General features: G+C 66.4%; 98 protein-coding genes, 3 tRNA genes and 1 pseudogene (2 of these 102 only partly in view). 37 read left to right on the forward strand and 65 right to left on the reverse strand.

The features are described 5' to 3' along the window. The 8 genes from iscA to AB4850_RS27075 all read right to left on the reverse strand — a co-directional run. Positions 1–118 carry the start of an iron-sulfur cluster assembly protein IscA gene (gene iscA, locus AB4850_RS27040; protein ID WP_206125547.1) on the reverse strand. The gene continues 206 nt to the left of window position 1, outside the view, so 118 of the gene's 324 nt are visible here — the first part of the coding sequence; the start codon lies at positions 116–118; its stop codon lies off the left edge, out of view. 112 nt (positions 119–230) lie between these two features. Next, entirely contained in the window at positions 231–641 is a 411-nt protein-coding gene (gene iscU, locus AB4850_RS27045; protein ID WP_414442518.1) for a Fe-S cluster assembly scaffold IscU, read from the reverse strand. 52 nt (positions 642–693) lie between these two features. Further along, the gene (locus AB4850_RS27050; protein ID WP_414442519.1) at positions 694–1,917 is read right to left on the reverse strand and encodes an IscS subfamily cysteine desulfurase; all 1,224 of its coding nucleotides are present in this window, start codon (positions 1,915–1,917) and stop codon (positions 694–696) included. A 75-nt stretch (positions 1,918–1,992) separates the two neighbouring features. After that, on the reverse strand, positions 1,993–2,529 hold the full coding sequence (iscR, locus tag AB4850_RS27055) for a Fe-S cluster assembly transcriptional regulator IscR (protein WP_414442520.1): 537 nt from the start codon (positions 2,527–2,529) through the stop codon (positions 1,993–1,995). Positions 2,530–2,652: 123 nt separating this feature from the next. Next, on the reverse strand, positions 2,653–3,135 hold the full coding sequence (locus AB4850_RS27060) for a low molecular weight protein-tyrosine-phosphatase (protein WP_414442521.1): 483 nt from the start codon (positions 3,133–3,135) through the stop codon (positions 2,653–2,655). 95 nt (positions 3,136–3,230) lie between these two features. After that, positions 3,231–3,446: a hypothetical protein gene (locus tag AB4850_RS27065; protein WP_414442522.1), complete on the reverse strand. Its 216-nt coding sequence runs from the start codon at positions 3,444–3,446 to the stop codon at positions 3,231–3,233. 182 nt (positions 3,447–3,628) lie between these two features. Then, entirely contained in the window at positions 3,629–5,050 is a 1,422-nt protein-coding gene (locus AB4850_RS27070) for a lactate utilization protein B (protein ID WP_414442523.1), read from the reverse strand. Between the two features lie 51 nt (positions 5,051–5,101). Next, positions 5,102–5,824, reverse strand: a complete 723-nt coding sequence (locus AB4850_RS27075; RefSeq protein WP_414442524.1) for a (Fe-S)-binding protein — start codon at positions 5,822–5,824, stop codon at positions 5,102–5,104. Positions 5,825–6,014: 190 nt separating this feature from the next. Between AB4850_RS27075 and AB4850_RS27080 the strand changes: the two genes are divergently transcribed. Beyond that, positions 6,015–6,824, forward strand: coding sequence for an IclR family transcriptional regulator (locus AB4850_RS27080; protein ID WP_414442525.1), 810 nt, complete (start codon positions 6,015–6,017; stop codon positions 6,822–6,824). Positions 6,825–6,893: 69 nt separating this feature from the next. On the opposite strand, the gene pbpG is transcribed toward AB4850_RS27080, so the two are convergent. After that, on the reverse strand, positions 6,894–8,033 hold the full coding sequence (gene pbpG / locus AB4850_RS27085) for a D-alanyl-D-alanine endopeptidase (protein WP_414445623.1): 1,140 nt from the start codon (positions 8,031–8,033) through the stop codon (positions 6,894–6,896). Between the two features lie 725 nt (positions 8,034–8,758). Between pbpG and AB4850_RS27090 the strand changes: the two genes are divergently transcribed. After that, positions 8,759–9,322, forward strand: a complete 564-nt coding sequence (locus AB4850_RS27090; RefSeq protein ID WP_414442526.1) for a phasin family protein — start codon at positions 8,759–8,761, stop codon at positions 9,320–9,322. Between the two features lie 200 nt (positions 9,323–9,522). On the opposite strand, the gene lpdA is transcribed toward AB4850_RS27090, so the two are convergent. The 4 genes from lpdA to AB4850_RS27110 all read right to left on the reverse strand — a co-directional run bounded on the left by lpdA (position 9,523) and on the right by AB4850_RS27110 (position 16,071). Beyond that, positions 9,523–11,292: a dihydrolipoyl dehydrogenase gene (gene lpdA / locus AB4850_RS27095; RefSeq protein WP_414442527.1), complete on the reverse strand. Its 1,770-nt coding sequence runs from the start codon at positions 11,290–11,292 to the stop codon at positions 9,523–9,525. A gap of 106 nt (positions 11,293–11,398) precedes the next feature. Next, a complete protein-coding gene (aceF, locus tag AB4850_RS27100) occupies positions 11,399–13,042 on the reverse strand; it encodes a dihydrolipoyllysine-residue acetyltransferase (protein WP_414442528.1) in 1,644 nt (547 codons plus the stop codon). A gap of 66 nt (positions 13,043–13,108) precedes the next feature. Then, positions 13,109–15,805 carry a pyruvate dehydrogenase (acetyl-transferring), homodimeric type gene (aceE, locus tag AB4850_RS27105; protein ID WP_414442529.1) on the reverse strand — a complete coding sequence of 899 codons (2,697 nt, stop codon included), beginning with the start codon at positions 15,803–15,805 and terminating at the stop codon, positions 13,109–13,111. Positions 15,806–15,945: 140 nt separating this feature from the next. Then, a complete protein-coding gene (locus AB4850_RS27110; protein ID WP_414442530.1) occupies positions 15,946–16,071 on the reverse strand; it encodes a hypothetical protein in 126 nt (41 codons plus the stop codon). On the opposite strand from AB4850_RS27110, the gene fixL reads away from it, so the two are divergent. The 4 genes from fixL (at position 16,070) to AB4850_RS27130 (ending at position 22,638) form a co-directional block, all read left to right on the forward strand. Then, entirely contained in the window at positions 16,070–18,574 is a 2,505-nt protein-coding gene (fixL, locus tag AB4850_RS27115) for an oxygen sensor histidine kinase FixL (RefSeq protein ID WP_414442531.1), read from the forward strand. The genes AB4850_RS27110 and fixL overlap by 2 nt on opposite strands. Next, positions 18,571–19,209, forward strand: coding sequence for an oxygen response regulator transcription factor FixJ (gene fixJ, locus AB4850_RS27120; RefSeq protein WP_414442532.1), 639 nt, complete (start codon positions 18,571–18,573; stop codon positions 19,207–19,209). Before fixL ends, fixJ begins: the two co-directional genes overlap by 4 nt. A gap of 224 nt (positions 19,210–19,433) precedes the next feature. Continuing rightward, positions 19,434–20,294 carry a bifunctional methylenetetrahydrofolate dehydrogenase/methenyltetrahydrofolate cyclohydrolase FolD gene (gene folD / locus AB4850_RS27125; protein ID WP_414442533.1) on the forward strand — a complete coding sequence of 287 codons (861 nt, stop codon included), beginning with the start codon at positions 19,434–19,436 and terminating at the stop codon, positions 20,292–20,294. 256 nt (positions 20,295–20,550) lie between these two features. After that, positions 20,551–22,638, forward strand: coding sequence for a M3 family metallopeptidase (locus tag AB4850_RS27130; protein WP_414442534.1), 2,088 nt, complete (start codon positions 20,551–20,553; stop codon positions 22,636–22,638). 110 nt (positions 22,639–22,748) lie between these two features. Here the strand turns inward: AB4850_RS27130 and dinB are convergent, their stop codons facing one another. Continuing rightward, positions 22,749–23,954, reverse strand: coding sequence for a DNA polymerase IV (gene dinB / locus AB4850_RS27135; RefSeq protein WP_414442535.1), 1,206 nt, complete (start codon positions 23,952–23,954; stop codon positions 22,749–22,751). Between the two features lie 96 nt (positions 23,955–24,050). Continuing rightward, the gene (locus tag AB4850_RS27140) at positions 24,051–24,686 is read right to left on the reverse strand and encodes a LysE family translocator (protein WP_414442536.1); all 636 of its coding nucleotides are present in this window, start codon (positions 24,684–24,686) and stop codon (positions 24,051–24,053) included. Between the two features lie 202 nt (positions 24,687–24,888). On the opposite strand from AB4850_RS27140, the gene AB4850_RS27145 reads away from it, so the two are divergent. After that, entirely contained in the window at positions 24,889–25,581 is a 693-nt protein-coding gene (locus AB4850_RS27145) for an aspartate/glutamate racemase family protein (protein WP_414442537.1), read from the forward strand. A 79-nt stretch (positions 25,582–25,660) separates the two neighbouring features. On the opposite strand, the gene AB4850_RS27150 is transcribed toward AB4850_RS27145, so the two are convergent. The 4 genes from AB4850_RS27150 to AB4850_RS27165 all read right to left on the reverse strand — a co-directional run bounded on the left by AB4850_RS27150 (position 25,661) and on the right by AB4850_RS27165 (position 28,920). Continuing rightward, complete coding sequence (locus AB4850_RS27150; protein WP_414442538.1) at positions 25,661–26,890, reverse strand: lactonase family protein; 1,230 nt, start codon at positions 26,888–26,890, stop codon at positions 25,661–25,663. Between the two features lie 206 nt (positions 26,891–27,096). Beyond that, positions 27,097–27,369 carry a pentapeptide MXKDX repeat protein gene (locus AB4850_RS27155; protein WP_414442539.1) on the reverse strand — a complete coding sequence of 91 codons (273 nt, stop codon included), beginning with the start codon at positions 27,367–27,369 and terminating at the stop codon, positions 27,097–27,099. Positions 27,370–27,446: 77 nt separating this feature from the next. Beyond that, positions 27,447–28,226, reverse strand: coding sequence for a molybdopterin-dependent oxidoreductase (locus tag AB4850_RS27160; protein WP_414442540.1), 780 nt, complete (start codon positions 28,224–28,226; stop codon positions 27,447–27,449). 34 nt (positions 28,227–28,260) lie between these two features. Beyond that, positions 28,261–28,920, reverse strand: coding sequence for a cytochrome b/b6 domain-containing protein (locus AB4850_RS27165; RefSeq protein ID WP_414442541.1), 660 nt, complete (start codon positions 28,918–28,920; stop codon positions 28,261–28,263). A gap of 417 nt (positions 28,921–29,337) precedes the next feature. On the opposite strand from AB4850_RS27165, the gene AB4850_RS27170 reads away from it, so the two are divergent. After that, positions 29,338–29,886 carry a sigma-70 family RNA polymerase sigma factor gene (locus AB4850_RS27170; protein ID WP_414442542.1) on the forward strand — a complete coding sequence of 183 codons (549 nt, stop codon included), beginning with the start codon at positions 29,338–29,340 and terminating at the stop codon, positions 29,884–29,886. Then, complete coding sequence (locus AB4850_RS27175) at positions 29,886–30,527, forward strand: NrsF family protein (RefSeq protein WP_414445624.1); 642 nt, start codon at positions 29,886–29,888, stop codon at positions 30,525–30,527. Before AB4850_RS27170 ends, AB4850_RS27175 begins: the two co-directional genes overlap by 1 nt. Positions 30,528–30,584: 57 nt before the next feature. Here the strand turns inward: AB4850_RS27175 and AB4850_RS27180 are convergent, their stop codons facing one another. Both AB4850_RS27180 and xth read right to left on the reverse strand, forming a co-directional pair. Continuing rightward, positions 30,585–31,202, reverse strand: coding sequence for a TetR/AcrR family transcriptional regulator (locus tag AB4850_RS27180; RefSeq protein ID WP_414442543.1), 618 nt, complete (start codon positions 31,200–31,202; stop codon positions 30,585–30,587). 92 nt (positions 31,203–31,294) lie between these two features. Then, the gene (xth, locus tag AB4850_RS27185) at positions 31,295–32,071 is read right to left on the reverse strand and encodes an exodeoxyribonuclease III (protein WP_414442544.1); all 777 of its coding nucleotides are present in this window, start codon (positions 32,069–32,071) and stop codon (positions 31,295–31,297) included. A 244-nt stretch (positions 32,072–32,315) separates the two neighbouring features. Here xth and AB4850_RS27190 point away from each other — a divergent pair. Then, a tRNA-Met gene (locus tag AB4850_RS27190) sits at positions 32,316–32,392 on the forward strand. A gap of 173 nt (positions 32,393–32,565) precedes the next feature. Here AB4850_RS27190 and tssJ read toward each other — a convergent pair. The 8 genes and pseudogenes from tssJ to tssB all read right to left on the reverse strand — a co-directional run bounded on the left by tssJ (position 32,566) and on the right by tssB (position 40,613). Next, positions 32,566–33,093, reverse strand: coding sequence for a type VI secretion system lipoprotein TssJ (gene tssJ, locus AB4850_RS27195; protein ID WP_414442545.1), 528 nt, complete (start codon positions 33,091–33,093; stop codon positions 32,566–32,568). Positions 33,094–33,106: 13 nt separating this feature from the next. Then, positions 33,107–34,231 carry a type VI secretion system baseplate subunit TssG gene (gene tssG, locus AB4850_RS27200; protein WP_414442546.1) on the reverse strand — a complete coding sequence of 375 codons (1,125 nt, stop codon included), beginning with the start codon at positions 34,229–34,231 and terminating at the stop codon, positions 33,107–33,109. Continuing rightward, positions 34,195–36,009, reverse strand: a complete 1,815-nt coding sequence (gene tssF, locus AB4850_RS27205; RefSeq protein ID WP_414442547.1) for a type VI secretion system baseplate subunit TssF — start codon at positions 36,007–36,009, stop codon at positions 34,195–34,197. Before tssF ends, tssG begins: the two co-directional genes overlap by 37 nt. 9 nt (positions 36,010–36,018) lie before the next feature. Then, the gene (tssA, locus tag AB4850_RS27210; protein ID WP_414442548.1) at positions 36,019–37,611 is read right to left on the reverse strand and encodes a type VI secretion system protein TssA; all 1,593 of its coding nucleotides are present in this window, start codon (positions 37,609–37,611) and stop codon (positions 36,019–36,021) included. Next, entirely contained in the window at positions 37,608–38,087 is a 480-nt protein-coding gene (locus AB4850_RS27215) for a hypothetical protein (protein WP_414442549.1), read from the reverse strand. The genes tssA and AB4850_RS27215 overlap by 4 nt, the downstream gene beginning before the upstream one ends. 113 nt (positions 38,088–38,200) lie before the next feature. Further along, positions 38,201–38,410 (reverse strand): annotated as a pseudogene (locus AB4850_RS27220) (hypothetical protein); the annotation flags it as partial. A gap of 84 nt (positions 38,411–38,494) precedes the next feature. Further along, a complete protein-coding gene (tssC, locus tag AB4850_RS27225; RefSeq protein WP_414442550.1) occupies positions 38,495–40,027 on the reverse strand; it encodes a type VI secretion system contractile sheath large subunit in 1,533 nt (510 codons plus the stop codon). Between the two features lie 73 nt (positions 40,028–40,100). Continuing rightward, positions 40,101–40,613, reverse strand: a complete 513-nt coding sequence (tssB, locus tag AB4850_RS27230) for a type VI secretion system contractile sheath small subunit (protein WP_414442551.1) — start codon at positions 40,611–40,613, stop codon at positions 40,101–40,103. A gap of 420 nt (positions 40,614–41,033) precedes the next feature. Here tssB and tssK point away from each other — a divergent pair, with 420 nt between their 5' ends. The 6 genes from tssK to tssE all read left to right on the forward strand — a co-directional run bounded on the left by tssK (position 41,034) and on the right by tssE (position 48,680). Then, complete coding sequence (tssK, locus tag AB4850_RS27235; protein ID WP_414442552.1) at positions 41,034–42,386, forward strand: type VI secretion system baseplate subunit TssK; 1,353 nt, start codon at positions 41,034–41,036, stop codon at positions 42,384–42,386. Between the two features lie 26 nt (positions 42,387–42,412). Next, a complete protein-coding gene (locus AB4850_RS27240) occupies positions 42,413–43,111 on the forward strand; it encodes a DotU family type IV/VI secretion system protein (protein WP_414442553.1) in 699 nt (232 codons plus the stop codon). Beyond that, positions 43,108–44,859 carry an OmpA family protein gene (locus AB4850_RS27245; RefSeq protein WP_414442554.1) on the forward strand — a complete coding sequence of 584 codons (1,752 nt, stop codon included), beginning with the start codon at positions 43,108–43,110 and terminating at the stop codon, positions 44,857–44,859. Before AB4850_RS27240 ends, AB4850_RS27245 begins: the two co-directional genes overlap by 4 nt. An 85-nt stretch (positions 44,860–44,944) precedes the next feature. Continuing rightward, complete coding sequence (locus AB4850_RS27250) at positions 44,945–45,430, forward strand: Hcp family type VI secretion system effector (RefSeq protein WP_414442555.1); 486 nt, start codon at positions 44,945–44,947, stop codon at positions 45,428–45,430. Between the two features lie 107 nt (positions 45,431–45,537). After that, positions 45,538–48,240, forward strand: a complete 2,703-nt coding sequence (gene tssH, locus AB4850_RS27255) for a type VI secretion system ATPase TssH (RefSeq protein WP_414442556.1) — start codon at positions 45,538–45,540, stop codon at positions 48,238–48,240. Positions 48,241–48,254: 14 nt separating this feature from the next. Further along, a complete protein-coding gene (tssE, locus tag AB4850_RS27260; protein ID WP_414442557.1) occupies positions 48,255–48,680 on the forward strand; it encodes a type VI secretion system baseplate subunit TssE in 426 nt (141 codons plus the stop codon). A gap of 14 nt (positions 48,681–48,694) precedes the next feature. Here tssE and AB4850_RS27265 read toward each other — a convergent pair whose 3' ends face one another. From AB4850_RS27265 to glnA, 4 genes are all read right to left on the reverse strand, one after another. Beyond that, positions 48,695–50,815, reverse strand: coding sequence for a prolyl oligopeptidase family serine peptidase (locus AB4850_RS27265; protein ID WP_414442558.1), 2,121 nt, complete (start codon positions 50,813–50,815; stop codon positions 48,695–48,697). A 152-nt stretch (positions 50,816–50,967) separates the two neighbouring features. After that, a complete protein-coding gene (gene ntrC / locus AB4850_RS27270; protein WP_414442559.1) occupies positions 50,968–52,476 on the reverse strand; it encodes a nitrogen regulation protein NR(I) in 1,509 nt (502 codons plus the stop codon). Positions 52,477–52,515: 39 nt separating this feature from the next. Beyond that, on the reverse strand, positions 52,516–53,658 hold the full coding sequence (gene glnL, locus AB4850_RS27275; RefSeq protein ID WP_414442560.1) for a nitrogen regulation protein NR(II): 1,143 nt from the start codon (positions 53,656–53,658) through the stop codon (positions 52,516–52,518). Between the two features lie 166 nt (positions 53,659–53,824). Continuing rightward, complete coding sequence (gene glnA, locus AB4850_RS27280) at positions 53,825–55,240, reverse strand: type I glutamate--ammonia ligase (RefSeq protein WP_414442561.1); 1,416 nt, start codon at positions 55,238–55,240, stop codon at positions 53,825–53,827. Positions 55,241–55,661: 421 nt separating this feature from the next. On the opposite strand from glnA, the gene AB4850_RS27285 reads away from it, so the two are divergent. Beyond that, positions 55,662–56,126: a rhodanese-like domain-containing protein gene (locus tag AB4850_RS27285; protein WP_414442562.1), complete on the forward strand. Its 465-nt coding sequence runs from the start codon at positions 55,662–55,664 to the stop codon at positions 56,124–56,126. A gap of 130 nt (positions 56,127–56,256) precedes the next feature. On the opposite strand, the gene AB4850_RS27290 is transcribed toward AB4850_RS27285, so the two are convergent. From AB4850_RS27290 to hrpA, 5 genes are all read right to left on the reverse strand, one after another. Further along, positions 56,257–57,069, reverse strand: coding sequence for a competence/damage-inducible protein A (locus AB4850_RS27290; RefSeq protein ID WP_414442563.1), 813 nt, complete (start codon positions 57,067–57,069; stop codon positions 56,257–56,259). Further along, entirely contained in the window at positions 57,066–57,896 is an 831-nt protein-coding gene (locus AB4850_RS27295; RefSeq protein ID WP_414442564.1) for an EI24 domain-containing protein, read from the reverse strand. The genes AB4850_RS27290 and AB4850_RS27295 overlap by 4 nt, the downstream gene beginning before the upstream one ends. Positions 57,897–58,037: 141 nt before the next feature. Next, positions 58,038–59,033 (reverse strand): sterol desaturase family protein, encoded by a 996-nt coding sequence (locus AB4850_RS27300; RefSeq protein WP_414442565.1) that lies wholly within the window; start codon positions 59,031–59,033, stop codon positions 58,038–58,040. Positions 59,034–59,049: 16 nt separating this feature from the next. Beyond that, entirely contained in the window at positions 59,050–60,045 is a 996-nt protein-coding gene (locus tag AB4850_RS27305) for a YncE family protein (RefSeq protein WP_414442566.1), read from the reverse strand. Between the two features lie 100 nt (positions 60,046–60,145). Continuing rightward, positions 60,146–64,507, reverse strand: a complete 4,362-nt coding sequence (gene hrpA / locus AB4850_RS27310; RefSeq protein WP_414442567.1) for an ATP-dependent RNA helicase HrpA — start codon at positions 64,505–64,507, stop codon at positions 60,146–60,148. 23 nt (positions 64,508–64,530) lie between these two features. Here hrpA and argA point away from each other — a divergent pair, with 23 nt between their 5' ends. The 3 genes from argA to AB4850_RS27325 all read left to right on the forward strand — a co-directional run bounded on the left by argA (position 64,531) and on the right by AB4850_RS27325 (position 66,495). Then, positions 64,531–65,898: an amino-acid N-acetyltransferase gene (gene argA / locus AB4850_RS27315; protein WP_414442568.1), complete on the forward strand. Its 1,368-nt coding sequence runs from the start codon at positions 64,531–64,533 to the stop codon at positions 65,896–65,898. Positions 65,899–65,946: 48 nt separating this feature from the next. Next, positions 65,947–66,222 carry an oxidative damage protection protein gene (locus AB4850_RS27320; RefSeq protein ID WP_414442569.1) on the forward strand — a complete coding sequence of 92 codons (276 nt, stop codon included), beginning with the start codon at positions 65,947–65,949 and terminating at the stop codon, positions 66,220–66,222. A gap of 198 nt (positions 66,223–66,420) precedes the next feature. Continuing rightward, a tRNA-Val gene (locus tag AB4850_RS27325) sits at positions 66,421–66,495 on the forward strand. A 112-nt stretch (positions 66,496–66,607) separates the two neighbouring features. Here AB4850_RS27325 and AB4850_RS27330 read toward each other — a convergent pair. The 4 genes from AB4850_RS27330 to AB4850_RS27345 all read right to left on the reverse strand — a co-directional run bounded on the left by AB4850_RS27330 (position 66,608) and on the right by AB4850_RS27345 (position 70,983). Next, complete coding sequence (locus AB4850_RS27330; protein ID WP_414442570.1) at positions 66,608–67,102, reverse strand: DUF2846 domain-containing protein; 495 nt, start codon at positions 67,100–67,102, stop codon at positions 66,608–66,610. A gap of 239 nt (positions 67,103–67,341) precedes the next feature. After that, complete coding sequence (locus AB4850_RS27335) at positions 67,342–68,775, reverse strand: aspartate aminotransferase family protein (protein ID WP_414442571.1); 1,434 nt, start codon at positions 68,773–68,775, stop codon at positions 67,342–67,344. A gap of 42 nt (positions 68,776–68,817) precedes the next feature. Next, entirely contained in the window at positions 68,818–70,152 is a 1,335-nt protein-coding gene (locus AB4850_RS27340) for a glutamine synthetase family protein (RefSeq protein ID WP_414442572.1), read from the reverse strand. Positions 70,153–70,182: 30 nt separating this feature from the next. Further along, positions 70,183–70,983: a gamma-glutamyl-gamma-aminobutyrate hydrolase family protein gene (locus AB4850_RS27345; protein WP_414442573.1), complete on the reverse strand. Its 801-nt coding sequence runs from the start codon at positions 70,981–70,983 to the stop codon at positions 70,183–70,185. Positions 70,984–71,893: 910 nt separating this feature from the next. Here AB4850_RS27345 and AB4850_RS27350 point away from each other — a divergent pair. Continuing rightward, the gene (locus AB4850_RS27350; protein WP_414442574.1) at positions 71,894–73,378 is read left to right on the forward strand and encodes an aldehyde dehydrogenase; all 1,485 of its coding nucleotides are present in this window, start codon (positions 71,894–71,896) and stop codon (positions 73,376–73,378) included. Positions 73,379–73,433: 55 nt separating this feature from the next. On the opposite strand, the gene hutG is transcribed toward AB4850_RS27350, so the two are convergent. From hutG to AB4850_RS27405, 11 genes are all read right to left on the reverse strand, one after another. Continuing rightward, a complete protein-coding gene (gene hutG / locus AB4850_RS27355; RefSeq protein WP_414442575.1) occupies positions 73,434–74,237 on the reverse strand; it encodes an N-formylglutamate deformylase in 804 nt (267 codons plus the stop codon). A gap of 35 nt (positions 74,238–74,272) precedes the next feature. After that, positions 74,273–75,649 (reverse strand): formimidoylglutamate deiminase, encoded by a 1,377-nt coding sequence (locus AB4850_RS27360; RefSeq protein ID WP_414442576.1) that lies wholly within the window; start codon positions 75,647–75,649, stop codon positions 74,273–74,275. Further along, positions 75,646–76,902 (reverse strand): imidazolonepropionase, encoded by a 1,257-nt coding sequence (hutI, locus tag AB4850_RS27365; protein ID WP_414442577.1) that lies wholly within the window; start codon positions 76,900–76,902, stop codon positions 75,646–75,648. Before hutI ends, AB4850_RS27360 begins: the two co-directional genes overlap by 4 nt. Before the next feature lie 4 nt (positions 76,903–76,906). Further along, entirely contained in the window at positions 76,907–77,542 is a 636-nt protein-coding gene (locus AB4850_RS27370; RefSeq protein WP_414442578.1) for a HutD family protein, read from the reverse strand. Between the two features lie 11 nt (positions 77,543–77,553). Further along, a complete protein-coding gene (gene hutU, locus AB4850_RS27375) occupies positions 77,554–79,242 on the reverse strand; it encodes a urocanate hydratase (RefSeq protein ID WP_414442579.1) in 1,689 nt (562 codons plus the stop codon). 109 nt (positions 79,243–79,351) lie between these two features. Then, complete coding sequence (hutC, locus tag AB4850_RS27380; protein ID WP_414442580.1) at positions 79,352–80,047, reverse strand: histidine utilization repressor; 696 nt, start codon at positions 80,045–80,047, stop codon at positions 79,352–79,354. 4 nt (positions 80,048–80,051) lie between these two features. After that, entirely contained in the window at positions 80,052–81,575 is a 1,524-nt protein-coding gene (hutH, locus tag AB4850_RS27385) for a histidine ammonia-lyase (RefSeq protein ID WP_414442581.1), read from the reverse strand. 372 nt (positions 81,576–81,947) lie between these two features. After that, the gene (locus AB4850_RS27390) at positions 81,948–82,772 is read right to left on the reverse strand and encodes a 4'-phosphopantetheinyl transferase family protein (RefSeq protein WP_414442582.1); all 825 of its coding nucleotides are present in this window, start codon (positions 82,770–82,772) and stop codon (positions 81,948–81,950) included. A 36-nt stretch (positions 82,773–82,808) separates the two neighbouring features. After that, positions 82,809–83,798 (reverse strand): alpha/beta fold hydrolase, encoded by a 990-nt coding sequence (locus tag AB4850_RS27395; protein WP_414442583.1) that lies wholly within the window; start codon positions 83,796–83,798, stop codon positions 82,809–82,811. A gap of 117 nt (positions 83,799–83,915) precedes the next feature. Then, entirely contained in the window at positions 83,916–85,379 is a 1,464-nt protein-coding gene (locus tag AB4850_RS27400) for a cryptochrome/photolyase family protein (protein WP_414442584.1), read from the reverse strand. Between the two features lie 297 nt (positions 85,380–85,676). Next, on the reverse strand, positions 85,677–87,122 hold the full coding sequence (locus AB4850_RS27405) for an NAD-dependent succinate-semialdehyde dehydrogenase (RefSeq protein ID WP_414442585.1): 1,446 nt from the start codon (positions 87,120–87,122) through the stop codon (positions 85,677–85,679). A gap of 424 nt (positions 87,123–87,546) precedes the next feature. Here AB4850_RS27405 and AB4850_RS27410 point away from each other — a divergent pair, with 424 nt between their 5' ends. After that, entirely contained in the window at positions 87,547–87,969 is a 423-nt protein-coding gene (locus AB4850_RS27410; RefSeq protein WP_414442586.1) for a DUF302 domain-containing protein, read from the forward strand. Positions 87,970–88,059: 90 nt separating this feature from the next. Here AB4850_RS27410 and AB4850_RS27415 read toward each other — a convergent pair whose 3' ends face one another. Together AB4850_RS27415 and AB4850_RS27420 are read right to left on the reverse strand one after the other, a co-directional pair. Beyond that, entirely contained in the window at positions 88,060–89,037 is a 978-nt protein-coding gene (locus AB4850_RS27415; protein WP_414442587.1) for a cupin domain-containing protein, read from the reverse strand. A gap of 213 nt (positions 89,038–89,250) precedes the next feature. Continuing rightward, complete coding sequence (locus tag AB4850_RS27420) at positions 89,251–90,084, reverse strand: lytic transglycosylase domain-containing protein (protein ID WP_414442588.1); 834 nt, start codon at positions 90,082–90,084, stop codon at positions 89,251–89,253. Between the two features lie 221 nt (positions 90,085–90,305). On the opposite strand from AB4850_RS27420, the gene AB4850_RS27425 reads away from it, so the two are divergent. Both AB4850_RS27425 and AB4850_RS27430 read left to right on the forward strand, forming a co-directional pair. Further along, a tRNA-Ser gene (locus AB4850_RS27425) sits at positions 90,306–90,395 on the forward strand. Between the two features lie 268 nt (positions 90,396–90,663). Then, entirely contained in the window at positions 90,664–91,797 is a 1,134-nt protein-coding gene (locus tag AB4850_RS27430; protein WP_414442589.1) for a PHB depolymerase family esterase, read from the forward strand. A 162-nt stretch (positions 91,798–91,959) separates the two neighbouring features. Here the strand turns inward: AB4850_RS27430 and AB4850_RS27435 are convergent, their stop codons facing one another. The 4 genes from AB4850_RS27435 to acs form a co-directional block, all read right to left on the reverse strand. Continuing rightward, positions 91,960–92,223 (reverse strand): PAAR domain-containing protein, encoded by a 264-nt coding sequence (locus AB4850_RS27435; RefSeq protein ID WP_414442590.1) that lies wholly within the window; start codon positions 92,221–92,223, stop codon positions 91,960–91,962. Positions 92,224–92,606: 383 nt separating this feature from the next. After that, a complete protein-coding gene (locus AB4850_RS27440; protein ID WP_414442591.1) occupies positions 92,607–94,622 on the reverse strand; it encodes a VC_2705 family sodium/solute symporter in 2,016 nt (671 codons plus the stop codon). Further along, a complete protein-coding gene (locus AB4850_RS27445; protein ID WP_414442592.1) occupies positions 94,616–95,071 on the reverse strand; it encodes a DUF4212 domain-containing protein in 456 nt (151 codons plus the stop codon). The genes AB4850_RS27440 and AB4850_RS27445 overlap by 7 nt, the downstream gene beginning before the upstream one ends. Positions 95,072–95,213: 142 nt before the next feature. Next, positions 95,214–97,196, reverse strand: coding sequence for an acetate--CoA ligase (gene acs / locus AB4850_RS27450; protein WP_414442593.1), 1,983 nt, complete (start codon positions 97,194–97,196; stop codon positions 95,214–95,216). Positions 97,197–97,540: 344 nt separating this feature from the next. On the opposite strand from acs, the gene AB4850_RS27455 reads away from it, so the two are divergent. From AB4850_RS27455 to AB4850_RS27495, 9 genes are all read left to right on the forward strand, one after another. Next, on the forward strand, positions 97,541–98,446 hold the full coding sequence (locus AB4850_RS27455; RefSeq protein WP_414442594.1) for a DMT family transporter: 906 nt from the start codon (positions 97,541–97,543) through the stop codon (positions 98,444–98,446). A gap of 186 nt (positions 98,447–98,632) precedes the next feature. After that, positions 98,633–99,208 carry a TIGR00645 family protein gene (locus tag AB4850_RS27460; protein ID WP_414442595.1) on the forward strand — a complete coding sequence of 192 codons (576 nt, stop codon included), beginning with the start codon at positions 98,633–98,635 and terminating at the stop codon, positions 99,206–99,208. A 71-nt stretch (positions 99,209–99,279) separates the two neighbouring features. Continuing rightward, positions 99,280–100,803 (forward strand): fumarate hydratase, encoded by a 1,524-nt coding sequence (locus tag AB4850_RS27465; protein ID WP_414442596.1) that lies wholly within the window; start codon positions 99,280–99,282, stop codon positions 100,801–100,803. Positions 100,804–100,975: 172 nt separating this feature from the next. Beyond that, on the forward strand, positions 100,976–101,452 hold the full coding sequence (gene bfr / locus AB4850_RS27470) for a bacterioferritin (protein ID WP_414442597.1): 477 nt from the start codon (positions 100,976–100,978) through the stop codon (positions 101,450–101,452). A gap of 48 nt (positions 101,453–101,500) precedes the next feature. Further along, positions 101,501–102,370, forward strand: coding sequence for a glutamate racemase (murI, locus tag AB4850_RS27475; RefSeq protein ID WP_414442598.1), 870 nt, complete (start codon positions 101,501–101,503; stop codon positions 102,368–102,370). A 170-nt stretch (positions 102,371–102,540) separates the two neighbouring features. Further along, the gene (locus AB4850_RS27480) at positions 102,541–102,777 is read left to right on the forward strand and encodes a bacterioferritin-associated ferredoxin (protein ID WP_414442599.1); all 237 of its coding nucleotides are present in this window, start codon (positions 102,541–102,543) and stop codon (positions 102,775–102,777) included. Between the two features lie 220 nt (positions 102,778–102,997). Beyond that, on the forward strand, positions 102,998–103,705 hold the full coding sequence (locus AB4850_RS27485) for an energy transducer TonB (protein ID WP_414442600.1): 708 nt from the start codon (positions 102,998–103,000) through the stop codon (positions 103,703–103,705). A 57-nt stretch (positions 103,706–103,762) separates the two neighbouring features. Further along, complete coding sequence (locus tag AB4850_RS27490) at positions 103,763–104,497, forward strand: MotA/TolQ/ExbB proton channel family protein (RefSeq protein WP_414442601.1); 735 nt, start codon at positions 103,763–103,765, stop codon at positions 104,495–104,497. A gap of 13 nt (positions 104,498–104,510) precedes the next feature. Continuing rightward, on the forward strand, positions 104,511–104,930 hold the full coding sequence (locus tag AB4850_RS27495; RefSeq protein ID WP_414442602.1) for an ExbD/TolR family protein: 420 nt from the start codon (positions 104,511–104,513) through the stop codon (positions 104,928–104,930). Positions 104,931–105,293: 363 nt separating this feature from the next. On the opposite strand, the gene AB4850_RS27500 is transcribed toward AB4850_RS27495, so the two are convergent. After that, positions 105,294–106,274, reverse strand: coding sequence for a LysR family transcriptional regulator (locus tag AB4850_RS27500; protein WP_414442603.1), 981 nt, complete (start codon positions 106,272–106,274; stop codon positions 105,294–105,296). Between the two features lie 112 nt (positions 106,275–106,386). Here AB4850_RS27500 and AB4850_RS27505 point away from each other — a divergent pair, with 112 nt between their 5' ends. From AB4850_RS27505 to hemP, 3 genes are all read left to right on the forward strand, one after another. Continuing rightward, positions 106,387–107,259 (forward strand): pirin family protein, encoded by an 873-nt coding sequence (locus tag AB4850_RS27505; RefSeq protein WP_414442604.1) that lies wholly within the window; start codon positions 106,387–106,389, stop codon positions 107,257–107,259. A gap of 105 nt (positions 107,260–107,364) precedes the next feature. Next, positions 107,365–107,850, forward strand: a complete 486-nt coding sequence (locus tag AB4850_RS27510; protein WP_414442605.1) for an SRPBCC family protein — start codon at positions 107,365–107,367, stop codon at positions 107,848–107,850. A gap of 219 nt (positions 107,851–108,069) precedes the next feature. After that, on the forward strand, positions 108,070–108,312 hold the full coding sequence (gene hemP / locus AB4850_RS27515) for a hemin uptake protein HemP (RefSeq protein WP_414442606.1): 243 nt from the start codon (positions 108,070–108,072) through the stop codon (positions 108,310–108,312). A gap of 263 nt (positions 108,313–108,575) precedes the next feature. Here hemP and AB4850_RS27520 read toward each other — a convergent pair whose 3' ends face one another. The 5 genes from AB4850_RS27520 to uvrB all read right to left on the reverse strand — a co-directional run bounded on the left by AB4850_RS27520 (position 108,576) and on the right by uvrB (position 114,183). Next, positions 108,576–109,976: a 4Fe-4S binding protein gene (locus AB4850_RS27520; RefSeq protein ID WP_414442607.1), complete on the reverse strand. Its 1,401-nt coding sequence runs from the start codon at positions 109,974–109,976 to the stop codon at positions 108,576–108,578. After that, a complete protein-coding gene (locus tag AB4850_RS27525) occupies positions 109,973–110,815 on the reverse strand; it encodes an FTR1 family iron permease (protein WP_414442608.1) in 843 nt (280 codons plus the stop codon). Before AB4850_RS27525 ends, AB4850_RS27520 begins: the two co-directional genes overlap by 4 nt. A 58-nt stretch (positions 110,816–110,873) precedes the next feature. Continuing rightward, entirely contained in the window at positions 110,874–111,206 is a 333-nt protein-coding gene (locus AB4850_RS27530; protein WP_414442609.1) for a cupredoxin domain-containing protein, read from the reverse strand. Positions 111,207–111,261: 55 nt separating this feature from the next. Then, positions 111,262–111,813: an iron transporter gene (locus tag AB4850_RS27535; protein ID WP_414442610.1), complete on the reverse strand. Its 552-nt coding sequence runs from the start codon at positions 111,811–111,813 to the stop codon at positions 111,262–111,264. Positions 111,814–112,092: 279 nt separating this feature from the next. Further along, positions 112,093–114,183 carry an excinuclease ABC subunit UvrB gene (gene uvrB / locus AB4850_RS27540; protein ID WP_414442611.1) on the reverse strand — a complete coding sequence of 697 codons (2,091 nt, stop codon included), beginning with the start codon at positions 114,181–114,183 and terminating at the stop codon, positions 112,093–112,095. Between the two features lie 322 nt (positions 114,184–114,505). Between uvrB and AB4850_RS27545 the strand changes: the two genes are divergently transcribed. Then, on the forward strand, positions 114,506–115,343 hold the 5' portion of the coding sequence (locus AB4850_RS27545) for an amino acid aminotransferase (RefSeq protein ID WP_414442612.1). The gene runs 362 nt beyond the window's last position; 838 of the gene's 1,200 nt are visible here — the first part of the coding sequence; it begins with the start codon at positions 114,506–114,508; its stop codon lies beyond the right edge, outside the window.

Below are 115,343 nucleotides of genomic sequence, written 5' to 3' on the forward strand. Positions count from 1 at the left end.
ACGCGAGGCCCGAGCAGCCGGTCGTGCGCACGCCGAGCCGCAGGCCCAGCCCCTTGCCGCGTCGCGTCAGGTACTTCTGAACGTGTTGCGCTGCTTTTTCGGTCAGTGTGATTGCCATGATGTTCCTGGTCGCCCGCGCCACGCGCAGGCGTCTTCCTCGATGAACCCCGCCGCCGCGCCCGGGGCGCGGGCGGCGTACCGCGTGTCGTAAGCCTGAAGCGTGGGTACGCTCAGGCAGCAGCCTGGCCGTCTTCGGCCGTGGCGTCGTGACGCTTGCGATAGTCGGCCACGGCCGCCTTGATCGCGTCTTCGGCGAGGATCGAGCAGTGGATCTTCACCGGCGGCAGCGCCAGCTCTTCGGCGATCTGCGTGTTCTTGATGGCCAGCGCCTGGTCGAGCGTCTTGCCCTTGACCCATTCCGTCACGAGCGAGCTCGAGGCGATGGCCGAACCGCAGCCGTAGGTCTTGAACTTGGCATCTTCGATCAGGCCATCGGCGCCGACGCGAATCTGCAGCTTCATCACGTCGCCGCAAGCCGGCGCGCCGACCATGCCGGTGCCGACCGCATCGTCGTCCTTCTCGAACGAGCCGACGTTACGCGGGTTTTCGTAGTGATCCAGAACCTTGGTGCTGTAAGACATGACGACTCCTTGATACGTTGCGTGTGCGCGGCACCGGCCGCGCGACCTTCGTTCAGTGTGCGGCCCACTCGATCGTCGACAGATCGACGCCGTCCTTGTGCATTTCCCAGAGCGGCGACAGATCGCGCAGCTTGGCGATCTTCCCCTGCAGCAGGTTGATCACGTAATCGACGTCCTGCTCGGTCGTGAAACGGCCGACCGTGAAGCGGATCGAGCTGTGCGCCAGTTCATCATTGCGGCCCAGCGCGCGCAGCACGTAGGACGGTTCCAGCGAGGCCGACGTGCAGGCCGAGCCCGACGACACGGCCACGTCCTTGATCGCCATGATCAGCGATTCGCCTTCGACGAAGTTGAAGCTGATGTTCAGGTTGTGCGGGACGCGCTGCTCCATGTCGCCGTTCACATAGGTTTCCTCGATCTGCGAAAGGCCGCGCAGCAGCTTGTCGCGCAGCGCACGCACGCGCTCGTTCTCGACCGCCATTTCCTCGCGTGCGATGCGGAACGCCTCGCCCATGCCGGCGATCTGGTGCGTCGCCAACGTGCCCGAGCGCATGCCGCGCTCGTGACCGCCGCCGTGCATCTGCGCTTCGATGCGCACGCGCGGCTTGCGGCGCACGTACAGCGCGCCGATGCCCTTCGGACCGTACGTCTTGTGCGCCGAGAACGACATCAGATCGACCTTCAGCGTGGCCAGGTCGATCGCGACCTTGCCGGTGGATTGGGCCGCATCCACGTGGAACACGATGCCCTTTTCACGGCAGATTTCGCCGATCGTCGCGATGTCCTGCACCACGCCGATTTCGTTGTTCACGTGCATGACCGACACCAGGATCGTGTCGGCGCGCAGCGCGGCCTTGAACACGTCCAGATCGATCAGGCCGTCGGCCTTGACGTCGAGATACGTGACCTCGAAGCCTTCGCGTTCGAGTTCGCGGCAGGTATCGAGCACGGCCTTGTGCTCGGTCTTCACCGTGATGATGTGCTTGCCCTTGCCCTGGTAGAAGTGCGCCGCACCCTTGATCGCCAGGTTGTCCGACTCGGTCGCGCCCGACGTCCAGATGATTTCGCGCGGGTCCGCGTTGACCAGCGCCGCCACCTGCTCGCGCGCTTCTTCGACTGCGCGCTCCGCATCCCAGCCGTAAGCATGGCTGCGCGATGCGGGGTTGCCGAACTGCTCACGCAGATACGGCACCATCTTGTCGACCACGCGCGGATCGACCGGGGTCGTCGCGCTGTAGTCCATGTAGATGGGCAGGTGAGGAGTAGGGTTGTTCATCTGTCGCTCCGGGTATTCGTTCAATGCAGGGACATTCTTTTTAAATGCTGGATCTGGCGCCACGGCTTGCGGGCGTCAGGAACTCGCGATGTTGAACACCGAGTTCGGCCCGAGCGGCATCGCGCGCACGGGCTCGACGGGTGCAGCCGGTTCCGGCGCGCGGCGATCGCGCAGCACGGCGGGCGCACCCTCGCGAGCGCGCTGCTGATCGACGAGATCCTGCAGCGACACCGAATCGAGGTATTCGACCATTTTCTGGTTGAGCGTCGACCACAGCTCGTGCGTCATGCAATGGCCGTCGGGCTGCTTGGTGCCTTCGCACGTGCCCTTGCCGCCGCATTGCGTCGCGTCGAGCGGTTCGTCGACCGCGATGATGATGTCGGCCACCGTGACATCCGCCGCGCGGCGCGCAAGATTGTAGCCGCCGCCCGGCCCGCGGACCGATTCGACGATCTCGTGCCGACGCAGCTTGCCGAACAGTTGCTCCAGGTACGAGAGCGAGATTCGCTGGCGCTGGCTGATACCTGCAAGCGTCACCGGCCCCTGCTCCTGACGCAGTGCCAAATCGATCATCGCCGTGACGGCGAAACGGCCTTTCGTAGTGAGTCTCATAGTCGTAGGGGACAGCAATCTTGACGATTTTGGTCAAGTATAAATATCTGACGTTTTTAGTCAAGTATCCCTGTCCGGGGAAGGGGATTCAGTGAACGCTTCAGAAACATGGCAACCGCCGGATCAAGCGCTCGTGCGGCCGCGCAGATCGGCGAGCAGCCCCGCGCAAGCGCGCTCGCACTGGTCGAGCACGCGCTCGAACCCGGCTGCGCCGCCAAAATAAGGGTCGGCCACTTCACGCTCACTCGCGTCGCCTGCGAACGCCATCAGCAGGCGGACCTTGTGTCGATGCTCGGCCGGGCTGCGGCGCTGCAATTCGGCAAGATTCGCCTCGTCCATCGCGAGCAGCAGATCGAAACGCGCAAAATCGGCTGCGCTCACCTGCCGCGCGCGCAGCGCCGACAGGTCGTAACCGCGCTGCTGCGCAGCCTGGCGCGCCCGCGCATCGGGCGCTTCGCCGACATGCCAATCGCCGGTGCCGGCCGAATCGATCTCGATCACGTGAGCGAGGCCCGCCGCGTTGACCTGCTGGCGCATCACGCCTTCCGCGGTGGGCGAACGACAGATGTTGCCAAGGCAGACAAAGCAGATCGAGGCGGGTTTCATCGTGCGGCCGGAAGGCGGCAAATGGCCGCGAAAACAGAAAGCGCGCCATTATACAGGCGCGCTTCGAGTCCCGTGGCAGCCAGGCTCGGCATGGCTTACAGCGACTTTACCGCTGCGATCGGCGCACCCGACGCGGCGTCGGGCACATCGCCCACCAGCCCGAACGACACCGTGCGGGCCAGCTCCGCCGACACCTGCGCGATCGGTTGTGTTTCGCTGGGGCGCGCGGCGTTCGACGCGTACAGATAGGCGGCGGCGGCAAGCGGGACGATGATCGCGAGCGGCCAGTAGATCGATATTGTCTTTCTCATGATGCGACCTCCGGTTCAAGCCTGTCGAATCCAATGTTCGACATTGACAGAACTCATTCTATAGATCGCACCTATTGAGATAAACCATCAAATAGCGAACGCAGTGTTGTCGTGCGGCGAACAGTCACTCGCTATCCGCAATGCCCACCGCGTTCCATCAACGCGCCCCGCCCCGCTGTGGATTAGCCGATGTGCGTCTTCGACGCGGCGTACAGCTCGCGGAACGTGCGGCCGGTGGGGGTCGGCAGGTCGCGCGTGTCGGTCCAGCCGGCCGCGAACGGCAGCTTCGCGATGCCGCGGCCCGAGGCCTTGTCGCCACCGACGCGTTCGAGAATCCGCACCGCGAGCTTGGTCGCGAGGCCGTACAGCAGCGGCCGGCGCACCGTGAAGCCCCACACGGCGAGCGCCGCGCGCTCGCGCCAGGGCCGCAGCCCGCGCTCCACCTGCTTTTCGCGCAGCGTGCGCAGCAGGCCCGACAGCGGAATGCCGACCGGGCAAACACTGTCGCATTCGCCGCACAGCGTGGCCGCCTGCGGCAGGTCGAGCGCGCGGTCGAGCCCGACGTAGCTCGGCGTCAGCACCGAACCCATCGGCCCCGGATAGACCCACCCATAGGCGTGACCACCGACCTTCTGATACACCGGGCAATGGTTCATGCAAGCGCCGCAGCGGATGCAGCGCAGCATCTCCTGGAATTCGCCGCCCAGCAGGCCGGTGCGCCCGCCGTCGACCAGCACCACGTAGTTGTGTTCGGGGCCGTCCTCGTCCTGCGGGCCGCGCGGGCCGGTCAGCAGCGAGAAATAGTTGGAGGTTTTCTGGCCGGTGGCCGAGCGCGGCAGCAGGCGCATCGCCGTGGCGAGATCCTCCAGCGTCGGCAGCACCTTCTCGATGCCGGTCACGGCCACGTGCACACGCGGCATGACCGTGCACATGCCTTCGTTGCCCTCGTTCGTCACGAGCGCCACCGAGCCGGTTTCGGCCACCACGAAATTGCCGCCGGTCAGCCCCATGTCGGCGCCCAGGAAATGCGGACGCAGCACCTCGCGTGCTTCGCGCGTCATGGCCGGGATCTCGGTCAAGCGCGGCCGGTCGTGGGTGCGCGCGAACAGGTCGGCGATCTCGTCGCGATCCTTGTGCACCACCGGCGCGATGATGTGGCTCGGCGCCTCGTTGTCGTTGATCTGCAGGATGTATTCGCCCAGATCGGTCTCGACCGACTGCACCCCCATCTCGGCCAGCACCGCGTTGATGCGCATCTCCTCGGACACCATCGACTTGGTCTTGATGACCTTCTTTACGTCGTGGCGCCGGGCGATATCGGCCACCAGCTTCGCCGCGTCGGCCATCGATTCGGCGAACAGCACCGTGGTGCCGCGCCGCGTGGCCTCGCGCTCGAACGCTTCGAGCCAGACGTCGAGATGCTCGAGCGCGCGGTTGCGGCGCGCCTTCAGCGCGGCCCGCGTGGCCGGAAAATCGATTTGCTCAAGCGATTCGGCGCGTGCCGACACGAACTTGGTCGACAGTTTCTTGAGGTTCTGCTGGAGGCGCTGATCGGCGAGCTTCTGGCCCGCGCGCGCCTTGAACTGCATCGATTGGACTTGCATGGCTGGCTGGTTCGGCTGGCGGAGGTGGTGACGAGGAACGAAATACGGCGCTTACAGATCGCCGGCGAGCACCTGTGCGACGTGCAACACGCGCGTGTCGCGGTCGCCGGTGCGGCGCAGTCGCCCTTCGATATTGAGAATGCAGCCGAGATCGCCGAGCACCACGGTGCGCGCGCCGCTGGCCTGCACGTTGGCGCATTTTTCGTCGACGATCGCGGTGGAAATATCGCCGTACTTGACGGCAAACGTGCCGCCGAAGCCGCAGCAGTGCTCGCAATCCTTCATCTCGACGATGCCCACGCCGCGTTGCGCAAGCAGCGCGCGCGGCTGCGCCTTGACGCCGAGCTCACGCAAGCCCGAGCAGGCATCGTGATACGTGACGGGGCCGGTGAATTCGCCGGGCGGCAGCGCCACCTTGGCCACGTTGAGCAGGAAATCGGTCAATTCGTAGGTTCGCTCGCGCAGCCGGCCAAAGCGCGTCATCAGGTCGGGATCGTCGCGGAACAGGTCGCCATAATGCGCGCGGATCATGCCGCCGCACGAACCGGACGGCACCACCACGTAATCGAACGGCTCGAATTCGCGCAGCGTCTTTTCGGCCAGATCGCGCGCGAGGGCGCGCTCGCCCGAGTTGTAGGCGGGCTGGCCGCAGCAGGTTTGCGCAGGTGGCACGTCCACCTCGAAGCCGGCTTCGCGGATCAATTTCAGCGCGGAAAACCCGATTTCGGGCCGCATCAGGTCGATAAGACAGGTAACGAACAATCCGACTCGCATGGCGGCTCCTTCCAGAAAACGTCGCTCATTATCCGTGGTTCGGCGCGCCAGACCAACGCCGGCCGCCCCGAATCGGTGAAAACACGACCCGCGTCCCGTTCCGAGCCTCTCCTCGAACGGCGTTCGCTTTTTTCACCATACGAGATACAATCGGCTCCTCACCGCTTGACAGGTCAACTGATTTTTCACGATGAGCACTCCGACTCCGGACCCGAAGACGTCGATCCAGGTGATCGAACGCATGATGCGGCTGCTCGACGCCCTCGCCGACCACAGCGACCCGGTCAGTTTGAAGGAGCTAGCCCTGCGCACGGAGCTGCATCCGTCCACGGCGCACCGCATCCTCAACGACATGGTGACCTGCCGCCTCGTCGACCGCTCCGACCCCGGCACCTATCGGCTCGGCATGCGCCTGCTCGAACTCGGCAATCTCGTGAAGGCCCGCCTGTCGGTGCGTGACGCGGCGCTGATGCCGATGCGCGAACTGCATCGCACGACCGGGCAGACCGTCAATCTGTCGGTGCGTCAGGGTGACGAGATCGTGTATATCGAGCGCGCCTATTCCGAGCGCTCGGGCATGCAGGTGGTGCGGGCGATCGGCGGCCGCGCGCCGCTGCACCTGACCTCGGTCGGCAAGCTGTTCCTGGCGGCCGACGAAACCACCCGCGTGCGCGCCTACGCCACGCGCACCGGCCTGTCCGGCCATACGCAGAACAGCATCACCGATCTGGGCAAGCTCGAACGCGAGCTGTCGATCGTGCGCCAGCAATCGTGCGCGCGCGACAACGAAGAGCTCGAGCTGGGCGTGCGCTGCATCGCCGCCGGCATCTACGACGATTCGGGCAAGCTGGTGGCCGGGCTGTCGCTGTCGGCACCGGCCGACCGCCTTCAGGACGCGTGGCTCGGCCAGATCAGCCATACCGCGCTGACGATTTCCGAAGCGCTCGGCTATCGGCCGCCGAAGGAACCGGAAAGCCCGGCATTCGCGAAATCGGTCTGAAGGCGGCACGCCTTCCAAAGCAAAAGCCCCGCAACTGCGGGGCTTTTTCATGGCGAAGCAAATGAGCGATCAGGTGCCGCCGGTAGCCGTGTTGGCGGCCGTCAGGCGCTCGCCGCCACCGGCGTCGAGCCAGTTGCGCACGCGCACCGCATCGGCCGTACGCGAGTATTTGCCGAACGAATCGAGCAGCACCATCACGATCGGGCGGCCATGCACGGTGGTCTGCATCACGAGGCATTCGCCGGCTTCGTTGATGAAGCCCGTCTTCTGCACGCCGATATCCCACGACGGATTGCGCACCAGCGCATTCGTGCTGTTGTAGACCAGGGAACGCTTGCCGGTGAACACCGTATAGGTGTGATCGGTCGAGAAACGACGGATCAGCGGATATTGGTAAGCCGCATCGATCATCTTCACGAGGTCACGCGCACTCGATACATTCAGAACCGTCAGACCCGTCGAGTTCTCGAAATGCGTATCGACCATGCCGAGCGCCTTCGCCTTGGCATTCATCGCCGCGATGAATGCCGGACGACCGCCCGGGTAGTAGCGCGACAGCGCCGCCGCGGCGCGGTTTTCCGACGCCATCAGCGCGATGTGCAGCATGTCTTCGCGCGACAGGACCGACCCCACGGACAGTCGCGAACCGGTGCCCTTCTCGTAATCGCGGTCTTCATCGGTGACCTCGATCTGCTCGGTGAGCGGCGCCTTCGAATCGAGCACGACCATCGCGGTCATCAGCTTCGAAATGGAAGCGATCGGCACCACCGAGTGCGAATTCTTGTCGAACAGCGGCTCCGAGGTGCCCTGATCGACCACGTAGGCCACGCTCGAACGCAACGCGAGCGCATCGGGCGCCTCGTGCAGGCCGAACGCCTGAGTCTGGCGCGGCTCGAACGCCACGCGGCGCACCGCGCCGTGATGGCGGCCCGGCACGGCGGCCAGCGTCACGCGCTTGCGGCCCTTGTGCGGCTCGGCGGCGGCGACGCGCGCGGTTTTCTTCTGCGCGGCGACGGTGCGCTTCTTGCCCTTCGCGGTAACGACAGGCTTGGCGGCTTTCGAGGATTGATGGGTTTTGGCGGTCGCGGCCACCGCGTCGACAGGCGCGACGGCGGCCGAAGCGACGAGCATCGAGACGGCCACGGACACCGCGGTGCCGAGGGCCGCGCCGTGCATCATCTTCAGCGGCGAGAACAGTGAGACTTTCATTGGGGTCTGAGCAGAGCGGCGGGAGGTTTCCGCAAGTGTAGTAAAACCAGAAAAAATAAGCAATTTTAGGCACTTACCGGCTTTCGTTAAACCGGATTGTAAGAGTCGATTGCGTTGGGACAATCACCCTCCCATTTCCATCGACAAAACCAATGGCGGCGACACCCTGCCTGCAACGGGGCATCGGCCGAATATCCGGTATAACGGCACCGCGGCAACGCATTGCAGCGGGAAAAACGAGAAAGAGCTTGTAGCACGAACCGGAACCGCCTGCTCGGAGCAGGTCGGCCACCAGCCCGACAGCGGCAACCTGGATCACGCACATGAATGGCGTGTTTCGACCGGGATGCATAGCAAACGTTCCATCTGCCGTTTCGGTTTACCTGAGTTGAACGAGGTAAACCCCAAAACCCCCGCCCCCGGCGCAATCTGAGCCGACCTCGGATGGTGCAGATGCACACGCGACATGTGATCACGGCGTGACAGTTCGTGCGCCGAAACCGATTCCATATGAAACGATCCAAGCCTTTGTTTTTCCGTAAGAATTGCAATTTTGTGCAGCGCACAAATAGCGCTTGACAAGCGCTGTGGACGCCCTAAAATGGGAACCGTTGTTGCGATGCACCAACGCATTGCGCCAGACATCGCATACCGTTCGTGCCTTCTAAGTTGAGCCATTCACTCACGCGATCGCCACCTAGCCGCGATCCAATCAGGAGCCTGACATGTCCGTGCTGACCCCGGAACAAATCGCCGCCGCCCAGAAAGCCAACCTCGAAAGCCTGTTCGGCTTGACGACCAAGGCCTTCGAAAGCGTCGAAAAGCTGATCGAATTGAACGTGCAAGTCGTGAAGTCGACGCTCGCGGAAAGCCAGGAAAACGTGCAGCGCGCGCTGTCGATCAAGGACGCGCAAGAACTGGTCGCACTGCAAGCCAGCCTGGCCCAGCCGGCCGCCGAAAAGGCCCTGGCCTACGGTCGTCACCTGTATGACATCGCCACGTCGGCTCAAGCCGAGTTCGCGAAGGTTGCCGAAGCGCAGTACGAAGATCACAACCGCAAGGTTCAGGCACTCGTCGACAACGTCGCGAAGAACGCCCCGGCCGGTTCGGAAACGGCTGTCGCCGCGCTGAAGTCGGCGATCAACGCCGTCAACACGTCGTACGAAACGGTGCACAAGGCCACGAAGCAAGCGGTTGAAATCGCCGAATCGAACTTCAACGCCGCTGCCGCCGTCGCTACGAAGGCCGCCACGGCCGCCGCCGCACGCCGACCGGCTGCGAAGGCCTGAGTTTCAAAGCCACACCGTCGAGCGGCCCCGAACCTCGGGCCGCAACGAAAAAACCGCGCAGCCGCGCGGTTTTTTTTCGCCTGTCGCCCATGTCCGGCTGACGCGCGCCCCAACGAAAACGGCCCCGCCCGGACGAACCGGAACGGGGCCGTACTGCCCGCAACGCGCCCGGCCCGCAGGCCGGAGCACGCACGCGGCGCTTACTTCTTCTTGCGCACCGGCGGCAGGTCGGTACACACGCCTTCGTACAACTCGGCGGCCATCCCGACCGATTCGCCCAGCGTCGGGTGCGGATGGATCGTCTTGCCGATGTCCTCGGCGTCCGCGCCCATCTCCACCGCGAGGCAGACTTCGCTGATCAGGTCGCCCGCGTTCAGGCCAACGATACCGCCGCCGATCACGCGATGCGTTTCCTCGTCGAACAGCAGCTTCGTGAAACCTTCATCACGGCCATTCGCGATCGCGCGGCCCGATGCGGCCCACGGGAACACTGCCTTGCCGTACTTGATGCCTTCGGCCTTGCACTGGTCTTCGGTCTTGCCGGCCCACGCCACTTCCGGATCGGTGTAGGCCACCGACGGAATCTGCAGCGCGTCGAAATACGACTTCTCGCCATGCGCCGCTTCGGCTGCCACGTGGCCTTCATGCACGGCCTTGTGCGCCAGCATCGGCTGGCCGACGATGTCGCCGATCGCGAAGATGTGCGGCACGTTGGTGCGCAACTGCTTGTCGACTTCGATGAAGCCGCGATCCGTCACCGTCACGCCCGCCTTGTCGGCACCGATCTTCTTGCCGTTCGGGCTGCGGCCCACGGCGACCAGCACCAGGTCGTAGCGCTGCGCTTCGGCCGGCGCCTTCTCGCCTTCGAACTTGACGTAGATGCCGTCTTCCTTCGCTTCGGCGCCCACCGTCTTCGTCTTCAGCATGACGTTGCCGAAACGCTTCGCGTTGTACTTCTCCCAGACCTTCACGAGATCGCGGTCCGCGCCCATCATCAGGCCGTCCATCATTTCGACCACGTCGATCTCGGCGCCGAGCGTCGAGTAAACGGTGGCCATTTCGAGGCCGATGATGCCGCCGCCGATCACGAGCATGCGCTTGGGCAACTGGCGCAGTTCGAGCGCGCCGGTCGAATCGACCACGCGCGGATCTTCCGGCATGAACGGCAGCTTCACCGGCTGCGAACCGGCCGCGATGATCGCCTGCTTGAACTTGACGACCTTCTTGCCGTTCTCGCCCTGCACTTCCATGTGGTACGGATCGACGAACGTGCCGAGGCCCGTCACGACTTCGACCTTGCGGGCCTTCGCCATGCCGGCCAGGCCGCCGGTCAGCTTGCCGACCACGCCCGACTTGAAGTCGCGCAGCTTGTCGAGATCGACTTCGGGCTTGCCGAACGAGATGCCGTGATCGGCCAGCGCCGCCGCTTCCTCGACCACCAGCGCCGTGTGCAACAGCGCCTTCGACGGGATGCAACCGACGTTCAGGCACACGCCGCCGAGCGTCGCATAACGCTCGACCAGCACCGTCTTCATGCCGAGGTCGGCCGCGCGGAACGCTGCCGAATAGCCGCCGGGGCCGGCGCCGAGCACGAGCATGTCGCATTCGATGTCGGCGCTGCCCGAGTAGCTGCCCGCCTGCGGCGCTGCCGCCGGAGCGGCCTTCTCGGCAGGCTTGTCGGCCGGCTTCTCGGCCGGTTTTTCGGCTGCCTTGGCCGGTGCCACGGCCGCTGCTGCGCCTTCGAGCACCACGATCAGCGTGCCTTCCGACACGTTGTCGCCGACCTTGACCTTCACTTCCTTGACGACGCCGGCCTCCGAGCTCGGCACATCCATCGTCGCCTTGTCCGATTCGAGCGTGACGAGCGATTGCTCCTTCTCGACCGTGTCGCCCGCCTTCACCAGCACTTCGATGACGGGAATTTCCTTGAAATCGCCGATGTCCGGCACTTTCACTTCGATGAGACTCATGAACTGTCCCCTGATTGTATGGGCTACCGCCGACCGCACGAGGCGCCCGGCCGGCCGCGCGGCGCTTCGAAAGCGCACCGCATGCCGGCCAGGCGACCGTCGGGGATCAGAGAATCACGCGGCGGAAATCGCCGAGGATCGTCGCGAGGTATGCGTTGAAACGCGCCGCCGCCGCGCCGTCGATCACGCGGTGATCGTAGGACAGCGACATCGGCAAGGTCAGACGCGGCACGAACTGCTTGCCGTCCCACACCGGCTTCATCGCGCCGCGCGACAGGCCGAGGATCGCGACTTCCGGCGCGTTGACGATCGGCGTGAAGTGCGTGCCGCCGATGCCGCCCAGCGACGAGATCGAGAAGCAGCCGCCTTGCATCTGGTCCGGCTTCAGCTTGCCGTCGCGGGCCGCCTTCGACAGATCCGCCATTTCCTTGGCGATGTCGGCGAGGCCCTTCTTGTCCGCGTCGCGAATCACCGGCACGACCAGGCCGTTCGGCGTATCGGCCGCGAAACCGATGTGGAAGTACTGCTTGAGGATCAGGTTGTCGCCATCGAGGCTCGCGTTGAAGTTCGGGAACTTCTTCAGCGCCGCGACCACGGCCTTGATCACGAACGCCAGCATCGTGAACTTCACGCCGGACTTTTCGTTTTCCTTGTTCAGCTGTACGCGCAGCGCTTCGAGATCGGTGATGTCCGCTTCGTCGTTGTTCGTGACGTGCGGGATCATGACCCAGTTGCGATGCAGGTTCGCGCCCGAGATTTTCTTGATGCGCGAGAGCGGCTGCGCTTCGACCGGACCGAACTTCGTGAAGTCGATCTTCGGCCACGGCAGCAGGTTCAGCTCGCCACCGCCCGCCGGCGCCGCAGCGGCGGCTGCCGGTGCGCGCTGGCCCGTCATCACGCCCTTCACGAACGACGTGATGTCTTCCTTCGTGATGCGGCCCTTCGGACCGGTGCCGCCCACGCTGCCGACATCCACGCCCAGTTCGCGCGCGAACTTGCGCACCGACGGCGAAGCATGGCTGGCCTTGCCGCTCGAAGCGGGGGCCGGCGCCGGCGCGGACGCCTGCGCGGCGGCGGCCGGCTTCGATTCGGCTTGCGCCGGTGCGGCCTTCGGCGCTTCCGCCTTCGGGGCCTCGGCCTTCGGCGCGGCAGCAGCCGGTGCGCCTTCGCCGCCTTCGAGCACGACGATCAGCGTGCCTTCCGACACGTTGTCACCGAGCTTGACCAAGATTTCCTTGACGACGCCGGCGGCCGGGCTCGGCACGTCCATGGTCGCCTTGTCGGATTCGAGCGTGACGAGCGATTGCTCCTTCTCGACCTTGTCGCCGACCTTCACGCCGATCTCGATGACCGGAATGCCCTTGAAGTCGCCGATATCCGGCACCTTGACTTCGATCGTGCCGCCGCCGGCGGCCGGCGCGGCTTGCGCGGCTGCCTGCTTCGGCGCTTCGGCCGGCGCGGCTTCCTGCTTCGGCTCCTGCTTCGGCGCTTCGGCCTTCGCTTCGCCCGCATCGCCTTCGAGGATCACGATCAGCGTGCCTTCCGACACGTTGTCGCCGACCTTGACCTTCACTTCCTTGACCGTGCCCGCTTCCGAGCTGGGCACGTCCATGGTCGCCTTGTCCGACTCGAGCGTGACGAGCGATTGCTCCTTCTCGACCTTGTCGCCAACCTTGACCAGCACCTCGATGACGGGAATTTCGTTGAAATCGCCGATATCCGGCACCTTGACTTCGATCGCTTGACTCATCTGTAAGTGTCTCCTGGGCCGCGCGCACCCTGGCGGGCTTGCGCGGCGTCACATGGCACGATTGCGTTAAACCGTCATCGGGTTGGGCTTGGACGGGTCGAGGTCGTACTTCTTGATCGCCTCGGCCACGACTTTGCGATCGATCGTGCCTTCGTCGGCCAGCGCGTTCAGCGCGGCGACGGTCACCCAGTAGCGATCCACTTCGAAGAAGTGGCGCAGCGCAGCGCGGGTGTCCGAACGGCCGTAGCCGTCGGTACCGAGCACGACGAAGCGGCGTTCGACCTGACCGCGGATCTGATCGACCAGGGCGCGCACGTAGTCGGTCGAGGCGATCACCGGGCCTTGCGTGTCCTTCAGCAGCTTCTGGACATGCGACTGGCGACGCTCTTCGGTCGGGTTCAGCAGGTTCCAGCGCTCGACTTCGTGGCCTTCGCGGGCCAGTTCGGTGAAGCTCGGCACGCTCCAGAGGTCGGCGGCGACGCCCCAGTCGTTCTTGAGCAGGGCGGCGGCGGCGATCACTTCATTGAAGATCGTGCCCGCGCCGAGCAGTTGCACGCGCGGCGCCTTCGCATCGGCGTCGGCCTTCTTGAACGAATACATGCCCTTGATGATGTCGGCAGCCACGTGCTCGCCCTGCGGAATCGCCGGGTGCTCGTAGTTCTCGTTCATCACCGTGATGTAGTAGTACACATCTTCCTGATCCGCGACCATGCGTTGCAGACCGTTCTGGATGATCACGGCCAGTTCATAGCCGAACGTCGGGTCATAGCTGACGCAGTTCGGCACCGAAGCCGCCCACAGCAGCGAGTGGCCGTCTTCGTGCTGCAGGCCTTCGCCGTTCAGCGTGGTTCGGCCGGCGGTGCCGCCGAGCAGGAAGCCGCGCGAACGCATGTCGCCCGCGGCCCAGGCCAGATCGCCGATCCGCTGGAAGCCGAACATCGAATAGAAGATGTAGAACGGCACCATGATCTCGTTGTGCGTGGAATACGACGTTGCCGCCGCGATCCAGTCGCACATGCCGCCTGCTTCGTTGATGCCTTCCTGCAGGATCTGGCCGGTTTCCGATTCCTTGTAGAACATCAGCTGATCGGAATCTTCCGGCACGTACTTCTGGCCTTGCTGATTCCAGATGCCGATCTGGCGGAACAGGCCTTCCATGCCGAACGTGCGCGATTCGTCCGGGACGATCGGCACCACGCGCTTGCCCAGCGCCTTGTCCTTCAGCAGGATGTTCAGGATCCGCACGAACGACATCGTGGTGGAGATCTCGCGGCCTTCGCCGGTGCCCTTGAGCAGCGGTTCGAACGCCTCGAGCATCGGCACCGGCAGCGATTCCGCCTTCTGGCGGCGCTGCGGCAGGTAGCCGCCGAGCGCCTGGCGGTGCGCGCGCATGTATTCGAGTTCCTTCGAGCCTTCCTCGAACTTCAGGTAAGGCACGTCGGCGATCACGTCGTCGGCGATCGGCAGGCGGAACTGGTCGCGGAAGCGCTTCAGTTGCTCGACCGGCAGCTTCTTCTGCTGGTGGGTGATGTTCATGGCCTGACCGGCCTCGCCCATCCCGTAGCCCTTGATGGTCTTCGCCAGGATGACAGTCGGCTGGCCCTTCGAATTGCTGGCCTCGTGGAACGCCGCGTAGATCTTGTGCGGATCGTGACCGCCGCGGTTCAGGTTCCAGATGTCGTCGTCGGACCAGTCGGCGACCAGCGCCTTCAGTTCCGGCGAGTTGAAGAAGTGTTCACGGACATACGCGCCCGATTCCGACTTGTACGTCTGATACTCGCCGTCGACCACCTCCATCATGCGGCGCATCAACGCGCCCGTCTTGTCGCGCGCGAGCAGCGAATCCCAGCGGCTGCCCCAGACGATCTTGATGACGTTCCAGCCGGCGCCGCGGAATTCCGATTCCAGTTCCTGGATGATCTTGCCGTTGCCGCGCACCGGGCCGTCCAGGCGCTGCAGGTTGCAGTTGATCACGAACACCAGGTTGTCGAGGCGTTCGCGGCTGGCCATGCCGATCGCGCCGAGCGATTCCGGCTCGTCGGTCTCGCCGTCGCCGAGGAAGGCCCAGACCTTGCGGCCTTGCGTCTTGGCGATGCCGCGCGCTTCCATGTACTTCATGAAGCGGGCCTGATAGATCGCCATGATCGGGCCGAGGCCCATCGAGACGGTCGGGAACTGCCAGAAATCGGGCATCAGCCACGGGTGCGGATACGACGAGATGCCGTTGCCGCCCACTTCCTGACGGAAGTTGTCGAGCTGGTTTTCCGACAGGCGGCCGAGCAGGAACGCGCGCGAGTAGACGCCCGGCGACGAGTGGCCCTGCACGAAGATCAGATCGCCGCCGTGTTCGGCCGACGGGGCGTGCCAGAAGTGGTTGTAGCCGACGTCATAGAGCGTCGCGGCCGAGGCGAACGAGGCGATGTGACCGCCCACGTTGGTGTCCTTGCCGGCGCGCAGCACCATCGCCAGCGCGTTCCAGCGCGTGTACGAACGGATGCGGTGCTCGAGATCCTGGTCGCCCGGGTTCTTGGCCTGCTGGCCGACGGGGATCGTGTTGATGTACGGGGTGTTCGCGGAGAACGGCAGATGCTCGCCGTTCATGCGGGCAAATTCGATTTGCTTCTCGATGAGGTAGTGCGCGCGGCCAGGACCGACGGACGAAATCACGCCGTCCAGCGCTTCGAGCCATTCGACGGTTTCCTGAGCGTCTTCGTCGTGCTCGGCGGCAACATACTTCATCACTTCATTGGGTACGGCGGACATGCTCGTCTCCTGAGTCCTGAGTGTGAGGATTGCGCTGCGTGCAGACGACGCGATTCGACCGGCTGCGGCAAGCTCCCGGCGGATTGTACGGAGGCTGCACGGGCCGATGCAACAAAATTTTCGGTTGGTGAGATTGTTTCTCATAATGCGAAATAATGCTGCGCCGCACCTATGAAGAATGACGCAGGCGCGACAAATTTCGCTTTCAGTTCAACAATGCGGCACACCGTTTTGTCGGCATGGCGCTGCGCTACAATGCGTGCCATGTTGACCGATCGGCTCTTTACTCGCTCGGCGCGAGCGTCCGGTGCCCCGGCCGATTCGCAGCCGTCCCGCTGGCACCACGGACCGTGGTGGTCCAACTCCTATCTATTGACGCCACTGCTGTCGATCCTGGTGTTTCTGGTGGTGATGAGCCTGATCCTCTGGAGCCTCAACCGCCGCGAGCAGCAGCAGCAGGAAGACACCCTCTATCGCAACGTCGCCTGGGCGCAGCAGCAGATCCGCCTGTCGATGACGAGCGCCCAGGAACAACTGCAGGCGTTCTCGCGCGACCTGGCGCTCGGCCGCATCAATGTCAGCGGCTTCCAGGCCGCAGCCGGCGACGTGATGCAGGCACACCCCGAAATCCTCTACGTCAACTGGTACATGCCGGCCGGCACGCCGCGCTGGCCCGACATGCAGTTGCCCGCGCTCGGCCAGCGGCTGTCGCGCCCGAACGACGCGCAACTGGCCGAGATCGTGCGCGGCGGCTATGCCGAAGCGCGCGAAACGCGCCGCCAGGCCTACTCGGCGATCGCCTACGACGATTTCGGCAACGGCTTCGTGACGCTGCAAACCCCGGTCACGCGCGACCGCGAATACCTCGGCTCGATCGCCGCCGTGTTCTCGGTCGAGGGCATTCTCAAGCACGACATCCCGCCCGAGCTGTCGGCCAAGTACAAGATCTCGATCACCGACGTCAACAACCGCGAGCTGGCCTCCACCTCCTCGCGCCCGCGCCTGCCGCGCGACGCCCATTACGATCTGCCGCTCGATCCGCCGGGCCAGGGCCTGACGGTACGCGTCTATTCGTACCCGCAGATGACGAACCTGACGAACAACACGCTCGTCTGGCTCGTGGCCGGCCTGTCGTGTTTCGTGTTGTGGAGCCTGTGGAGCCTCTGGAAGCACACACGGCAGCGTTTCGAGGCGCAGCAGGCGCTGTACGCCGAGGCGTTCTTCCGCCGCGCGATGGAAAATTCGGTGCTGATCGGCATGCGCGTGCTCGACATGCACGGCCGCATCACCCACGTGAACCCGGCGTTCTGCCGCATGACCGGCTGGGACGAGGCCGATCTGGTCGGCAAGGTCCCGCCGTTCCCGTACTGGCCGCGCGATGCCTACCCGGAAATGCAACGCCAGGTGGACATGACGCTGCGTGGCAAGGCGCCCTCCTCGGGTTTCGAGCTGCGCGTGCGCCGCAAGGACGGCTCGATGTTCCACGCGCGGCTGTACGTGTCGCCGCTGATCGACAGCTCGGGCCGCCAGACCGGCTGGATGTCGTCGATGACCGACATCACCGAGCCCAAGCGCGCCCGCGAGGAGCTGGCCGCCGCGCACGAACGCTTCACGACGGTGCTCGAAAGCCTTGACGCGGCCGTCTCGGTGCTGGCCGCCGACGAGGCCGAGCTGCTGTTCGCGAACCGCTATTACCGCCACCTGTTCGGCATCCGCCCCGACGGCCACCTCGAACTGTCGGGCGGCGGCTTCGACAGCACCCAGGCGTCCTCCGATTCGATCGACCTGGTTGACGCCTTCGCCGGCCTGCCCGCCACCGCGCTCACCGAAAGCACGGCCGACGCGCAGGAGGTGTACGTCGAAAGCATCCAGAAATGGTTCGAGGTGCGGCGCCAGTACATCCAGTGGGTGGACGGCCACCTCGCGCAGATGCAGATCGCGACCGACATCACCACCCGCAAGAAGGCGCAGGAACTGGCGCACCAGCAGGAAGAAAAGCTGCAGTTCACCAGCCGGCTGATGACGATGGGCGAAATGGCCTCGTCGATCGCCCACGAACTGAACCAGCCGCTCGCCGCGATCAACAATTACTGCTCCGGCACGGTGGCGCTGGTCAAGAGCGGGCGCGGCACCGCAGAAACCCTGCTGCCGGCACTCGAAAAAACCGCCCAGCAAGCGCTGCGTGCAGGCATGATCGTCAAACGCATCCGCGAGTTCGTCAAACGCAGCGAGCCGAAGCGCGAAGCCGCCCGCGTGGCCGATATCGTGGCCGACGCGGTCGGGCTCGCCGAAATCGAGGCACGCAAGCGCCGGATCCGGATCGTCACCGAAATCCGCGCCAGAATGCCTATCATCTATGTCGACCCCGTGCTGATCGAGCAGGTGTTGATGAACCTGATGAAGAACGCGGCCGAGGCGATGGGCGAGGTCAAGGATCCGAACACCGACGGCGTGATTCGCGTGGTCGCCGACATCGAGGCCGGTTTCGTCGACATCCGCGTGATCGACCAGGGCACCGGCGTCGACGAAGCCAGCGCCGAGCGGCTGTTCGAACCGTTCTACAGCACCAAGTCCGACGGCATGGGCATGGGGCTGAACATCTGTCGCTCGATCATCGAGTCGCACCGCGGACGGCTCTGGGTCGTGAACAATATCGAGGCGGACGGCCGCGTTTCCGGCGCGACGTTCCATTGCAGTCTGCCCATCGGGGCACCCGAGGACCACGGCCGTGGCGGCCTGGCATCACATACTGTTACGGGAGAGATATGAATAGCCCAGTCACCACCCCTCAGGAAACCGTCTTTGTGGTCGACGACGACGAAGCCGTGCGCGATTCGCTGCGCTGGCTGCTGGAGGCAAACGGCTATCGCGTGCAATGCTTCTCGAGCGCCGAGCAGTTTCTCGACGGCTACCAGCCCGCGTTGCAGGCCGGGCAGATCGCCTGCCTGATCCTCGACGTGCGCATGTCCGGCATGAGCGGCCTGGAGTTGCAGGAGCGCCTGATCGCCGACAACGCGGCGCTGCCGATCATCTTCGTGACGGGCCACGGCGACGTGCCGATGGCGGTCTCGACGATGAAAAAGGGCGCGATGGATTTCATCGAGAAGCCGTTCGACGAAGCCGAGCTGCGCAAGCTCGTCGAGCGCATGCTCGACAAGGCCCGCAACGAAAGCAAGAGCGTCCTGGAGCAGCGCGCCGCGACCGAACGCCTGTCGAAGCTGACCGCGCGCGAGCAGCAGGTGCTCGAACGGATCATCGCCGGCCGCCTGAACAAGCAGATCGCCGACGATCTCGGCATCAGCATCAAGACGGTCGAGGCGCACCGCGCCAACATCATGGAAAAGCTCAACGTCAACACGGTCGCCGATCTGTTGCGTCTCGCGCTGTCCAAGAAGCAGGCGTAAGCCTGCGGGGCGGCCCGCGCGGCCGCCCCGCCCTGCCTGCAGCTCGATCAAGCCGCGGCCCCCGCCTGGAGGCCGCGGCTTTGCATTGGGCAGCCGCCTCGTCATGGCGCGCCAGCGCTGCCCGATGTCGGGTCCCGACAGGCGATGGGTATAATTCCGTGCCTTGCAGCGGCTGAACCGCGTTCGCCGCGCCCCCGCTTTCCCAATCCAGACCGAATTTCACCATGACAGCCACCCTGATCGACGGCAACGCCCTTTCCAAGACCCTGCGCGCGCAAGCGGGCGAACGCGCCGCGGCCCTGACCGCGCGCGGCCACCGCCCCGGCCTGGCGGTCGTCCTGGTCGGCGACAACCCGGCGAGCGAGGTCTACGTCCGCAACAAGATCAAGGCCTGCCAGGACAACGGCTTCTACTCGAAGAAGGACCTGTTCCCGGCCACGCTGTCCGAAGGCGAACTGCTCGCGCACATCGACGCGCTGAACCGCGACCCGCTGATCCACGGCATCCTCGTGCAACTGCCGCTGCCGGCCCATATCGACAGCCACAAGGTGATCGAGGCGATCGCGCCCGAGAAGGACGTGGACGGCTTCCACGTCGCCAACGCCGGCGCGCTGATGACCGGCAAGCCGCTGTTCCGCCCGTGCACGCCGTACGGCGTCATGAAGATGTTCGAGGCGCACGGCATCGATCTGAGCGGCGCCAACGCGGTGGTGATCGGCCGCTCGAACATCGTCGGCAAGCCGATGTCGATGCTGCTGCTCGAAGCCGGCGCGACCGTCACGATCTGCCACAGCAAGACCCGCGACCTCGCCGCCCACACGCGCCAGGCCGACGTGGTGGTGGCCGCGGTCGGCAAGCGCAACGTGCTGACGGCCGACATGATCAAGCCGGGCGCCGTGGTGATCGACGTCGGCATGAATCGCAACGACGAAGGCAAGCTGTGCGGCGACGTCGATTTCGACGGCCTGCGCGAAGTGGCCGGCTTCATTACGCCGGTGCCGGGCGGCGTCGGCCCGATGACGATCACGATGCTGCTGATCAACACGCTCGAAGCCGCCGAACGCGCGGCCGACGCGGCGGCCTGAACGCCGCGCGCTGCAGGTAGGCGTTCTCGTACCCGCTTCACGCTTCACCGCCCTTGCGGCCGCGCGCGGATCTTTCCCGCGCGCGGCCCGTCAAAACGCAGCATGCCGGCCGCTTCGGCGGCACGCTGCCTGCCGTTTCCAATCGCCGCGTTAGAAACTTCCGATTGGAAACCGGCAACACCGCCCCAATAATGTCGACATGCCGCGGCCACGCAGCCGCGCCGTTCATTCGCCATCCGACCCCGCAGGGAGCCCCATGTCCGTCAGCGCCAACGCCAATCCGCTTCTCGATTTCTCCGGCCTGCCCCGCTTCGGCGAGATTCGTCCCGACCATGTCACGCCCGCCCTCGACGCGCTGCTCGAGCAGGCCGAGCGCACCGTCGAACACGCGGCCGATCCGGCCACGCCGGCCACCTGGGCCGACGTGGTCGAAGCCGTCGAGCGCGTGACCGAACCTCTCGGCCGCGCCTGGGGCATCGTCGGCCATCTGAACGCCGTCGCGGACACCCCGGAATTGCGCGCCACCTACGGCGAAAACCTGCCGCGCGTGACCGAGTTCTGGTCGAGCGTCGGCCAGAACCTCGCGCTCTACGAGAAGTACAAGGCAATCGCGGCCGGCGCCGAATACGCCACGCTGTCGGCCGAGCGCCGCAAGATCCTCGACAACTCGCTGCGCGATTTCCGTCTGTCCGGCGCGGAACTGCCCGAAGCTCGCAAGCCGCGCTTCGCCGAGTTGCAGGAGCAGCAGGCCGCGCTGTCGAAGGCGTTCTCCGACCACGTGCTCGACGCAACCAACGGCTATGCGTACTACGCGCAATCCGAGGCCGAACTGGCCGGCCTGCCCGGCGACGCGATCGAAGCCGCCCGCGAAGCCGCGCAGCGCGAAAGCAAGGACGGCTGGAAATTCACGCTGCACTTCCCGTCGTATTTCCCGGTGCTGCAATACTCGGAAAACCGCGCAATGCGCGAGACCCTGTACCGCGCCTACGTGACGCGCGCCTCGGAACTCGGCCCGCAATACGGCGACGGCAAGACCGAATGGGACAACACCAGGATCGTCGCGGAAACACTCGCGTTGCGCCGCGAGGAAGCGCAGATGCTCGGCTACGCGAACTTCGCGGAAGTCTCGCTCGCGCCGAAGATGGCCGAATCGCCGGCCCAGGTCACCGCGTTCCTCGAAGACCTGGCCGTGCGCGCGCGTCCGCACGCGGAGCGCGATTGGGAAGAACTGCGCGCGTTCGCCTCGGGCACGCTCGGCATGAGCGAACTGGCGCCGTGGGATATCGCGTTCGCGGCCGAGAAGCTGCGCGAGCAGCGCTACGCGTTCTCGGAAAACGAGGTCAAGCAGTACTTCCCGGAACCGGCCGTGCTTCAAGGCTTGTTCACCGTCACCGAAACGCTGTTCGGCGTGAAGATCCGCCGCGACGACGCGCCGGTCTGGCATTCGGACGTGCGCTTCTTCCGCGTCGAGAACCCGGACGGCACGCTGGTCGCCCAGTTCTACCTCGACCTGTACGCACGCGAAGGCAAGCGCGGCGGCGCCTGGATGGACGACGCGCGCACCCGTGCCAAACGCGCCACGGGCGTGCAGACGCCGGTGGCCTACCTGACCTGCAACTTCTCGGCGCCGGTCGGCGGCAAGCCCGCCTGCTTCACGCACGATGAAGTGATCACGCTGTTCCACGAGTTCGGCCACGGCCTGCATCACATGCTGACGCGCGTCGAGGAACTCGGCGTGTCGGGCATCAACGGCGTGGAATGGGATGCGGTGGAACTGCCGTCGCAGTTCATGGAGAACTTCTGCTGGGAATGGGACGTGCTGACCTCGATGTCCTCGCACGTCGAATCGGGCGCGTCGCTGCCGCGCGAGCTGTTCGACAAGATGCTGGCGGCGAAGAACTTCCAGAGCGGCCTCGGCACGCTGCGCCAGATCGTGTTCTCGATGTACGACATGCTGCTGCACATCGATTTCGATCCGGCCGGCACGGTGGGCGCGGTGGAATTCGCGCGCGACATCAACGAGCGCTTCCACGTGATCCCGCAATCGCCGTTCTCGCGCTGGCCGAACACGTTCAGCCATATCTTCGCGGGCGGTTACGCGGCCGGCTACTACAGCTACAAGTGGGCCGAGGTGCTGTCGGCCGATGCGTACGCGGCGTTCGAGGAAGCGGCGAAGGCCGGCGGCACCGTGCTCGACGCGGCCACCGGCACGCGCTACCGCCGCGAGATCCTCGAAGTGGGCGGCAGCCGCCCGGCGATGGAATCGTTCAAGGCGTTCCGCGGCCGCGAGCCGGAAATCGACGCGCTGCTGCGTCACAACGGCATGACGGCGACGGCGCACTGAGGCCGGCACGGCTCAGGCCCGGCGGCGCACGACCGACGCGCTGCCGGCGCACGACGGCGCTCACCTCGCGGTGAGCGCCGTTTTTCATTGGCCGCAGCCGGGCGCTCGGCTCAAGGCGCGACGATGCCCTCGCCCGGTTCGGCCAGGCCGTCGTCGTCCTCGCCGCCACGTTCCTCATCGTCATCGCCGAACAGCGCGATCTGGCCGTGCCGCTCGGCCGTATCCTCATCGACACGCACGCCCACGCCGAGCAGACGCACCGCCTGCTGCCGCCGCACCAGCCCTTTTTCGAGCAGCGCCACGGCAGTATCGGCGTCGGTCGCCTCGGCCACGCACTCGACCGTGGTGCGCTGGAAATCGGCGAAACGAATCTTCACGAACAGCTTGCGGATGGTGCGCAGCGAATTGGTGCGCGCAATCCGCGCGTCGAGCTGGACCACCAGCTTGCGCAACTCCTCGGCGCATTGCGCGGGCGTGGTCAGATCGTTCACGTAGGTGTTTTCGACGCTGACCGACTTGCGCTCGCGATCGGCATGCACGCGCCGCTCGTCGATGCCGCGCGACAGCTCGAACAGCCGCCGGCCGAACGAGCCGAATTCGCGATGCAGGTCGATCTGCGACCAGCCGCGCAACTGCGCGCAGGTCTCGATGCCGAGCCGCTCGAGCTTCGCGGCGGTCACGCGGCCCACGCCGAACAGCTTGCGCACCGGCAGCGCGGCCACGAACGCGTCGATCTGCGGCGGGCGCACCACGAACAGGCCGTCGGGCTTGTTCCAGTCGGAGGCGATCTTGGCGATGAACTTGTTCGGCGCGACGCCGGCCGAGACGGTCACCCCCACCGTGTCGCGCACGCGCTCGCGAATCTCGCGCGCGATCAGCGTGGCGCTGCCCTGGCAGCGCTCGGCGCGGCTCACGTCGAGGTAGGCCTCGTCGAGCGACAGCGGCTCGACCTCGGGCGTGTAGTCGCGGTAGATATCCATGATGGCGCGCGACGCGATGCGGTATTTCTCCATCGACGGCGGGATGATCAGCAAGCCCGGGCACTTGCGCATGGCCAGCGCCGACGACATCGCCGAATGCACGCCGAAGCGCCGCGCCTCGTAGTTGCAGGTGGCGATCACGCCGCGCCGGTCGGGCCGGCCGCCGACCGCGAGCGGCCGGCCGCGCAGCGAGGGATCGTCGCGCATCTCGACCGACGCATAGAAGCAGTCGCAATCGAGATGGATGATCTTGCGCGCGAACGCCGCCGCGCCGCCCGGCGAGGCGGACGGCGCGGCGGAATCAGCGGGATCGAGGGGCGTGGCGGGCGTATCCAAGGTAGCGATACTGTACAAAAAAACAGTGGCGCCGTGTTGTCGCGTTGCGATTTTGCCTGCTCGGGGGAAACCGGCCGGCGGGGCCGGATCAGCGGTTTATCCGTGCCGAAACGCGGCCAGTTTGGCGGCCAGCCCGAGGAAGAACGCACCGAGCGCCCGGTCGAGCCACGCCGACACGCGGCGGTTGGCGCGCAGGCCTTGCGAGAGCCTGGCGCCGAGCATGATCAGCGGCGGCTCGATCAGCGCCGCCACGGCGATGATCAACGCGCCGTGCACGCCGAGCTGAAGCGGTACCGGGCCGGCGCCCGCCACCACGAACTGCGGCAGCAGCGCGAGAAAGAAAATCGCCACTTTCGGATTGAGGATGTCGATCAGCACGCCCTGCCGGTAGACCTGCGCGACGGTGCGCGGCGCCGGCGCCGGGATCTCGAGCGCGCCGCCCTTCGAGCGCAGCGACTGGATGCCGAGCCAGGCCAGATAGCCCACGCCGATCCACTTGACGGCCAGAAACAGGCTGGCCGACGCATACAGGATCGCCGACAGCCCGACGGCCGCGCACACCACATGGAACAGCGCCCCGCTCCATACGCCGAGCATCGCCGCGAAACCGTGCCGGCGGCCATTGCGAACGGTGTGTCCGAGGATGAACGCGATGTCCGGCCCCGGCGCGATATTGAGCAGCACGGCCATGCCGAAAAACGCCATCCAGTGAGCCGGTTCGTAGTGCAGCATGGGAGCCGTCCTTGCGCATGCAAGCGCCGCAGAGTGGTCAGGCCACGAGCATACGGCAGCCGCGCTCGCCCGATCAACCTTCGCCGTCATGGCCCGATCGCTCGATCCGTACCGGCCGTTCCCGCCCCGAACCGTACCGCCACCGCGTCGGCCCGCGACCTATACTCGGCAGCACCTCACGACCCACACGCACGGAGTACCCATGAAAACGATCGGACTGATCGGCGGCATGAGCTGGGAATCGTCGGCGGAGTATTACCGGCTGATCAATCGCGAATCGAAGGCGCGGCACGGCGGGCATCACAACGCGAAAAGCGTGCTGGTGACGGTCGATTTCGCCGAGATCGAGGCCTTGCAGCGCGCCCAGGACTGGCACGCGCTCGGCGAACGGATGGCCGGCGCGGCGCGCCAGCTTCAGGCGGCCGGCGCGGACCTCATCGTGCTGACCACCAACACCATGCACCGCGTGGCCGAGGCGATCGAGGCGGCCGTCACGCTGCCGTTCCTGCATATCGCCGACCCGACCGGCGCGGCGCTGCAGGCGGACGGCGTGCGCCGCGTCGCCCTGCTCGGCACGCGCTACACGATGGAGCTGCCGTTCTACGCGCAGCGGCTCGCCGAACGCTTCGGCATCGAGGCGCTGACGCCCGATGCCGACGATCGCGAGACGGTGCACCGCGTGATCTACGACGAGCTGTGTCACGGCCGGATCGAGGCCGCCTCGCGCGCCGCCTACGCGGCCATCATCGGCCGGCTGGCCGAGCGCGGCGCGCAGGCCGTGATTCTCGGCTGCACCGAGATCACGCTGCTGATCGGCGAACAGGATTCGCCGCTGCCCGTCTACGACACGACGGCGCTGCATGCGCACGCCGCCGTGGCGTTCGCGGCGGATTGAACACCACGCGGCCCGTGGTTCGACTCGGGCCGCGTCGCGCCACGGATGGCCACCGATAGCCGCTCGAGGCCCGCCCGCGTCAGATCCCCGTCATGCCCTGCAGGCTGATCTTCGACTGGGTGTTGGCCGGCTGCTCGCCGAGCTTGGTCAGCGCGCCGTTCGCGCCGATCGCATACGCGACGATCTTGTCGTCGCCGGCGTAGTCCTGGTAGAGGAACTTGCCGTCCGGGCTGACCCACGAATCGTTCGCGAACGCCGACGTTTGCCCCGCGACCGGCGTTTCGGTGGCGATCGACGCGTTCACCAGCGCCATCTTGCCGGTGCTGTCGATCGAGAACAGCGAGATCGCGCCGCTGCCGTTGCCGATGTAGGCGAAGCGGTTGTCCGGCGTCACGGTGATCCAGCACGGCGCGGCCTGGCCGGTCACGGTGATCGGCGAACCGGTCGAGGCGAACGCGCCCGTCGACGACGAGAAGCCGAACGATTCGACCGTGCCGCCCGCCGCGTCGGTCACGAAATAGCTCGACGCCAGCGCACCCGAGCCGAAGCGCGCGCCGAACGGGCCGACGCCGATCGAGCTGCTGTCGACCGGCGTGCCGAGCGTGCCGTCGGCCTGCACCGGGAAGGCCAGCAGCATGTTCAGCGGCGCGGTCGGCGTGACGGTGCGCAGGAAGCCGTTGACGATCACGTACTTGCCGTCGGGGCTGACCGACACTTCCGTCGGCAGCGCATCCTGCACCACCACCGCGTACTGGCCGATCGAGGTGAGCTTGCCGTCCGTGCCAAGGCGGTAGGCGCCCAGCTCCTGCGCGCCCTGCTGATGCGTGACGTAGAGCACGCCGTTCGCGAACGCGAGCGAGGTCGGCCGCACGCCGCCCGTGGGCGACACCGCCAGCAGGCTCAGATCGCTGCCCGAAATCGCGAACACGCTGACGGTGTTGTCGCCCGCATTGGCGACGAACAGGCGCGTGCCGTCCGGCGACACCAGGACGCTGTTGTTGCTGGTCAGCGCGTCGGGCGCGACGATGTTGCCCATAAAGTAGTTCACGCCGTTGGTGCCCTTGCCGCCGGTCGCCAGCACGGGCTTGGCGCTCAACGTGCCGTCGGCGTTGCGCACGAAATGCAGCACCGCGTTCTGCGTGTCGTTGGTTTGCGCGAACAGTTGCGCGGTCTTCTGCGGCGCGGGCGCCGGCGTGGACGCGGGAGCCGGCGCGGAGGCCGCGGCCGGCGGCGTGGGGGTGTCGTCGCTGCCGCCGCACGCTGCAAGAATGGCCGTCGTGGTCAGGGCCGTGATCAATTTGAGCTTCATCCGTTTCACCTTGGTCGTCAGTAGTCGGGTTAGCGATCGTTGCTTGCTGGTTTCTCTCGATCGCGCGCCCATCAATTCGGGTAACTGAAGGTTGCGGTTACAACGGATTAAAAAATTTCTGCATGATTTCCCGCTTGCAGGCAGGCATAAACGACGATGCCCGCGGGCCTGGCGGCACCGCGGGCATCGTCGTGCCGTGCGACGGCTTACTTCGACATGGCGTCCTTGCCCATCGAATCCTTGCTCATCGAATCCTTGCTCATGCCGTCCTTGCCCATCGCGTCATGCTTCATCGCGCCCTTGCCCATCGCATCGTGCTTCATCGCACCCTTGCCCATCGCGTCGTGCTTCATCGCGCCGTTGCCCATTGCGTCGTGCGACATCGCATCGTTCGACATTGCGCCGCTTGCCTGCGCGAATGCTGCCGTTGCACCGATGCTCAGCGTTGCCGCCACGATTGCCATTGCCAGTTTCTTCATGATTTGCTCCTTGCCGGGTGAAAAAAATTCGGTCCTTTCGATGCGGACCTGTTGATGAATCGTTCGCGCGCGGCCCGTCAGGACCCGCCGAACCAGTTGTAGCCCTGATCGACCCAATAGCCGCCCGGGTACACATTGGTGACGAAGATCTCGACGATATGCTTCGGGTTCTTGTAGCCCAATTTCGTCGGCATCCTCAGTTTCATCGGATAGCCGTATTTCGCCGGCAACCGTTGACCGTCGTAATCGAAGGCGAGCAGCGTCTGCGGATGCAGCGCGGTGGCCATGTCGATGCTTTCGTAGTAATCGTCCGCGCAGCGAAAGCCCACGTACTTCGCGCTGGTATCGGCGCCGATGCGGCGCAGGAATTCGGAGAACGGCGTGCCGCCCCAGCGGCCGATCGCGCTCCAGCCTTCCACGCAGATATGCCGCGTGATCTGCTCGGCATGCGGCAACGCATACAGCTCGGGCAGCGTCCAGGCGCGCTGGCCCGTCACGAGGCCGCTCACCTTCAGGCGGAAATCGCTGCCGTCCACCTCGGGCACGTCATCGATGCCGTAGAACGCGTTGAACGGAAACGGCCGCGTGATTTGCGCTTCGGTATAGGTGGGCGCCAGCGCGCGCGGGTCGAACAACGCGGCCTGCACGCGATCGTTGAGCCGCGACACGGCGGACAGGAAACCGTCCACCGAGGCGTCGTCGCTCAGCGTGCAGCCGGTCAGCATCGACAGGCCGCCCAGCGTCAGCATCCGTTTGCCGAACAGGCGCCGCGACGGCATCGCGAGTTCGCGCTGCGCATCGGCGAGCACGATCTCGCGGTCGATGCCAAGTTGGGCGGGAAGGTCGTTCCGTTTCATTTCGAAGTCCTGATATTGCTTGGGGCGCGCCGGCTCAACGGCCGCGCAACATGGTCAGCAGCGAGCGCGGCACCAGCGCCACCATCGCCACGTGAACGATCACGAACGCGGCCATCACCGCCATCGCGCAGAAGTGCACCACGCGCGCCGTGTCGTAGCCGCCGAACAGCTCGCGCAGCAGCGGGAATTGCACCGATTTCCAGATCGCCAGCCCCGACAGCACCAGCACGATCAGGTCGACGATCACCCCCACGTAGGCCAGCTTCTGCACCGCGTTGTAGTGAGACGGATCGTCGTGCTGAAGCTTGCCGCGCAGCGCCGCGGCCAGGTCACGCAGCACCGCGCGCGGCGACAGCGGCAGGAAGCGCGCCGCGAAACGGCCGGTCGCCACGCTCATCGTCAGGTACGTCAGCCCGTTGAACACCAGCAGCCACATCGCCGCGAAATGCCATTGCAGCGCGCCGCCGAGCCAACCGCCGATGGTCCACGACGACGGAAACACGATCGACGGGAACACCGGCGAGGCGTTGTAGATGCGCCAGCCCGACAGCATCATCAGCAACGCGGCCAGCGCGTTGAGCCAATGCGTGACGCGCAGCCAGACCGGGTGCGCCGGCCGGGCACGCGGCGCGCCGGCGGGGGCAGCACGGCCGGATCGGGCCGGAGGGGCGGAGCGGGTCGAAAGCAGGGTCATGTCGGGCTCGCACGGCATCGTTCGATGCGCCAGGTTTCATCGTGGGTCGCCTGCTCGTCGAGCAATGCCACCCGTTACGACAAGCAATTCGGCGGCGCGGGCGTGCCGGTTACAGCGCCCTGAAAATATTTTTTGCGGAAGGGGAAATCGGCCCGGACGGACGGGCGAGGCCGGCAGGCCGCCCAAAAAGGGAGCAAACGAGAAAAGTCGCGCCAGACAAGACGCGAAGCGCGCAACGGCGGGGCGATGCGGCCAGGCCCGGTGCTTGCAGGGGCCACACCGTTCGGCTATTCTAAAACACTTGCTCTAGAATCCTAGCCGTCGCACCCAGGCGCGCGATCCGCGCCGCCCAAGGTCGATGCCAGTCCGGCGATGCGCCCCGCCCGCGTCAGCCGCCCCGTCATCACAGGACCACCCTTGTACGCAGCGGAAGACCGCCTGAAAGCGCTGTTCGTCAGCGGCCTCGACGGCAACGCCCAAGACTATCGCGGCTTTCTGCAGGAATTGACGCGTCACCTGCGCGGCTACCTGCGCAAGCGCATTCCGCAGATGCACGACGACGTCGAGGATCTGGTCCAGGAAATCCTGCTCGCCGTGCATCATGCGCGCCACACCTATCGCAGCGACGAACCGCTGACCGCCTGGGTCCACGCGATCGCCCGCTACAAGCTGATGGATTTCTTCCGTTCGCGGTTTCGCCGCGAATCGCTCAACGTGCCGTTCGACGACGATCACGAAGCGATGTTCACCGCGCCCGACGACGAGCCGGCGCAGGCGCGCCACGACCTCGGCAAATTGCTCGAACATCTGCCCGACAAGCAGCGGCTGCCGATCCTGCACGTGAAGCTGCAAGGGCTGTCGGTCACCGAAACGGCGGCGATCACCGGGCTGTCGGAATCGGCCGTGAAAGTGGGCGTGCATCGCGGGCTGAAGGCGCTGGCCGCCAGAATCCGGGGCGAGCGATGATCGATACCGACGACCTGATCGAACTGCTCGCGGCAGGCCTCGTACCCGGCCGCCGCGATCCGATCCCGCGTCACTTCGGCGTCACGCTGCCGCTCGGTTTCGCCGGTTCGTTGCTGCTGACCTGGTTCGTGTTCGGCTGGCGGCACGACCTGGCGCTCGCCACGCATGCCGCGCTGTTCTGGGTCAAGCTGGCGTTTCCGCTCGCGATCGCCGTGATGGCGTTCCTGCTCGTGCAGCGTCTCGGCAGGCCGGGGCTGCGCGGCGGCTACCGCTGGTGGCTGCTCGCCGTGCCGTTCCTGGCCGTGTGGATCGGCGGGGCCGCGCTGTTGATCGCCGCCGCGCCCGACGCGCGGCTGCCGATGCTGCTGGGCCACTCGTGGCGCAGTTGCCCGTTCAATATCCTGCTGCTGTCGGTGCCGAGCTTCGCGGCCGTGTTCTGGGCCATGCGCGGCCTTGCCGCCACCCAGCCGCGGCGCGCCGGCGCCGTATCGGGGCTGCTGGCCAGCGCGATCGCGACCGTCGCCTACTGCCTGCATTGCCCGGAGATGAGCCCGGCGTTCTGGGGGGTGTGGTACGTGGCGGGATTGTTGTTGCCGGCGGCAATCGGCGCCTTGGCCGGGCCGCGCCTGCTGCGCTGGTAGGCGCGAAGCGACGACGCCGCGAAGCGCGTGGTCGTTCTTGTCGTGTCCGTGGTTCGCTCAGGCCGCGCGGCGCGCGTCCGGCGCGGCCAGCGATGCGCCGATCATGGCCAGCATCGGCCGCACCGCATCTTCCAGCAGGTCGCGCTGCGGCCGCACGCGCGCCAGCACGCGCAGCCCCATCAGCATCGTGAACAGCATCCGCGACACGTCGCGCGCGGCCAGCGTGGCCGGAATCGAGCCGGCGGCCTGCCCCGCCTCGACGCAGCGCAGGAAAAACGCCTCGACGTCCTTCAGGATCGATTCGAGCACGGGCTGGAGATCGGCGTCGTGCGGCGCCAGTTCCACGGCGGCGTTGACGATCAGGCAGCCCTTGCGCTGCGCATCGTTGGCGGTCAGGCGGATGATCTCGTCGAAGAACGCGACGATCGCGTCGCGCGGCGGCAGGCGATGCTCGAAGCGGCGCACGCGGTCGCGGAAGCCGCCTTCGACGTAGCGCTCGAACGCCCGCATGTAGAGCGCGCGCTTGTCGCCGAACGCGTTGTAGACGCTTGCGCCCGTCATGCCCATCGTGGCGGCCAGGTCACGCACCGAGGTGGACGTATAACCGTACGCCCAGAACTGCGCGATCGCGGCATCCAGTGCGGCGTCTTCGTCGAATTCGCGTGGGCGAGCCATCGCTGCTTGCTTCTCCGTGTCGTGATGCGGCCGCCGTTGCGGGCCGCGCCCGACATTTTAGATCAATCGTTCTGGAACGTGCCGAGCCGCGCTCAGTCCAGCGTCGCGATCACCGGCGTATGGTCGGACGGCTGCTCCCACTTGCGCGGCTCGCGGTCGACTTCACAGGCCGTCAGCGTGGTGGCCAGCGCCGGCGACAGCAGGATGTGATCGATGCGCAGGCCGGCGTTGCGGCGGAAGCCCATCATCCGGTAATCCCACCAGGTGAAGGTTTTTTCGGGCTGCTCGAAGCGGCGGAACGCATCGACGAAGCCCATCTCCAGCAGCGCCGCGAAATGCGCGCGCTCCTGCGGCGACACCAGGTTCTGCCCTTCCCACTTGGCGGGATCGTGCACGTCGCGATCCTCGGGGGCGATGTTGTAGTCGCCGAGCAGCGCGAGCTTCGGATAGCGCGCCATTTCGCTCTTGAGCCAGGCTTGCAGCGCATCGAGCCATTGCAGCTTGTACGTGAACTTCTCCGAGTCGGGCGCCTGGCCGTTCGGGAAATAGGCCGAGACGATCCGCACGCCATTCACGGTGACCGCGATCACGCGCTGCTGCGCGTCCTCGAAGCCGGGGATGTTCTTGACGACATCGGTTTCGTCGACGCTCAGGCTGTCGCGCACGAGAATCGCGACGCCGTTATAGGTCTTCTGGCCGGTAAACCAGCTGCGATAGCCGGCCGCCTCGAGATCGGCCTTCGGGAATTTCTCGTCGGGGAGCTTCAGTTCCTGCAGGCAGAGCACGTCGGTGTGGCTCGACGCGAGCCAGTCGAGCACATGCTGCTTGCGCACGTTCAGGGAATTGACGTTCCAGGTGGCGATCTTCATCGATGCGGAGTTCCGTGGTGAATCAGGGGCGGCGCGCGCGTATCGCGCTTGCGCGGCGAGGCGGTTCGAAGGGGGTGCAAACACGCCGGATATCGCGCGGGCGGCCTGCGCCTCGCGGTCAGACCGGCTCGACGGGAGTGTACCAGCGGAGAGGATTTGTTCCGTTCGCACGGGCGCCGTGAAATTTTTTTCGCGCTAGCGTTTGACACAAGTACATAATACCCCTATACTCGATTTTCTCAGACGCGGGGTGGAGCAGTCTGGCAGCTCGTCGGGCTCATAACCCGAAGGTCACAGGTTCAAATCCTGTCCCCGCAACCAGATATTCAAAGGGTTACAGCTATCGGCTGTAACCCTTTGTGCTTTCTGCGCCGTGTTTCGACGTGCGCCGCCCAACCGGCATCACGCTCGGGTTACGCCCCTCTCCATCGATCGTCGTCGCAAGACGGCAGCACCACGTCGACGTTCAACCATGGCAACCGGATGACCGATCGCTAACGCGACGAATCAGCGGCTCCCCCACGGACCAACACAATCTGATCGACCAATTCGAGCTTCAGCGGCTTGTCCGCATCGAGCTTGTTTTTCTCGATCACGAATTTCCATCCATCACCGCTACCGGGGTGACGATAGAACGCCACAACGGCAATAAATTTCGTGTCGGCCCGCATCGGCTGCGAAAGACTCGCGGCCCCGCCCGGGTTCAGCACCGTCGCGAGACTCGCCTGCAGATCCTGCGCCAGCACGACTCGGTCGTTTTTCAGCAGATCCTCATAGGACGCACCGTCGAACATCTTGCGATCCTTCAACTGATACACGCGCACGGCAACCGACGTCGCACGCCCCGCCTCGTCGGGATTCAACGCTTCGCGAGCGGACAGATCGACGTCGAGCACCTTGACCTGCTTGAAGAACGTTGCGCGGTACGCACTCGACGACGCGTCGGAAACGGCCTGCCAGGCGCCGCATCCCGACAAAAGCGTGGCAAACGCCACGGTGAGCAAAATGAAACGAGTCAGCATCGGCCATCTCCGATCAGGCAGGTTGAAGCAAATAGGGATTCGGCTCGGGTGCGGGAACAGCGAGGTAGCGACCGAGCGCAATGTTGATCAGGCGTTCGCCCTCGGCGGGCAGCACCGTAGTCCATCCCAATCGCGGCGCGGGATCGAGGTGCCCTCGGCCGATCGCCGGGCGCGGTACGAACCGTGACGACATCTCCATGCGCAGGTGGACATCGGCCTTGACGCCCACATACAACTGCACGAATGCCATCAGATCGCGGTGCAGCGCCCCACCGGGCAACAGGCCATTCGCCTGCCGCTCGTCGGCGGGTCGCAACGTCACACGCACAGCCCGGCCGCGGTAGGTCATTCGCTTGCCCAGGACATAGCCGCTACCCAGGCCGCCGCGCCGGCCGTTTTCCGGTTCGGCGCCGGCGCGCGCCGACGTCAGCGGACAGGGCCGGCCGGTCGATGTCATGACAGGCCAAAACTCGTCGACCCGCACGCTCACGCCCGGAATCGCCAACGCCACCACGCCCGCCAATCCTTCCGGCGTACGCGTGCGCTGAATCAGCAGCCCCAACAGCGCCAGCATCCTCGAATCGGGCAAGCCGGCGCGCTTCGGCTTGTCGCCCCAGCCGAACCCGGCCAGGCAAAGCAGGTTGCGCGAATGGACGTCCACGCCGCCAGGCCGGAAATGTTCGGGGTAACGGTACTTGCGCCACGCGCGATACAGCAACGTGACGTACCGGTGATTGAACTGATCGAGAAACGCCTCGACCGCCTCGTGCCCTTCCTCGCGCAACGCGATCTCGTCGATCATGTGCGACGGCATCGCCGCGTCGACACCATACAAGCCCATGAACGTCGTGCGCACGACCGGCGGCGCATCCGGCCACGCGTCGTCGAACTCGACCGACGCCACTTCGCCGGTCGGAAAACCCAGACGCGGCCTCGGCCGGAAACGCACCGGCTCGTGGTCGAGCGCATCGCGCGTACCGAAGCCGGGGCGATCGGGCGCGCGCAACTCGAGCAGCCGGCAAAGCTGCATGAAGTTCATGCGCGGTGCGCGCGCCAGCAGCGACGCGACGAGCGGATCGAAATTCGGAAGCCCGCTGTGTGTCATAGCGCGGCTCGCTGCGCCTTGCTGCGCGGCCATTCGATCCGCTCCTGCGAGGGCAGGCTGGTGATTGCGAGCTTCGTGAACAGGTTGAGGTCGGCATAGAGCGCGAAGAACCGGTGCAGCAGTTCGCCGAACAACATCAAATCGCCCTCCCCGACGAATGCGTGACTGTCGAGCGTGACCTCGATCGCGACGCCCCGCTCGACCGAGCCGCCCGATACCTCCTCGATCAGCGCCTGCGATACCCACAAGATGCCCGCGAGCCGACGACGGTTCAATTCGTCGTCGGTCCAGTCGTAGAGCGCGAGCGCGCCGCGCAATACTTCCGCGTTCATCATCGACAGGAAGTTCGGCGCCAGATGCGACAGCACACGCCATTGGAACCGGTCGTCGGTCGGCGGATACAGCGGCAACGTCGGCGAAACGAGATTGCGCACCCCGGCGACGTTCTGCGTGCTGCCCGCAAGCTGGTCGAGGCTGGCTTCACGCAGGCCCTTGCGCGGCAGCATCCCGTTCGTGCCCGTTACGCGCAGCGACAGGCTTTCCTCGGGAAGCGCCTGCCTGGCATCCCACGCGTGACCGCCGAGGATCACCCAGGTCTCGTGCAAGCCCGACATACCGGGCCGCACCCGCGAATGGAAATAGCGCTCCGGCGCCTCGTGGCGCAGCATGCCGCCGCGGTGCCGGAACGTCGCGAACGGCACGTAGGCATATCGCTCGGCCGTTTCGTGATCGAACGCCTCGATCGCATCGACGCAATACGTTTCGACATGCTCGCGCTGATGGCCGGCCGGCACCACGCGATACTCGGTTTCGTGATGGTCGATCTCGATCGGCTCGGCATCGAGTTCGAACAGGTTGATGACCGGTGAACAGAACAGCCGGACGTTTTCCGCGCCGAAGCGCCGGTCGGTCGGGTAGGCCTGCGTCAGCACGATCTCCAGCTCGAAGCGGGTCGCGCCTTCGGGCAACGCTGCAACGTCCAGCCCGCAAAGATCGACAAACAGGAATTTGTCGCGGAACGTGAAATATTCGAGCAGCAGTTGATACCCCGAGAACCCCGCGTCGGCATTCGGCCACAACCGCTCCTCGGTCGAGAACCCGGCCGGCTCGATCGTGACGCCAGCGAGCGGCACGGCGTCTGCGTCGCGGACTTCCGGTATGCGCCAGACGATCGTGTCGATCCGACGCGTCAGCGCGAGGTGCATCGCGAACGCCGTCGGCAGGTCCGCGCTCAGATGCAGACGCAACCGTGACAGGTCGGTCTCCTTGCGAAGCGCCGAGCCGTCGAGTGCGAAGCCGAGCCGAATCACCGAACGGCCATCCTGGCGCAGAGCCGGGCCGGCATGCGTGATCGCGATCGGCTGCAACGCGACGGGCTGGGTGGTGCGATACAGGCACTGGACCGTCGTCGGTGCCGTGCCCTCCGCGCCGGCGGCCGGCGGCACCGGGATCGGCGCGGAGCGCACCGGCACGCCGGCCGGCACGATTTCGGTCTTCTGCAACTTGCCCGCGAGCGGCGCCAGCTCCACGATCGACAACGACGGAATCATCCGCAGATAGTGCGGCCACAACAGGCTGACCAGCCCTTCGGTCAACTCGGGCAGTTCGTCGTCGAGCTTTTGCCGAAGCCGGCCGGTCAGGAATGCGAAACCTTCGAACAGCCGCTCGACATAGGGGTCGCGATCGCCGACGCGATCGAGGTTGAGCAGGCGAGCGCGATCGGGATGCGCCTTCGCGAATTCCTTGCCGGATTCACGCAGGTAACGCATTTCCGCTTCGTAATAGCGCAGGATCGGATCGTTGTTTTCCATGGACTTCCGTTACGAATGAGTCAGCGCGCGCGCCGGGTCGAGCACGGTCAGCTCCGCGTGCAGGTCGGCGATGCGGCGCGCCAGCGCCGGCTTGTCGGCATCCTTGCGGTGGCTCGTCGCCGTCAAGGTGCGCACGAGTTGCTGCTTGACCTCGAATGCCAGCGACGGCTCCCAGCGAATCAGCGGGAGCGATCCGGCCAGCGCGTCGAGTTCGGCCAGCAGGGCGAGCGCCGCATCGGGCCTCCCGGCATGGTCGGCCAGACGCGCCATCACGAGCCGTTGGAGATAGCGGTGCCGCGCGGTCTTCATGCCGGGCAGCGCATCGAGCCACGCGAACGCGGCCTCCACGCCATCGCGGCCAGCGAGATCCCGCGCTTGCGCTTCGATTTCCGGCCAGTCGCCGGCCTCGCCTTCGCCATTCGCCGATACCGGCAGCGGCGCCACCGCCTCGCCCGCCTCCAGGTCGCGCACCACTGCGTGGCGCGCGATCCATTCGAGCGTCGTGTCGTCCGCGAACGGTGTGCCGTCGTCGAATGTAAGTCGTTCGATGCCGGGCAGCCGCGCCAGAAACAACGCGAAATCCGCGCGCAGCAATTCGCTCCATGCTCGGTAGGGCGCACCGACGTGATCGAGCGCGACGTGCTGGAAATATTGCAGATCGAACCAGAGGTGATTCACGCCCTCCATGAACGCCCCCTCCACGCGTTCGAGCACGGTGTGCCATTGCTTCTGCAGCACGAGGCGCTTCATCTGCTGGCGCAACTCGGAACGCGGCGGGACGAGACGCGTATGCAACGCCGCATCCGATGGCGGCACGTCGTGCAAGGTGTCCCATCGGACGCTGCGCACAACGCGCGCCGCCGGCAGGTAGCCATTTTCCTGATCGCGCAGCCACGCCGACATCGCGCGGGCCTGCTCGAGCAGATCGCGCGCCGACGCGATCGATCCGCCCGCCGCGCTCGGCGAGACCACCATGGACGGGATTGCCGCGTCCGCACCGACGCTGCGAACCGGCTCGTCCTGGCCGTGGAAGCGGGCAACGAGCGGCTGCAGATTCGGACGCGCGGCTTCGGGCCACGCGCTGGTTCGAGCGACGATCCTGTCGAGCGCCGCCATCACACGCTCGGCATCGGCGGGCGTGAACGCGCCGCGGCTATCCAGCGTTTCGATCATTCGGGCCGTCGCGAACATGTCCAGCGCGGCTCGCTTCGCTTCGGCGCGCGCCGGCGACATGGCTTCGCCGAACCGGTCGACCAGCCACGCAGCCAGTTCGATCGCATCGGCAAACCCGGCCGGACCATCCATGCGAAGCCGCGCGAACGCGTAGTAGCCGGCCAGACGCAGATCCTTGCCGGTCTCCTTGAGCAACTGCTCGCAGAGACGAGCAATCAATCCGTCGTCGATGCCCGACAGCTTGTTCGCCTCGTCCTTCAGTTCGAAGAACGCGTCTTCATAACCGGGGTCGCGACCGCATGCGTGCTCGCCCGCGATCGGGGCAAGCCACGCCGCCCAGGGTTCCTCATGCGAATCGAGCGGCGAATCGAGCTGCGAATCGCTGCGCGGGCCGCCGACGAGTGTCTTTACGAGATGGGCAAGCGTCATTGAATGTCTTCGAGCGCCAATGCGTCGCCCAACAAGCGGAGGGCGTATCCGAACGGGCGAGACGCGGCATCGGACGATGACGCCATCGTCACCGGCGGCAACATCGCCGCGTGAGGATCGGTTGATGGAACACGGCCGCCGGACGTGACCCGCGGCGCCATCGTTTCAGGCGATTTCGTCGCGGTGAGTTGGCGGTCTGCCGTGTGCGGATTCGCAGACATGGCGTCATCCGGCAATGGCACGCGGCATGACGGGCGGCCGCGATCACCTCGGCCGGAAGCGGTGGTGGATCGGCGGCCGACGGGCTCGTTGCGACGTTCACGGCACCCGTCACGAAAACCGGTGCCGACAGCGTGAAGCGGCGCCACCTCGGGAAACGACGCATCGTTATCGAAATTGACGAACGGATAGCGGCCCGCGAACGTCCTGCTCCGGTCGGCGACGATCGCACTGCGCCACATCTCGTCCAGACTCAAGGTCGCCGACTATGCGACGGCTCGTCATGTCTGAGCGAACGGCCCGCGAAGCAGATCGCCGAGACGCGCCCCCTGCTCACCCAGGCCCGCGTAATCAGCGACGGCCGGCAACCCAGATTCGGATCCACCGGCGCAACGGTGAATTTGGCGGGGCGCCCGACGACCTGGCTCATCGGAATGCCGGCCATCGGGCTCGTGAACTCGATGTCGTAGCAGTACAGCTCGCTCACCGCATCGCGCCCCGCGAAACGGAGTACGGAAGCTGGCGCCGGGTGCGGCGCCAGCTTCAATTCATATGCCTGCGACGGCAGTACCATCGACATTTTTTTCTCTCAGGTTCGCCCGCACGGCACCGACACCGGAGCAACGTCAGGCGCTCCGGTACGTCATGAGACGGGAAACATCGATCAGCTCTTGGCCTTCGGCATCTGCGACACCAGCGACAGCCCGATATCCATGCCCTCCACCTGGAAATGCGGGACGATGAACAGCTTGATGCGGAAGAAGCCGGGGTTGTCGTCGATGTCCTCGACGCTCACCTTCGCATCGCGCAGCGGATGCGATGCCTGAAGCTCGTCGCCCGGGTCCTTCATCTCGGTCACCAGCCCCTTGATCCAGCTGTTCAACTCGAGCTCGAGCAGACGCCGATCCTTGGTGGTGCCGATGTTCTCGCGCTGAATCAGCTTCAGGTAGTGCGCGATGCGCGAGAGCAGGAAGATGTACGGCAAGCGCGCATTGATCCGGCTGTTGGCCGTGGCTTCCTTGGTCTCGTACAACGCCGGCTTTTGCGTCGAACTGGCCGAGAAGAAGCAGGCGAAATCGTGGTTCTTGTAGAACGACAGCGGAATGAAACCGAGATTCGCAAATTCGAACTCGCGCGTTTCCGGGATCAGCACTTCGGTCGGGATCTTCGGCTGCACGCCCGTGCCGAGGTCGTACAGGTGCACCGGCAGATCCTCGACCTTCCCGCCCGCCTGCGGGCCGCGAATCTGCACGCACCAGCCGTTGTTGACGAAGCTGCGCACCATGTTGGCGGCGAACGCGAACGACGCGTTGACCCACAGATATTTATCGTGATCGGGGCCTTTGACCGCCTCGTCGTAGTTGAACGCGCGCACCGGCGTGGTGTCCTTGCCGTACGGCAACCGACCCAGCACACGCGGTATGGTCAGGCCGACGTAGCGTGCATCGTCGGTGTCGCGGAAGCTCTTCCACTTGATGTATTCGGCGCGATCGAAGTAGTTGCCGATGTCCTGAATCGCCGCCACGTCCTCCATCGACTGCTTGCCGAAGAACGCCGCGCCCACCGAGCCGATGAACGGCATGTGCGCTGCCGCCGCCACTTTCGAGATGTTGCGCAACAGCGCGATATCCACCGGGGAATTCGCGAACTCGAAATCGCTGATCATCGCGCTGATCGGCTGGCCGCCGGGCGTGTCGTATTCCTCGATGTAGGTGAGCCGATACAGGCCGCTCTGGATCAGCTCCGGCGTGTCTTCGAAGTCGCGCTGCAGCGCGTCCTTCGAGACGTCCAGCACTTCGATTCGGGCGTTCTTGCGGAAATCGGTGCGTGAAACCAGCATCTTGAGGCCGCGCCAACGGCCTTCGAGCGCCTGGAATTCCGGCGTATGCATGACCGCATCGAGCTGGCGGCTGATCTGCCGGTCAAGCTGGCCGATATGGAAATCGAGCAGCGACTTGTCCAGGCGATCGACCGGCCGGCTTTCCTTCGCGATCAGGTTGAGCAGCGCATCCATGCCGCGCGCGACACGCTCGTCGGCCGATGCCTCGGACAACGCATCGTTGTCGCGAAACGCCTCGATCGGCCGCGCTTCGGCCACCGGTTTCAGGTTGATCTTGTTGCACAACGCGGCGTACACGCTGTCGTGGTCCAGCACGAGCGTTTCCGTGATGCCCTGCTGCGATTCGTTCTGATGCATGGTTCTGTCGGCCTCGTTTCGAATGGATGAATGATTGCGGGAAGCGGTCACGGCCGTCTTCGGCCGGCCGCGATCACGCATGGCCTTCCTGTTGCAAGGTGGCCGTGGCGATCTGCCCGAGCTCGCCACGCAACTTGTCGGACAGGCGCCGATCCTTCAAAACCTTCTCGAGCTCGCGACGGAACGTGCTGTTATCGAGCAGGTTCGACTTGAGGTCACGCAATAGATTGCGCATGGCCAGCATGGCTTGCAGCTCCGGAATCTGGCGGGCAACCTGCTCCGGCTCGAAATCCTTCATCGAGCGAAACGAGAGATTCACCGGCAGTTCCGAGCCGTCGCCGGCCAGGGTATTGGCCGCCGCCATCTTGAGATCGGGTGCGTAGTCGGCCAGAACGGCATCGAAATTGTTCTTGTCGACGTTGACCTTGTTCCGCTCGGCCAGCGGCGCCTGCTCACGACCCGCGCTGAAATCGCCGGCAACCAGCAGCTTCAGCGGAAGCTCGACCTTCTTCCGGGCCCCGCCCGTATGCAGATCCAGGGTGATCGAGACGCGGCTCTTCGGAATTTCTCGCTGAAAGCTATCCATAGGATTCCTTATCTATCTCTCAGGTTCATGACGCCCTCGGAGCGCCTTTTATGTGATGGCTGCCATTCGTATCACTTCGATTCGAATCGGAATTAAACATGTTTATCTCTTCATCGTCAAAGAATTTTAATTCTCCGGAAAATAATTTAAGTTACCATTCAATCTTCACCAAATTTCATCAATCCACCAATTGCCAATTCCCATTCACATGGTGTAAGCATAATCAACGACGGGAATAGAAAACAAGAAATCTGACGAGAATCAAATTCAATCACATCAGCAACTATTCATCCTCAAAAATATCTTAAAAAATCAACCACCTTAATATTCAAATAAAACTCAAGATCAGACAAAAAATATACCAACAAAGATAAAAACAATGACTTCATAACAGCGCACGACAAACCGAAGACCACACCTATGCGGATCCACAAACCGCTCTGGCATGAGGGCTTGATCCTCACGCAACAACACTTCCAGCAACAGGAACGATGGGCCGGGTTCGCGATGCAGCAGATCGCGTCGGCGGCACTCGCCGAGCCATGGGGCACCCTCGCCGTCGAAATCGACGAAGAGGCGCTGGTCACGGCGCGCCTCAAGCTCACGCGGCTGATACTGCGCTTGCCCGACGGCACGCCGATCGACACGACCCTCGCCGATGCGCTGCCTGCCGCTCGCGACCTGAAGCAGGGCGTGCCCGCCAATCTGCAAAGCGTCGTCGTGCTCGCGGCGCTGGCCTTACCGGATGCGAACGGCAGCAATTGCCGCTTCGACGAAACCACGCTGGCGCGGCCCCGGCGCGCATATCGAGAGTTCGCCAAGGTCGCCGATCTGAACGGAACCGACGTGGCCGAAATCGCGGCCGAACGTCATGCGGTGCGGCTGCTGTTCGACTTCGAGTCGCACGCCGACGACACGGTCTGCGCGATCGCGCGACTCACCCGTGGTTCCAGCGGCCAGTTTCAGGTCGATCGTCGGTTCGTGCCGCCATGCCTGACGCTCGCCAGCCATCCGATACACCTCGAACGAGTCCATCGCCTGGCCGATATCCTGCACGCCAGGAGCCTGGCGCTCGGCAGCCGCCGCAGCGAACGCATCGAGCAGGTGGCGGAATATGGCGTGGCCGACGTGCAGTTGTTCTGGCTGCTTCATTGCATCCACGCCGCATGGCCGCAGCTCAGGCTGTTCGCCACGCACCCGGGCCGGCCACCCGAGCAGTTGTATTCGACGCTCGCCCAGCTGGCGAGCGCGCTCATGACGTTCTCCACCAACGCCCGGCTCACCGACATTCCGGCGTACGACCATGCCTGCGCCGACGAAGTGTTCGCCACGCTCGAATCGATGATTCGCACGCTGCTCGACGCCATCATTCCGTCTCGGGTGGTGTCGATCGACCTCATCCGCAAAGGACCGACCACCTGGTCCGGCCAGTTCCTCGACGAACGCATCGTGGCGGACGCGGCGGACTGGTATCTGTCGATCCACGCGCCGCTGCCCGCGTTCGAGCTGGTCGAACAATTCCCGCGGCTTTGCAAGATAGGCGCGCCCGACGATGTCGAACACATCGTCAATTCGGCACTGCTCGGCATTCCGCTGAAGGCCGTGCAACGCGTGCCGGGCGCGATTCCCGTGCGCCTGGACAACCACTACTTCGCGCTGGACGCATCGAGCACGGTGCACGCGAAGATGCTTGCCGCGCGTGCCTGCCAGATCTATCTGCCCGCATCGATCCCGGATGCGTCGCTCGAACTCTACGCGGTGCTGCGTTCATGATCACTTCGCGTCCCGATCCCCAAGCGATGTCCCCGACGCCGAGCGCCTTGACCAGCAATCCGCCCGGCGAAGGGATTCGCGATTTGCTGCGCGACACCGCGCTGCTGGTGACCACCCTGGCCTCGGGCGGACACACGCAGGACGCGCAAGCGTTGCGCGAGCGCTGCAAGCAATTGGTCGAACAGTTCGCGAACGATCTGGCACGACGCGGCTTTCCGGACGACGTGCGCAACGAGGCGCGGATCGCACAATGCGGCTTGCTCGACGAAGCCGCGCTGCGGTATTTGCCGAGCGAATTTCGATCCGGATGGGAACACACACCGCTGCAAGTGGAGCAGTTCCATCTACATGACGCCGGCGAGCGCGTATTCGAGCGGCTCGATGCACGCCTGCTCGAAGCGTCGCCGCCCATCGCGCTGCTCGAGTGCTATGCGGCGATCCTCGGCATGGGCTTCGCCGGCCGATATGCCCGCTCCCGCGCGGCTGAACGAATCGTCTTGATCGAAGCGCTGAACGCCCGGCTCGAATCGCTGCAGGCCTCCCCGGATCGTCCGCTCATGACGCATCGCGGCGGCCGACGCGCGGCGGACTGGCTTCACCGGCTGTCGCCCTGGGCGATCGCTGGCATCGCCTGCGTTGTCGCGGCCATCACGTGGGGTGCGTGGTCCAGCGCACTCGATGCGCAGCTTGCGCATCTCGTTTCGGCCAAGGCCGCGCGCCCGTGAAATCCGGCCTCTCTGCTCTCGCCGAGGCGTCGACGCGCCGATCCGGCCGACCCGATCGCGGCCACGAAGGGCTCGGGTATCCGGCCCGCCTCGTGATCGCGTTCGCGGCGGCACTGGCGCTCGTCGTGATCTGGCGCGTGCTTCGGCTCGACGCCGGCACCGCCTGGGCGCTGTCGGCGATCGTCGGGCTCGCCATGTTCGCGCTGATCGGATGGCACACGCACCGGATAGCCGGCGCGCGCCGCCAAAGCGCGCACGTGCTTTCCACCCTGGGCGCCGCGACGGCGGACGTGCCGATCAGGCTGCGCACCCGCATGCCGCTCGTGCTCGTAACCGGCGACGGGCTGCCCGAGTTGTTCGACCGAGCGGGCGAAATTCGGCATGTGCTGATTGGCGATGGCGCCATCTGGCTGCGCGTGGATCAACCGCAAGACCTGCCGCAGCTTGCCGTTGCGGTCAGGCAATGGCGCGACGGACGCGCCCCCGACGGCGTCGTGCTGTCGGTCGCACCGGCCTTGCATGCGGAAGCCGACGTGGTGACGCAGACGTTGCGCGCGGTTCGGCAAGCCACCGGCGACGCGGCCCGAATGCTGGGCACGCGACTGCCGGGCTATGTCGCCGTGTATCAACGGCTCGCGCCCGGCCCCTTCGGTATGGCGCCACCACGGTGGTACGGCATGTCCTCGGCTGCGCCTCTGGCGGGCAACGCATGCTTCGAGCCGGCGATACGGGCGGCGGAACGCGAAGTCCTGCACGCGAAAGGCGATCACGGCGCCGCGACCCGCGCCGCCGCGCTGGCGTCGCTCATCGCATGGACACGGCGCGCCGTATTCGACGCATTGACCGATCGGCAACAGCCAGCGCCGCCGTGGTTGCTGTGCGGAGCCGGCTGGATCGATTGCGGCCCCGCGAGCCAACCGGGCAATCCGTGGACGCGCGATGTCGAGATGCGGACCCGGATAGCACGCGCGGCCTCCTCGGCCTCGCCAACGCCGTGGCCCCTGCCGCAGCCGCTGATCGAAGCAATGCCGCCGCGACACTGGAGATCGCCGCGCCTGGCCGCCGCAGGCCACGCGCTCGCCCTGCTGGCCTGTGCGGCGACCGTCGCGACTTGGGGCGCGGCGAACAACAACGAAAGCCTGATGAAGCGCATCGACACCGATCTCGGCCGCTACTCGGCGATCCCGGCCGACCACGATGCGGCAAGACGCGATGCGCGGCGGGTGCTGGTCGCGCACCGGGACCAGCTCGACCGCTATGCGCGTGCCGGTACACCGCTGTACCTGTCATTCGGCATGTATCGCGGCGCGGCGCTGTTGCCGCCCTTGAACGACGCGATCGCCTCGTACATGCCACCGCCGCCACCACCCACGCCGCCCGCCGTCGTCACGCTCGACAGCATGTCGCTGTTCGACAGCGGCCGCGCGCGCCTGAAGCCCGGCTCGAACCGCGCAATGATCGGCGCGCTCGACATGATCAAGGCGCATCCCCACAAGCGGATTCTCGTCGCCGGCTACACCGACGACGTCGGCAGCCCCGGCAGCAACGAAGCGCTTTCGACGGCACGCGCGCAGGCCGTGCGCGACTGGCTGGTCGACGCATCGGGCATCCCGGCCACGCGCTTTGCCATCCAGGGCTACGGCATGACGCGGCCGATCGCGAGCAACGCAACGCCCGACGGACGCGCCCGGAACCGCCGCGTGGAAATCACCCTGGTTCCGGATGCAAGGCAGTCAACAACGGATTAGGCCCCCGACGCGTTCCGATCGAGGGTTTGGGAAGCCCGGAGGCTGGCTCCGGGCAAGATAAGTAGTGCGAACAGGGAGTAAGAAGATGGCAATTCCGGCCTACATGTGGCTCAAGGACGATGGCGGCGCCGATATCAAGGGTTCGGTGACGGTGCAGGATCGCGAAGGCAGCGTCGAGCTGGTCGCGTTCGACCACGGCGTGCATATCCCGACCGACGGCAATACCGGCAAGCTGACCGGCACGCGGGTCCACAAGCCGATTACGTTGACGAAGGAAACCGATGCGTCGACGCCGTATCTGTACAAGGCCGTGACGAGCGGCCAGACGCTCAAGTCGGTCGAGATCAAGTGGTACAGGATCGACGACGCCGGCAAGGAGAAGGAGTACTTCAACACGCAGCTCGACAACGTGAAGGTCGTCGCCGTGAATCCGGTCATGCACGACATCAAGAACCCGGCCTACGAGAAGCACAACCACCTCGAAAAAATCGAGTTGCGCTACGAAACGATCACCTGGTCGTACAAGGACGGCAACATCATTCACAAGGACAGCTGGAACGAGCGCTCCTGAGCGCGTTACCTCGCAATCGAACCGCCGCCCCCCTGGCGGTTCCCTGGCCGGCCTGACGCGTTCAGGTTGGCTTTTTTACCAAGGCACGCCCGGCCCTCTACACCGACATGACCTCCCGAGACACGACTCACCTGCTTCGCCGGCTCAACCCGCACTGTGCCCAGGCGCTCGAAGCCGCCGTCAGCCTGTGCCAGACGCGTCTCGCGGACGAAATCACGGTCGAGCATTGGCTGCTGAAGCTGATCGAAGCACGCGACGGCGACATCCCGGCCATTCTCCGGCACTACGACGTCGATCTCGATAGCGTCTGGGATTCCCTGCTCGCCTCGATCGCGCATCTGCCCCGCAACCTGCGCGGCAAGCCCGCCCTCTCGCCGCAACTGGCGACCGTGCTTCAGGACGCATGGCAGCACGCCGCGTCTGACGCCGATGAAGCGCCGATCCGGTCCGGCAATCTGCTGCAGGCGATCGTCGATACGCCGCATGTGCTGCGTACGCACCATGCCTGGCCGCTGCTGTCCATCGGCAGCGCGCAGATCCGCCGCCTTCTGCCGCGCCTGGCACATCGGTCCTGCGAGAGCGCACGACCGGACGACATCGAGGCCGCCGCTGACGATCAAGCCATGGCGCAATCGGACAGCCCCACCCCGGAAACGTCCACGCACGCGGCCGCCGCTACGCCGAGCCCCCATCGCACCACGGACGGCGACGCCCTCACACGCTTCGCGACCGACCTGACCGCCATGGCGCGCGCCGGCACCATCGACCCGGTGCTCGGCCGCGATCGCGAAATCCAGCAGATGGTCGACGTGCTCGCACGGCGGCGCAAGAACAACCCGATCCTCGTCGGCGAGCCCGGCGTCGGCAAGACGGCGCTGGTCGAAGGCCTGGCGCTGCGTGTCGCCGAAGGGAGCGTGCCGAACGTGATTCGCGACGTGCGCATCCTGACGCTCGACCTGGGCCTGCTGCAGGCCGGCGCCGGCGTGAAGGGGGAGTTCGAGCAGCGCCTGAAGAACGTCATCGACGAGGTTCGGGCCTCGCCGGTGCCGGTCCTGCTCTTCATCGACGAGGCGCACACCCTGATCGGCGCGGGCAACGCGCCCGGCGGCGCCGACGCCGCGAACCTGCTCAAGCCCGCGCTCGCACGCGGCGAACTGCACACGATCGCCGCCACCACCTGGTCGGAATACAAGGCATTCTTCGAGCGCGACGCCGCGCTCGAACGCCGCTTCCAGCGCATCAAGGTGGACGAGCCCGACGACGATGCCGCCTGCCTGATGTTGCGCGGCCTGAAGCCGCGCTACGCGCAATACCACGACGTGCATATTCGCGACGATGCGCTGGTCGCGGCCGTGAAGCTGTCGCGTCGCTATCTCCCCGCCCGGCAACTGCCGGACAAGGCGGTGGACCTGATCGACACGGCCGCCGCACGCGTGCGGATCGGACTCGAATCGCCGCCTGCGCAATTGCAACGGGCGGCAGCCACGATCCGCGCACTCGAACTGGAGCAGGCGACGCTCGATGCCGATGCACAGGCAGGCCTCGGCGATATCGCGATGCGGCGCACGAAGCTCGCGAGCGCGTTGACCGACGCACGCCAGGCCCTCGCGAGCGCACAAGCCCGCCATGCCGACGAACTCGCTCGGGTCCGCCTGATCCACCAGCATCGCGCCGAGCACCGTGAAAACGGCACGCCGCCCGATACCGCTGCGCTCGACGAGGCAACACGCCAGTTGGCCGACCTTCAGGGCCAGACGCCGCTGGTCTCGGTCGATGTCGACGCGGCGGCCGTGGCGCGCATCGTCGCGGAATGGACGGGCGTGCCGGTCGGCAACCTGATGGAGGACGAACTGCTGCGCCTGCTGAACCTCGAACGGCAGCTGAGCGCGCGCGTGGTGGCGCAGGACGATGCGCTGGCGGCGCTCGCGGAAAGCCTGCGCACGGCGAAAGCCGGCCTCAAGAGCGAACACGCGCCGCTGGGCGTGTTTCTGCTGGTCGGGCCGTCGGGCGTCGGCAAGACCGAAACGGCGCTGGCGCTGGCCGATCTGATGTTCGGCGGCGAAGCCGCGCTCACCACCCTCAACATGTCGGAATACCAGGAAGCGCATTCGGTGTCGCAATTGAAGGGAGCGCCGCCGGGTTATGTCGGCTACGGCCGCGGCGGCATCCTGACCGAAGCCGTGCGGCAACGTCCCTACGGCGTCGTGCTGCTCGACGAAGTCGAGAAGGCTCACCGCGACGTGCTCGACATGTTCTACCAGGTGTTCGATCGCGGCACGATGCGCGACGGCGAGGGGCGCGAGATCGACTTCCGCCACTGCGTGATCCTGATGACCTCGAACCTCGGCAGCGCCCGGATCGACGCGCTCACTGCCGATGAACCCGGCATCGCCCAGCCGGCGTTGCTCGACGCCATTCACCCGCAGTTGGTGGCGCACTTCCAGCCCGCGTTGCTCGCGCGCTTCCAGTCGCTCGTCTACCGCCCGCTCGATGCCGATGCCCTGGCCTCGATCGTGCGGCTCAAGCTCGCGAAGATCGCCGAGCGCCTGCGCCGGCAGCACGACGTCGAACTGAGCTGCGACGAAGCGCTGATCGGCGCGCTGGCCGAGCGTTGCCTCGCACGCGAATCCGGCGCCCGCAACGTCGATGCGTTTCTCAATCAGCGGGTCCTGCCGGCCGTATCGCGTGAATTGCTGGCGCGCATGGCCAGCGGCACCGCGCCCTCGGCCATCCTGCTGTCGAGCTCGGACACCGGCGACCTGACGATCGACTTCGTCGACCGACAGGCTGCCACGTGTGTCACCGCATAGCGAGAGGCCACACCATGCAGGCAGGCCCCTCGCTCTACGACATGTTGCTCGGCCAGATCGGCGGCGAGCCGCTCGACGCCTACGACGACCAGACGCTCGAATGCATGAGCGTGCAGCACAACGTGCAACGGATTCTGAACACGCGTGCGGGGGCGCTCAAGCATCTGCCGGACTACGGGTTACCCGATCTGACCAACATCTACAAGGCGCTACCGGCCTCGGCCCATCTGCTCCGGCAGCAGATGGAAACGACGCTCCTGAAATACGAGCCGCGCATCCGCTCGATCGACGTCGATCTGCTCGACAACGACGATCCGGGCGTGCTGGTCAACTTCGAGATGACATGCCATCTGAAGAAGGCCGGGCTGGTGCGGTTCGGTACGTACTTCGAGCCGCCGGGCCGCATGCGAGTGAAACGCCGGGTGACGGAGCGCGGCTAGCCGCACCGCCTGTCTCACGCCCGCTCCGGCGCCGGCCCCAAATGCGCCCACAAAAACCCGAAATCGGCCGCATCGGATTGCGCGCGTTCGAGATCGTCGGCGCTGCCGTGGCCCCCATCGGTATTTTCCCAATACCACACCTGCTCGTGACCGAGCGACTGCATCAGCGCGGCCATCTTGCGCGCATGCGCCGGATGCACGCGATCATCACGCGTCGAGGTCGCCAGCAGTAACGGCGGATACATCACATCGCCACGCACGCGGTGGTACGGCGAATACGCGGCAAGCGCCGCGCCTTGTTGCGCATCGTCGGGGTCGCCGTACTCGTCGAGCCAGGCCGCGCCCGCATGCAGCTTCGGATAACGCCGCATGTCGAGCAGCGGCACCTGGCACAGCACCGCGCCGAACAGCTCGGGGCGCTGCACCATGCAGGCCGCGACCAGCAGGCCGCCGTTGCTGCCGCCTTCGATGCCGAGTTGCGCGGCCGTGGTCACGCCGCTCGCGGCCAGATGCTCGGCCACCGCGATGAAATCGTCGAACGAGCGCTGACGGTGCTCGCGTTGTGCATCGGTATGCCAGCGCGAGCCGAACTCGCCGCCGCCGCGAATATGCGCGAACGCCGCCACGCCGCCGCGTTCGAGCCAGGCGATGCCGAGCGCGTCGCTGTAGGCCGGCAGGTTCGGAATCGCGAAGCCGCCATAGCCCGACAGCAAGCAAGGCCGCGCCGTGCGCCGCACCTGCCCGGCCGCGTCGGTCACGCCGTCGAGCGCATCGCGCGGGCCGATCAGCGTATAGGGCACCTCGGTGCCGTCACGCGAGCGCGTCATCGCGCGGCGCACCACGAGTTCGCTCGCCTCGAATTGCACGGGCGGCCGATCGAGCAGCACGCGGCGCGACGCGGCATCGTCGGCGCGGTCGGCCAGATCGGCGAGCCAGCATTCGGGCGGATCGAGGAAGGTATCGACATCGACGAAGATCTCGTCGTTCAGCGTCGATTCGATCGGCTCGATGTCGATCTCGGCCTCCTTCGGCCAGGCGAACGCGCGCGAGGTCCACTGCCACTCGCCGGCCGCATCCTGCACGGGCTGCCAGAGCAGCGTGCGGTTGCGCACGTCGTCGAGCCAACTGGCGATCAGCGTGGTGTGCGTGTGCGTCCAGGTGCAGGCGGAGGTGGACGGCCCCGGCGCGAACAGCGTCGTGAACGTGCGCGAGCCGGCCAGGAACGCGTCCTCGCGAATCGCCAGCAGCGATCCGCCGGTATGCAGCACGCCCTCGCACGCCCAGTCGAGGCGCGGCTCCAGCACCAGCCAGCCATGCCAGAAGCCCACCCCCACCTGCGCGGGCACGTCGTAGCGCAGCCATTCGCCACCCGCGCCGAGCCGGTAGGTGTGCACGTCGAAGAAATCGACGCTGCGCCAGGCCGTATGGCGCCCCTCCACCGGATCGAAGCCGGCGCCGGCGCTGATGTCGTCGCGCTCGCCGCGAAACACCACCGGGGCGGCGTCGAGCGGCGTGCCGCGCGTCCAGCGCCGCGCCTCGTACGGGTAGCCGGCGTCGGTGACGGCATCCTCGTCGCGTTCCCAGCTCACGTAGACGGTGTCCCGGTCGATCCAGTCGACGGTGTGATTGCCGGGCTCGTCGATGCGGAAACCGTCCTCGACGAAGCAGCGCCGTTCGAGGTCGAACTCGCGGATCACGACTGCATCGGCGCCCCCCGGCGACAACGACAGCAGCGCGCGATCCCCATCGGGATAGAGGATCGCATCCTGCTCGAACACCCACGATTCATGCTCCTGCGCGCCGAGCGCATCGACGTCGAGCAGCACCTGCCAGTCCGGCCGGCCGGCGCGCCAGTCGTCCCAGCGCGCGCGGCGCCAGAGGCCCTTCGGATGCAGGTCGTCCTGCCAGAGGTCGTAGGCCCAGTCGCGCCAGCGCGCCGGAATCACGGGCCGCTCGCGCGGCAGATAGGCCTTGGCGAGCCGCGCCGACAGCGCGGTGAACGCCGCATCGTTGCGCAGCGCGGCATGGGTGCGCGCGTTCTGCTCGTCGACCCAGGTGCGGGCACGGCGGCTGTCGAGCGATTCGAGGAATTTGAACGGATCCGGCCCGTCGGGCCAGTGGGACGTATCGGACATCGAGAGGTTCGGACTGAAAGCAAACCCCGATTATGTCCGATCGCGATGCGGGCAGCGGAAAACCGCCCTGGAGATGAAGACCCCGCGCGAACGCAAGCAAGCGGCGGCCGGCACGCGGCAGCCGATGGCCGCCGCGCACCGCGCCCGCCGCATCACGGCTCCAGATGCAGTTCCTGGATCTTGCGCGTGATGGTGTTGCGGCCGATACCGAGCCGCTCGGCGGCTTCGACCTTGCGGCCTCGCGTGAAGTCGAGCGCCTCGCGGATCACGGCGGCCTCGAAACGGCGCGCCAGCTCGTCCATCACATCGGCCGAGTTCTCGCGCAGCAAGCGTGCGACTTCGCTGCGCAAGCCTTGCTCCCATACCGGGTTGCTCGACGCGGGCGCGGCCACCGCGCCGCTTGCGACCGGTGCGCCGGGCAGCGTGGCGGCGGCCATGCCGTTCGGCAACGCGTCGGTGCTGACCGCAATCGTCGCCGGTGTCAGGCCTTCGCCGTGCGCGGCCTGCGCCGGGCCGAGATCGGGCGGCAGATCCTTGATCTCGACCGTCTGCGCCGGCGCCATCACGGTCAGCCAGTTCGCGAGATTCTCGAGCTGGCGCACGTTGCCCGGGAACGGCAGCGAGGTCAGATAGGCCAGCGCCTCGTCCGCCACGCGCTTGGGCTCGACGCCCAGATCGCGCGCGCTCTTCTGCAGGAAGTGGCGCGTGAGCAGCGCGATGTCCTCGCTGCGCTCGCGCAGCGCCGGCAGGCGCAGCCGGATCACGTTGAGACGGTGATACAAGTCCTCGCGGAACAGGCCCTGACGCACGCGCGATTCGAGGTTCTGGTGCGTGGCCGCGATCACCCGCACGTTCGCGCGCTGCGGGTTGTGGCCGCCGACGCGATAGAACTGGCCGTCCGACAGCACGCGCAACAGGCGCGTCTGCAGGTCGAACGGCATGTCGCCGATTTCGTCGAGAAACAGCGTGCCGTTCTCGGCCTGCTCGAAGCGGCCCTGGCGGGTGGTCTGCGCGCCCGTGAACGCGCCGCGCTCATGGCCGAACAGTTCGGATTCGAGCAGATCCTTCGGGATCGCCGCGGTGTTCAGCGCGATGAACGGGCCGTTGGCGCGCGGGCTGTGCCGGTGCAGCGCACGGGCCACCAGCTCCTTGCCGGTGCCCGATTCGCCGGTGATCAGCACCGTGGCGGCCGAGTGCGACAGGCGGCCGATCGCGCGGAACATGTCCTGCATGGCCGGCGCCTGGCCGAGCATCTCGGGCGCGTCGGCGAGCTTGTCGTCCTCGGGCACGCCGCCGCGCAGGCTTTCCTCGACGGCGCGCCGGATCAGCTCGACCGCCTTGTCGACGTCGAACGGCTTGGCGAGATATTCGAACGCGCCGCCCTGGAAGGCGGCCACCGCGCTGTCGAGGTCCGAGAACGCGGTCATGATGATGACGGGCAGCCCGGGCAGCCGCTCGTGCATCGCCTGCAGCAGTTCGAGCCCGGAACCGCCCGGCATCCGGATGTCGGATACCAGCACTTGCGGGGTTTCGTGGTCGAGCGCGGCCAGCGCATCACGCACATTCGAGAAGCTTCGGGTTGCGAAGCTGTCGCGCGCGAGTGCCTTTTCGAGCACCCAGCGGATCGATTGGTCGTCGTCTACTATCCAGATCGGCTTCATAGGTCGGTCAGATGTATCGGTGAGTCGCTGCAAGGCCGCTCAATGATCGAGCGGCAACAAAATCTGAAATTCGGTTCGGCCCGGCCGGCTTTCCACCTCGATCGTGCCTTCGTGCTGCTGCACGAAGGTTTGCGCGAGCGTGAGGCCGAGGCCGCTGCCGTCTTCACGGCCCGAAACCAGCGGGTAGAAAATCCGGTCGCGAATCTCCTCGGGAATGCCGGGACCGTTGTCGATGACGTGGAGATCCAGCGCCAGCTTGAACAGCTTCTTGCCGATCGTGATCTTGCGCGCGATGCGGGTGCGCAACTCGATGCGCGCGTCGCCCTGCGCGATGCGCTCGCGCAGCGCCTGCGCGGCATTGCGCACGATGTTCAGCAGCGCCTGGATCAATTGCTCCTTGTCGCCGCGCAGGTCGGGCACGCTGACGTCGTAGTCGCGCTCGATCGTCAGGCCGCGCGGAAACTCGGCCAGCATCACGGCGCGCACCCGCTCGCACACTTCGTGCACGTTGACGTCGCCGACGATGTGCGGATGCCGGTGCGGTTCGAGCAGCCGGTCGACCAGCGTCTGCAGCCGGTCGGATTCCTTGATGATGACCTGCGTGTACTCGCGCAGCTCGCCGCGCTCGCGCTCGCTCAATTCGAATTCGAGCAGTTGCGCCGCGCCGCGAATGCCGCCGAGCGGATTCTTGATCTCGTGCGCGAGATTGCGGATCAGGTGCTTGTTGACGGCCGTGAGGTCGTGAATGCGCTCCTCGCGGTCGGTGCGCGATTGCCGTTCGTTCTCGAACAGTTCGACCAGCACGTAATCGGGCGCGCCCTCGAGGAAACCGACGATCGCATGCACATGCAACGCCTCGCGGCCTGGCCGTTCGAGCACCGTGTCGAGATGGGTGGCGTGAAAACGCCCTTCGCCGATCGCGGTGATGGTGGTGGCGAGTTCCATCGAATTCGGGAACAGGTCGCTCCACGGCATCTGCGCGAGCTGGCGGCGCGAAATGTCGAGCATCGATTCGGCGGACGGGTTCGCGAACGCAATCTGCAGCGTGCGGCGATCGATCACCAGCACGACCGTCGGCAACGCCTCGAGACCGGTCAGCAGCCCCGAGCGCAGCAGCCGCTCGTCTTCCGACAGCCGCTCCGGCTGTCCTGCCCTGGCCTTGATCAGATTCTTCAGAACCATCTTGCGTGGATGCTCGCGTTTGTCTTGAGAAACCGTGCAATGAAAAAGGGACGGCCGGGAGCCGTCCCTTTCGTGTAGCCGCGGCCGCCGGGCGTGTTTCGCTCCCGGCAAGCCGACGACAGGACGGCGCTTCGTTCGATGACGTGACGAAGCGCCATCGTCACGCTTACAGCGAGTAGTACATCTCGAACTCGATCGGGTGCGTCGTCATGCGGAACTTCGCGAGTTCCTGTTCCTTCAGGCCCAGGTACGCGTCGATCATCGCATCCGTGAACACGCCACCGCGCGTCAGGAATTCGCGATCCTTGTCGAGTGCCTCGAGTGCCTGGTCCAGGCCCGCGCAGACGGTCGGGATCTTTGCATCCTCTTCCGGCGGCAGGTCGTACAGGTTCTTGTCGGCAGCTTCGCCCGGATGGATCTTGTTCTGGATGCCGTCCAGACCTGCCATCAGCAGCGCCGAGAAGCACAGGTACGGGTTGGCCATCGGGTCCGGGAAACGCGTTTCGATACGGCGGCCCTTCGGGTTCGACACGTGCGGAATGCGGATCGAGGCCGAGCGGTTGCGTGCCGAGTAGGCCAGCTTGACCGGTGCTTCGTAGTGCGGGACCAGACGCTTGTACGAGTTCGTCGTCGGGTTCGTGATCGCGTTCAGGGCACGGGCGTGCTTGATGATGCCGCCGATGTAGAACAGCGCCGTTTCCGACAGGCCGGCGTAGCCGTTGCCCGCGAACAGGTTCTGACCGTCCTTCCAGATCGACTGGTGAACGTGCATGCCCGAACCGTTGTCGCCCACCACCGGCTTCGGCATGAACGTGGCCGTCTTGCCGTACGAGTGCGCAACGTTGTGCACGATGTACTTCAGCCATTGCGTCCAGTCGGCGCGCTCGACCAGCGTCGAGAACTTCGTGCCGATTTCGTTCTGGCCCTGGCCCGCCACTTCGTGGTGGTGCACTTCGACCGGGATACCGATCTGTTCGAGCAGCAGGCACATTTCCGAACGGATGTCCTGGAACGTGTCGACCGGCGCGACCGGGAAGTAGCCGCCCTTGGTGCCCGGACGGTGGCCCGTGTTGCCGCCTTCGAAATCCTTGCCCGACGACCACGGGGCTTCTTCGGAATTGATCTTCACGAAGGTGCCCGACATGTCCGTGCTCCACTGGACCGAGTCGAAAATGAAGAATTCCGGTTCCGGACCGAAGTAGGCCGTGTCGCCGATGCCCGTGCTCTTCAGGTAGGCTTCCGCGCGCTTGGCGAGCGAACGCGGGTCGCGCTCGTAGCCCTTGCCGTCGGCCGGCTCGACCACGTCGCAGGTCAGAACCAGGGTCGACTCTTCATAGAACGGGTCGACGAATGCGGCGCTCGGGTCCGGCATCAGCAGCATGTCCGACGCTTCGATCCCCTTCCAGCCCGCGATCGACGAACCGTCGAATGCGTGGCCGCTTTCGAACTTGTCTTCGTCGAACGCCGACACCGGCACCGACACGTGCTGCTCCTTGCCGCGCGTATCCGTGAAGCGGAAATCGACAAACTTGACGTCCTCGTCCTTCACGAGCTGCATGACGTCGGCGACGGTTTTACTCATAACCTCTTCTCCTGATTTGAACAATTCCGGCGGACTGGGACCGCCTCCGTTAAGCGGATGAGGCCGGCTTCCGTACTTGAGCGCTGCGACGGGCCGACTTGACCGATGCTTATAAAGCAGCTTCCATGCCACCCATGCGCCAGTTCGGCGCGAAGGGCCACAACCCGCGCCGGGACAGGGCCGTCCCGCGCGCTTTCGGGGCTTTGCCTGCCCGGCGCGGCGCATGACACGCACCAAATATAGGCAAAAATCCCAAAATTGCACTAACTCGATGCAAATTTATTTCGACAGGAAAAATCGGCACCAACTCGGTGCCGATACGCGCTGCCGTCAAGCATGCCGTCGGCGCCTCGGCGGCCCGCACGTGCGCGGTGCCCGGCGCGCTAGAATGGCTATTTGATCCGGAGGAGACCTCCCTGCCATGACCACGCTCGACCAGCTCTACGCGCAAGCCGACGCGCGCCGCACCGAAGGCAAGCTTCAGTACGCCGGGGCATTGTCGCCGGCCGAAAGCTTCGAACTGCTGCAGCTCGATCCGGCCGCGCGGCTCGTCGACGTGCGCACGCGCGCCGAGCTCGACTGGATCGGCCGCCCGCTCGTCGGCGACGGCCAGTACGTGCATATCGAATGGACGCGCTACCCGGGCGGCGTGCCGAACCCCGATTTCATCGCGCAACTGAAGGACGTGGCCGACGTCGGCACGCCGGTGCTGCTGCTGTGCCGCAGCGCGGCGCGCTCGAAGCTGGCGGCGGTCGCCGCCACGCAGGCGGGCCTGACCCGCGCGTTCGACATTCTGGAAGGCTTCGAGGGGGCGAAGGACGGGCAGGGGCATCGGAAGACGGTCGAAGGCTGGTGCTATCGCAAGCTGCCCTGGATCGGCGCTTGAGCGTCGCTGTCTATCGTCCTGCCGGGCGATGACACCGGGATGACGGGCCGCGCGATGCGGCCCGTTTCGTTTTGCGTGTGCAAGTTCGAAACGCAACGACGATGCGGCCCCGGCCGGGGCCGCTGGCGCGTCAGTGCGCCGCGTCGGGCTCGACGATGTCGCCGCCGAGATGATGAACGCCCTCGCGCAGCTTGACGAACGCGGCGGCCACCGCCTCCGGCTCGCCCTTCACGCCCAGATCGATATGGCGGCGCGCATACACGCCGCCGCGCTCGGCATCGCCCACGCTCGGCAGGCTGAACACGCGCACGCCCGGGAAATCGCGCTCGATCTGCTCCATCAGCGGCGTCAGCGTGGATTCCGGCAATTCGAACACCAGCACCGAACGCTCGGCGAACGGCGTCGCGTGGTGCAGGTGCGCGTACTTCGTATCGAGCACCCATTCCATCATCGGCCAGGCCATGACCGGGAAACCGGGCACGAAGTGCACGTCGCCGTACGAAAAACCCGGAATCTTGTTGTAGCCGTTCGGGATGATGCTGGCGCCGCGCGGGAACGTGCCCATCTCGAAGCGATGGCGGTTCTCGGGCGAATCGAGATCGACCGGCTTGGCGGTATCGGTGTGCGTATCGCGAATCCGCTCCGAGATCAGCACTTTCGCCTCGGGATGCAGCTCGAGCGGCACGCCGAGCGCGGCGGCCGCGCACTGGCGGGTGTGGTCGTCCGGCGTCGCGCCGATGCCGCCCGTCGAGAACACGATGTCGCCGGCCGCGAACGCGCGCGCGAGCGTGGCCGTGATCCGCTCGCGCGAATCGCCGACGTATTCGGCCCAGTCGAGCGCGAGCCCGCGCGCGCCGAGCAGTTCGATCAGCTTCGAGAGATGTTTGTCCTGGCGGCGGCCGGAGAGGATTTCGTCGCCGATGATGATGATGCCGATGCTCATGCTTGCCTCGTCAGTGCGTGTGACTGCGCGGCGGCGGCCGCGCGCTGATCCTGCAGCGCGTGCAGGCAATAGAAACCGAACCACAGGGCCGAGAAGACGAGGATGAACGCGTAGACCCAGATCATCGCCGCCGCGATGAACGGGAACAGCACCATCGTCCAGATCGACGATACCCAAACGAAGGTCGGCACCGTGCCGAGCAGGCCGCTCGCGATGCCGATGCCGAGCAGCGGCCAGCGATGCCGGCGCATCAGCGCGCGCCGCTCGTCCGCGCCCGCGTGCAGCGCGAGCGCGTCGTAGCTCATGACGCGATAGGTCAGCCAGCCCCAGATCAGCGGCGGCAGCAGCGCGAAGAACGGCGGGATCAGCCAGAGCGGCAGCGTCACGACCAGCACCACGATGCTGACCAGCGCCGTCCAGACGGCATTGACCGCGCTGCCGTACCAGGTGCCGCCGCGCTTCTGTTCGAGCTGGGCGAACCGGCGCCGCGACAGGTGGCCGATCACCACCGGCATCGAGATGCCGGCGATCAGCAGCAGCACCGTCAGCACGATCAGCGGAATCGCGGCCGACACCACCACGAACGGCGCCACCACCGCATGCAGTTGCGGCACGCCGATCGACGAGAAGAAGCGGTAGAGCCAGGAGGTCAGCATGAAGCCGTCGAGCGCGACGCGCGCGAGACCCACCAGCGGCTGCCAGGCGAACCAAAGCACGAGGCCCCAGCCGAGCGCGGCGACGATGAATGGCAGGAACGTGAGCCAGAGCATCCGCGGGTGCAGCGCGCTTGCGAATGCCCGGCCGAAGGAGCGCAGCAGATCGGTCATGCGGGCGGGTACGTGGAGAAATGGGGTAAGGCGGCCCCAAGCATAAACCACTGCGCGCCTCGGCGCCAAAACCGCATGCGCGCGGCGATCGCCCGCCGGCTATCCGCCGCCCACGCTGGCCGGCGGGCGGGGGCAGCGCTGTCAGGCCGTTTCGGCCGACGACACCCGCGGCTTGCGCTGCACGACGCGTTTCACGATTCGCACCATCGCGAGCCAGTGTTGCGACCAGAAGCCTTCGCCGTACGACACGCCCTGGTACTGCTCGCGGATGCCGGTCGGCTCGGGCGTCTTGTTCCAGGAGGCGGTGCGGAACAGCATGTCCCACCACGGGAACAGCACGCCGAAATTGCAGCCGTAGGCCGTGCCCTCATGGCCGTAACCGACCGCATGATGGCGGCGATGGAACGTCGGGCTGACGAGCAGGCGCTCGCCGAGCCAGCCGAACGGCAGGCGCGCGTTCGTATGCTGAACGCTCTGGATGAAATTCGACAGGGCCGTCAGCACCACGAACTGCGACGGCGGCACGCCGATCACGAGCGCGATCGCGGCGAAGAAGCAGCCCTGGATCAGATCGTCGAGCAGGTGATTGCGGTCGTCGGTCCACAGCGACATCTGGCGCTGGCTGTGATGCACGGCGTGCAGTTCCCACCAGACGCCGAACCGGTGCTGCCAGCGGTGATACCAGTAGCCGGCGAAATCGATCACGACCAGGTAGATCACGAACGCGACCAGCGGCTGCGACGTCACGCCCGGCCACAGCGCGTCGAGGTTGTAGTTCGCGACGCCCTTCATGCGCAGCCACGACTGGAACTGGTCGAAGAACGGCTGCATCACGAAGAAGAAGAACAGCGTGAAGATGCCGAGCTTGGCGATCAGCGTGTAGAGCACGTCGACGCGCGTCTCGCGGCGGTGCTGCCACGATTCGGCGGGACGCAGCGCCTCCAGCGGGCGCAGCAGCACGAACATCACCACGACCTGCAGCGCGCCGATGATGACCCAGTACAGCGCGTCGTAGGTGTCCTCGTCGTAATCCATCAGGTCGAACTTGAACAGCGTCGGCTGCACGATATCGACGTACAGCCAGGTCTGCAGGTTCGACACGAACGTGTCGAGCATCGTGGCGATCGCGTGATACATCTGCGCTCCCGCGCCGTCAGGCGCCGTTCGGCGCCGTCACCGGCGCACGGTCGAAGAAATAGATGCCGTGCGGCGAGCGGCCGACCGGAATCGTCTGGATCAGGCGGCGGCTCGCCAGGTCGATCACGCCGACCTTCTTGGCGAAGCGGAACGTGACCCACAGGGTCTTGCGGTCGGCCGACAGTTCCATGTCGTCCGGCCCGGGCAGCAGGCCCGAGATTTCGCCGACGTTGGTCAGCGTGTTCTCGTCGATGATGCTGATGGTGTTCGCGACCCGATTCGTGACGGCCACGTGGGTGCCGTCGTCAAGCGAGCGGAAGTTGTGCGCGCCCTTGCCGGTGGGGATGGTCTTGACGACCTTCTGGTTGCGCCAGTCGACCACCGCCACGTAATCGGCGCCGGTCATGCCGATCAGCACGTACTTGTTGCCGGGCGTCATCCACAGGCCGGCCGGCACCTTGCCGACCTTCATCTTCCATTTGACGGTTTGCGTCGGCAGGTCGATGGCCGCCAGTTCGCCCGACACCTGCAGCGACACCAGCACGGTGCGGGCGTCCGGGAACGCCAGGTGGCTCGGCATCACCTGCAGCGGCACGCGCTTGGCGAGGTGCACGTCATGGCCGTCGTAGCTGTAGATATCGACGCGATCGAGCCGCAGCCCGGCCGCCACGAACCATTTGCGGTCGGGCGAGAAGCCGAGCTGGTAGGGATCGTCGATGCCTTCGACCGTGCGTTGCAGCGCACCGGTGCGCGGGTCGAGGAACATCAGGCTGTTCGAGACCGAATTGGCGACGATCAGCGACGAATTGTCGGGCGTCGCCATCAAGTGATGCGGCTCCTTGCCGGTCGGCATCGTGCCGACCACCTGGTGCGTGTTCTGATCGATCAGCGACAGCGTTGCCTCGGCCGAATTCAGCACGATGACGTTATTGGCGAACGCGGCGGGCGCCGCGGCGACAGTCAGTGCGCCGAACATCAGGGCGGCCCGACCGAGGGACAGGAAATTGCGCATGGAGACTCACGTCGAGAAACAACCGTCATTGTAGAACGTTCGAACGGGCCGCCGGTTGACCGGAAGCCCGTTCGTTTTTCCGCGCCCCTCGCCGGCTTCGTCAGCGTTGCAGCGATTCCCAGACCTTGTGCAGGCGCTTCACCGAGACCGGCATCGGCGTGCGGAGTTCCTGCGCGAACAGCGAAATGCGCAGTTCCTCGAGCAGCCAGCGGAACTCGATCAGCCGCGCATCGGCCGCGCCGCCGCGCTGCGACAGCGCCCGCTGATGGTGCTGCGAAAGCGGCGCGAACTCCGCCAGTTGGCGCGCATCGCGTGTCGCGTCGGCCTTCAGCTTGTCGATGCGCAGCGCGATGCCCTTCAGGTAGCGCGGAAAATGCGCGAGCTGCGGATACGGCGTGTCGATCACGAAGCGCTTGCCGACCAGCGCGCCGAGCTGCGACACCATATCGGCGTGGGCAGCCGCGAACGGCTTGGCCTGCGCGAGCTTCTTGCCGAGCGAGGCGTACTCGGCCAGGATTCCGCCCACCAGCCGCGCGATCTCCTGCGCGAGCAGGTTCAGGCGGCTGCGCCCCTCGTCGCGGCGCGCATGGAAGCTGGCGTCGTCGTCGGGCAGCGGGTCCTGCAGGCAGGCGCGGTCGAGCGCGGTGTCGATCAACTGGTCGCGCAGTTCGTCCTGGGTGCCGAGCGTCATGTATTGCATCGCCATCTCGCGCAGCCCCGGCAGGTTCTTCTCCAGGAAGCGGATCGGCTCCTTCAGTTGCAGCGCGAACAGGCGGCGCAGCCCGGCGCGGTGGATGCGCGCCGCTTCCTCGGGCGAATCGAACACCTCGACGTCGCAATGCGCACCGCGGTCGACCAGCGCCGGGTAGCCATACAGCGTCTGGCCGCGCCGGCGGATTTCGAGCAATTCGGGCAGCTTGCCGAAATTCCAGGTGGTCAGGTTTTCGTACAGCGCGGTGGCAGTGCCGCCCTCGCCCGCCGCCGGCGCTCCGCCTGCCGCCGTGCGCGGCGGCGCGGTCCGGCCGGCCGCATTCGTCGCGCCGCCGCCCGGTGCCGCGCCGCGCGGGACGCCCGGCTGCTGCACCGGTTCGTCCTCGCCGGCGGCCGTCAGCGTGGCCGCCGCCGCGATCTTCTGGAAATGCTGTTGCGCCTGCATGCCCAGTTCGCCGCGCAACTGCGCGAGATTGCGGCCCATGCCGAGCTGGCGGCCGTGCTCGTCGATCACCTTGAAATTCATGAACAGGTGCGCCGGCAACGTTTCGAGCTTGAAATCCGAGGATTTCATGGCGATCTGCGTCTGGTGGCGGATGTCGGCGATCAATAGCTCGACCAGCGCGCCCGCGCCGAAGCGCTCGGCGCCCGAACGCTCGACGAAGCCGGCCGCGAACTCGGGCAGCGGCACGCAATGGCGGCGCAGCTTCTGCGGCAGCGACTTCAGCAGCAGTTGCACCTTCTCCTTCAGCATGCCCGGCACCAGCCATTCGGCGCGGCGCGCGTCGACCTGGTTCAACGCGTAGAGCGGCACCTGCAAGGTCACGCCGTCGCGCGGCGAGCCCGGCTCGAAGTGGTAGGACAGCCCCATCTCCACGCCGGCCATGGTCAGGCGCTTCGGGAACAGCTCGGTCGTGACGCCGGCCGCCTCGTGGCGCATCAGGTCGTCGCGCGACAGATACAACAGGCGCAGCTTGTCTTCGGGCTGGCCGCTTTTCTTCAGTTCGTCGCGATACCAGCGCTCGAACGACGCGCCGGTGTGAATGCCTTCCGGCACGGCCTGATCGTAGAAGCCGAAGATCAGCTCGTCGTCCACCAGCACGTCCTGCCGGCGCGACTTGTGTTCGAGCTGCTCGATATCGGCCAGCAGCTTGCGGTTGTGCGCGAAGAACGCGAGCCGCGTATCGAATTCGCCCTCCACCAGCGCGCCGCGGATGAACAGCTCGCGCGCACGCTTCGGGTCCTGCTTGCCGAATGCCACGCGGCGCCGGTTGTAAATCGTCAGGCCGTACAGCACGCCGCGCTCGAACGCCGACACCTGGGCAGGCTTCTTCTCCCAGTGCGGTTCGGACAGCGAGGTTTTCAGCAAGTGCGAGCCGACTTTCTCGACCCACTCGGGTTCGATCTTCGCCAGCCCGCGCGCATAGAGCCGGCTCGTTTCCACCAGTTCGGCGGCCATCACCCAGCGCCCGGCCTTCTTGACCAGCGCCGAGCCGGGCCACAGATGGAACTTGATGCCGCGCGCGCCGAGGTAATGCGGCTCGTCGTCGGCCTTCATGCCGATATTGCCGAGCAGGCCCGTCAGCAGCGACAAATGCACCTGCTCGAAGGTCGCCTCGGTTTCGTTGAGGCGCCAGCCGAGCTCGCGCACCACCGTCAGCAGTTGCGAATGAACGTCGCGCCATTCGCGCAGCCGCAGGTGCGACAGGAAATTGGCGCGGCAGGCGTCCACCAGTTGACGGTTCGACTTCTTGTGCGCCACCGCCTCCTCGAACCAGGCCCAGATGCGCGGCCACTGGAGGAATTCGGAGCGTTCGTCGGCGAACTTGCGGTGCGCCTGGTCGGCCTGCTCCTGCGCCTCGATCGGCCGGTCGCGCGGGTCCTGCACCGACAACGCGCTGGCGATGATCAGCACCTCGCGCAGCGCCTGCTGGTCGCGCGCGGCCAGGATCATGCGGCCCACGCGCGGGTCGAGCGGCAGGCGCGCCAGCTCGCGGCCGAGCGGCGTCAGCGCGTTGTCGTCGTCCACCGCGCCCAGTTCGTTGAGCAACTGATAGCCGTCGGCGATCGCGCGGCCCGGCGGCGGTTCGATGAACGGAAACGATTCGATCGAGCTGAGGTGCAGCGACTTCATCCGCAAGATCACGGCGGCCAGCGACGAGCGCAGGATTTCCGGATCGGTGAAGCGCGCGCGGCCCGTGTAGTCGCTTTCCTCGTAGAGGCGGATGCAGACGCCGTCGGCCACCCGGCCGCAACGGCCGGCGCGCTGGTTGGCGGCGGCCTGCGAGATCGATTCCACCTGCAACTGCTCGACCTTGTTGCGATACGAATAGCGCTTGACGCGCGCCAGCCCCGTATCGACCACGTAGCGAATGCCCGGCACCGTCAGCGAGGTTTCGGCCACGTTGGTGGCCAGCACGATGCGGCGCGCGTTCGAACCCTTGAACACGCGCTCCTGGTCGGCCGCCGACAGCCGCGCGAACAGCGGCAGGATTTCCGTATGCGGCGGATGGTGCTTGCGCAGCGCCTCGGCCGCGTCGCGAATCTCGCGCTCGCCGGGAAGGAACACCAGCACGTCGCCGGGGCCTTCGCGGCACAGCTCGTCCACCGCATCGACGATGCCGTCCATCAGGTCGCGCTCGGCCTCGCGCGCGGTTTTCTGGCGCTCGCGCCCGCTCGACGCGCCTTCGGCGTTGCGCACGGCCGCCGAGCGATCGTCGGCGATCGGGCGGTAACGCATTTCGACCGGGTACAGCCGGCCGCTGACCTCGATCACCGGCGCCGGCTTCGTCTCGCTGCCGAAGTGGCGCGCGAAACGATCGGCGTCGATGGTGGCCGACGTCACGATCAGCTTCAGGTCGGGGCGCTTCGGCAGCACCTGCCGCAAGTAGCCGAGCAGGAAATCGATGTTGAGGCTGCGTTCGTGCGCCTCGTCGATGATCAGCGTGTCGTAGGCGCGCAGCAGCGGATCGGTCTGGGTTTCGGCCAGCAGGATGCCGTCCGTCATCAGCTTGACCGAGGCCCCGGGTGCCAGGTTGTCGGTAAAACGTACCTTGTAGCCGACCACCTCGCCGAACGGCGTGCCCAGTTCCTCGGCAATCCGGCGGCCGGTGGACGACGCGGCCAGCCGGCGCGGCTGGGTATGGCCGATCAGCCCCTTGCCACCCGCGCCCAGGCCGCGGCCCAGTTCCAGGCAAATCTTCGGCAACTGGGTGGTCTTGCCCGAGCCGGTTTCGCCGCAGACGATCACCACCTGGTTCTCGGCAATCGCGCGCGCGATCTCCTCGCGCTTGCCCGAGACGGGCAGGCTTTCGGGGAACGTGATCGGCGGGACCGGATTCGGCGTCACGGGCGGCCGAGGAGCGCGGGGCTCGCGGGGCGGGCGTGATTGCGGACGTGCTTCGACACGGGAATCGGGACGCGACTCGGCTCGGGCATCGGCGCGCGATTCGCCGGCCTGACGCGGCTGACCGGCCTCGCGCGGCGGCCGTGGCGGCTTGCCCTCGCGGCTTTCGCGGCCCTCGCGGCCATTGCCGGATTCCCGGCGCGGGTTGCCCTCGCGGCGCTCGCCGCCTTCGCGGGGCGGCCGCTCGGCGCGCGGGCTGTGGGCTGGTTGCGACACCTGGCCGGACGGGGAAGAAACGGAGGACGGCGCGGCTTGCGGGCGCCGCTCCGGGCGCGATGCCTGCGGCGCGTCGCCGGCCGGCGCATCGGTACGATTCGGTGCGGAGCTTTTGGGTACATTCGACATGGGGGCGCATTATAATCCCGCCCATGAATTCCCAAACCGACCTCCCCGCCGCCTCGGCGCCGTCGTCCGTCGACGCGACCGCGATCAGCCACGCCCAGTTCGTCGACTGGATGCGCTCCGTCGCTCCCTATATTCACAAGTTCCGCAACAGCACCTTCGTCATCGGTTTCGGCGGCGAAGTGGTGCAGCAAGGCTTGCTGAACGCGCTGGTTGCCGACATCGCGCTGCTGCAGGCGATGGGCATCCAGATCGTGCTGGTGCACGGCTCGCGGCCCCAGCTCGAGGAGCAGTTGAGCCTGCACGGCGTCGAATCCGAGTTTTCGCACGGCCTGCGCATCACCGATGCGCGCGCGCTCGAATCCTCGAAGGAAGCAGCCGGCGAAGTCCGTCTCGACATCGAGGCTGCGGTCAGCCAGGGCTTGCCGAACTCGCCGATGGCGCACGCGCACATCAGCGTCGTGTCGGGCAACTTCGTCACGGCGCGGCCGGTCGGGGTCGTCGACGGCGTTGACTTCCAGCACACGGGCGTGGTCCGCAAGATCGACGCCGAGTCGATCCGCCACTCGCTGGCAAGCCGCAAGCTGGTGCTGCTCTCGCCCCTCGGCTTCTCGCCCACCGGCGAAGCGTTCAACCTGTCGATGGAAGACGTCGCCTCGGCCGCCGCGATCGCGCTGCGCGCCGACAAGCTGATCTTCCTGACCGAGGAACTCGGCGTGATGGACGCCGAGAACGAGCTGATCCGCGAAATGTCGCTCGACGCGGCTGCGGACCTGCTCGATTCGGGCAACGTGCAGGGCGACGAGGCGTTCTACCTGAAACACGCAATCCGTGGCTGCCGGGGCGGCGTGGCGCGGGCCCACCTGCTGCCGTATTCGCTCGACGGCAGCGTGCTGCTCGAACTGTTCCTGCACGACGGCGTGGGCACCATGATCTCGTACGAGAACCTGGAAAGCCTGCGCGAAGCCACGCCGGACGATGTCGGCGGCATCCTGACGCTGATCGAGCCGCTCGAAAGCGACGGCACGCTGGTGCGCCGCGGCCGCCACCAGATCGAGCGCGACATCGATCACTTCTCGGTGATCGAGCACGATGGCGTGCTGTTCGGCTGCGCCGCGCTTTATCCGTATACCCAGGAGAAGATCGGCGAAATGGCCTGCCTGACCGTCGCGCCCGAAGCGCAAGGCTCGGGCGACGGCGAGCGCCTGCTCAAGCGCGTCGAGCAACGCGCACGCGCACGCGGCCTGACGCGGATCTTCGTGCTGACCACGCGCACCGAACACTGGTTTCTGAAGCGCGGCTTCGTCAAGGTCAGCGTGGAAGACCTGCCCGAAGACCGCCGCAAACTTTATAACTGGCAGCGCAAGTCGCTCGTGCTGATGAAGCAGCTCTGAGCGGCGCAACGCGCGCCACCTCCCCGTCGATCACAGGAGAAGTCAACGATGACCCGTATGGTTCAATGCGCCAAACTCGGCACGGAAGCCGAAGGCCTCGATTTTCCGCCGCTGCCGGGCGAACTCGGCAAGCGCATCTATGAAAGCATCTCGAAGGAAGCCTGGCAGGGCTGGCTCAAGCAGCAGACGATGCTGATCAACGAGAACCGCCTGAACATGGCCGACCCGCGTGCGCGCCAGTATCTGATCAAGCAGACCGAAAAGTATTTCTTCGGCGAAGGCGCCGATCAGGCAACCGGTTTCGTGCCGCCGACGCAGGGCTGACGGCGTTTTCCGGCGTCGGTTCGCGTCCCCTCGCAGCCGCTGCGACAAGGATGTGAAATAACGCTGGAAAAAAGTGAACGATCCCGTTAGAATCACGCCTCGATTCGCGCTACGGCACGGATCGCATCCCGCCGGATGGAATGAGACGAAAAAAGGCTTGACGAAGTAACCGAGCCCCGTCATAATTCAAGGCTCTTTGGGCGGTTAGCTCAGCGGTAGAGCACTGCCTTCACACGGCAGGGGTCACTGGTTCGATCCCAGTACCGCCCACCAAAGAATTCAGGCGGCAACGCCTAGGAAAAAACGGCTTGAATCTCGCGATTCAGGCCGTTTTTATTTGCACGTCCGGTTTGCCACGCAGTTCGCGTAATACGCGCGCCCTCGCCTATTGCGCCTTGCCGCCCGCACCGGGCCGATTCCCCACGTAGTGCAGCATGGTCAACGCCTCGCGCGCCCTGGCCGGCTCGCGTTCGAGCGACGGCGTCAGCGGCCCCGCGATCAGCGCGAACGGCACCTGCAAGCGCACGTACCGGGTGTCGCCCTGCGGGAGATCGACCGTCAACGGTTTGTCAGGTGCGCTCGACGTGGTGATCACGTACTGGCCGGCCGGTGCATCGAGGTAAAAGAAGCCGCCGTTCGGCACCTCGCCCACCAGTTGATCGTTGATCCGCACCTTGTCGCCGCTCACGCCGCCGAGCCGCGCCTCGGGACGGAAGAACACGATGCGCCCCTGCCCGGCTGCGGCCGCCGGCACCGACGCCCACATGTCGCGATACACCGGCTTCTGCGGCCCCGACGACGCACATCCCGTCATCGCCAGCGTTGCCGCCAGCACCGCCGCTACCGTCACCGCACAGCTCGTCCGCCCGTTCCACTTCATCGCAACGCCTCCGATCGTGTCCGCTGTCCGCGGCCTGTTCTCCACCGTGCTTCGATGCGGCGAGGCCGGCACTTGCGCCGGCCTCGTTCAAGCAGCATAGACGATCCGTCTCGGCCTTGCGACAGCCGTCGCCGCGATGCGACGCATCCTTGACAATACGAAACAATCACACGGTGTCCTGTCACGATCGTGCGACGTTTCGGCAACGAGCGGCGGGCAGCGGCGACGCTCGATCACGGTCACGCCATGCCGATCTGCTTCGCGGTAGAGGCGATCGCCTGCGCGGCCTTGTCGACGATCTCGTCGACATCCTGCCGGCTCACCACCAGCGGCGGCGACAGCAGCATGCGGTCGCCGGTCGCGCGCATGATCAGGTTGCCGTTGAAGCAATAGTCCCGGCAGATCGTGCCGACCTCACCACCGTTGGCGAAGCGCCGGCGTGCGGTGCGATCCTGCGCAAGCTGGATGCCGGCCACCAGCCCCGCACCGGCGATCTCCCCGACGATCGGGCTGCCCGCCAGCGCGTCGCGCAGGCGCTGCTGGAAATACGGCCCGATCTCGCGCTTGACGCGCTCGACCACGCCGCCGTCGCGCAGCACCTTGAGGTTCGCCACGGCCACCGCCGCCGCAACCGGGTGCCCCGAGTAGGTCATGCCGTGGTTGAACTCGCCGTGCGCGATCAGCGCATCGGCGATCCGGTCCGACAGCGCCACCGCGCCCATCGGCACATAGCCGCTCGTCAGTCCCTTGGCCAGCGTCATCAGGTCCGGCTCGAAGCCGAAATGCTGATGCGCGAACCACTCGCCGGTGCGGCCGAAGCCGCCGATCACCTCGTCGGCCACCAGCAGCACGTCGTATTTGCGGCAGATCCGCTCGATCTCGGGCCAGTAGGTCGAGGCCGGGAAGATCACCCCGCCCGCCCCCTGGAACGGCTCGCCGATGAACGCGGCCACGTTGTCGGCACCGAGTTCGAGGATCTTCGCTTCGAGCTGGCGCGCGCGCTCCAGCGCGAACGCCTCGGGCGTCTGCCCGTCGGCCGCCTCGCCGAAGAAATACGGCTGATCGATATGGACGATGTGCTCGACCTTCGACGGCATCTGCTCGTGCATGTAATCCATGCCGCCGAGCGTGCCGCCCGCGATCGTCGAGCCGTGATAACCGTTGCGCCGCGAGATCACGTATTTCTTGCCGGGCTGGCGCTGCGTGAGCCAGTACTGATGCACGATGCGCAACACCGTGTCGTTGCCCTCCGAACCGCTGTTGCAATAGAAGAAACGATTGAACGCGGGCGGCGCAATATCGGCCAGCAGCGCCGACAGCTCGATCACGGGCGGATGGGTGGTCTTGAAGAACGTGTTGTAGAACGGCAATTCGCGCAACTGGCGCGCGCCGGCCTCGATGAGTTCCTCGCGGCCGTAGCCCACGTTCACGCACCACAGGCCGGCCATGCCGTCGACGATGCGGTTTCCGTCGGAATCCTGAAGATGCACGCCGTGCGCGCCGACGATCACGCGGCTGCCGGCGGCGTTCAGCGCCCCCATGTCGGAAAACGGATGCAGATGGTGAGCCGCGTCGAGCGCGCGGTATTCGGCGGTGGAGCGCGCGGCGGCCTTGGCCGGGGCCGAGGCTTGCACGGTCTGGACATAGGCGGATTCGCCGATGCGTTGGGTCATGATGGGTCCTCCGTGTGGCGGCGCCGCAGCGCCGCGATGGCGTTAGACATGCAACAGCAGATGGCGGCGTTCCCACGAACTGATCACGCGGAAATACGCCTCGTATTCGGTTTCCTTCAGCGCCAGATAGGCCTTCACGAACTTCTCGCCGAGGATGTCGGCCAGCGGCGTGGACGCGGCCATCAGCGTGAGTCCTTCCTCCAGGTTGCGCGGCAACTGATACGGCAGGTTGTAGCCGTCGGCCGCGAGCGGCGCGGTGGGGTTCAACTGTTGCGTCATGCCGAGATAGCCGGCCGCGAGCGTGCCGGCCAGCGCGAGATACGGGTTGCAGTCCACGCCCGGAATCCGGTTCTCGATGCGGCGCGCGGCCGGCCCCGCGTGCGGAATGCGAAAACCCACGGTGCGGTTGTCGTAGCCCCACTGCACGTTGATCGGCGCGGCCATGAACCGCGACAGCCGGCGGTACGAATTGATGTACGGCGCAAAGATCGGCATCAGCGCCGGCGTGTACTTCTGCAGCCCGGCCAGGTAGTGGCGAAACAGGTCGGTCGATTCGCCCTGCGCGTCGACGAACAGGTTGCGCCCGCTGTCGACGTCGACCAGGCTCTGGTGAATATGCATCGCCGAGCCCGGCTCGTTCTCCATCGGCTTGGCCATGAACGTCGCGTACATGTTGTGGCGCAGCGCCGCCTCGCGCACGGTGCGCTTGAACAGGAACACCTGATCGGCCAGCGACAGCGCGTCACCGTGCTGGAAGTTGATCTCCATCTGCGCCGCGCCCACTTCGTGGATCAGCGTGTCGATGTCCAGGCCCTGCAGGTCGCAGTATTCGTAGATGTCCTCGAACAGCGGATCGAACTCGTTGACGGCCTCGATCGAATACGACTGGCGGCCCGTTTCGGCACGCCCGGTGCGGCCGATCGGCGGGCGCAGCGGCAGGTCCGGGTCCTTGTTCATCTCGACCAGATAGAACTCCAGCTCGGGCGCCACCACCGGCCGCCAGCCCTTGGCGCGATAGAGATCGAGCACGCGGCGCAGCACGTAGCGCGGCGAGATCGCCACCGGCGTGCCGTCGAAGTGGACGCAATCGTGAATCACCTGCGCGGTCGGATCCGACGCCCACGGAATCAGGCAAATCGTGGAGGCGTCGGGCACGCACACCATGTCGGGGTCGGTCACGCCGGTCAGCGAGCCGTCGTCGGGATAGTCGCCGGTGACCGTCTGCACCATCACGGCCTGCGGCAGCCGCATCGATTCGCCGGTTTCGAACTTGTTGCGCGGAATGATCTTGCCGCGCGCGATGCCGGCCATATCGGGAATGATCGCCTCGACTTCGGTGATCCGGTGCTGCTTCATGAAATCATCAAGGTCTTGCATGGGAGCCTCGTTGAATGGGCATCGGCGCACTCAGGTGCGCACCGATGCCCGGGCGGCCTGAGCGGCCGCGGTGCGCCTTCGGGCGCGACATGCCTCGCCGAAGGCTGCAAAAATCGCCTGCGAAAGCGGATGCTTCGCGTACTGCCATTCCGGGTGCCACTGCACGCCGAGCACGAAGCCGGGCGCGTCGCGCACGCCGATCGCCTCGATCAGCCCGTCGGGCGCCACCGCTTCGATCACCAGGCCGTCGCCCAGCCGGTCGATGCCTTGCGCATGCAAGGAATTGACCTGCGCCTCGGTCGCGCCGCCAGCGATACGTGCCAGCAGGCCGCCCGGCACGATGTGGATCGCATGGGCGGGGCCGTATTGCGCATCGAGCGGCGCGGCCTTGTCCTCGCGGTGATCGAAGCGGCCCGGCACCTCATGCACGCGCGCGTGCAGCGTGCCGCCGAACGCCACGTTCAGCTCCTGCAGGCCGCGGCAGAGCGCGAGCACCGGCACGCCGGCCTCGATCGCCGCGCGGATCAGCGGCAAGGTGGTGGCGTCGCGCGCGGCGTCGTGCAGCGTGCCGGGCGTGCTGGCGGGGCCGGCGTAGCGCTGCGGTTCGACGTTCGAATAGCTGCCGGTCAGCAGCAGGCCGTCGATCGTGTCGAGCAGATCGTCGATTGATTGACGGGCGCCGAGCGCGGGCAATACCAGCGCAAGCGCGCCCGCGCCATCGACGACCGCATCGATATATTTCTCGCCGACCGAATGCGACGGATGCGGGCCGGCCATCACGCGATCGGCACTGACGGCCACCAGCGGCTTGCCGGGTCGGGATGGAATCATGGGGCCTCCGGTTCGGGGGCAGGAACGAGCGCGAGCGGGCGCAACGCCGCACCGGCCTCACGTGAGTCGCGCTTCGCTGCTTGGGGTACGAACGCCGTACGCGCAGTCCGCAACGCTCGGCGGCAACGCGTGGCCGCACAGGGCGATGCGACGGCTGGCGCAGGCACTGCGCACGCCCGCCTCGCCATGCCACAGCACGGCCACGCGGAAGCCGCAACGCCGCCGCGGCTCGCGACGGTCGGCACCCACCCCGGCGCAAGCGGATCGCCGCAGCAAGACGGCAAGGAACACAGCGGAAAGAAACCGGGCGCGAAGGCGCTAGGGCAACAAGGAAGCGACGTGATACGGCCGCAGCGCGCTATGCGCACGAACCGCGCCGACATTGAAGCGGCGCACGCAGCGTCGCGACAGGACGCCGAAGCTAGGCAGGTTTGGGCTGACGCGGTACTCGCCGTAGCCCGGCTCGGGTGACGACGCCGCATGCGGCGAGGCCGCAACGCAACATCGATCCCGTCTGACCAGGGGGCCAAGGACTCTCACGATCACACTCGACTGACTGTTGGACGGAATGAACGCGCCGAGCCCCACGGGAGATGAATTCGCACGAGCGCTCGACACGCCGGCTGGCCGTCGGCGACGATCGTGACACTGCGCGCGCATCGGCAACCTCGCGCAGGCCGGCCAACGGGCGAAACCCGGGCCGGTACGATCGACATGACGGCTTGCTGTCGATCAGCTTAACGGATTCCGGCAAGCCGTCAATCCAGGTTTCAAAAATCGCCAGCGCGCGAACGGCGCTTGAAACCCGCGCACCCGATCTGCTACAAATCATCACCCGCCCCTGTACTTGCGCAACCCGGGCGCCGGCCAAAACGCCGATCCGCGCCCGCTCATGCACGAGGATATGCCGATGAACACGACGCTCGCCGACTGGCAGAAGCTTGCCGCCTCGCTGTCGATCGAAGGCCGCGCCTTCATCGACGGCGCCTATCGCACCACCGCCCACCGCCATTTCGACTGCGTGAGCCCGATCGACGGCCGCGTGCTGGCCACCGTCACCGAGAGCGGCCCCGAGGAAGTCGACGCCGCCGTTGCGGCGGCGCGTCGCGCGTTCGACGGCGGCGGCTGGGCCACGCTCGCGCCGCGCGAGCGGCGCGCGATCCTGCTGCGTTTCGCGGCGGCGCTGCGCGCGCACCAGGACGAACTGGCCGTGCTCGAAACGCTCGACGCCGGCAAGCCGATCGCCGACACCACCTCGGTCGACATCCCCGGCGCGGCCTATTGCGTCGAATGGTTCGCCGAGGCGATCGACAAGATCGGCGGCGAGGTGGCGCCCGTCGACCCGAAGCTGGTCGGCCTCGTCACGCGCGAACCGGTGGGCGTGGTGGCAGCAGTCGTGCCGTGGAATTTCCCGCTGCTGATGGCGGCCTGGAAGTTCGCGCCGGCGCTCGCGGCCGGCAACAGCGTGGTGCTCAAACCTTCGGAAAAATCGCCGCTGACGGCGATCCGCGTCGCCCAGCTCGCGTTCGAGGCCGGCATTCCGGCTGGCGTGTTCAACGTACTGCCGGGCGGCGGCGAAGCCGGCAAGCTGCTGGCGCTGCACGGCGGCGTGGATTGCGTGACGTTCACCGGCTCGACCGCGGTCGGCAAGCAGATCATGCAATACGCGGGGCAATCGAACCTGAAACGGGTCTGGCTCGAACTGGGTGGCAAGTCGCCGAACATCGTGCTGCCCGATTGCCCCGATCTCGATCGCGCGGCGGCCGCTGCGGCCGGCGCGATCTTCTACAACATGGGCGAGATGTGCAGTGCCGGCTCGCGCCTGCTCGTGCATCGCGACATACGCGAGCGCTTCGTCGAAAAACTGCTCGATGCCGCCAAGGCTTATCGCCCCGGCAATCCGCTCGATCCGGCCACCTCGATGGGCGCGATCATCGATGCCGTCCAGCTCGAACGCGTGCTCGGCTATATCGAAACCGGTCGCGCGGAAGCCACGCTGCTGGCGGGCGGAACGCGCGTGAACGACGCGTCGGGCGGCCTCTACGTCGAGCCGACCGTGTTCGAAACCGATGCCGCCACGCGCATCGCGCGCGAGGAAATCTTCGGGCCGGTGCTTTCGGTGATCGTGTTCGACACGATCGACGAAGCGGTGCGCATCGCCAACGACAGCGACTACGGGCTGGCAGCCGCCGTGTGGACCAGCGATCTGGCCACCGCGCACGAGGTATCGCGCCGCCTGCGCGCGGGCACCGTGTGGGTCAACTGCTACGAGGAAGGCGGCGACATGAACTTTCCGTTCGGTGGCTACCGGCAATCGGGCAACGGCCGCGACAAGTCGCTGCACGCGCTCGAGAAGTACACCGAACTGAAATCGACGCTGATCCGCCTGCGATGAAAAACGGGCGGCATCGCGCCGCCCGTTGTCGTCCATCCTCTCCCGCGCCCGGCGTTCACCGATACGCGAGCGCCGTCTTCACGAGCGTTTCGAGCAACGGCGCGACGACCTCGGCCTTGCGCTCGTCGTAGGCATACGGGCGGGCCTCGTCCATGTAGGTGATCTGCGACAGTTCGAGCTGCACGGCATCGATATTCGCCTCGGGCGCGCCGTACTGACGCGTGATGTAACCGCCCTTGAAACGCCCGTTCGCCACCGCCGTAAACGCACCCTGCCGCGTGACGACCTCGGCCAGCGCTTCGCCGAGGCCCGGCGCGGCGCTCGCGCCGTTGGCCGTGCCGAAGTTGAAATCGGGCAACCGGCCGTCGAAGAAGCGCGGCACATGCGAGCGGATCGAATGCGCTTCCCACAACAGCGCGCGGCCATGCACGGCCACCAGCCGCGCCAGTTCGTCCTTCAGCGCCGCGTGATACGGCAGCCAGTAACGATCGCGACGCCGCAGGATCTCGGCCTCGTCGGGCTGGCCGCCGTCCGGATACAGCGCTTCCTTGTCGAAGGTATCGACCGGCACGAGGCCCGTGGTGTCCTGCCCCGGATACAGGTTCGCGTTGTCGGGCGGCCGGTTCAGGTCGACCACGTAGCGCGCATGCGACGGCGCCAGCACCGAGCCGCCGAGCGCGCGCGCGAAGCCGTACAGCCGTTCGAGATGCCAGTCGCAATCGTCGACGTGCCGCGCGACCGGCATCATGGTGCGCACGATGTCGTCGGGCAGATAGGTGCCCGCATGCGGAATCGAGACGAGCAGCGGCAGGCTGCCCGGATGCAGCGTGAAAACGGCGGGGGGGGTCACGGCGTTCATCGGTTGGGAATCCTTGTCGAAGGGGGCGACGGGTTTCAGCGCAGCAGTTCGGCGAGTGCGCGGCGGTAGCCGGCATAGGCCTGCGCCTCGTCGCGATGGCGGCGCGCCTCGACCACCCGCTCGCCGCCGGTGTAGACATCGAGCACCGGCGTGTCGCCATGCTCGGCAAACACCGCGCCGGACAGCCAGCTTTCGCTGCCGCGCTCCATCAGCGACGGGTGATCGGGGTCGAGCACGATCCAGTCGGCGCGCTTGCCGACGGCCAGCGCGCCGATCGCGCGGCCGGCCGCCTGCGCGCCGCCGTCGAGCGTGGCCGCGAACAGGCGGTCGGCCACTTGCGGCTGCGCGGCGCTGGCCAGCACGTTGCGCTCGCGGCGCACGAGCCGCTGGCCGTATTCGAGCAGACGCAACTCGGCGCGCCAGTCCACGCTCGCGTGGCTGTCCGAGCCGATGCCGATCACACCGCCCTGCGCCAGATAATCGACGGCCGGGAACACGCCGTCGCCGAGATTCGCCTCGGTGGTCAGGCACAGGCCCGCCACCGCGCCGCTCGCCGCGAGCGCGGCCGTCTCGGCCTCGTCGACATGCGTCGCATGCACGAGGCACCAGCGACGATCCACCGCGAAACGATCGAGCAGCCATTGCACCGGGCGCATGCCGGTGGTGCGCACGCAGTCGTCCACCTCGGCGGTTTGCTCGGCGATATGGATATGCACCGGCGCATCGGCCGGCAGCCCCGCCAGCAGCGCGCGCAGGCCGTCTTCCGACACGGCGCGCAACGAATGCGGCGCAATGCCGTAGCGCAGGCCGCCATGTTCGGGCACGCCCGCGCGCAACGCATCGAGCAGGCCGAGCAATTGATCGGTGCTGTTGATGAAGCGGCGCTGGTCGTCGCGCGGCGGCTTCTCGCCGAAGCCGCTGTAGCGGTAGGCGACCGGCAGCATCGTGATGCCGATGCCGGCCTCGCGCGCCGCGTCCACCACGCGCCGCGCCAGTTCCTCCTGACGCGGATAGCGCGCGCCATCCGGCATGTGGTGGACGTAGTGGAATTCGCAGACCGACGTGTAACCGCACTTCAGCATCTCGACATAGAGCCAGCGCGCGATCGCGCCGAGCGCATCGGGCGTGAGCTTCAGCGCGAAGCGGTACATCAGGTCGCGCCAGCTCCAGAAGCTGTCGGACGGATTGGCGCGGTATTCGGTCAGGCCCGCCATCGCGCGCTGAAACGCATGCGAATGCAGGTTCGGCATGCCGGGCGCGAGCGGCCCGCGTGCGCGTGCGACCCCGCGCGGGCATTCGGCGCCCACCTGCACCTCGGTCAGCGTGCCGTGCTCGTCCCAGCTCAGCAGCACGTCGCGCTGCCAGCCATCGGGCAGGAACGCATGCTCGGCAAACAGCATCGCCTGATTCATCGTGTCGGATTCCCTTCGTTGATGGCGAGCGCCTGCGGCGCGCGCCGGAACACGGTGGCGCCGCGCTTGACCACGCGCTCGCACAGCGGACGGCCGAACCAGTAGGCCAGTTCGGCCAGCGTCGTCACCGGCCAGACCGCGAAATCGGCCGCGCGGCCCGCCGCGAGCAGGCCGTGCCGGCCGCTTTGGCCGAGCGCCGCCGCCGCATGGCGCGTCACGCCGAGCAGCACCTCGGGCACCGTCATGCGGAACAGCGTGCAACCCATGTTCATGGTCAGCAGCAGGGAGGTCAGCGGCGAGGTGCCGGGGTTGTGATCGGTGGCGATCGCGATCGGCACGCCATGCCGGCGCAACAGGTCGAGCGGCGGCAGCTGCGTTTCGCGGATGAAGTAGTACGCACCGGGCAGCAGCACGGCCACGGTGCCTGCCGTCTTCATCGCCTCGATGCCGGCCTCGTCGAGATATTCGAGGTGATCGGCCGACAGCGCGCGGTAACGCGCGGCCAGCGCCGTGCCACCCGCATTCGACAACTGCTCGGCGTGGATCTTCACCGGCAGCCCATGCCGCATCGCGGCCTCGAACACGCGCTCGCTTTGCGCCAGCGAAAACCCGATCCGCTCGCAGAACACGTCGACCGCATCGACCAGCCCCTCGCCCGCCAGCGCAGGCAGCATGGTGTTGCAGACGAGATCGATGTAGTCGTCGGCGCGGCCCGCGTATTCGGGCGGCAGCGCGTGCGCGCCGAGAAACGTGGTGTAGACGTCCACCGGAAACCGTTCGCCGAGCCGACGCGCGACGCGCAGCATCTTGCGCTCGCTGTCGAGGTCAAGGCCGTAGCCCGACTTGATCTCGATCGCGGTGACGCCTTCGGCCAGCAACGGTGCGAGGCGCGCGGCGGCCTGCGAGAACAGCGTGGCCTCGTCGGCCTCGCGCGTCGCGCGCACGGTCGAAACGATGCCGCCACCGCGCCGCGCCACTTCCTCGTAGCTCGCGCCGGCCAGCCGCAGCGCGAATTCGTCGGCACGCTGGCCGCCGTAGACGAGATGCGTATGGCAATCGACGAGGCCCGGCGTCACCCACGCGCCGCCGAGGCTTTCGCGCGGCCAGCCGGCATGGGCGGCAGGCAGGTCGGCGCGCGGGCCAAGCCAGGCGATCGTGCCGTCGTGATCAACGGCGATCGCCGCATCGAGGGTCGCGTCTTCGGGGTCGCCCGACGCGCAGAGATTGAGGTCAAGCCAGACAGTCGCGGTCATGGTGTCATGCAGCCAAGTCGGCCGCCTTCGGGAACAGTTCGATACAAAGCAGCGCGCCGTCGCCGCGCATCGTGCAGCGCACGGATGCGCTCGCGGCAATGGCATCGGCCTGGAGGTCGCAATCGATACGCACGGTGTCGAGCGCGCCCAGCCGGTGCTCGGCACCGCCGTCGATCGCAACGGCCGGCGTGCCATGCGCGCAGAACAGCAGCACGCACGGTGCGCGCGATTCGAGCGACGCGCCGTCGGTCATCACCGACACGCGGCCCGTCACGGCGCTGCGGCGCGTCATCAGGTTGAAATCGCGCGTGGGGCCGTCGGTCAGCTCGGCCGACAGCGCCAGTTCGCCATCGAACGCGTAACGATCGAGCGGCTCGGCCAGCAGCGTGCGCGGGCCACCCTCGGCGGCCAGCGTCATGCCCGCGCCCGACAGCAGCACCAACGTGCGATCGATGCCGGGAAAGCGCGAAAACGGGCCGGGCTGCGCGACGTCGGCGACGCTGACGCGCCACGCGAACGCATCGAGCGATGCGCCCGGCGGCTCGGCCGCGATCTCGCGCGTCACGCCGCCGCCGTTCTTCCACGGCGACGCAACGAGCGCGTCGGCCCGGATCAGCGCAACACGGGGCTCGGTTCGCATCGCGGCCTCGCTCACCGGCCCAGCATCGGCAGCTTCAACCCGGCCTCGCGCGCCGTGTCACGCGCGAGTTCGTAGCCGGCGTCGGCATGCCGCATCACGCCCGTGGCCGGATCGTTGAAGAGCACGCGGCCGAGGCGCTCGTGCGCGGCATCGGTGCCGTCGGCCACGATCACCACGCCCGAGTGCTGCGAGAAGCCCATGCCCACGCCGCCGCCGTGATGCAGCGACACCCACGATGCGCCGCCCGCCGTGTTGAGCAGCGCGTTCAGCAGCGGCCAATCGCTGACCGCATCCGAGCCGTCCTTCATCGCTTCGGTTTCGCGGTTCGGGCTGGCCACCGAACCGGTATCGAGATGGTCGCGGCCGATCACGATCGGCGCCTTCAGCTCGCCGTTCTTCACCATCTCGTTGAACGCCTGGCCGAGACGGTAACGATCCTTCACACCCACCCAGCAGATCCGCGCCGGCAGGCCCTGGAACGCGATGCGCTCACGCGCCATGTCGAGCCAGTTGTGCAGATGCGGATCGTCGGGGATCAGTTCCTTGACCTTCGCGTCCGTCTTGTAGATGTCCTCGGGATCGCCCGACAGCGCGACCCAGCGGAACGGCCCCTTGCCTTCGCAGAACAGCGGGCGGATATAGGCCGGCACGAAGCCCGGGAAGTCGAATGCGTTCTTCACGCCCATGTCGAGCGCCATCTGGCGGATGTTGTTGCCGTAATCGAGCGTGGCCGCGCCGCGCGCCTGCAACGTGAGCATCGCCTGCACCTGCTTGGCCATCGATTGCTTGGCCGGCAGCACGATGCTTTGCGGATCGACCTTCTGCGCCTCGCGCCATTGTTCGACGCCCCAGCCTTGCGGCAGGTAGCCGTTGATCGGATCGTGCGCGCTGGTTTGGTCCGTCACGCAATCGGGCACGATGCCGCGTTCGACCACTTCGGCAAACACGTCGGCCGCGTTGCCGAGCAGGCCGATCGACACCGGCTTGCCGGCGCGCTTGGCCTCATCGAGCATGGCCAGCGCTTCGTCGAGCGTGCTGGCCTTCTTGTCGACGTAGCGCGTCTTCAGGCGGAAATCGATGCGCGACTCGTCGCATTCCACGGCCAGCATCGAGAAGCCGGCCATGGTGGCCGCCAGCGGCTGCGCGCCGCCCATGCCGCCGAGGCCGCCCGTCAGAATCCAGCGGCCCGACGGATCGCCGTTGAAATGCTGGTTCGCCACCGAGAAGAAGGTTTCGTAGGTGCCCTGAACGATGCCCTGGCTGCCGATGTAGATCCAGCTGCCGGCCGTCATCTGGCCGTACATCATCAGGCCCTTGCGATCGAGTTCGTTGAAGTGATCCCAGGTGGCCCAGTGCGGCACGAGGTTCGAGTTGGCGAGCAGCACGCGCGGCGCGTCGGCGTGGGTGCGGAACACGCCCACCGGCTTGCCCGATTGGATCAGCAGCGTTTCGTTGGCCTCCAGATCCTTGAGCGAGGCCAGGATCTGGTCGAAGCAATCCCAGTTGCGCGCGGCGCGGCCGATGCCGCCATACACCACCAGCGCATGCGGATGCTCGGCCACTTCGGGATCGAGATTGTTCTGCAACATGCGATAGGCCGCCTCGGCCAGCCAGGTCTTGCAAGTCTTCTCGCTGCCGCGCGGCGCGCGGATCACGCGGGTCGGATCGAGACGCGGATCGATATGCTTCGGATGGTTCATGACGGCTGCTCCCAACGAAAGTGAATGGTGCGAAATAGTGCCAAATAGTGCGGTCAGGCTGGCAAGGCGCGGCCCGCACGCGGCGGCCGGCCCGGTTCGATTCAGGTGTTCAGAAATGCCCCGTGAAGCGGTAGCGGCTGCCCGGGTGCCACAAGTTCGCGATGGAGGCGACGACGCCCTGCGACCAGGTCCGCCGATGCAGCACGAGGCACGGCTCGGCCTCGCCCATCGCCAGTTGCTCGCGCAGCGCCGCCTCGGGCGCGGCCGCCTCGATCCGGTATTCGACACGCTGCAACGGCGCGACGCGCATCAGGTACTGGTTCGGCGTGACGCGCGTGAAATCCTGCTGCGCGTACTCGCCGGCCACGGCCGGATTGACCCAGCGCTGTTCGAACTGCACCGGCTCGTCGTTCTCGGCATGCAGCACGGCCGAGCGGAACAGGCACGCGCCCGGCGCCACCTGCATCTCGCCGGCCAGCGCCGCATCGGCCTCGATCGTCACCAGTTCGAGCACGCGCGCCTGATAGCGATGGCCGCGCGCGGCGATCTCGTCGGAAATGCTGCGGATCGCCACCAGCGTCGATTCGTATTTCGGCCGCGCCACGAACGTGCCGGCGCCTTGCACGCGCGTGAGCACCTGCTCGGCCGTCAACTCGCGCAGCGCGCGGTTCACGGTCATGCGCGCCACCTTGAAGTCGCGCGCCAGTTCGTTCTCCGACGGCACCAGGTCGCCCTCGCCCCACTGGCCCGCGTGAATCCGGGCGAGGATGAAGTCCTTGATTTCCTGGTAGGCCGGCGTGCTCATCGACTTATTGCTCGGACGCGAACGACAGCGGGCTCAACTTGGCGAACGCGCCGCCGCGCACGAGCTGCGTGATCGAGGCGATGTCGGGCGCGAAGTAGCGGTCGAGGTCGTAATGCGGAACCTGCTCGCGGATCGTGCGCATCGCACCCTGCAGCGCCGGGCTGGTGGCGTACGGCTCGCGCAGGTCCACGCCCTGCGCGGCGGCCAGCAGCTCGATGGCGAGGATCGCGGCGACGTTCTCGGCGATGTCGCCGAGCTTGCGCGCGGCGAACGTGGCCATCGACACGTGATCTTCCTGGTTGGCCGAGGTCGGCAGCGAATCGACCGACGCGGGGTGCGCCAGCGTCTTGTTTTCCGATGCGAGCGCGGCCGCCGTGACGTGGGCGATCATGAAGCCCGAATTCACGCCGCCATCCTTGACGAGGAACGGCGGCAGGCCCGACAGCGTCGCGTCGATCAAGAGCGCGATGCGGCGCTCGGCCAGCGCGCCGATTTCGGCGGCGGCCAGCGCGAGGTTGTCGGCCGCGAACGCCACCGGCTCGGCGTGGAAATTGCCGCCCGACAGCACTTCGCCGGTATCCGGAAAGATCAGCGGGTTGTCCGACACGGCGTTGGCTTCGATCAGCAACACGTCGGCGGCGTGACGCATCTGGTCGAGACAGGCGCCCATCACCTGCGGCTGGCAGCGCAGGCTGTACGGGTCCTGCACCTTGTCGCAATCCTGGTGCGAGACGTTGATCTTCGAGCCGTCGAGCAGCGCGCGATAGGCGGCGGCCGCCTCGATCTGGCCGCGATGGCCGCGCAGCTCGTGGATGCGCGCGTCGAACGGCTTGACCGAGCCGGCCGCCGCGTCCACCGACAACGCCCCCGACACCAGCGCGCTGCGGTACAGATCCTCGATCGCGAACAGGTTGTCGAGCGCAAGCGCGGTGGACGCCTGCGTGCCGTTCAGCAGCGCGAGGCCTTCCTTCGCCTGCAGCGTGAGCGGCGCGAGCCCGACCGAGCGCAGGCCGTCGGCCGCGCTGGCGCGCTCGCCGCGCACGAACACCTCGCCGATGCCGAGCAGCGTGGCCGACATGTGCGCGAGCGGCGCCAGATCGCCCGAGGCGCCGACCGAGCCCTTGACCGGGATCAGCGGCAGCACGTCGGCGTTGAACAGCGTGACGAGCGCGTTCATCACTTCGCGGCGGATGCCCGAATGGCCGCGACCGAGGCTCGACAGCTTCAGCGCGATCAGCAGCCGCACCACGGCCGGCTTCATCGGCTCGCCAACGCCCACGGCATGCGACAGCACGAGGTTGCGCTGCAGCAGTTCGAGCTGGTCGTGCGGGATATGGGTGCTGGCCAGGCGGCCGAAGCCGGTGTTGATGCCATAGGCCGGCTCGCCCTTCGCCGCGATGTCGGCCACCGCCTGCGCGCCCCGGTCGATCGCCGCGAAGCTGGCGGGATCGAGTTCGATCCGGACCGGCTCGCGGGCGATGCGGCGGAGTTGGGCAAGCGTCAGATGGCCGGGGGTCAACGTGATCATGAGAGCGTCCTGTCTATACAAGTAAGGTGCCGAGAAGTGTAGACGCGCACACTTGTATAGACAACTCGTTTTCAAAATTCGGCGCTCAGGGATTTCCCTAGCGATTGGGGCGGGTTTGGGCGGGGTCGGATGGATCGGAAAACGGGCTGGCGGGGGCCTGTCCGAATGACCGGCAGGCTTGCCGGACAATGGCCGAGGCAGGATCGGGATGACCGCTGGAAACCGCACGCGCCGGGCAGGAAACGACGCGCGCGATCGGGCCGCCGTGGCAAAAAATCACGGCGTGAGAACGACGAAGCGGAGGCAATGCGGAAGGTTGCGGCTACGCGCCCGGCGAGCCGCGTTGCGGACGAAAAGGCCGAAGCGCCGGCTCTACCCCGCCACCGGCCGCCACGCAAGACAGGCCGGATGCCCCGGCGCGGCATCGATCCACGCGGCGGTAAAGGCGGCCACGCCGCTGGCCGGCGCGGCCGGATCGACCACACGCGGCGCAAGCATGCCGGGCGCGGCCGGATCGAGCACCGAGAACGCGCTCAGGCCGCCCGCGATGCCCACGCCGAGCGCCTTGAGCAGCGCTTCCTTGGCGGTCCACACGCGGAAGAACGCGTCGCGTCGCGCGTCGGGCGGCAGGCTGTGGACGGCGGCGTCATCGTCGGGCGCGAACACCATGCGGCCCAGTGCGGCCCATTCGACGCGCGCCTGCGGCGCTTCGATATCGACGCCGACCCGCGTCGATGTGCTCCACGCGATCAGCGCATGCGCGCCCGAATGCGAGACGTTGAAATCGAGCTGTGCGGAATCGGCCACCCCGTCGGCCCCCGCCTCGACCGCGCCCGCGAGCGCGGGCCGCCCCGCCTCGTCGGCCACGAAACGCAGCGACGCGGCCGGCACGCCGAGCGTCACGCCGAGCACGGCGCGCAAGGCGGCACGCGTGGCCGCGCTGCGCGTGGCGTCGTCGGCACGCAGGAAACGCGCGGCGCGCGCGCGTTCGGCTGCGTCGAGCGCGGCATGGGCCGGCGCGTCGAGCGGCGTGCCGAACGCGAAATCGACGCGCAGCAGCCCCACCCCGGCCCGCGCGGCGGCGGGTGGCACCGCGAGCGGCACGAGCCGGTGCGGCGCGATCGCGTCCGCGGCGGGCGCGGGCAGCGCCGGCAAGCCGGAGGACGCAGACGAAGCGGAAACGGATGAGAAAGCCATGACGCGAAACGGGGCAGCGAACAGGAGCCGCCGATCTTACCGGATCGCACCGGGCGGCAGCGCTGCCTCGGGCATCGGCGCGGGCTGGCGCAGCACCTCGCCCGGCGCGTCGGCCGGCAACGCCGCGTGACGCAGCCAGTGCAACGCGACGGGCCACAGGCTCGCTTCGAACCGGCTGTGGAAAAACGCGAAATGACCGATTTCATCCACGCCGATCCGGCTCGGCGCGATGCGCAGATGCGTCACCGGGCTGTTGACGTAGTAGCCGAGCAGGCGCTCGGTCGCGGCGACGGTGCCGAACGGATCGTCGGTCACGCTGATCGCCAGCAGCGGCGCACGCAAGCGCGTGAAGCGCTCGACCATCGCGTCGCGCTCCTGCGGCGTCTCGACGATCGGCGCACGCACGTAGGTGTCCTCGAAGCGCGGCCGGCTGCGGCTCCACGACAGCGCGACGCCCTTGGGCACGTCCTCCATCCAGCCGAGCCGGCGCGCCGGCAGATAGCCGCACAGGTGGGCCAGCAACGGCATCGCCACGTGCCATTTGAGCGTCATGCGCAGCCGCATGCCGGTCGCGTAATCGCGCCAGTGGGCCGTTTGCGAGCCGACCGTCACCGCGCGCCGCACCCGGCCGTTGGAGGCGGCCAGCCCGAACGCGAAGCCGCCCACGCTGTGCGCCACGATGTCGATCGGCTGCCCCGGAAACTGCCGCATGACGTATTGCAGCACCGCCTCGCTGTCGAGCCGGCCCCAGTCGAGCCAGTTGGCGCGCAGCGCCCGCAGCGACGCCGGGCGCGATTCGCCGATGCCGCGATAGTCGTAGACGAGCGCGTCGCAGCCCTGTGCGAACAGCCAGGCGGCGAAGCGGAAGTAATAGCGGCAGCGAACGGCGGTCGCGCACTGCACGATCACCACGGGGCGCTCGGCGTCGGGCGCGCGATGCCGCCAGGCAAAGCCCTTCAATGGGAAGCCGTCGGCGGCCTGCACGGTGAACGGCTCGGGCGGCAGGCTCGGCGGAACGTCGGACATCGCGGTCTCCTCGGCAAACAGGTCGGGGCACTGTGCCACAGGCGTTCCGCCCGGGGGGCGCGGCGCGTGTACTGTCCGGTTCAACCCGGACACGGCCGCGCAAGCCCCGCCGGCGCGTCAGCCCTTGGTCGCCTCCAGCGCGTCGAGCGCACGCTTGCGCGCCATGTCGTGATCGACGATCGGCTCCGGATAGGTGTCGCCGAGCCGCACGCCGGCGGCAGCCAGCACCATCGGCTTGGCCCGCCACGGCTCGTGAATCGCATCGGCCGGCAGGCCCGCCAGCTCGGGCACCCAGCGGCGCACGTAAGCGCCTTCCGGATCGAATTTCTTGCCCTGCGTGACGGGATTGAAGATGCGGAAATACGGCGCGGCATCGGCCCCGCAACCGGCCACCCACTGCCAGTTCGCGGAGTTGTTGGCGATGTCGGCATCGACCAGCGTGTCCCAGAACCAGCGCTCGCCGGCGCGCCAGTCGATCAGCAGATGCTTGATCAGGAACGAGGCCGTGACCATCCGCACGCGGTTGTGCATGAAGCCGGTGGCCCACAGCTCGCGCATGCCGGCGTCCACCAGCGGATAGCCGGTGCGGCCGCGGCACCAGGCCTCGAAGCCGGCGTCGTCGGTGCGCCACGGCATCGCGTCGAAGCGGTCGCGGTAGTTGCGGGTCGGCAGTTCGGGGAAGTGGAACAGCAGGCTGGTGTTGAATTCGCGCCAGCCCAGCTCGCTGACGAATTTCTCGATATCGGCGCCCACCGCCGCGCCGCCCTCGCGCGACGCCGTCATCGCCGCATGCCAGACCTGCCGCGCCGACAACTGGCCGAAGCGCAGGTACGGCGCGAGCCGGCTCGTGGCCGGCAGGTCGGGGCGGTCGCGCTGGTCGCCGTAGCCGCGAATCCGCTTGTCGAGGAAACGTTCGAGCAGTTCGAACGCGGCCTCCTCGGAAGGCGTCCACGCCTCGCGCAGGCCGCCGGCCCAATCGGGCCGGGTCGGCAGCAGGCCGAGCGCGTCGATGCGCGTGGCGCGGCGTGCGACGGCCGCCGGCAGCGCATGGAACGTCCAGTCGGCCGGCTCCGGCAGCGGCGCGCGCACATCGCCGCTGCGCAACGCCGCACGCCAGTACGCCGTGAACACCTGGAACGCGCTGCCGCTGCCGGTCTGCAATTCCCACGGCTCGCGCAGCAGCGCGCCGTTGAAGCTCTCGACCTCGACGCCGGCTTCCTTCAGGTCGTGCTTGAGCGCGGCGTCGGTTTCGCGCGCCAGGCCGTCGTAGCGGCGGTTCCAGTAGATCGCACCGGCATCGAGCGCGCTCACCAGTTCGGCGATCGTCTCGCGCTCGTTGCCTTCGAGCACCAGCAGGCTGCCGCCGTGCGCGGCCAGCGAAGCGTCGAGCGCGCGCAGCGCGCCGTCGAGCCACCAGAGCGCCGCGCCGCCGAGCGGACGGGTGCCGTCGCGCTCGAACACGTAGACGCAGACGAACGGCCGGCCCGATTCCGCCGCCCGCGCGAGCGCCGGGTTGTCGGTGATGCGCAGGTCGTCGCGAAACCAGACGATCGCGGGTTGAACGGGGGATTCGGCAGACACGGGCAAGCTCCGGGCATGAAAAGGATGAGCGGGGATCGCGGCGGCCGGTGGGGATTACCGCCTGGCGCGCGAACGGATCGGCGCCATTAAACCACGCAGGGGCCGGCGCAAGCGGGCATCGATGAACTGCCCCTGCACGCGGCGACGCATCGTTGCGTGCGCAGCAATTTTCGGACCGCACGCGGCGTCCTTACACGGGCTGCGCATCTTCTGCCTGAGCCAGGCACCGCATCGTCGCAGGCATAAAAAAACGCGCCCCGCAGGGCGCGTTGTCGGTGCAGCGTGTCAAGCCCGCATTCAGGCCGCCGTGACCTGCACCGCCTTCGTCGCGAGGTACGGCTCGAGCGCTTCCGGGCCGCCTTCCGAGCCGTAGCCCGAATCCTTGACGCCGCCGAACGGCATTTCCGGCCAAGGCGTGGCCGGCTGGTTGATCCAGAGCATGCCGACTTCGAGACGCTGCGTCAGCAGATGCACGTTCTTGAACGCGCTCGTGAACGCGTAACCGGCCAGGCCGTACGGCAGGCGGTTCGCTTCGGTGATCGCTTCGTCGAGCGAATCGAAACCCCGAATCGCCGCGATCGGGCCGAACGGTTCGTTGTTGAACACGTCCGATTCGAGCGGCACGTCGGTCAGCACGGTCGGCGCGAAGAAGTTGCCTTCGCTGCCGATGCGCTCGCCGCCCGTGGCGATCTTCGCGCCCGTCTTGCGCGCGTCGTCCACCACCTTCGCCATCGCCGTCAGACGGCGCGAGTTGGCGAGCGGCCCGAGTTGCGTGCCGGCGGCCAGGCCGTCGCCGACCTTCAGGCCTTCGGCGTGCTTGACCAGCGCCTGTGCAAACGCGTCGCGCAGGCTGTTGTGGACCAGGAAACGCGTCGGCGAGATGCAGACCTGGCCGGCGTTGCGGAACTTCGCGCCGCCCGCGGCCCGGACCGCGAGTTCGACATCGGCGTCTTCCGCGACGATCACCGGTGCGTGGCCGCCCAGCTCCATCGTGGCGCGCTTCATGTGCAGACCGGCCAGCGAGGCCAGTTGCTTGCCGACCGGCGTCGAGCCCGTGAACGTGACCTTGCGGATCACCGGATGCGGGATCAGGTAGTTCGAGATCTCAGCCGGATCGCCATAAACGAGGCCGACCACCCCGGCCGGCACGCCCGCATCGACGAACGCGCGCAGCAGTTGCGCGGGCGAGGCCGGGGTTTCTTCCGGCGCCTTGACGAGGAACGAGCAACCCGTGGCCAGCGCCGCGCTCAGCTTGCGCACCACCTGGTTGACCGGGAAGTTCCACGGCGTGAACGCGGCGACCGGGCCGATCGGCTCCTTGACCACCGTCTGCTGAACCGACAGGTTGCGCGGCGGCACGATGCGGCCGTACACGCGGCGGCCTTCGTCGGCGAACCATTCGATGATGTCGGCGGCCGACATCACTTCGATCTTCGCTTCGGCGAGCGGCTTGCCCTGCTCCTGCGTCATCAGTTGCGCGATCGCGTCGGCGCGTTCGCGCACCAGCGCGGCAGCCTTGCGCATCACGCCGGCGCGTTCGTGCGCCGGCACCTTGCGCCATGCCTCGAAGCCGCGTTGGGCCGCGTCGAGCGCGCGATCGAGATCGGCGATGCCGGCGTGGGCCACCTTGCCGATCACCTTGCCCGTCGCCGGGTTGACCACGTCGATGGTCTTGCCGCTCACGGCGTCGCACCACTCGCCGTTGATGAGAAGTTGGGTGTCCGAGTAATTCGTAGTCGTCATCTGGGTATCCACCTGATCGAGAAAAGGAGCGGCCAATTCGTCATGCGTGCGCCGGCGCGTCGGCCGGCGCGACGTGCGCCCGTTGCGGCTTGCCAACCGGAGCGCACTGTGACGGCATGACGGGCCGGACCTGTGTCATGCCGTTGCGGGATGAAGCGGCGGGATATCGATGTCGTCGATATATCGATGCGTGACCGGGCGGCTTGCACCGGCACAGTGCAGCGCCAATCCGCGCGAAGCCGTAAGCGTACAACGTTCGGAGAAAGTCTGCGTGACATGGGACCGCACGTATCGCGACGATTTCCTGCACAGGAACGCGCGACGACGAGACGTTCGGGCATGTCGGCGAGACGAACGGCGCTGGGCGCGGCGGCCGTTTGCGCGCAAGCTCGCGGAAAACCGCAGCACCAATCGGGAGATGCGCATGGATTCGCTGGATCGACTGAATGAATCACGCCGCGACGCGGTGACGACCTGGCCGAGCGGCGTCGGCTTCGACGCCACGCTCGCGCGCCTGCGCGACGCGCTGGCCGAACGCGGGCTGCGGATCTTCGCCGAGATCGATCAGGCGGCCGCCGCCGCGGATGCCGGCATGACGATGCCGCCCACCGTGCTGATCCTGTTCGGCAATCCGAAGGCCGGCACGCCGGTCATGCTGCGGGAGCCGCGCGCAGCCGTCGAATTGCCGTTGAAGCTGGTGGTGCGGCAGACGCTGGACGGGCGCATCGAGGTCGATTATCTCGATGCCGCGCGCGTGCTCGAACACGGCTACGGCATCGACGACACGGCCTTGCTCGCGCCGCTCGCGCGCGTGCCGGCGCTGCTGCGGGCGGCGATTATGGCTTGATGTGATCGGCGGCCGGCGCCGTGCCGTGTGCCGTGTGCCGTGTGCCGTAACGGACGGCGGCCGGCCAGCCGGCCGCGAACTCACCGCGAATCAAACCACCTCGCCTTCCGGCTGTGCGCCGCGCTCGCGCTCGCGTTCGCGGCTTTGCGTACGCCATTGCGCCGGGGTCAGCCCGGTTTGCCGCTTGAAGACGCGCTGGAACGCCGCGTCCGACTGATAACCGACGCGCTCGCCGATCTCCGCCACAGCCATGCCGCCCTCGGCCAGCAGGCGTCCCGCCATCGTCATGCGGATCTCGGTCAGCAGGTCGCTGGCCGAACGGCCGATCGCCTCGTCGAAATGACGCGCGAAGGTGGCACGCGACATATGGCAGAGCGCCGCCAGCTCCGGCAGCGACCACGGATGCTCGGGCGCGTCGAACATCGCCGACAGCGCCGGCTGCAGGCGCGGGCGCGCGGCCAGCGCCAGCAACCCGCGCGGCGGCTCGCCCGATTCGCTTGCAAAACGCATCGCCAGCGCGAACAGCGCGCCCGACAGGTGATTGACGAGCGCCATGCTGCCCGGGCCGAGTTCGTTCGCCTCCTCGCGCATCAGCTCGACGAGCCGCGTCAGCCGGTTGCCCGCCGGCGCGTCGCCCGCCTCGTTCGACCCGTTCGCCGTGCGGATCAGCAAGCGGCCCGGCAGATGATCGCGGATCAACTGGCGCGGCATGGCGGGCAGCAGGAAGCGGCCGCAAAGCACGTCGGCCGGCGCGCCGCCGCCCTGGTTCGACACCAGCTCGAAACCGGCGACGAACTGTTTCGTCGATGGGATCGACCGCGCGCCGCTGCCGTCGTGCAGCACGTGCTCCGCCCCCGACGGCAGCATCAGGATATCGCCGGGCCGCATCGTCAGCGGCGGGCCGGCGCCATCCTCGAACAGCGCCTCGCCGCTCAACAGCACGTGATAGTGGATTTCGCGCGCGGTGCCCTGCGCGCCTTCGATGCGCCACGGCGCACCGAGATGACAGCGCGCGTCGAGTTGCCCGCTGACGGGCATCAGGTCCAGCAGGCGACTCAGCAGATCCATCGGGGAGGTCCGGTCAAGGTGGATAAGGTTGCCTTTTTCGCCGCATCGAATGAGACGAATAGGCATATATTATCGAAACAATATCACCAAATACCTCATTTTTGTGCGAGATGCCGGTTACGTTGACCAGAAAATCGGCCGTCCCAATGACAACACCCGCGCGGCCGCTCAAAGCGAACGCGCGGGTGACGGGGTGCAACGCGTCGAGGCGGATCAGGCCGTGGCGAGGCCCGATTGCTGGGCGGCCTGCATGACCTTCTGCACGTAGGTCGGGTCGCCGGTGCCGGCCGGCGTCGAATTGAGGTTGGCGAGATCGACCCCGTTCGGGCCGGAGTTGTAGGCGCGCAGGGCCGCGCCCATGTTGCCGCCGAACTGCGTCGAGAGATCCTTCATGTAGGCGGCGCCGGCGCGGATATTGTCGGCCGGGTTCGAGATGTCGCCGCCGCCGTACTTCTGGAATTCGTTCGGGCCGAGCTGCATCAGGCCGCCACCCGGCGTGTTGGCGATGCCCTTCGACTCCTGCCAGATCTGGCCGGCGATGATGCCGGGCGGCACGCCCGTCGCCTGCGAGGCCGAGGCGATCTCGTTCTTGTACTGGCTCGCGACCTGCTGCGGCGTCATATCGCCGCCCGATGCTGCGGGCGTCGATTGCACGGCGGTGCTGGCGGCCGGGTTGGTCGAGGCAGCCGGGGGCGCCGACGTTGCCGCGGCGCTCGGCGTGGACGGGGCAGCCGTGGCGCTGCCGTCGCCGGTGCCTGCGGCGGGTGAGCCTGAGCCTGCACCGGGCGTAGCCGCCAGCGACTGCGGCGCGGCGCTACCGCTGCCCGGGAACGACGGCATGCCGCCTGTCCCGCCGCCGCCACCGCCGCCGCCTGCCGATGGCGAATTGTTGTCCCCGAGCTTCGAGAACATCTGCAAGGCGGCGATCAGCCCCTGGATGATTTGCTCGATCTTGGCCAAGGCCTGAAGCGCCTGCGGGTTTCCGGCGCCGGAACCCTGCAGCGAATCGAGACTGTTCGACCCGACGGAATCGACGGACAACGACATGGACATCCTCCTTGATGGATGGCGCTGCAATGAAGTGTGCGATGCCGTCACTGTAGGGGCCGAGCCGACGTGGCAACCGCTCGGTGCGAAGCGTTCGCCGGGAATGCGAAACGTGTCGGGATGCGGGATGGGGCGAGACGAAGCGGTATCGGATCGTGTGGGCGAACGCCGCGAGGGAGTGGCAAGACGCTTGAGGAGTCTGCTATACTCTCGCTCTTGTTGGAGAGATGGATGAGCGGTTTAAGTCGCACGCCTGGAAAGCGTGTATAGGTTAATACCTATCCGGGGTTCGAATCCCCGTCTCTCCGCCAGAATTTGTTGATATAAAAACCCCGCAAAATCGATGATTTGCGGGGTTTTTTATTTTATCGATCGCCGATCGGCTATCGCCAGATAGTCGGATATTCGAGTGCACCAATCCAGCGAATGGATCGCCACGTCGAATATCTCGCGGTATCTCACAGCACGTGACGAGACGCCGGCCGTCCCCCCGATACCCACCCCCGTCCTCGTGTATCGTCGTAGCTCGTCAACCGATTCGGCACCGACGATGCCCCTCACGAGCCCCGCCGCCCGATCATGCCCCGTCGTCGATCCGCCAGCACCTGGCTCAAGCTGCTCAGTGCGTTCTCCACGCTGGCGACGCACAAGCCGAAGCGCCGCGCCGCCGCCAAGCCGTCGAAATCGGCGGCGAAGCGCGCACCCGCGCCGCTCAAGCGAGCAGCCAGCACGCCGAACGCGAAACCGGCCGCGCCGAAATCCGCCAAGCCGGCGGGCACGCAACGTGCCGCACGCGCCCACCCGACGCTGTCGGCGCGCGGCGTCTGGACCCGCTCGTTCCACTCGGCCCGGCCCGCGCCCGGCCAACTCGTCAACCACCTGACCTACCTGCTCTACCAGCCACCCGGCGCGGCGCACGACGGACCGCTCGTGGTGATGCTGCACGGCTGCAAGCAGACCGCCGAAGCGTTTGCGCTCGGCACCCGGATCGACCGCCTCGCCGACCGGCACGGCTTCTCCGTCCTGCTGCCGGAACAGTCCACCGGGCGGCATGCGCATCGCTGCTGGAACTGGTTCGATCCGCCCGTGCCGGCGGCCGGCTCGGACGCGGATGCGGTCGGCTCCCTCGTGCGCGCGACGATCGAACGGCACGGCTTCGATCCGGCGCGTATCTATCTGGCCGGCATGTCGGCCGGCGCGGGGCTGGCCGCGCAACTCGCGCTGCACGAGCCGTCGCTGTTCGCCGCGCTCGGCCTGCATTCCGGCGCGGTGGCCGGGGCCGCGCATTCGACGATCAACGCGCTGCACGTCATGCAACGCGGCAGCCGCGACGATCCGGTCGCGCTGATCGACGCCATGGTGGCGGTCGAGCGTCATCCGGGCATGCCGGTGCTGATCGTGCACGGCGAACTCGATGGGGTAGTCGCGAAGGTCAACGCCGATCAGGCGGCACGTCAGTGGTTGCGGGTCAACGGGATGCTCGACGCGAACGGCGACGAAACGAACGGCACGCGCGTGCTGGCCGAGCACGGCGACCGGCTGGTGGTGGATTACCGCCGCAGCCGCCGCACCATCGTGCGGGTATGCATGGTGCGCGGCCTCGGCCACGCCTGGAGCGGCGGCGACGAGCGCTTGCCGTTCAACTCCGCGCGCGGGCCGGATGCGAGTGCCTTGATGTGGTCGTTCTTCCGGACACGCCGACGCGAGCGCTGACCCCGAGCGAGCGAATCGTCGTCGATATCGAATGGCGCTGCCGCGATGCCCGCACTCGGCGGCATGCGAGAAGTGGAAAGCCAGCGCGCCACGTACGACCCCAGCGGCGGCGCAATACGTGGCTGGCCTGTCGTTCGATCCGACAGGCCAGCCGAACGAATCCTAAGCGTTGCCGAACGTCGTCAGCGTCGACTGCAGCGTGGCGCCGCAGCTCGTCTTGTGTCCGTCGAACGCCACCGCGCGGCCGCCGACCGTGAAATTCTCGTTGCCCTCGACGATCACGCAGCCCTGATGGCCGGCGATCGGGCAAATGCATACGTCGCCCACCCGCGCGACCGGTTTGCCTTCGACCAAAAGGCTCGAATCGCCGGTTTCGACCACGCCGCCGTGGCTCGTCGGATCGCCGACGCGAATCACGTTTTTCACGCGTTTTCTCCCATGATTTTCAGTTTCCACCGCACGCCGGCCGCTCTCTCGGCCAACGCGGGCGCTCACACGTCACGCGGAATCGATGACGACATCCGGCGGCCGGCCACAATACCACGCTGGCCGCAGCGCATGAATCGTGGGGGCATCACGGCATGATCGGCAACGACGGCGCATCGAATACGCGCTCCCCCATGTCAACGCGTGCGGCTGCTCGCTCAAGCGCAGCAATGACGGAAAGACATAACGCGCACGACGCCATCAACGGAATGGCCCCTCACGCGTCGAGATCGGCTTGCGTCATCCATGCCGGCTCGCCGCGTTTCAGGCGGCCGAGCGAAATCCGCACCACTTGCCCGCCTTCAGCGCAGCCGCGCACCGCCTCAAGGATGCCGAATGTAATCCACCAACGCCTCGGTATAAGCATCCGGCCGTTTGTCCAGCAAGCTCACGCCAATCGCGGCGGCAAACCCGGCCGGCACGCCGAACACACCGGAACTGATCGGTTCGATGCCGAACCAGGTCGGCCCAGCAAACCCGGTCAATTGCGTGAAGAACGGATAGGTCGACAGGATGTACCAGATGCATACGCCCAATCCGGTCACCATGCCGGCTACCGCGCCGCGCGTGGTGGTGCGTTTCCAGAACACGGCAAGCACCAGGACCGGAAAGAAACTCGACGCGGCCAGCGAAAACGCGGCGCCCACCAGAAACAGGATCTTGCCGGTATTGAGCGAAGCCACGTAGGACGCGAACAACGCAACGCCGAGCAGCAGCACCTTGGAAATCGTCACGCGCCGCTGCGCCGACGCGTCGGGCATGACCATGTGGTAGTAGACGTCGTGCGACAGCGTGTTGGCGATCGTCAGCAGCAGGCCGTCGGCGGTCGACAGCGCCGCGGCCAGCGCGCCCGCGGCCATCAGCCCCGACATCACGTAAGGCAAGCCCGAAATCTCGGGCGCGGCCAGCACCACGATGTCGGGCTGCATCTGAATGTCGGACCAGTGCACGATGCCATCGCGGATCACGTCCACCACGCCGATCAGGTCCGGCTCGAAATGCTGCCATTGCGTGACCCAGGACGGCATCTCGGCGAACGGCTGCCCGACCAGGTGCGCGAGGATCTCGAACTTGATCAGCACCGCGAGCACCGGCACGGTCAAGTAGAACAGCGCGATGAAGAACAGCGTCCAGCCGACCGAGCGCCGCGCCGAGGCCACCGAGGTGGTGGTGTTGTAGCGCGTCAGGATGTGCGGCAGGCTCGCCGTGCCGAGCGACAGGCACAGCAGCAGCGCGAGGAAGTTGCGCTTGCGCGGGCGCTGCTCGTCGTCGGTGGCCGACGGGAACGGCACGTGCATCGGCAGCGGCACGGCCGCGCGCGCCAGCAGCTCGTCGCGGGCCTGCTCCCACACCACGCGCGCCGCGGCCGGATCGCGCGGGAATTCGGCCAGCTCGCGCTCGCGCTGGTTGATCTCCCTGAGCGGCCCGTTGCGCCGGCGCAGCGCCGCCAGTTCGTCGACCAACTGCGTACGCGCCTCGCCGTACGAGGCCGGCAGCCGGTCGAGCCGGCCCTGCAAAACGGCCGCGCGCTGACGGAACGCCTCGCGCACGGCACGCTCGTCGGCCGAATCGCGCACCTCGGCCTCCAGCGCCTCCACCTTCGTCATGAGCTTGCCGTAGTTCGCCTGCGGCAACGGCCCGAGGCCGTTTTTCATCGCGATCAGCGACACCGGAATCAGAAACGCGGCGATCAGGATCACGTACTGCGCCACCTGGGTCCAGGTCACGGCGCGCATGCCGCCCAGAAACGAGCAGACCAGAATGCCGGCCAGCCCGCAGAAGATCCCGATCGCGAAATCGACGCCGATGAAACGCGTGGCGATCAGCCCGATCCCCTGGATCTGCGCGACCAGATAGACGAACGAGCAGAGGATCGCCGCGCCGGCCGCCAGCGCACGCACCAGCGTGCTCGAATAGCGGGTGCCGAGGAAATCGGGGATGGTGTAGCGCGCCAGCTTGCGCACGTAAGGCGCGAGCAGGAACGCCACCAGGCAGAAGCCGCCGGTCCAGCCCATCAGGTAGGCGAGCGCATCGTAGCCGGTGGCGTAGAGCGAGCCGGCCAGCCCGATGAACGACGCGGCGGACAACCAGTCGGCCGCGGTCGCCATGCCGTTGAACGCCGATGGCACGCGCCGCCCGGCCACGTAGTACTCGACCAGATCCGAGGTGCGCGAGAGCAGGCCGATCACGGCATACACGGCGATCGGCACGAACAGGAACACGTAGCCGATCCAGACGCCCGGCCCGGTCGAGCGCTCGATGCGCCAGAGCAGCAGCACGAACGCGAGAAAGCCGACGGTATAGAGCGCGTAGGCGCGGATCAGGCGGTGGGTCAGCATGAGCGGCCCGTCGTGTCGATGTGCTTGTCGTGCATGCGGCGTGTGACGCCCGGCTCCGCCGATTCGGGCTCGCCACCCTGCCCGGCGTCGAACGCCGCGTAGTCGCGCCGCAGCGTGCGGTCGGCGCGCTGCATCAGCAGCACGTAGACGGCGATCAGCAGCAGATAGATCAGGATCGCGCCCTGCGCGCCGAGATAGAACGGCAGGCTGAAGCCCGCGAAGCGCAGCCCGGCCAGCGCCGGCGCGAAAAACGGCACGACAAACGACACGCCGAAGCCGATCGTCATCAGCACCGCGATCAGGATCAGATTGAAGCGCCAGTAGCGCGCATGGGCGCGCGCGAGCCCCGCCGGCACCGGTGGCGGCTCGATGCGATGCGGGAACGCAGACGAAGGCGTCGAGGGCGAGGGTGGCGTGGGGGCCACGGGCGGGCGCGAGGAAGCGGACATCCGCTTATCTAACAAAAAAGCCCCGGTGCGGGCAATCGGGATTGAATCGGGATTGCCGCGCCGGGGCGCATGCCGGGTGGAACCCGGCGGTACAAATGGCCGACCGCATGATGGCCGACCGAATGAACGGTCGGCCGGCCGTTCAGCGCACCTCGCCCAGTTGGTCCAGGATCGAGGGATTTTCGAGCGTCGAGGTGTCCTGCGTGATCGGCTCGCCCTTCGCGAGCGAACGCAGCAGGCGGCGCATGATCTTGCCCGAACGGGTTTTCGGCAGGTTGTCGCCGAAGCGGATGTCCTTCGGCTTGGCAATCGGGCCGATTTCCTTGCCGACCCAGTCGCGCAGCGCCTTGGCGATCTGCTGCGCTTCCTCGCCTTCCGGACGCGAGCGCTTGAGCACCACGAACGCGACCACGGCCTCGCCGGTCGTGTCGTCCGGGCGGCCCACCACGGCCGCCTCGGCCACCAGTTCGTGCGACACCAGCGCCGATTCGATCTCCATCGTGCCGAGCCGGTGGCCCGACACGTTCAGCACGTCGTCGATGCGGCCCATGATCGTGAAATAGGCGCTGTCCTTGTCGCGCACCGTGCCGTCGCCGGCCAGGTACAGCGTGCCGCCCAGTTCATCGGGGAAGTAGCTCTTCTTGAAACGCTCCGGATCGCCCCAGATGGTGCGCGCCATCGCAGGCCACGGCCGCTTGACGACCAGGATGCCGCCCTGCCCGTTCGGCACGTCCTGGCCGGTTTCGTCGACCACCGCCGCGGCGATGCCCGGCAGCGGCAGCGTGCACGAACCCGGCACGGTGGGCGTGGCGCCCGGCAGCGGCGTGATCATGTGGCCGCCCGTTTCGGTCTGCCACCAGGTGTCGACGATCGGGCAGCGTTCGCCGCCGACGTTCTTGTGATACCAGATCCACGCTTCCGGGTTGATCGGCTCGCCCACCGTGCCGATGATGCGCAGGCTCGACAGGTCGTAAGCCTTCGGATGCACGGCCTCGTCGGCCTCGGCCGCCTTGATCAGCGAGCGGATGGCGGTGGGGGCCGTGTAGAAGATCGTGACCTTGTGGTCGGCGATCATCTTCCAGAAACGGCCCGCGTTCGGGTAGGTCGGCACGCCCTCGAACACCACCTGGGTCGCGCCGGTCGCCAGCGGCCCGTACGTGATGTAGGTGTGGCCGGTGATCCAGCCGATGTCGGCCGTGCACCAGAACACGTCGTCGGGCTTCCAGTCGAACGTCCACTTCATGGTTTGCGCAGCCCACAGCAGGTAGCCGCCCGTGCTGTGCTGCACGCCCTTCGGCTTGCCGGTGGAACCCGACGTATACAGGATGAACAGCGGATGCTCGGCGCTGACCCATTCGGGTTCGCACACGTCCGACTGGTTCGCGACCAGCTCGTGCATCCACAGGTCGCGGCTGTCGTCCCAGGCGACCTTGCCGCCCGTGCGGCGATAGACGATCACGCTCTTGACGGCCTCGCAGCCGCCCATCGCGAGCGCTTCGTCGGCGATGCTCTTGAGCGGCAGCGTCTTGCCGCCGCGCAGCTGTTCGTCGGCCGTGATCAGCGCGCTGGCGCCCACGTCGACCAGGCGCTCGTTCAGCGATTTCGACGAGAAGCCGCCGAACACCACCGAGTGCGTCGCGCCGATCCGCGCGCAGGCCTGCATCGCGACGATGCCTTCGATCGACATCGGGATATAGATGACGACGCGGTCTCCCTTGCCGATGCCGCGCTGCCTGAGCGCGTTGGCGAAGCGCGAGACGCGGCCGAGCAGGTCGGCGTAGGTGACGCGCGTGACGGTGCCGTCGTCGGCCTCGAACACGATCGCGACGCGCTCGCCGAGGCCGGCCGCGACGTGGCGGTCCAGGCAGTTGTAGGACGCGTTCAGTTCGCCGTCCTCGAACCACTTGTAGAACGGCGCGTTCGATTCGTCGAGCACGGTCGCGAACGGCTTGTGCCAGTCGAGCGTCTCGCGGGCGAGACGCGCCCAGAAGCCTTCGTAATCGCGACCGGCTTCGTCGACCAGGGCCTGATATGCGGCCATGCCGGAAATGGTGGCCGCCTGTTCGACAGCGGCGGGTGGAGCAAACTGACGGCGTTCGTGCAGAACCGATTCAATCGCAGACATCGACAACCCCTTGATGAAGGTGAAACTCACTGCATGACGGCGCGTGTGGATGCGCCGCTTCCACGGCGCGCGGGGCGCCGTGCCTCCTGAACTGCAGGCGCCGCCGGTCGGGGCCGGGCGGCGCACGGTACTGCTGGTGTCTGATTGGTGCTTGTTGGTGCTTGTGTTTCCGGCTACGCGCGCCCGGCGGGATGTTGCAGCGCCGCATCGCGCGACGCCGCCGCGCTCGAGCGTGCGTTTCGACACGATAAGCTCTCGAACTTACCTGTCTCTTACGCCCGCCGGCCTGAGCGACCCGCGCGGGCCGCTACAATCCTAACTGAACTCAACGCCCGGACTCCAGTTTGAATCGCTACGCCTTCATCCTCATCCTGTCGATGCTGCTGGTCGGCAGCAATGTCGGCATCGGCAAGACCATCGTGGTCGCCGTGCCCGTCGTGATCCTCGCCACGCTGCGCTTCGTGATCGCCAACGCGGTGCTCTGGCCGCTGTGGAAGCCGTCGAAGATGCGCGCCGTGCGCCGCGACGAATGGCTGAACCTGTTCCTGCAGGCGTTCTTCGGCACCTTCATGTTCACGCTGCTGATGCTGATGGGCGTGCAGCGCACCAGCGCCGTGGCGGCCGGCGTGATCACCAGCACGATCCCCGCCGTGGTAGCGCTGTTCGCGTGGCTGTTCCTGCACGAGCGGCCGAACCGTCGCGCGCTGCTGTCGATCGCGCTGGCGATCGTCGGCGTGGTGGCGATCAACCTCGCCCAGGGCGGCCACGCCGCGGCCAGCGCACCGGGTCACGAAAGCTCGCTCGTCGGCAACCTGCTGATCCTCGGCGCCGTCTGCTGCGAATCGTTCTACGTGATCCTGTCGCGCCGCCTGACCGAGACGCTGCGCCCGCTCGACATCTGCGCCTACACGCACCTGCTCGGCATGCTGATGATGCTGCCGCTCGGCCTGGCCGCGCTGCCGCATTTCGATTACGCGGCCGTGACGCCCGGCACCTGGGCGCTGATCACCTGGTATGCGCTGTCGGCCAGCATCTTCTCGTTCTGCCTGTGGATGATCGGCATCCGCCACGTGCCGGGCAGCCTGGCCGGGGTGTTCAGCGCTGTGCTGCCGATCTCGGCCGCCATCTACGGCATCGCGTTCCTCGGCGAGCGCCCGACGCTCGCGCACGGCTTCGCGCTGGCCTGCGTCGTCACCGGCATCCTGCTGGCGAGCATGAAGCCGCGCGGTACGCCGAACGCGGCGTCGTAAGCGGCGAGCGAGGCGGCCCGCGCGCCTCACGCTTGCCGCACGCCTCGCTCACCCCCTTCGGCGCCGCCGCGTCCCGAGCCGGCCGCTCCGCTTGCGGCTCGACGCCGCCCCGCGACGTGCGCGTTACAATAGCGCGCCGTTTTTCAGAATCCACCCGCGATACCCGCGACTCCAGGCCGCCAGACCATGTCCGCACGCCAGCCCGATCCGCACGCCCGACGCCGCATGAAGCCGCTCCCGGCCCTCATTTTCATGAGCCGCTGGCTGCAGGTGCCGCTCTATCTGGGCCTGATCGTCGCGCAAGGCATCTACGTCTACCTGTTCCTCAAGGAAGTCTGGCACCTGCTCTCGCACGCCGCCTCGCTCGACGAAACCAACGTGATGCTGGCCGTGCTCGGCCTGATCGACGTGGTCATGATCTCGAACCTGCTGATCATGGTGATCGTCGGCGGCTACGAAACCTTCGTCTCGAAGCTCGGCGTGGAAGGCCACCCGGACGAGCCCGAATGGCTCGACCACGTCAACGCGGGCGTGCTGAAGGTCAAGCTGTCGATGGCGCTGATCAGCATCTCCTCGATTCATCTGCTGAAAACCTTCATCGATCCGGACACCCACTCCGAGCGCGCCGTGATGTGGCAGGTGCTGATCCACCTGTCGTTCCTCGTGTCGGCGCTCGTGATGGCCTGGATCGACCGACTGACCACGCAAACGCATCCCAAGCATTTCGACGAGGCGCCGCACGCGCCTCGCGAGCCGGCGTAACAGCCGGCCGTGAGCCGGCATCAGACCGGCCGCACCCGTTTCATTCCAATAGTCCCCACTGAGTCACAGCCATGACCGTCATCAAGCAGGAAGATCTGATCCAGAGCGTCGCGGATTCGCTCCAATACATCAGCTACTACCATCCGCTCGACTACATCGAGGCCCTCGGCCGCGCCTACGAGGCCGAGCAAAGCCCCGCCGCCAAGGACGCGATCGCGCAGATCCTCACCAACAGCCGCATGTGCGCCGAAGGCCGCCGTCCGATCTGCCAGGACACCGGCATCGTGACGATCTTCGTCAAGGTCGGCATGGACGTGCGCTGGGAAGGCGCCACCATGGGCGTCACCGACATGATCAACGAAGGCGTGCGCCGCGGTTACACGCACCCCGACAACGTGCTGCGCGCGTCGATCGTCAGCCCGCCGGAAGGCGCCCGCAAGAACACCAAGGACAACACGCCGGCCGTGATCCACTACGAGATCGTGCCGGGCGACAAGGTGGACGTGCAGGTCGCGGCCAAGGGCGGCGGCTCGGAAAACAAGTCGAAATTCGTGATGCTGAACCCGTCCGATTCGATCGTCGACTGGGTGCTCAAGACCGTGCCGACAATGGGCGCCGGCTGGTGCCCGCCGGGCATGCTCGGGATCGGCATCGGCGGCACCGCCGAGAAGGCGATGCTGATGGCCAAGGAATCGCTGATGGAGTCGATCGACATCCACGACCTGATCAAGCGCGGCCCGAAGGATTGGGCGGAAGAACTGCGCGTCGAGCTGTACGAGAAGGTCAATGCGCTCGGCATCGGCGCGCAGGGCCTGGGCGGTCTGGCCACCGTGCTCGACGTCAAGATCCTGTCGGCGCCCACCCACGCGGCCTCGAAGCCGGTCGCGATGATCCCGAACTGCGCGGCCACCCGCCACGCGCACTTCACGCTCGACGGCTCGGGCGTCGCCCGCCTCGATCCGCCGTCGCTCGACGCCTGGCCGAAGGTCAACTGGGAACCGAACACGGAAACCAGCCAGCGCGTCGACCTGAACACGCTGACGCCGGAACAAGTGGCCGGCTGGACGCCGGGCCAGACGCTGCTGCTGTCGGGCAAGATGCTGACGGGCCGCGACGCGGCGCACAAGCGCATCGCCGACATGATCGCCAAGGGCGAGCCGCTGCCGGTCGATTTCACGAACCGCGTGATCTATTACGTCGGCCCGGTCGATCCGGTGCGCGACGAGGCGGTCGGCCCGGCCGGCCCGACCACGGCCACCCGCATGGACAAATTCACCGAGATGATGCTCGCGCAAACCGGCCTGATCTCGATGGTCGGCAAGGCCGAGCGCGGCCCGGTGGCGATCGAGGCGATCAAGAAGCACAAGGCCGCCTACCTGATGGCCGTCGGCGGCGCCGCCTACCTGGTGTCGAAGGCGATCCGCCACGCCGAGGTGGTCGCGTTCGAGGACCTCGGCATGGAAGCGATCTACGAGTTCGACGTGGTCGACATGCCGGTGACGGTGGCGGTCGATTCGAGCGGCACGTCGGTGCACCAGACCGGCCCGAAGGAATGGCAGGCAAAGATCGGAAAAATCCCGGTCGCGACGGCATAACGCATCGCTGATTGAGAATGATTTTCAGGCCGGGTTTCAACCCGGCCTTTTTGATTCTTAATCATTCTCATTAAGCAGAAATATTCGAATTTTCAGTGCTTTAGCCCTTGGCAAGCGTAGTTCGAACGTTTATCTTTCGTGTCCGGAACCCACGTTACAGGAAGGAATAGCCATGCAAGGCGATAAGAAAGTTATCGAATTTCTCAACGCACAGTTGAAGAATGAATTGACCGCGATTAACCAGTATTTCCTGCATGCGCGGATGTATCGTCACTGGGGTCTCGAAAAGCTCGGCAAGCACGAATACGATGAATCGATCGGCGAAATGAAGCACGCCGACTGGCTGATCGAACGCATTTTCATGCTCGATGGTCTGCCGAACCTGCAAGACCTGCACAAGCTGCTGATCGGCGAGGAAACGGAAGAGATCCTCAAGTGCGACCTGAAGCTCGAGTACATCTCGCAAGGCACCTGCAAGGATGCGATCGCCTACTGCGAATCGGTGCGTGACTATGTCTCGCGCGAGCTGTTCCAGAAGATCCTCGACGACACCGAAGAGCACATCGACTGGCTGGAAACGCAGATCGACCTGGTGGGCAAGGTCGGCATCCAGAACTATCAGCAAACCATGATGGGCTCGCCGACGTAAGCACGTCGTCGTAATATGGCGGATCGCCATCCGCCGCTTCACCCTGCCATGCCCAGCCCCGACTTCGCGTCAGCATCTTCCACCGCCGCTCCGGTCGGCGTGTTCGATTCCGGGCTGGGCGGTCTCTCGGTACTGCGCGCCGTGCGCGCGCTGCTGCCGGACGAATCGTTCATCTATGTCGCCGATTCACGCCACGCACCTTATGGCGAGCGCGACGACGCCTTCATCATCGAACGCACGCTCGCCATCGGCGAGTGGCTGGCCGCGCGCGGCACCAAGGCGCTGGTGGTGGCCTGCAACACCGCCACGGCGCAATCGATCGCGGTGGTGCGCGAAAAACTGTCGATTCCGCTGGTGGGCGTCGAGCCGGGCATCAAGCCGGCCACGCTGGCCTCGGCCAGCCGCGTCGCCGGCGTGCTCGCCACGGCAGCCACGCTGCGCAGCGCCCGCTTCGAATCGCTGATCGAGCGCTACGCCGCCGATTGCCGCTTTCTGCGCCAGCCGGGCCATGGGCTCGTCGAGGCGATCGAGCGCGGCGACACCGGCTCGCCCGAGCTGCGCGCGCGGCTCGCCGGCTATCTCGAACCGATGCTGGCCGCCGGAGCCGATACGCTGGTGCTCGGCTGCACCCACTACCCGTTTCTGGACAAGACGATCCGCGAACTGACGCAGGATCGTCTGACCCTCATCGACACGAGCGCGGCCATCGCCCGCCAGCTCGCACGCATCCTCGACGAGCGCGGCCTGCGCGCGCCGGCCGGCACCGTGGCTCAGGCGCCACGCCTGTATTCCACCGACGACGGCCACCGCCTGCAGGCGCTCGCCGCCGCCCTGCTCGACCTCGACGCGGCCGCGGAAACGGTCGTGATCCCGTCGCCGCGCTGCGCCGACCTCGCCGATCCGGCCCTCTCGGCCTGAGTCGATCGCGCGCCGACGGCAGGCGCACCCCACCGGCCCGGCGGGCGGTCATTTTTTCCCATATCCCTGCTAAGCATATGGATTAGTTACAAAAAAGCCCGAGCCGGGCTTGCCAATGCGGTCAAATATAATGATAATAATTCGCATTAACGTTAGCTACCGCGTTCATCATGATCGTCTGCGTGTGCAAGTCCGTGTCCGACCGAAAGATCCGTGCCTCCCTCGCGGAAGGTGTCGATTCGTTCGATGAGTTGCAGTTCGAGCTCGGTGTCGCCTCCTGCTGCGGCAAATGCGAGGAGTCGGTGCGCGAACTGATGGCCGAACACGGCATCTGCGAAAGCCACTGCGGCGTCACCGCGCACGCGCAACCGGCGCCCATCACGTTCTACGAACGCAAGGCAGCCTGAGCGGCGGGCAACGTTATCTCGCGCGGCTCACGGCCGCGCTTTCGTTTGATCATCCGTCAGCGAGCCTGGAAATCGCTAGCCAGCGGCCATTCGCCAAGGAGCTGTGATGGAATTGCTGATCGGATTCGTAACCACCCTGTGCATTTCGTTGCTGATCTTCCGCAAGTGATGCGTTACTCCGCGGCAGGCGCCCAGCGCGTCGCCGCCTAGACTGGCAGACATGCAGGCCTCGACTTCCATCCCGACCGGCGCCGTTTCGGTCGCGCCTCGTTTCAATCGCCGTATCGTCAGCGCGGCTGTCATCGTGGTGCTCGCGCATGCGGCGCTGATCGCCGGCGCGCTGTTGATGCCCGACCAGGATCTGCCCAAGCCCAAGATCGAATCCGCCATGACGGTGCAACTGATTTCGGAGCCCGCTCCGAAGCCCGTCGCGGTCGAATCCAAGCTTACGCCGACACCGCCGAAACCCGTACCGAAGCCCACGCCGAAGCCACGCCCGGTCGTCAAACCCACACCGCTGCCCATTGCGCAGGCACCGTCCACGCACGCCATCGAAGCGCCTGCGCCGACACCCGCGCCGCCGGCGCCGGTCGCCGCACCTACGCCGCCGGCTCCGCCCGCGCCGCGCCCGACGCTCGAAATCGCGGCGCCGAAGGGCGGCGCCTCGGTGTCGTGCCAGATCGTCAAGCCCGATTACCCGACGCTGTCGAAGCGACGCGGCGAAACCGGCACGGCGATGGTCCGCTTCGTGACCGACATCGGCGGCCAGATCGGCGGCGTGTCGCTCGCCAAGAGCAGCGGCTTCCAGCGCCTCGACGACGCCGCGCTCGACGCCGCCCGCACCTCGACCTGCAAGCCGTACAAGCAGGATGGCCAGGCGATGCGGGCCAGCTATACGGTCCCGTTCAATTTCACGCTCGACGATTGATCGATCGTTCGATCGACACCCGATTCAGTTACACCGGATTCAAACAAAGGAAAGGAAATGCAAAGCTACGGTATCGCGCACGTCTGGGCGCAAGGTGATTTCGTGACACGCGCCATCGCGATCACGCTGCTGGTCATGTCGGTGCTCTCCTGGCTCGTGATCATCGTCAAGGGCTGGAACGTGATGCGGCTCGGCCGCCTGACCAAGAATGCCGAGCAATCGTTCTGGCACTCGGACGAATTCGACAAGGGCGTGCAGAAGCTGCGCGACGCATCGGGCTCCGCGCAGGACAACCCGTTCCTCGCGCTGGCGCTCGCCGGCAAGGAAGCGGCCGAGCACCATCAGCAAACGCAGCCGCACCTGCACGACCGCATGGACGTGTCGGAGTGGGTCACGCGCTGCCTGAAGGACACCATGGACGACGGCGTCGCGCGCCTGCAAAGCGGCCTCGCGATCCTCGCCTCGATCGGCAGCACGGCGCCGTTCGTCGGCCTGTTCGGCACGGTGTGGGGCATCTATCACGCGCTGCTCGTGATCGGCGCCACCGGCCAGACCTCGATCGATCAGGTGGCCGGCCCCGTCGGCGAATCGCTGATCATGACGGCATTCGGCCTGTTCGTCGCGATTCCGGCCGTGCTCGGCTACAACGCGCTGACGCGTGCGAACAAGGGCGTGGTCACCAAGCTGCGCCGCTTCGCGCACGGCCTGCACGCCTACTTCGTGACGGGTTCGAGCCTCGCCTCGGCCAAGAAGCGCGACGCAATCCGCCTCGCCACCACCCGCGCGAACTGAGCGGAGGCCCACCATGGCAATGAATACCTCGTTCGGCGACGATGACGACGACGGCCTGATGAACGAGATCAACATGACGCCCCTCGTCGACGTCATGCTCGTGCTGCTGATCATCTTCCTCGTCACGCTTCCGGCGATCCATCACGCGGTCAAGATCGACCTGCCGCATGCGAGCAGCCAGAAGATCGAAGAAAAGCCGAAGACCATCGATCTCGCGATCCAGGCCGACGGCACGGTCACGTGGAACGACGAGCCGGTCAGCACCACCGAACTCGACGCGAAGATCGCCGAGGCCGCGAAGGTCGATCCGCAGCCGGAACTGCATATCCGCGCCGATCACAAGATCGCCTACGAGAACGTGGCGCAGGTGATGTCGGCGGCGCAGGCCGGCGGCCTGACCAAGCTCGGCTTCGTGACCGAAGCGAAGAAATAAACGCGCGGCGGCCCGCTCGCCCATCGCAAGCAGTCCGAAACGATTTCGTTTCGGCGGCACCAATGGAAAAGGCCTTCATCGAACGATGAAGGCCTTTTTTAATGCGCACGCGGGCGCCTTCGGGCGGCGGGCTCTTCGGCGGCGTCAGGCGCCTGGAGCAACGCAATGCGACACGCCGTGGTCTGCACGGACTTGCGCGTTCTGCCCTATCTGGCTGGCAATATATGCAGCCACCGGATTCGCTCGGAACATCCCTTCGCGAAGTGGAATTCCAATATAGGCGGCGCTGTCGGGGCATTCAAGCGAGCCCCGATTGAATCTCGCGATGACAGGCGGCGCTTCAATGACAAAACCGATCCACGCTCACACGGCTGCCGCCACGGCAGCCTGCTCCGCCTGCCGCTTCTTTTCACGCTCGGGGCACTGCGGCTCGCGGTAATCGTTGTCGAGTTTCTCGACGAGGAAATCGACGAACGAGCGCACCGCCGGCGGCATCCCTTGCCGCGACACGAACACCGCATAGAGCCGCGGCACCGGCAAGGTCCAGCCCGGCATGACCGGCGACAGTTGCCCGGCGCGCAACGCATTGCCGTACATCATCTCCGGCAGCGCCGCGATCCCGACCCCATCGAGCACGGCCTCGCGGATCGTCATCAGGTCGGCCGTGACGAGGCGCGGTTCGTGCTCGTGCACATGGCGCGCGCCGTCCGGCGCGATCAAATTGAACACGTGTCGGCCATCGCCCGAGGGCGTGTCGAGCGTCTCAAAGCGCGACAGATCACCCGGCTCCAGCGGCGGCGCATTCTGGCCCAGCAGGCTCGGCGAGCCGACCAGCATCTGCTCGGTGCGCCACAGCGGCCGAACGACGATATTGGCGTTCTCCGGCGGCTCGGAACGCACACGCAACGCGATGTCGATCGAATCCTCGAACAGGTCGATCACCTGATTGGTCACGCGCACCTGCACGCGCACCTCCGGGTAGCGGTGCAGGAATTCGGGCAGCAACCGCGACATCATCGTCTGCGACAGCGTCACGGGCACGCTGACGCGCACCGTGCCGCGCGGCGAGGCTCGCAACTGCTGCACCGCGTTCATCGCCGCCTGCGCCTCGGCCAGCATCGCCTGGCAGTGCTGGTAGAACAGTTGCCCGGCCTCGGTCAGCGCCAGCTTGCGCGTCGAGCGTTGCAGCAGACGCACGCCGAGCGTCGCCTCCAGCTCCGTGAGCCGGCGCGACAGACGCGACTTCGAAATCCCCAGGACGCGTTCGGCAGCCGAAAACCCACCGTGCTCGACGATCTGCGAGAAATACATCAGGTCGTTCAGATTGTGTGCATCGATATTCATTTCATCGTTCCAATGGCAGAACGATCCATTGCGGATCGCGCGGAATTCAACCGCAGGCCGATCCATATAATAGCCTTTGACTTCGCTCAAACGCTCGTAAGGAAAATATCCGATGCCCGTATCGCGCTCCATCCTGCGCGTCTATCCGTCGTTACGGGCGACGGAAGGCGCCGGCTTCCAGGTTCATCGCCCGTTCCCCACCCGTCTGCTCGCCGATTTCGACCCGTTCCTGCTGTTCGACGAGCTCGGCCCGATCGACTATGCACCGGGCACGGCCAAAGGCGCGCCCGATCATCCGCACCGCGGCTTCGAAACCGTCACCTACGTGCTCGACGGCCATTTCCGCCATCGCGATTCGGCCGGCCATACCGGCGAATTGCGTGCGGGCGACGTGCAATGGATGACGGCCGGCTCGGGGCTGATTCACAGCGAAATGCCCGACCCGGAATTCGCCGCGGCGGGCGGCCGCGTGCACGGCATCCAGCTTTGGGTGAACCTGCGGCGCGACGACAAGCGCGCCCGGCCGCGCTATCAGGACATCGCGTCGTCGTCGCTGCCCAGCGTGACGTCCGAGGACGGCCGCACCCGCATCAAGGTGATCGCGGGCGAGGCGTTCGGCGTGCAGGCCGCCGTCGACACGCATACGCCGCTGCTCTACCTGCACCTGACGCTGCAACCCGGCGCGCAGGTCAGCGTACCGGTGCCGTGCGATTTCCGGGCGTTCGCCTATCCGCTCTGCGGCGCGGGCCGCTACGGCGCGAGCGGGCAGATCAGCGGCCCGCAGCAGATGATCGTGTTCGACGACGACGGCGATACGGTCGAGATCAGCGCCGGCGACACGCCGCTCGATGTACTACTGGTGGGCGGCCGGCCGATCAACGAGCCGATCGTGCGCTACGGCCCGTTCGTCATGAATACCGAGCAGGAAATTCGCGACGCCGTGGCCGATTACCAGGCCGGCCGGATGGGGTCGATCGCGCCTTGAACCCGTGATCACGCGCCGATCCGGCCCCGGACGGCGCTTCCAAATTCCGTCACAATAGTTCCCTTTTGCGGCTCACCGCCGCGCCGACCGAAGGAAGCTCTCGCCTTGAATTTTGAACACCTGATCCAGATCAACGCGATGGACAACCCGATGTTGCCGACGCTGACGCGCGACCAACTCTGGGAAGGCCTCGTCCTGCGCGCCGAACAGCCGCAACTGTTCGTGATCGGCCTCGACGATTGCAAGATCAGTGATCGCACCGACACCACGCTCGAGCGCGAGCTGCATTTCGGCCAGGCGACGATCCGCGATCGCGTCACGTTCACGCCGAATCATCAGGTCCGCTACGACATCCACGCCGCCAACGGCGAGATCGGCGGCTCGTTGACCATGACGATCGAGGAGCACGACGACCAGGCGCTGTTCCTGCGCTTCACCTACGCCACCACGTTGCCGGACACGGCCGACACCGAGGATGCCCGACAGACCCAGGGCATCGTCAAGGAGGCATACCGCACCTCCGATATCGACACGGTCCGCCTGATCCGCGAATACGCGCAGGGCCGCCGCGATCCCGATCCGCTGCACTGAACGCTTCACCGGCGGCCCGCACGCGCGCCGCCGGTCGTGCTTCGCCGCACGCTTTCCCGCCCCGCTTCGCCCCCGTAGTTCGCGTTCTTTTCGCGCTCGATCCGCCGCTCATCAAAAACTATCGACCAAGGCAAATCGATTAAAAAACATCGTTAGTAAATGGGAATAATTATCATTTAGAATTCATTCCATCGACACACCACTGATTGAACGGCCCGAATGACCGAACTTATGCGAACTTCCACACTCAGCCTGCGCCGCACCAGCAGCGCGGCGCCCGGTGGCCGGACGAAAGTTGCGGCTGTCACGAAGTCGGATGGCACCGACAACCCGGAGCCGAATCAGCGCGTCGTGTCCAGCGATACCCTGTTGCAAGGCCGCAAGCTCGTCTCGATCATGCATAACGGCGAGACTTATCAGCTTCGTGCCACGCGTCTGGGCAAGCTGATCCTGACGAAGTAAGTACCGAGTATTGTGGGGACCACCTCCCTGAGAGGTGTTGGGCAGTAGCCAGCCGTAACGGCTTGCACGCGAGATCTAGACCCCTTCGTGCAACCCAACTCAAGCAGTCGTTACAGCAAGCCAAGCCATTTTTTTGGTTCTCATACTGAAGCAGCGAAAGCGACGTGCCTGACGGGCACGTCGCTTTTTTCATGGGCGGGAGAACAACGAAAAGCCATCGATGCGGTATGGATGGCGCAGGACGATACGGCCGATCAGCCGTGTCAGAACACCCAGAACATCAGCCACCAGGCACTGTCGACGATCGCCAGCGCCAAACCGAAGCCCGCCATCGCGGCGAACCGGCGCGGCCATGCCGCATAACGCCCCGTCACGCGCCAGGCCAGCCACGCGCTCCAGAGGTTCGAGCCGACCAGGATCGCGATTCGCACCGGCGAGGCCCAGTCGAGCGGCAGATGCTCAGCGCGCAGCAACGACAGCGTGGTGGCCGACAGGCCGAGGAACACGCCCGCGCCGGCCAGCGGAATCAGTGCCTGCGTCAAGTGATGCAGGCGCACGCGATCGAAGCGGCCCAGCAGCGCCGACGCGCCGGCCAGCACGATCAGCAGCGCCGTGCCGTAGATCAGCCCCGTGCCGACGATATACGACACCACCAGGCCGCCATCGAGCCAGGAGAACACGTCGTTCTGATCGGGGTAATGCGTGAGCAGGAACCACGGAGCATTGGTTTCGAGCGGCCAGGTGATGTCGCGGTCGATCAGCCAGCCGGCGAGCCATTGCTTGATCGTCACGAACCAGGGGCTGGCCGACCAATGGAACGCACCGATCGCGATGCCCAGCAGGCCGTAGAGGATCAACGCGGTGTCCCAGGGGTTCGCCTGCGCATCACCGAGCTCGACGACTTCCTCGGACGGCGAACGCACCGTCAGCGCGATCGCATCGCGATGGCCGCTGCAACGGCCGCACATATGGCACTCCGCCGCGCCCTTCATGTTGCGCAGCGGCACCAGCGGCGCGCAGTTGATCGGAATCACGCGATGGCCGTGCTCGCCTTCCGTATAGGAGCGGCGCCACGCAGCCTCGTCGACCTTGAAGCGCACCGGCGCCAGCCGCGCGAGCAACGCGAACACGCCGTTGACGGGGCACAGATACTTGCACCAGACGCGCTTCTCGCGGCCGTACAGCAGGCCGATCACCATCGCCGCGAACGTCGAGCCGCCGAGCACCAGCAGCACGGCGCGCGGGTATTGATAGACGCTGACCATCTGGCCGTAGATGGTGGTGATGCCGAACGCGACGAACGGCCAGCCGCCCCAGCGCATCCAGCGCGGAATCGCGCGGCCGCGGCCGAACTTGCTGGCGAATTCGGCAAGCGCCCCCTCGGGGCACAGCACACCGCACCACACCCGGCCCAACATCACCATCGACAGCAATACGAACGGCCACCAGATGCCCCAGAACACGAACTGCGCCGCGAGCGTCAGGTTGTTCCACAGGTGCGCCGTGTCGTCGGGCAGCGGCGTGAACGCCGGCACGAGAATCAGGAACGCATAGACCAGCACCACCACCCACTGGATGCCGCGAATCCACGCGCCGTGGCGCTGCATCCAGTGACCGGCTTCGGTCAACCGGCTCCAGCGCAGGCCGCTCGCCGGCGTGCTCATGCGGCGCGCCCTGCCGCGGCGGCCGGACGGCGCGTCGCGATCTTCAGCAGCCCGTACACCACGACCCAATACAGCACGTAGGCCACCAGGTTGGTCAGCGCCGGATGCGCGCGATAGCCGGTCAGTGTGGCGACCAGCGAGCCGAACGTGCTCGAATCGTCGAGGATCGCCGAGCTGTCCCACAGCTGCGAAATGCCGAGCGGCAGGATTTCCTTGTCGATCAGCTTGTCGACGCCCGCCTCGAACAGGCCCGCGCCGAGGAACAGCAGCATGATTTCGGTGACGCGGAAAAACAGGCGCCACGAGAAGATCTTGCCGCCCAGTTGCAACAGATAGAAGGTGAACAACGCGAGCGCGAGGCCGATCACGACCGCCAGCACCTGAGCACCGCCCACATGGCCGCTCTGGCCGAAGCCGAGGCCGTACAGGAAGATCACCGTCTCGCTGCCCTCGCGCGCGATGGCCAGCGCCACCAGCACCGCCACGCCCCACCAGTTGGCGGTTTTGGTGGTTTCCTGCAGCGATTGCTCCATGTCGCGCTTGAGCGTGCGCCCGTGTTTCTTCATCCAGAACACCATCTGCACGATCAGCACGCAGGCGACCAGCACCATCGCGGTCTGGAAGTAATCCTGCGCGTCGCCCGACAGCACTTCGGTGAACCCGACCAGCGCGGCGCCCAGGCCCAGCGCCATCAACAGGCCCGCGCCCACGCCGACCCACAGGTACGGCAAGCCGCGGCGCGTTTCGGCGTCGCCGTTACGCAGCCACGCATAGAGAATGCCGACGACCAATAGCGCCTCGACGCTTTCGCGCCAGACGATGAAGATGATTTGACCCATTGATAACCTCCGTGTCCCGGCCACGGCGGGACGTCCGCGGCCGCACGATAAATCGGAACTACTTCGCGACGATGACGCCTTGCGCTTGCTGATGAAAATCGTCGAAGAATTTGTATTCGCCCGGCGACAGCGGCGCGATCACGACGAACGATTCGGCGCCCGGCGCGAGGACCTTCTCCTTGCGCAGCTGGACGCTCTCGAATTCGACTGCGCCCTTGCCGGTATTGCGGACTTCGATCTTGATGCGCTGGCCGGCCGGCACTTCGATGCGGGCCGGGTTGAGCTTGCCGTCGGCCATCTCGAGCTTGAAGGTCGGCAGATCGGCGGCTTGAGCCGCGGTTGCAACCGCCAGGCCGGCGAGCACGGCGGCGAAAATCTTGGGGAATGTCATTGTGCTTCTCGTAGAAGGCGGCATCGAGACGATGCCGCCCGGCCGTGGAACCCGATCAGTAACCGCCCTTCTTGCCGATGCCGGCGAACGGGAAATCGTATTCGAGCGTGAACGGCTTGAACCACGGGCCCACGCCCGTTTCCTTGTCGACGTGGCGGCCGAACGCCATATGGCCCATCTGCATCGGCGGCTTGACCGTCAGCGCCAGGTGGTACTTGCCAGGGCCGGCCAGCTTGACGTTGTCGCCGTAGTGCGGGCCGTCGTTCGCGACCATGCCCATCAGCACGCCCTGCGACTTCCACTTCGCGTCGCCCTGCTTGGTCAGCGTGTATTCCACCTGCAGGTACGGCATCCAGTCGCCTTCGGCGAAGCCGGTCGGGTTGTTCTTCACCGCGTGGATGTCGGTCTCCAGGTGGATGTCCGAATCCGATGCCTTGCGCATCATGCCTTCCGGTTCCATCGTGATCGGTTGCAGGTAGACCGTGCCCACCTCCATGCCACCCTGGATTTGCTGCTTGCCGATCGGATACTCGGCGGCCGATGCCGACATCGCGAAAAGTGCCGCCGCGACTGCGACCCCACAACGGGTGATGGACGAACCGAACATTGAGACTCCTGATTATTATCGTCAGATGAAAAAATGCCGCCCGGCTCCTACCGCGCGACATGAGTAAGCAAGAACGTTAATGCGAACCATTCTCAATAATTGGCGAGTTTAGCATTGAATCGCACGCGAAACAAAGGGGGAATAATTTCAAGCCTTTGACGCAGAAAGGATTTCGGAAGATTTTCGAAGACGGTCGGAAAGCAGCGTTCGATGCCGGCGTGGATCGCGGAAATGCACCGATCTGGCCACTTTCGTGGCCGGATCGGTGTGGGGACAGAATCAGTTCGCGCCTTCGAGGCGGTCGCCCACGTTGGCTCCGAACACACGCTCGCGCAACAGCGAGAGCTGATCGCGCGTCTGCGCGGCCTTCTCGAACTCGAGGTTCTTCGCGTAGTCGGTCATCTGCTTTTCGAGACGCTTGATTTCCTTGGCAAGCTGCTTCTCGGACATGTCCTCGAATTTCGCGCGCTGCTGCGCTTCCTTCAGCTCGGCACGTGCATCGTCGGCGTTGTAGACGCCATCGATGATGTCCTTGATACGCTTCACCACGCCGCGCGGCGTGATGCCGAGCGCCTCGTTGTGGGCGATCTGCTTGACCCGGCGGCGTTCGGTTTCGTCGATCGCGCGGCGCATCGAATCGGTGATCTTGTCGCCATACAGAATCGCCTTGCCGTTCACGTTACGCGCCGCACGGCCGATCGTCTGGATCAGCGAGCGCTCGGCGCGCAGGAAGCCTTCCTTGTCGGCGTCGAGAATCGCCACCAGCGACACCTCGGGAATGTCGAGGCCCTCGCGCAGCAGGTTGATGCCCACCAGCACGTCGAACGTGCCGAGCCGCAGGTCGCGGATGATTTCGACGCGCTCGACCGTGTCGATGTCGCTGTGCAGATAGCGCACCTTGACGCCGTGGTCGGACAGGAACTCGGTCAGTTGCTCGGACATGCGCTTGGTCAACGTGGTGATCAGCACGCGCTCGCCGGCCTTCACGCGCTCGTTGATCTCGGCCAGCACGTCGTCCACCTGGGTGGTCGCCGGCCGCACCTCGATCTCGGGGTCGACCAGGCCGGTCGGCCGCACCACCTGCTCGGCCGTCTGCCCCGACACGCGCTGCTCGTAATCGGCCGGCGTGGCCGATACGAACACGACCTGGCGCATCTTGCGCTCGAACTCGGGGAATTTCAGCGGCCGGTTGTCGAGCGCCGACGGCAAACGGAAGCCGTAATTGACGAGGTTTTCCTTGCGTGCGCGGTCGCCGTTGTACATCCCGTTCAACTGACCGATCAGCACGTGCGATTCGTCGAGCAGCATCAGCGCGTCGGACGGCAGGTAATCGACCAGCGTCGGCGGCGGCTCGCCGGCGGCAGCGCCCGAGAAATGCCGCGAGTAGTTCTCGATGCCCTTGCAGAAGCCCAGTTCCTGCAGCATTTCGAGATCGAAGCGGGTACGCTGCTCGAGCCGCTGCGCCTCGACCAGACGATTGTCGGAATGGAAGAATTCGAGACGTTCGCGCAGTTCGTCCTTGATAGTCTCGATCGCGCGCATCACCGTGTCGCGCGGCGTGACGTAGTGCGACGACGGATAAACGGTGAAGCGCGGGATCTTCTGGCGCACCCGGCCCGTCAGCGGATCGAACAGTTGCAGCGTCTCGACCTCGTCGTCGAACAACTCGACGCGCACCGCCATCTCGGCGTGCTCGGCCGGGAAGATGTCGATCGTGTCGCCTCGCACGCGGAACGTGCCGCGCTGGAAATCCTGCTCGTTGCGCGTGTACTGCATCGCGATCAGCCGCGCGATCACGTCGCGCTGGCCGAGCCGGTCGCCGGCGCGCAGCGTCAGGATCATCTGGTGATATTCGGACGGGTTGCCGATACCGTAGATCGCCGACACGGTGGCCACGATCACCACGTCGCGCCGCTCCATCAGGCTCTTGGTGGCCGACAGCCGCATCTGCTCGATGTGCTCGTTGATCGACGAGTCCTTTTCGATGAACAGGTCGCGCTGCGGCACATAGGCTTCCGGCTGGTAATAGTCGTAGTACGAAACGAAATACTCGACCGCATTGCGCGGAAAGAACTCGCGGAACTCCGCATAGAGCTGTGCGGCGAGCGTTTTGTTCGGCGCGAACACGATGGCAGGGCGGCCGAGCTGCGCGATCGTGTTCGCCATCGTGAAGGTCTTGCCGGACCCCGTCACGCCGAGCAGCGTCTGGAACGACAGGCCGTCCTCCACGCCCTCGACGAGCGTGGCGATTGCCGTGGGCTGATCACCGGCAGGCGGATACGGCTGATAAAGCTGGAATGGCGAACCGTCGAACGTCGCGAATTTCGATTCGTCGAGTTCGGCGGACACATCGGGGGAATGTTCGGACATGGAGCGAGGGCCTGGCCGCGTGCAAAAGAGCATTTTAGCGCTTCGCCCACCGCCGGGCTGACCGTTAGGCGCAGCGGCGGTCCGGACAGACGGGCTCGGACTCGATGCCGCCACCAGGATGGCACGTCGCGGCCAACGCCTGCGGTTGCGTCCGGTTTTCGCCTTGCCATACCTGCATCACCCGCCCGGCTTTGGCCGAAATCGCGGCGCAATTCGCTACAATGGCGGGATTCGCTCCGGAAGCTGCGGCCCTCGGCATGCACCCGCGCCACGCGGGAACCGGACCCCGATTTCATTCCACTACTATTGCTGCGAAATCATCATGTCGCTCTTTTCCGCTGTCGAACTCGCCCCCCGCGACCCGATCCTGGGCCTCAATGAAGCCTTCAACGCCGATACGCGCCCGACCAAGGTGAACCTCGGCGTTGGCGTGTACACCAACGAGGAAGGCAAGATACCGTTGCTGCGCGCCGTGCGTGACGCGGAAAAGGCGCGCGTCGAAGCCGGCCTGCCGCGCGGCTACCTGCCGATCGACGGCATCGCCGCCTACGACGCCGCCGTGCAGAAGCTGCTGCTCGGCAACGATTCGCCGCTGATCGCAGCCGGCCGCGTCGTGACGGCGCAAGCCATCGGCGGCACGGGCGCGCTGAAGATCGGCGCGGATTTCCTGCGCACGCTGAACCCGAACGCCAAGGTCGCGATCAGCGATCCGAGCTGGGAAAACCACCGCGCGCTGTTCGAGACGGCCGGCTTCAAGGTCGATGCCTACCCGTACTACGACGCCGCCACCCACGGCGTGAACTTCGACGCCATGCTCGGCGCGCTGAACAGCTACGCTGCCGGCACGATCGTCGTGCTGCACGCGTGCTGCCACAACCCGACCGGCGTCGACCTGACCGAAGCGCAATGGGCGCAGGTCGTCGAAACGGTCAAGGCGCGCCAGCTCGTGCCGTTCCTCGACATCGCCTATCAAGGCTTCGGCGAAGACCTCGAAGCCGATTCGGCAGCCGTGCGCCTGTTTGCTGCGGCCGACCTGAACGTGTTCGTGTCGTCGTCGTTCTCGAAGTCGTTCTCGCTCTATGGCGAGCGTATCGGCGCGCTGTCGATCATCACCGCGAGCAAGGACGAAGCCACGCGCGTGCTGTCGCAACTGAAGCGCG

This window comes from Burkholderia sp. 22PA0106 (genome assembly GCF_047497155.1).
In the GTDB taxonomy this organism is placed as follows: domain Bacteria; phylum Pseudomonadota; class Gammaproteobacteria; order Burkholderiales; family Burkholderiaceae; genus Burkholderia.

What these genes read in the sequence shown, in the direction of transcription:
- iscU (WP_414442518.1), bottom strand. Translation starts at nt 641, where the DNA reads ATGTCTTACAGCACCAAGGTTCTGGATCACTACGAAAACCCGCGTAAC.
- AB4850_RS27050 (WP_414442519.1), bottom strand. Translation starts at nt 1,917, where the DNA reads ATGAACAACCCTACTCCTCACCTGCCCATCTACATGGACTACAGCGCG.
- iscR (WP_414442520.1), bottom strand. Translation starts at nt 2,529, where the DNA reads ATGAGACTCACTACGAAAGGCCGTTTCGCCGTCACGGCGATGATCGAT.
- AB4850_RS27060 (WP_414442521.1), bottom strand. Translation starts at nt 3,135, where the DNA reads ATGAAACCCGCCTCGATCTGCTTTGTCTGCCTTGGCAACATCTGTCGT.
- AB4850_RS27065 (WP_414442522.1), bottom strand. Translation starts at nt 3,446, where the DNA reads ATGAGAAAGACAATATCGATCTACTGGCCGCTCGCGATCATCGTCCCG.
- AB4850_RS27070 (WP_414442523.1), bottom strand. Translation starts at nt 5,050, where the DNA reads ATGCAAGTCCAATCGATGCAGTTCAAGGCGCGCGCGGGCCAGAAGCTC.
- AB4850_RS27075 (WP_414442524.1), bottom strand. Translation starts at nt 5,824, where the DNA reads ATGCGAGTCGGATTGTTCGTTACCTGTCTTATCGACCTGATGCGGCCC.
- AB4850_RS27080 (WP_414442525.1), top strand. Translation starts at nt 6,015, where the DNA reads ATGAGCACTCCGACTCCGGACCCGAAGACGTCGATCCAGGTGATCGAA.
- pbpG (WP_414445623.1), bottom strand. Translation starts at nt 8,033, where the DNA reads ATGAAAGTCTCACTGTTCTCGCCGCTGAAGATGATGCACGGCGCGGCC.
- AB4850_RS27090 (WP_414442526.1), top strand. Translation starts at nt 8,759, where the DNA reads ATGTCCGTGCTGACCCCGGAACAAATCGCCGCCGCCCAGAAAGCCAAC.
- lpdA (WP_414442527.1), bottom strand. Translation starts at nt 11,292, where the DNA reads ATGAGTCTCATCGAAGTGAAAGTGCCGGACATCGGCGATTTCAAGGAA.
- aceF (WP_414442528.1), bottom strand. Translation starts at nt 13,042, where the DNA reads ATGAGTCAAGCGATCGAAGTCAAGGTGCCGGATATCGGCGATTTCAAC.
- aceE (WP_414442529.1), bottom strand. Translation starts at nt 15,805, where the DNA reads ATGTCCGCCGTACCCAATGAAGTGATGAAGTATGTTGCCGCCGAGCAC.
- fixL (WP_414442531.1), top strand. Translation starts at nt 16,070, where the DNA reads ATGTTGACCGATCGGCTCTTTACTCGCTCGGCGCGAGCGTCCGGTGCC.
- AB4850_RS27110 (WP_414442530.1), bottom strand. Translation starts at nt 16,071, where the DNA reads ATGGCACGCATTGTAGCGCAGCGCCATGCCGACAAAACGGTGTGCCGC.
- fixJ (WP_414442532.1), top strand. Translation starts at nt 18,571, where the DNA reads ATGAATAGCCCAGTCACCACCCCTCAGGAAACCGTCTTTGTGGTCGAC.
- folD (WP_414442533.1), top strand. Translation starts at nt 19,434, where the DNA reads ATGACAGCCACCCTGATCGACGGCAACGCCCTTTCCAAGACCCTGCGC.
- AB4850_RS27130 (WP_414442534.1), top strand. Translation starts at nt 20,551, where the DNA reads ATGTCCGTCAGCGCCAACGCCAATCCGCTTCTCGATTTCTCCGGCCTG.
- AB4850_RS27140 (WP_414442536.1), bottom strand. Translation starts at nt 24,686, where the DNA reads ATGCTGCACTACGAACCGGCTCACTGGATGGCGTTTTTCGGCATGGCC.
- AB4850_RS27145 (WP_414442537.1), top strand. Translation starts at nt 24,889, where the DNA reads ATGAAAACGATCGGACTGATCGGCGGCATGAGCTGGGAATCGTCGGCG.
- AB4850_RS27150 (WP_414442538.1), bottom strand. Translation starts at nt 26,890, where the DNA reads ATGAAGCTCAAATTGATCACGGCCCTGACCACGACGGCCATTCTTGCA.
- AB4850_RS27155 (WP_414442539.1), bottom strand. Translation starts at nt 27,369, where the DNA reads ATGAAGAAACTGGCAATGGCAATCGTGGCGGCAACGCTGAGCATCGGT.
- AB4850_RS27160 (WP_414442540.1), bottom strand. Translation starts at nt 28,226, where the DNA reads ATGAAACGGAACGACCTTCCCGCCCAACTTGGCATCGACCGCGAGATC.
- AB4850_RS27165 (WP_414442541.1), bottom strand. Translation starts at nt 28,920, where the DNA reads ATGACCCTGCTTTCGACCCGCTCCGCCCCTCCGGCCCGATCCGGCCGT.
- AB4850_RS27180 (WP_414442543.1), bottom strand. Translation starts at nt 31,202, where the DNA reads ATGGCTCGCCCACGCGAATTCGACGAAGACGCCGCACTGGATGCCGCG.
- xth (WP_414442544.1), bottom strand. Translation starts at nt 32,071, where the DNA reads ATGAAGATCGCCACCTGGAACGTCAATTCCCTGAACGTGCGCAAGCAG.
- tssJ (WP_414442545.1), bottom strand. Translation starts at nt 33,093, where the DNA reads ATGCTGACTCGTTTCATTTTGCTCACCGTGGCGTTTGCCACGCTTTTG.
- tssG (WP_414442546.1), bottom strand. Translation starts at nt 34,231, where the DNA reads ATGGCCGCGCAGCAAGGCGCAGCGAGCCGCGCTATGACACACAGCGGG.
- tssF (WP_414442547.1), bottom strand. Translation starts at nt 36,009, where the DNA reads ATGGAAAACAACGATCCGATCCTGCGCTATTACGAAGCGGAAATGCGT.
- tssA (WP_414442548.1), bottom strand. Translation starts at nt 37,611, where the DNA reads ATGACGCTTGCCCATCTCGTAAAGACACTCGTCGGCGGCCCGCGCAGC.
- tssC (WP_414442550.1), bottom strand. Translation starts at nt 40,027, where the DNA reads ATGCATCAGAACGAATCGCAGCAGGGCATCACGGAAACGCTCGTGCTG.
- tssB (WP_414442551.1), bottom strand. Translation starts at nt 40,613, where the DNA reads ATGGATAGCTTTCAGCGAGAAATTCCGAAGAGCCGCGTCTCGATCACC.
- tssK (WP_414442552.1), top strand. Translation starts at nt 41,034, where the DNA reads ATGCGGATCCACAAACCGCTCTGGCATGAGGGCTTGATCCTCACGCAA.
- AB4850_RS27240 (WP_414442553.1), top strand. Translation starts at nt 42,413, where the DNA reads ATGTCCCCGACGCCGAGCGCCTTGACCAGCAATCCGCCCGGCGAAGGG.
- AB4850_RS27250 (WP_414442555.1), top strand. Translation starts at nt 44,945, where the DNA reads ATGGCAATTCCGGCCTACATGTGGCTCAAGGACGATGGCGGCGCCGAT.
- tssH (WP_414442556.1), top strand. Translation starts at nt 45,538, where the DNA reads ATGACCTCCCGAGACACGACTCACCTGCTTCGCCGGCTCAACCCGCAC.
- tssE (WP_414442557.1), top strand. Translation starts at nt 48,255, where the DNA reads ATGCAGGCAGGCCCCTCGCTCTACGACATGTTGCTCGGCCAGATCGGC.
- AB4850_RS27265 (WP_414442558.1), bottom strand. Translation starts at nt 50,815, where the DNA reads ATGTCCGATACGTCCCACTGGCCCGACGGGCCGGATCCGTTCAAATTC.
- ntrC (WP_414442559.1), bottom strand. Translation starts at nt 52,476, where the DNA reads ATGAAGCCGATCTGGATAGTAGACGACGACCAATCGATCCGCTGGGTG.
- glnL (WP_414442560.1), bottom strand. Translation starts at nt 53,658, where the DNA reads ATGGTTCTGAAGAATCTGATCAAGGCCAGGGCAGGACAGCCGGAGCGG.
- glnA (WP_414442561.1), bottom strand. Translation starts at nt 55,240, where the DNA reads ATGAGTAAAACCGTCGCCGACGTCATGCAGCTCGTGAAGGACGAGGAC.
- AB4850_RS27285 (WP_414442562.1), top strand. Translation starts at nt 55,662, where the DNA reads ATGACCACGCTCGACCAGCTCTACGCGCAAGCCGACGCGCGCCGCACC.
- AB4850_RS27290 (WP_414442563.1), bottom strand. Translation starts at nt 57,069, where the DNA reads ATGAGCATCGGCATCATCATCATCGGCGACGAAATCCTCTCCGGCCGC.
- AB4850_RS27295 (WP_414442564.1), bottom strand. Translation starts at nt 57,896, where the DNA reads ATGACCGATCTGCTGCGCTCCTTCGGCCGGGCATTCGCAAGCGCGCTG.
- AB4850_RS27300 (WP_414442565.1), bottom strand. Translation starts at nt 59,033, where the DNA reads ATGTATCACGCGATCGCCACGATGCTCGACACGTTCGTGTCGAACCTG.
- AB4850_RS27305 (WP_414442566.1), bottom strand. Translation starts at nt 60,045, where the DNA reads ATGCGCAATTTCCTGTCCCTCGGTCGGGCCGCCCTGATGTTCGGCGCA.
- hrpA (WP_414442567.1), bottom strand. Translation starts at nt 64,507, where the DNA reads ATGTCGAATGTACCCAAAAGCTCCGCACCGAATCGTACCGATGCGCCG.
- argA (WP_414442568.1), top strand. Translation starts at nt 64,531, where the DNA reads ATGAATTCCCAAACCGACCTCCCCGCCGCCTCGGCGCCGTCGTCCGTC.
- AB4850_RS27320 (WP_414442569.1), top strand. Translation starts at nt 65,947, where the DNA reads ATGACCCGTATGGTTCAATGCGCCAAACTCGGCACGGAAGCCGAAGGC.
- AB4850_RS27330 (WP_414442570.1), bottom strand. Translation starts at nt 67,102, where the DNA reads ATGAAGTGGAACGGGCGGACGAGCTGTGCGGTGACGGTAGCGGCGGTG.
- AB4850_RS27335 (WP_414442571.1), bottom strand. Translation starts at nt 68,775, where the DNA reads ATGACCCAACGCATCGGCGAATCCGCCTATGTCCAGACCGTGCAAGCC.
- AB4850_RS27340 (WP_414442572.1), bottom strand. Translation starts at nt 70,152, where the DNA reads ATGCAAGACCTTGATGATTTCATGAAGCAGCACCGGATCACCGAAGTC.
- AB4850_RS27345 (WP_414442573.1), bottom strand. Translation starts at nt 70,983, where the DNA reads ATGATTCCATCCCGACCCGGCAAGCCGCTGGTGGCCGTCAGTGCCGAT.
- AB4850_RS27350 (WP_414442574.1), top strand. Translation starts at nt 71,894, where the DNA reads ATGAACACGACGCTCGCCGACTGGCAGAAGCTTGCCGCCTCGCTGTCG.
- hutG (WP_414442575.1), bottom strand. Translation starts at nt 74,237, where the DNA reads ATGAACGCCGTGACCCCCCCCGCCGTTTTCACGCTGCATCCGGGCAGC.
- AB4850_RS27360 (WP_414442576.1), bottom strand. Translation starts at nt 75,649, where the DNA reads ATGAATCAGGCGATGCTGTTTGCCGAGCATGCGTTCCTGCCCGATGGC.
- hutI (WP_414442577.1), bottom strand. Translation starts at nt 76,902, where the DNA reads ATGACCGCGACTGTCTGGCTTGACCTCAATCTCTGCGCGTCGGGCGAC.
- AB4850_RS27370 (WP_414442578.1), bottom strand. Translation starts at nt 77,542, where the DNA reads ATGCGAACCGAGCCCCGTGTTGCGCTGATCCGGGCCGACGCGCTCGTT.
- hutU (WP_414442579.1), bottom strand. Translation starts at nt 79,242, where the DNA reads ATGAACCATCCGAAGCATATCGATCCGCGTCTCGATCCGACCCGCGTG.
- hutC (WP_414442580.1), bottom strand. Translation starts at nt 80,047, where the DNA reads ATGAGCACGCCGGCCTACCAGGAAATCAAGGACTTCATCCTCGCCCGG.
- hutH (WP_414442581.1), bottom strand. Translation starts at nt 81,575, where the DNA reads ATGATCACGTTGACCCCCGGCCATCTGACGCTTGCCCAACTCCGCCGC.
- AB4850_RS27390 (WP_414442582.1), bottom strand. Translation starts at nt 82,772, where the DNA reads ATGGCTTTCTCATCCGTTTCCGCTTCGTCTGCGTCCTCCGGCTTGCCG.
- AB4850_RS27395 (WP_414442583.1), bottom strand. Translation starts at nt 83,798, where the DNA reads ATGTCCGACGTTCCGCCGAGCCTGCCGCCCGAGCCGTTCACCGTGCAG.
- AB4850_RS27405 (WP_414442585.1), bottom strand. Translation starts at nt 87,122, where the DNA reads ATGACGACTACGAATTACTCGGACACCCAACTTCTCATCAACGGCGAG.
- AB4850_RS27410 (WP_414442586.1), top strand. Translation starts at nt 87,547, where the DNA reads ATGGATTCGCTGGATCGACTGAATGAATCACGCCGCGACGCGGTGACG.
- AB4850_RS27415 (WP_414442587.1), bottom strand. Translation starts at nt 89,037, where the DNA reads ATGGATCTGCTGAGTCGCCTGCTGGACCTGATGCCCGTCAGCGGGCAA.
- AB4850_RS27420 (WP_414442588.1), bottom strand. Translation starts at nt 90,084, where the DNA reads ATGTCGTTGTCCGTCGATTCCGTCGGGTCGAACAGTCTCGATTCGCTG.
- AB4850_RS27430 (WP_414442589.1), top strand. Translation starts at nt 90,664, where the DNA reads ATGCCCCGTCGTCGATCCGCCAGCACCTGGCTCAAGCTGCTCAGTGCG.
- AB4850_RS27440 (WP_414442591.1), bottom strand. Translation starts at nt 94,622, where the DNA reads ATGCTGACCCACCGCCTGATCCGCGCCTACGCGCTCTATACCGTCGGC.
- AB4850_RS27445 (WP_414442592.1), bottom strand. Translation starts at nt 95,071, where the DNA reads ATGTCCGCTTCCTCGCGCCCGCCCGTGGCCCCCACGCCACCCTCGCCC.
- acs (WP_414442593.1), bottom strand. Translation starts at nt 97,196, where the DNA reads ATGTCTGCGATTGAATCGGTTCTGCACGAACGCCGTCAGTTTGCTCCA.
- AB4850_RS27460 (WP_414442595.1), top strand. Translation starts at nt 98,633, where the DNA reads ATGTCCGCACGCCAGCCCGATCCGCACGCCCGACGCCGCATGAAGCCG.
- AB4850_RS27465 (WP_414442596.1), top strand. Translation starts at nt 99,280, where the DNA reads ATGACCGTCATCAAGCAGGAAGATCTGATCCAGAGCGTCGCGGATTCG.
- bfr (WP_414442597.1), top strand. Translation starts at nt 100,976, where the DNA reads ATGCAAGGCGATAAGAAAGTTATCGAATTTCTCAACGCACAGTTGAAG.
- murI (WP_414442598.1), top strand. Translation starts at nt 101,501, where the DNA reads ATGCCCAGCCCCGACTTCGCGTCAGCATCTTCCACCGCCGCTCCGGTC.
- AB4850_RS27480 (WP_414442599.1), top strand. Translation starts at nt 102,541, where the DNA reads ATGATCGTCTGCGTGTGCAAGTCCGTGTCCGACCGAAAGATCCGTGCC.
- AB4850_RS27485 (WP_414442600.1), top strand. Translation starts at nt 102,998, where the DNA reads ATGCAGGCCTCGACTTCCATCCCGACCGGCGCCGTTTCGGTCGCGCCT.
- AB4850_RS27490 (WP_414442601.1), top strand. Translation starts at nt 103,763, where the DNA reads ATGCAAAGCTACGGTATCGCGCACGTCTGGGCGCAAGGTGATTTCGTG.
- AB4850_RS27495 (WP_414442602.1), top strand. Translation starts at nt 104,511, where the DNA reads ATGGCAATGAATACCTCGTTCGGCGACGATGACGACGACGGCCTGATG.
- AB4850_RS27500 (WP_414442603.1), bottom strand. Translation starts at nt 106,274, where the DNA reads ATGAATATCGATGCACACAATCTGAACGACCTGATGTATTTCTCGCAG.
- AB4850_RS27505 (WP_414442604.1), top strand. Translation starts at nt 106,387, where the DNA reads ATGCCCGTATCGCGCTCCATCCTGCGCGTCTATCCGTCGTTACGGGCG.
- hemP (WP_414442606.1), top strand. Translation starts at nt 108,070, where the DNA reads ATGACCGAACTTATGCGAACTTCCACACTCAGCCTGCGCCGCACCAGC.
- AB4850_RS27520 (WP_414442607.1), bottom strand. Translation starts at nt 109,976, where the DNA reads ATGAGCACGCCGGCGAGCGGCCTGCGCTGGAGCCGGTTGACCGAAGCC.
- AB4850_RS27525 (WP_414442608.1), bottom strand. Translation starts at nt 110,815, where the DNA reads ATGGGTCAAATCATCTTCATCGTCTGGCGCGAAAGCGTCGAGGCGCTA.
- AB4850_RS27530 (WP_414442609.1), bottom strand. Translation starts at nt 111,206, where the DNA reads ATGACATTCCCCAAGATTTTCGCCGCCGTGCTCGCCGGCCTGGCGGTT.
- AB4850_RS27535 (WP_414442610.1), bottom strand. Translation starts at nt 111,813, where the DNA reads ATGTTCGGTTCGTCCATCACCCGTTGTGGGGTCGCAGTCGCGGCGGCA.
- uvrB (WP_414442611.1), bottom strand. Translation starts at nt 114,183, where the DNA reads ATGTCCGAACATTCCCCCGATGTGTCCGCCGAACTCGACGAATCGAAA.